The following is a 111809-nucleotide window of genomic DNA, read 5'->3' as shown; positions in this document are numbered from 1 at the left end:
AAAAGCTGCCCTACAAAAAGGGGGCGGCCCCGCCAGTGCAGCAAACTGGGGGCTTACAGGTTCCCAGTGGCGATGTTGAGCATGCGGCGCAAAGGCTCGGCGGCGCCCCACAGGAGCTGGTCGCCAACGGTGAAGGCGCTGATGTAGTTCGGGCCCATCTCCATCTTGCGGATGCGGCCCACAGGGATGTCCAGGGTGCCGGAAGCTGCCACTGGGGTGAGCTCCGCCATTGAAGCTTCCTTGGTGTTGGGAACCACTTTGGCCCACTCGTTGTCCTCGGCCAGGAGCTTTTCAATCTCGGCGACCGGCAGGTCCTCGCGGAGCTTGAGGGTGAGGGCCTGGGAGTGGGAGCGCATGGCACCGATCCGGACGCAAAGGCCATCCATGATGACGCGGTTTTCCTCGGAGGTGCCCAGGATCTTGTTGGTCTCAACCCCGGCCTTCCACTCTTCCTTGGACTGTCCGTTGCCCAGGTCGGCGTCGATCCAGGGAATCAGCGAGCCGGCCAGCGGCACGCCGAACTGGGTGGCGTCGATGCCGGTGCGCTGGTGGGCCAGGACTTTGCGGTCGATGTCCAGGATGGCCGACGCCGGATCCTGCAGTTCCGTGCTGACCTCGGCGTTGAGCGTGCCGAACTGGCTCAGGAGTTCGCGCATGTGCCGGGCACCGCCCCCGGAGGCTGCCTGGTAGGTCATGGAGGTGCCCCACTCGACCAGGCCGTTCTTGAACAGGCCGCCGAGGCCCATGAGCATGCAGGAGACGGTGCAGTTGCCGCCGATGAAGTCCTTGGTGCCGTTGACCAGGCCCTTGTCAATGACGTCGCGGTTGATGGGGTCCAGCACGATGATCGAGTCGTCGTTCATGCGCAGGGTGGAGGCGGCGTCGATCCAAAGGCCGTCCCAGCCGCGGGCGCGCAGTTCGCCGTGGACCTGCTTGGTGTAGTCGCCGCCCTGGGCGGTGACGATAATGGGCAGCTTCGCCAGGGTGTCCACATCGAATGCGTTCTCGAGCTTGCCGGCGCCTTCAGCGAAGGAGGGGGCGGCTCCTCCCGCATTGGACGTGGAGAAGAACACCGGGTTGATGTTGGCAAAGTCGCCCTCGTCCTGCATGCGCTGCATGAGGACGGAACCGACCATGCCGCGCCATCCGACCAGGCCGACGGAAGGGGTAGCTGCTGTAGTCATCCGTCCAGTTTAGTCGCCGGTACCGGCACGGCGCAGTCGGTTACGTCACTCCCCGGCTGGCACACGTGGCGACGCCGGCACGCGGCCCGGGATCAGTCCGCATTACCTGCCCATGCGCCTTGGCCGCGTTCGGCTAGCTCCGCTTGGACTCCTCGAGCACGGCGGCTTTCCTGGCGCGGAGCGCGTAGAACGCCCCGAAGGCGAACACCTGCGTCACCACCACCAGCACGATCGCGCCGGCGATCTTGTTGCCGCCCAGGATCATGGTGAACCCCACGATGGCGGACAGCAGCGCCAGAAGGGGGAGCAGCATGTAGCCCAGCACAAATAGGGTTTCCGGTTTCTTCAACATGCCTAACCCTCAGTCCTCGACCATTTAGTAAAGCGGTAGCGTGTCCCGTTGACGCCCGTCAGCCAGCCGTCCGGGGGAACAGAGGCCGCCGCTTCCCAACTGGTGCCCAGTTCCGGAGCGAACGTGTCGCCGTCGGCATCGACGTCGATGGTGGTGACCACCGCAACGTTGGCAAGCTCCGTGGACTGACGGAATATCTCTCCGCCGCCCAAGATCCACACGGTTTCGCCTCCGTCGACGAACTGGGACTCCAGCAGGGCGTCATCAAGGGAAGGGACCACGACGGCGCCCTCCGCCTCGGGCGTGTCCGCCCAGTTTTCCTGCCGGGTGATCACGATGTTGGTCCGCCCGGGCAGGGGCCGGTACTTTTCCGGAAAGGACAACCAGGTTTTGCGGCCCATCACCACCGGGTGGCCCCTCGTGAGCCGGTTGAAGTGCTTGAGGTCCTCAGGCAGGTGCCAGGGCATGTCCCCGTCCTTGCCGATGACGCCGTCAGAGGTCTGCGCCCACACCAGGCCCACGCCGGTCACCGATGCGGCCAGTTCCTCCGTAAAGGACTGCGGGTCCGTGAAGTTCTCGGTGCTCATACGGCGATCGGTGCCTTAATCGTGGGGTGATGCTTGTAACCCACCACTTCGAAGTCCTCCAGCGTGTAGTCGAAGATCGACGCCGGTTTCCGGGTGATCTTCAGCTGCGGGTACTCGTACGGCTCCCGCTCCAGCTGCTTGAGGACCTGGTCCATGTGGTTCTCGTAGATGTGGACGTCGCCGCCGGTCCAGACGAACTCGCCGGGTTCGAGCCCCACCTGCTGGGCCACCATGCAGGTGAGCAGTGCATAGGAGGCGATGTTGAACGGCACACCCAGGAACATGTCCGCGGAGCGCTGGTAAAGCTGGCAGGACAGCTTGCCGTCCGCAACGTAGAACTGGAAGAACGCATGGCACGGAGGCAGGGCCATGTCGTGCAGTTCGGAAACATTCCACGCGGACACGATGTGGCGGCGGGAATCCGGGTTGGACCGGAGGTTCTCCACCAGCTCGGCAATCTGGTCGATGTGCCCGCCGTCCGGGGTGGGCCAACTGCGCCACTGGACGCCGTAGACCGGCCCCAGCTCGCCGTCGGCGTCAGCCCACTCGTTCCAGATGGTGACGCCCTGGTCCTGCATCCACTTCACGTTCGTCTCACCACGCAGGAACCACAGGAGTTCCACCGCGACTGACTTGAAGTGCACCCGCTTGGTGGTGATCAGCGGGAAGCTCTTACCCAGGTCAAAGCGCAATTGGCGCCCGAAAACGCTGGTGGTTCCTGTCCCGGTGCGGTCCGATTTGTGCGTGCCGGAAGCCAGGACATCGCGCAGGAGGTCTTCATAAGGCGTTGGGATGCTCACGGCCCAAGTCTACTTTGCTCGATCACCGCGGGGCCCAACGGCTCAGTCGTCGAAGGGCTTGAACTGCTCCACGGCAACAATCCGGTTTGCTCCGAGGGCCACATGGCACACCACCAGTTCGCCGGGGGACAGGTAGGGTTCCTCAGCGGGCAGGAGGGCGGCAAGGTGCGCGGGCATGTGTTTTGCCAATTGCCCGAACACAGTGGGCAGCGCCGGACGGTGGGTGCAGACCGCTACGGCGCGCTGCCTCTCGAGAAGGGCCTCGATGACTGCCGCTGTCTTCTTGGGGCTCCGCTCGTGCCGGTGTTCGGTAAGCGCTTCCGCCAGTTTGACCTTGGCGCCGGTTGCCTTCGCATACGGCGCAACGGTCGCGACGCAGCGCAGCCACGGGCTGGTGACCACCCGTGGCGGCTTCCACGCCTGGAGCAGCCGGCCCACAGCCTGGGCCTGGCGCATCCCGGTGGCAGCGAGCGGCCGCTCGCCTTCGGCCTTGCTCCAGGACGAGCGCGGCTTTGCCTTTGCGTGGCGGACCACCAGCAGGGGCCAGGTGTTCAGCTCCCCCCGCTCGTGGGCATCCCGCAGGTAATCCAAGGGCTCGACGTCGGAGGGGTTGGACAGCAGCCGGGCGGCCTTTTCCGGGGTGCACCACATCACGCTGTCCACCTCTTTGCCGTCCGGGACCAGCCTGTCACCGTTGACCTTGACAGCCCAGTAATGGACCACCTTCAGCCCGCTGGCCACGTGGTAGTGGATCGGCGGCAGCGGTATGCCCAGGGCGGCGGGAAGCCCAACCTCCTCGAACACTTCCCGGATGGCGCATTCGGGGATGGTCTCGCCGTCGTCGATCTTGCCTTTCGGCCAGGACCAGTCGTCATAACGGGGGCGGTGGATCAGCAGTACCTCAAGCGTGTCCTTGTTGAGGCGCCACGGCAGTGCCCCGGCAGCCGTGACGGCTACCGGTTCACCGGGGTGGTCTGTCTGGTCTGCTACGAGTGCGTCGCTCGACAAAACTGCAGCCCTTACCGTCGGCTCAGGCTGCGCTGCCGCGGCCGTGACGCCAGCAGGAAGGACTGGACGTCCTCCAGCGGCCTGCCGTCATCGGCGAGGTGGTGTCGGGACCAGTTCCCTTCGTTGTCCAGGTGCCAGCTTGCAGTTTCCGGAGCCATATAGCGGCGCAACAGGTCCTGCACGTAGTTGATGTCATCAAAGGCGCTCAACTGGACCAGGGCCTCCACCCGGCGGTCCAGGTTGCGGTGCATCATATCTGCTGAGCCGATGTACACCACCGGGTTCCCGCCGTTTGCGAACGCGAACACACGGGAGTGCTCCAGGAACCTGCCCAGGACGGAACGGACCGTGATGTTGTCGCTGAGTCCGGGCACGCCCGGGCGCAGCGAGCAGATGCCGCGGACAATGACATCCACCTTCACCCCGGCCTGGGATGCGCGGTACAGGGAATCGATGATGGCCTCGTCCACCATGGAGTTGACCTTGATCTGGACGCGGGCGGGGAGGCCGGCGCGGGCGTTCCGGATCTCGGTTTCGATCCGGTCAATCAGCCCGGAACGCACCGAGCGCGGAGCGACCAGAAGCCGTTTGAAGGTTGACTTGGGCGCATAACCGGAGAGTTGGTTGAAGAGCTTGGAAAGGTCCTCGCCCACCTGGTCGTTGGCCGTGAGGAGGCCCAGGTCCTCGTAGTAGCGGGCGGTGCGGGGGTGGTAGTTGCCCGTGCCGATGTGGCAGTACCGCCGCAGCCCGTCCACTTCCTGGCGCACCACCAGTGACAACTTGCAGTGTGTTTTAAGGCCCACGATGCCGTACACCACGTGCACGCCGGCCTGCTCAAGCTTGCGGGCCCAGGAGATGTTTGCCTGCTCATCAAACCTGGCCTTGATTTCCACCAGGGCCAGGACCTGCTTGCCGGCCTCGGCGGCATCAATAAGGGCATCCACAATGGGGGAGTCACCTGAGGTGCGGTACAGGGTCTGCTTGATGGCCTGGACCTTGGGGTCTGCCGCCGCCTGCTCCAAGAAGGCCTGCACGGAAGTGGAGAACGAGTCGTAGGGGTGGTGGAGCAGGATGTCCCGGCGGCGCATCGCCGCGAAGACGTTGGCCGCCTTGGACGTCTCGGACTCGTTCAGGTACCGGGAGGTATGCGGAACGTGCTTGGGGTAGTGCAGGTCCGCCCGGTCGATGCCCGCGATGACCGAAAGGCCCCGAAGGTCCAGCGGGGCCGGGACCGAGTAGACCTCGGACTCCTCAACGCCCAGTTCACGGATCAGCAGTGCCCGGATGTTGGGGTTGATGTCGTTGGTGACCTCGAGCCGGACCGGCGGGCCGAACCGGCGGCGAAGCAGTTCCTTTTCGAGCGCCTGCAGGAGGTTCTCGGCGTCGTCCTCTTCAACCTCCACGTCCTCGTTCCTGGTGACCCGGAACGTATGGTGCTCAAGGACCTCCATTCCGGCGAACAGCTTGTCCAGGTGGACTGCGATGACTTCCTCAAGGGCGATGAAGCGCGCCACCCGGCCCGCCACCGCACCGGCGCGCGGTCCGTCGATGGAGATCAGCCGGGGCAGCTGGTCCGGGACCTTGACGCGGGCGAACAGTTCCTTGTCGCTGACAGGGTTCCTGACCACGACGGCCAGGTTCAGCGACAGGCCCGAAATATAGGGGAAGGGGTGTGCCGGGTCCACCGCCAAAGGCGTCAGGATGGGGAAGACCTTTTCGGCAAACATCTGGCTGAGCTGCTGCTTGGCCGCGTCGTCGAGTTCGTCCCAGTGCATCAGGTGGATGTGCTCGTAGGCCAGGGCCGGACGGATCTGTTCCGCGAAGACCTGCGCGTGGCGCTGCTGGAGCCGGTGGGCTTCCTCACCGATTTTTTCCAGCACCTCCACCGGGCTCAGGCCCGCCGGGGAGGGGACGGCAAGGCCGGTGGCGATGCGCCGCTTCAGGCCTGCGACGCGGACCATAAAGAACTCGTCCAGGTTGGACGCAAAGATGGAAAGGAAGCCAACCCTTTCCAGCAGGTGCAGGGAGGCATCTTCGGCCAGTTCAAGGACACGGGAGTTGAAGCTGAGCCAGCTCAGTTCCCGGTCCAGGAAGCGGTCCGGCCGGATATCGCCCTCCGGTTCCAGGTTGGGCGCGAAATCGGGGATGTCGATCCGGTCCTGCGTGGCCCGCGACGCCGGAACCTCCGAGGAGCCGAATCGGGCGCGCACGGGGATGGGAACCTCTTGGGACGTGGCTGCTCCGGAAGGTTCCGGGTTCATGGCATCTCCTTTACCTGGCGCTTCAATGCGGCCGTATCCGGCCTGCGCGGTTCTGTTTCAACCATACAAGCAATCAGCAGGCAGGAACCCTAGGTTTGGCGGCGCAGGGCCCTTGCGTTAGGGATTGGGCTGGCCCGCTGCCGGACCGTACATCACATCCATGTCCCAGCGGGTGAAACCCAGCCGCCGGTACAGGGAGACTGCGGGAGCGTTGTCGGCGTCGACGTACAGCATGACGGCGTGCAGCCCCAGGTTTTGGAGGTAGCCAATGCCGGCCACCGTGAGGGCCTTGCCCAGGCCCGAACCCTGGGCTTCCGGGGTAACGCCCACCACGTAGATTTCACCGATCGGGGGGTGGGAGCCGTGGCCCGGATGCACCTTGGTCCAGTGGTATCCGAGCAGCCTGCCGTCCCCGTTCACAGCCAGGAGGAAACCGGCGGGGTCAAACCATTCCTCGGCCATCCGGGCGTCAAGGTCGGCGCGGGTGAGGCTGCCCTGCTCGGGGTGGTGGGCGAACGCGGCACGGTTTGCAGCCAGCCAGGCGTCCTCATCCTGGCCGGGCACAAACGCCCGGATGGTGACACCCTCCGGAAGGACGACGGCGGGAAGGTCCGCCGCCGCCGTCGTCATCCGCATCTTCCAGAGCTCGCGCACGGGCACGAAGCCGTAGCGTGCGGCGAGGTCCGCGGCTGCCTCGTGGTTTCCGTGGGACCAGGCTTTCAGTCCCTGGAGCCCGCGCCGGTCCTGAAGGGCGCCCACAAGACGGTCGGCGACGCCCTGGTTGCGGTAATTGGGATGGACGGCGATTTCCACCACGCCGCTGCCATCCGGTTCTTCAACTACGGCGGCGAGCCCTGCAAGGTCCTGTCCGGAGGCGGGATCGGAGTCCTCGTCCGGGGCGTAGAGGGCCAGGGTGAGGACCTGGTGTTCAGCGGAATCACCGGCCCGCATGCTGATCAGGGTCTGCTCTGAGATGGAGGGATTGCCGTCCGACTCTTCCGCCGCAGCCAGCAGATCGCCGCAGTCCTTCAGCAGCTGCCGGTCAACACCGCCTTTTACAACATGGACGGGCCACTTCTCAGGGTGTGCTGGAGTCATGAGGCAAGGCTATACGGGATCAGCGGAGGCGGACGGCAAACGGCTGGCTCAGGCTTCCGTCAGCTCGTCTTCCTGCTGCCGCACCAGGGTGAGCCGGTAGCCGACGTTGCGGACAGTGCTGATGAGGTTTTCGTGGTCGGCGCCGAGCTTGGCGCGCAGGCGCCGGACGTGGACGTCCACCGTGCGGGTGCCGCCGTAGTAGTCGTAGCCCCATACTTCGGTGAGCAGCTGCTGCCGGGTGAACACGCGGCCCGGGTGCTGCGCGAGGTACTTCAGGAGCTCGAATTCCTTGAACGTCAGGTTCAGGGGTGCCCCGTTGACGCGGGCGGTGTAGCTTGCCTCATCGATCACGACGCCGGCAGCCCGGATTTCGGACGGCGTGTCCTCCTGCTCCGGGATGGCCCGGGCCACGGACAGCCGGATGCGGGCCTCCACCTCGGCGGGGCCGGCAGATTCCAGCACAATGTCATCCACAGCCCAGGCAGAGGAAACAGCAGCCATTCCGCCTTCGGTAAGAATCAGCACCAGCGGGGCGCTCAGGCCGGTGGCTTTGAGGAGCTGGGTGAGGGAACGCGCGCCCACCAGGTCCTTGCGGGCGTCCAGCAGCACAATGTCGCAGGGGTCCGTCTCCAGCAGGGCGGTGGGTTCGGCGGGGAGGATGTGGACCCGGTGGTTCAGCAATTCCAAGGCAGGCAGGATGTCCACCGAGGATCCGGTGCTGTTCGTCAATAACAGGATGTGCGACATTGTTCCTCCAAGGGCCGTCCGCGCATCATTGAGCGACTAAACCGGATTTTCGCCGGCCGGTACTGGCTCCCTGCCCCTGTTTGGGACTCTGCCAAGGCAGCGGTCCGGCCACTTCAGCAGGGAACTTAGCTGAGGTCCCGAGTATACCCGGCGGCCCCGAAGCTGGCACTGGTCCGGCCCGGATCAGGCAGCGTTTTGCGACATAAGCCGTTCACATAAGGCAGGATTGTGGCAGGGCCCGATGCCCTGCCACCGGAGGCGGACCGCCTTCCAAGGTCAACGCAGGATGGGATGCAGCGCAGTGAGTGCACAGATCAAGCCCGGGCCGGGATCAGTATGACGGCGGAACTGCAGGCGCCGCCGCGCTCCCTGGGCTCCTGGACCATCGGTGTAGCAGGTATTGCCGGGCTCGCTGCAATCATTGCCGGCGTTTACACCTCCCGCGAGGCCCTCGTTACTGTCGCTGTAGTCAGTGCGGCTGCCGTGGGCGTCGGCTGGCCCCACTTCCTCCGGATACCTGCCAAGAAGACGCTCGCGGCAGTGATTGCCCTGGCCGGATCCGGATCTGCGCTCGCCGCCGCCTACTCGCCCGCTCCCGGCTACCTGGACTGGACGCCGCCGTTTATTGCCTTGGGGATCATGGCCGTATTCGTCGTGCAGCTCATCCGCGGTACAGGGCAGGCGCAGCGGTTGGAGTCGACGCTTGGCTGCTCCGTGGGAGTGCTGCTGGCCTGCCTCGGCGCGGGCTGGATCGCGGGCGCACGGTTCAACGGGGTAAAGGAGATGCTGCTGGTGGCGGCCATCAGCGCCACCGTGGCCCTGTTGGCCTGTTTGATCAGGTGGCCGGACAGAATCATTGCGCCCCTGGGAATAGTCCTGGCCGGCCTTGCCGGTCCATTGGCAGGACTGGTCCTTTCCGACATAGCGATCCTGCCGGCGGCTATTTTTGGTGTGGTGGTGGGCGCGGTCCTGGTCAGCTTCCGCCGGCTCGTGACGCTTCGCGGCGCACCCCTTGATGTTCCGGCTGCCCTTAGCATAGGGCTTGCGCCCGTCTCGGCGGTGGGTTCCCTGGCCTACTTCATAGACAAACTACTAATCTACTAACGCGTTAGGATGGCATCATGTCCGTACTTGCTTTTGAAATCTTCTTTCTTGTCCTGCTCGGCATCGCCAGCCTGTCCATGGCCTGGTTTGCCGGCTTTGTGGTCTACCGCCTGTTCAAAGGCCAGAAGTAGTCCCTTTCCGGAGCTAGCAGTTTCCCGAGGTATTTGCTGTGCCGATTGAAATTCCGACAGACCTGACCCCAGAACTTGTCCCCCTTTCCTGGCTCATTGGTGAGTGGGAGGGCCGTGGCCGGCTGGGCACCGGGGACGAGGACTCGGAACACTTCCTGCAGCACGTGTCCTTCACCCATAACGGGCTGCCTTATCTTCAGTACCGTGCGGAGAGCTGGCTGACGGACGACGACGGCACGCGCCTGCGGCCACTGACCGTCGAAACCGGCTTCTGGGCGCTGGAGCGCAAGCAACTCGATGCCGACGGCGGTCCGGGCCTGATCCCGGCGGACATCGTTCCGGCGTTGAAGAGTGCCGACGAGGTGGAAGCCCTCCGCAACAGCGAGGGCGGCTTCGACATCTCTGTGTCCATCTCGCATCCCGGTGGAATTTCAGAGCTGTACTACGGGCAGATCAAAGGACCGCAAATCCAGCTCACCACCGACATGGTGATGCGCGGAAGCCACTCCAAGGACTACAGCGCCGCAACGCGCATTTTCGGCCTGGTGGACGGGAACCTGCTCTGGCGGTGGGACGTGGCCGTCGGCGGCAAGGAAGGCAAGGGGCTTGAAGCCCACGCTTCCGCCTTCCTCAAAAAAGTCTCCTGACCATCCCGGTCCCCAGGTAAGAGGACCGTGGACACCGGATCGATTCTGAATATCCGGAATACCGCCGACCCTCGAGGACTTCTACTACATATGACTACTCCCAGCCCCCTGTTGTCGCGCCCTGGAGCCGTTGAGGCAACCGGCGCGGACGCCGGCGTCGCATCCCACTACGGTGAGCCGCTGCGTGAGCAGCGCGCACTCGCTGCCGGTACCGCCGTCGTCGACCTGTCCCACCGCGGCGTGGTGACGGTCACCGGTCCGGACAGGCTGAGCTGGCTCAACACGCTGTCCTCCCAGCAGGTGACCAGCCTCCAGCCGGGGGAGTCCAGCGAACTGCTGCTCCTGAGCGTCCAGGGCAGGATCGACTTCGACGCCCGGGTGATTGACGACGGCGCCACCACCTGGCTGCTTGTTGAGGCCGCCGAAGCAGCACCCCTGGCGGAGTTCCTGAACCGGATGAAGTTCATGCTGCGGGTGGAAATTGCTGACGTTTCTGCCGAGTGGGCGGTAGTGGGCAGCACCAGGGCAGTGCCGGAATGGTCCGAACTGCTGGTGTGGCAGGACCCCTGGCCCAATGTCGCGCCGGGCGGCTACTCCTATGCAACAGTCCCCCCGGCGAGCCATCCGGGGCTGGAGCGCCCGTGGTTTGAGTACCTGGTGCCGGCCGCGGACCTCGAGAAAACCGTCGATGGACGCCCGCTGGCCGGCGTGCTGGCGGCGGAAGCGCTGCGGTTGGCGGCGTGGCGCCCCCGGATAGGCGCTGAAACGGACGACAAAACCATCCCGCATGAGCTGGACCTGCTCCGTACCGCCGTGCACCTGGCCAAGGGCTGCTACAAAGGCCAGGAAACCATCGCGCGCGTACACAATCTGGGGCACCCGCCGCGCCGGCTCGTGTTCCTGCAGCTGGACGGTTCCCAGCACACCCTGCCGCAGGCCGGAAGCCCAGTGCTGGCAGGGGAGCGGAAAGTAGGAACGGTCACGTCGGTGGCCCAGCACTACGAGATGGGGCCCGTTGCCCTGGCAGTCATAAAGCGTTCTGTTGGAGCGGATGAGATACTGACGGTCCTGGACGGCGAGGAGCCTTACCCTGCTGCCCAGGAGCTCATCGTTGCCCCCGACGCCGGCCAGGTAGTGGGGCGCCAGACCGGATTCCTCAAGGGGCCACGCTAATGACACAAGACGCCGGAACCACACCAGTGCCGTCCGATTCTTCGGCCGCCCAGGGAGGACACGACGACGAGGCGCTGGCTTTGGCGCACACGCTTTTCCAGGCCGCCAGGGAGGGCGATTCCGCGCTGCTGCGCGCCTACCTTGATGCCGGTGCCCCGGCCACCCTCACAAATGCCGCAGGTGATTCCCTCCTGATGCTGGCCGCCTACCACGGCCACGCAGAGACCGTTCAGCTCATCCTGAAACACGGCGCGGAAGCCGACACCGCCAACGACCGCGGCCAGACGCCGCTGGCCGGAGCGGCGTTCAAGGGCTACACCGACGTTGCCCGGGTCCTGCTGGAGGCCGGCGCCGATCCGGACGCCGGGTCCCCCTCTGCCCGCGCCGCAGCCCAGATGTTTGCGCGCCAGGACATCCTGGATCTCCTGGGCTAGCACCACCGGGTCCTGCCCGGCCGTCAACCACCGACCCGAAGGATGACCCAGTGGAAAACGTAGCAAGGCCGTGGCCGGCCCTTTGGTCCCTGGTGATCGGGTTTTTTATGATCCTGATCGACAGCACCATCGTGTCCGTGGCCAACCCCCGGATCATGGAGGGGCTCGGCGCGGACATCAACTCGGTCATCTGGGTGACCAGTGCCTACCTCCTCGCCTACGCCGTCCCGCTGCTGATAACCGGCAGGCTCGGTGACAGGTTCGGGCCCAAAAAGCTTTACCTCCTGGGTTTGGTGGTATTCACCCTGTCCTCGTTGTGGTGCGGGCTGTCCGGTGACGTGCAAACCCTGATCGCCGCGCGGGTGCTCCAGGGCCTCGGCGCAGCCATCATGACGCCGCAGACCATGGCCGTGATCACGCGGATCTTCCCGCGGGACCGGCGGGGCGCCGCCATGGCCATCTGGGGAGCCACCGCCGGCGTCGCAACCCTTGTCGGCCCCATCCTCGGCGGCGTCCTGGTGGACGCCCTGGGCTGGGAATGGATCTTCTTCATCAACGTGCCGGTGGGCATCGCAGGTTTCGTCCTCGCCTGGCGGAACGTCCCGGCCCTCAGTACCCACCCCCACCGGTTCGACATCCCCGGCGTGGTGCTCAGCGCCGTCGGACTCTTCCTCCTGGTGTTCGGCATCCAGGAAGGCGAAACCTACAACTGGGGCACCATCATTGGGCCGGTGAGTGTGTGGGGACTCATCATCGCCGGGCTTGCCGTGCTGACGGTGTTCGTGGTGTGGCAGCGCTACAACAAGGGCGAGCCGCTCCTGCCGCTGGGGCTGTTCCGGGACCGGAACTTCTCCCTCGCCAACATTGGCATCACCATGGTGGGCTTCACGGTGACCTCCTTCGGCCTGCCGCTGATTTTCTACTACCAGATGGTCCGCGGCCTGACCCCAACCCAGTCCGCCCTCCTCATGGTGCCGATGGCGCTGATTTCAGGCGGGCTGGCACCGGTGATCGGGAAGATAGTGGACCGGGTGAACCCCAAGTACCTGGCTGCCGGCGGGCTGACCCTGATGGCGGTGGCCCTGGCATGGAACGCAGTCCTGATGCAGCCGGACACCCCTATCCTGATGTTCCTGCTGCCCAGTGCCGTCCTGGGCTTTGCCAACGCGGGAATCTGGGCGCCCCTGAGCACCACCGCCACGCGCAACCTTCCGCCTCGGCAGGCCGGTGCAGGGTCCGGGGTTTACAACACCACCCGGCAGTTCGGGGCCGTCCTGGGCAGCGCAGCCATCGCGGTGCTGATCCAGTCCCGGCTGGCAGCCGAGCTTCAATCCGGCTTGCCCGGCGCGGCTGCGGGGGAGGGCATGGCCTTGTCCGGCGGCTTGCCGGAGGCGCTCCACAGCGGATTCTCGACGGCGATGGCCCAGTCCATCCTGCTGCCCGCCGGTGTGGTTCTGGCCGGGGCGGTCGTGGCACTGTTCTTTGCCAAACCCCAGCCGGTTCAGGGTTGGGGCGGCGGCGGGTCTGCCCCGTCAGCCAAGGTGGACGCTGGTCTGGATTCCGCCGGCTGAGAGGCCGAGCTTCCGGGCCAGCGCCAGGGAGCCGGTGTTGCTGACATCTGTCCGCCACTGCAGCGTCAGCCCGGCGGACAGTGCCTCGTGGGCCGCGATGGACGCGGCGAGTGAACCCAGCCCGCGGCGCCGCCATTCCGGATCCACCAGCACACCCAGGTGGGCCAGCAGGCCCACCCACTCGGAGTAGGCGCCACAGGCAAGGGGTACACGGCGCCCGTTAATATCCCGGACGATCGTGTAGCGGTTTTCCAGGTCCGAAAGGCCAACCTCGTTGACGTCGTCCGGCGGGCAGCGGCCCTCCAGTTCGATCGCCTCCGGGTTTCCGTGCGAAACGGTCATCTCGTCAGAAGGCTGCTTCAGGGGAAGGTCGTCCGCAAAGAACAGCGCGGCGGCACCCAGGCCGTGGCCACCATGGGACCGGGTCAGCGTCAGGAGTGTGACGTGCTGGGCCATCTCCTCATCCGGGATGCCCGCAGCGGCGTCAATGACCCACTGCGGACCAACGAGTGCCGAACTGCCAAAGAGCCGTACAAACTCCACGGTCTTCACCGATTCGTCAGCCCGGACAATCCGTTCCCCGGACGTCAGGGCAGTTCCGAAAGCGTCGTCGTCGAGTCCCAGGCGCCGGGCCCAGGCAAGCTGGATGATGGCGGCAGAACCGGGGTCAAGTGTCATACTCCCAGCCTAGGCCGGGCAGGGAGTCCGATCGGACAGGACACCGTGGCTGGGGGAAACGCCTTAGCCGAAGAGGACGGCGGCTTCGTCGTAGCGCCTTTGAGGAACGGTCTTGAGTTGGCCCAGGGCTTCCTGGAACCCGACGTGCTCGATGTCCGTTCCCTTCAGCGCCACCATGGTCCCCCAGTAGCCTTCCACCACGGAGTCGATGGCGGCCATGCCCAGCCGGGTGGCCAGGACACGGTCGAAGGCCGACGGTACGCCGCCGCGCTGGATGTGTCCGAGGATGGTGGCGCGGGTTTCGATGCCGGTCCGGGCTTCAAGTTCCGGGGCGAGCTGGTCTGCGATGCCACCAAGGCGGGGCCGCCCAAATGTGTCCAGGCCGCGTTCGGAGTGCGGGGTTTCCATGTGCGCGGGAACGAACCCCTCGGCCACCACCACCAGGGGAGCGCGGCCGCGGGCGTGGGCTTCCTTGACCCATTCGGTGATCTGCTCGATGCTGACTTTCTGCTCAGGAATGAGAATGGCGTGGGCGCCGGCGGCCATGCCGGCATGGAGGGCGATCCAGCCCACGTGCCGGCCCATCACTTCAGCGATCATGCAGCGGTGGTGGGACTCGCCGGTGGTCCGGAGCCTGTCAATCGCTTCAGTGGCGATCTGGACGGCGGTATCGAAACCGAAGGTGTAGTCGGTGGCGTCGAGGTCGTTGTCCACGGTCTTGGGAACACCGACGATTTTCAGGCCGGCGTCGGTGAGGCGCTTGGCAGCGGCCAGGGTTCCCTCACCGCCGATCGCGATGATCGCGTCGATGCCCAGCCGGTCCATGTGGGCTTTGATGACCTCGGGTCCGCCGCCGTTTTCGAACGGGTTGGTGCGTGAGGTGCCCAGGATGGTGCCGCCCTGCTTGGCAATACCGCGGACCATGGTGCGGGGGATATCGATAATGTCGCCCTCGACCACACCGCGCCAGCCGTCGAGGAAACCGACGAATTCGTGACCGTGGATGGCGATGCCTTTGAGGACGGCTCCGCGGATCACGGCGTTCAGTCCGGGGCAGTCGCCACCGCTGGTGAGAATTCCAATTTTCATGTCTCTGGCTCAAATCCTGGGAGAAGGTGTACAGGCAGAGCGCCACGCTGAGCTCACATAGAGTCTAGTGGGGGGTGTGGGGTACGACACAAACCGGTTACATAAGGCCCTTCACCCTCGCGATGGCCAGTTGTGTGCCCCAGCACGAAGGCCCCCGCTTCCCAAAAGGGGCGGGGGCCTTTGTGCCCGCAGTCTCAGCGGCGGTTGATGGACCGCCGGTCAAGGAACGTCTGAAGCGGGATAACGTTGCGCTGGTCCGGCAGGACCACCCAGGCCAGGAGGTAGAAGATGACAGCCGGGCCGGGGAGCAGGCAGAAGAGCAGGAAGGCGATCCGGACATAGGCCACATCCACGTTGAACTTTGCCGCGACGCCTCCCAGCACTCCTCCCAGCCAGCGCTCCGGTCCGCGTTTCAGGCCAAGGCCCCTGACGATGCTGAAGAACTTTTCCATGGCTCAAGACTTCCGTGTTGCAGGACTGTTGTCATGTTTACGTGCGGAGAGGAGCCCGCCAATCACCAGGGCCGCGCCGGCGCCGATCATCAGCCCGATCAGGACGTAGGTCCCGTTGAGGGTGATGATGCCCAGCTGCGCGATGATGATCAGGGCGGCGAGGGCCAGGACTATCAGGCCCCACACCACGGTTCCCACCCGCGCTCCCGAAGGAGGGGCAGACTCAATGCCTGCCGCCGTCGTGCTTCCCGGAGCGTATGGGTCCGGAGTTTGGCTGCTCATGTCAGTTACCTTCCTTGATGATGACGTTGCTGACGGTGCCGTCGATCTGGATCACCAGGTGGCTGCCGGGCTTGTCGGTGTTGTAGCTGCTTTCCCGTGTGGTGGTTCCGCCGCGCTGGCTTCCGCCTTCGGTGAGGTTGCCGAGCGTCATGTCGGCCCTGATGTCCACGGGCACGGTGTCGGGAATGACCACCGTGACGTTGCTGGCCGTGAAGTCCAGCGGGACCAGGACTTCGGACTGGAGCGGGGTCGCCAGGGCCAGCTCGGTAAGGTCAACCGTGCCGCGTCCTGCCGTGATGTTCAGCCCTTCGGAGGCCTGTTCGATGCTGGTGGGCGTCCAGTCAACCTGCTGGAACCGGACCCGGTCGCCGTTGTTGCCCACCACGTTAAAGATCCCGCCGATGATCAGGGCCGCCACCGCGAAGAACGAGAGGATGCCGGACGTCCTTCCGCGCAGGCCCAGGATGAGGATCCCGAGGCCCAGGACCGCAGCTGCGCTGGCCCAGGCGATGGCGTTGGTGGAGTCGCCCAGGTCGATGACGTTGGTGACATCCAGCGCCTTGAGTCCCGCACCCACGATCAGGGCGCTGCCTGCGGCGATTGCGACGGCGGGGGCACCCGGTCCTGCCGGACGTACGCGGGGTGCCGGCGGGTTGCCCTGCGGCTGCCGCGTGCCGCCGGTGCCTCCGTTGTTCCATCCACTGCCGGACCCGGTTCCACCGTAAGGGCTGCCGGTGAAAGGACCTGTGCCTGCTACGTCTGAGTAAGGGGGCGTAGTCCCTGCAGAGGTTGCTGCGGAGTAGGCGTTGGTCCCGGAGTAGGGCGTGGAACCGGGGTAGGTTGCGCCTGCCGATGTCCCAACCGCTGCCTTGTTTCGCTGGGCCAGGTAGTAGATCAGGTAGATGGCGCCGCCAACCCAGAAAACGGTCCAGAGGAAGGCTCCGAAGCCGTGGTCGCCCCAGCCCCAGAAGCCGCCGCCCAGTCCGCCGAAGCCGAGGATGGTGGCGATCAGGGAACCGGTCATGCCGCTGGTCCAACGGCCGGAACCGGCTTCCTGGACATGGATCCGGCCATCGGGCTCGGGCAGGAAGGCCCATGCCAGGCCGTAGATTAGCACACCGATGCCGGCGAAGAGGGTGAGGACGATGAAGACGCCGCGGACGATCAGCGGGTCAATGCCCATCCGCTGGGAAATGCCGCTGGAAACACCGCCGATCCAGCGGTCCTGGCCGCGCATGATTCCGTGGCTGCGGACCCAGCCGAAGAAGTCAGTCTGCTGGCCGGGCATACCGGCGTAGGCGTAGCTGCCGGTCTGGTGGGGGCCGCTTTGATTGGAGTAGGATCCGGCCGAGGGCCCGGCGTTGGTCCCGCCGGCGGTGTCCTGCGCCGGGTAGCCCTGCGTGGATTCCCGGGAGGGGTCCTGCGCCGAATTCTGGTCCGGCGCCGTTGGGGAAGCGGGCGGCAGCAGGGGCTCCGTGGTCTGGTCATTTTCCCGCCGGGGGAGGGGCTCCGTAGGCTGGCCGTCATCTGGGGTGGGGGTTTGCGAGTTCATACCTCGATCCTTCCGCCCGCGGTGGTTTGGCTCTACTGGGGGACACCCTGAACAGGCCCTGAGTGGCCCCCGGTTCCGGCCCGAACGCGGTCCGGGAAACCCTGATCCGTGCTTGGATTGATCCATGACAACCGTCCCCGTCCGCCCCCCGCTGGTCCGCCGCAGCGACCGCTTTCTGGCGGGTGTGTGCTCCGGCCTTGCCGTCCATCTGGGCTGGCCGGTCCGGAACGTGCGGGTGGTGATGCTCCTGGCTTCACTGGCCGGTGGCGCCGGCGTCGTCTTCTACGCCTGGCTGTGGATCATGGTGCCCACCGCGGATGAAAGCGCAAGGCGCCAGGCGCGCCGTCCGGCGTCGCCGATTGCCCCGGCCGTAAGTCCTGAGCGGGCGCAGGCTGCCGTTCCCCGGACGGCGGCGCCCGCCGGGACCGGAGCCGCACCTGGTGGATTTGGCGCGGTGCCGCCCGGAGTACCCGACGGCGGCAGCGGCTCAACAGCCGTCGGTCCTGATGCCCGTGGCAGCGCAGCGGGGCACGCTGGAGGACATGCTTCCGAGGTTGCCGCGCCCTGGTTCAGGTTCCGTGACATGCGGTATGGCAAGGAGATCCTGCTCGGCGTCGGGTTGCTCCTGGTTGCAGGCATCCTGGTGGCCCAGCTCCTGGGCGTGGACGTTCCGCTGGGCACGCTGATTCCGGCGGCGGCAGTTCTGGGTGGGGCGTCCATCGCGTGGATGCAGCTGGACGAGACCCGGCGGGCGGGGCTGGTGGACAAGACGAAGGCGGACCAGGCCGGCGGCTGGGCACGGCTCGCTGCGGGCCTGGCCCTGGTGGTTGCGGGCGTTCTGGTGATGGTGTCGGGATCGGGATCCTGGGAGCAGACGTGGCTGGCGCTGCTCGCCTCCGTGGCTGTCCTCGGCGGGGTGGTGCTGGTTCTGCTTCCTTGGGCGCTGAAGTTCTGGCGCGACCTGGAAGCGGAGCGCGCCGGCCGGATCCGGGAAACTGAGCGGGCGGAAATCGCCGCCCACCTGCACGACTCCGTGCTGCAGACTTTGGCACTTATCCAGCGGCGGTCTGCCAATGAGCACGACGTCGTCCGGCTGGCCCGTGCCCAGGAGCGGGAGCTGAGGGGCTGGCTGTTTGAGGACCCGGGCAAGGATGCCGGGCAGTTGTCGGACCGGATCAAGGCCGCAGCTGCCGAAGTGGAAGACCTGCTGGGCAACGCCGTCGAGGTGGTCAGCGTGGGAGACGCCGCGGTCACCGAGGGCCATGAGGCACTGATCCAGGCCAGCCGGGAGGCGATGCTGAACGCCTCCCGCCACGGCGGCGGAGCCGTCTCGGTGTACCTGGAGGCGTCCGCTGACCATGCCGAGGTCTTCATCAAGGACCGGGGCCCGGGCTTCGAGCTGCAGGACGTGCCGGAGGACCGGCTCGGTGTCCGGGAATCCATCATCGGCCGGATGAACCGCCACGGCGGCACGGCCACCATCTCCAGCACCAATGAAGGCACGGAGGTGCGGCTGGGATACCCGGCCGCCCCGCAGGACAGCACGGAAGGCAAACCATGAATGCAACGCAGGAAGCCGGTACCGGAGCTGCCCGGACCGCCAGGGTAGTCATAGTGGACGACCACGCGATCTTCCGCTCCGGCCTGAAAGCGGACCTCGACCCGAGCATTCAGGTGGTGGGGGAAGCGGCCACCGTGGAGCAGGCAATAGCCGTAATCGCCCGGGAACGCCCGGACGTGGTGCTGTTGGACGTCCACCTGCCCGGAGGCCTCGGCGGCGGGGGCCGCGAAGTCATCGCCGGCTCAGTCGCCTTGCTGTCCACCACCAGGTTCCTTGCCCTAAGCGTCTCGGACGCGGCAGAGGACGTTGTGGCGGTAATCCGGGCGGGAGCGCGTGGCTACGTCACCAAGACCATTTCAGGGGCGGAGATCACCTATGCCGTGTACCGTGTGGCCGGCGGGGACGCCGTCTTCTCGCCACGGCTTGCAGGCTTCGTGCTGGACGCTTTTGGCACCGCTCCAGCGGACATCGCGGACGATGAACTGGACAGGCTCTCGGCCCGGGAACTGGAGGTTATGCGCCTCATCGCGCGCGGCTACAGCTACAAGGAAGTGGCAAAAGAGTTGTTCATCAGCATCAAGACAGTGGAAACCCACGTTTCCGCCGTCCTCCGCAAGCTCCAGCTGTCCAGCCGGCACGAACTGACCAAGTGGGCCGCGGAGCGCCGCCTCCTCTAGCCAGAGACCCTCTCCCACCTGAAGCACGTTTTCCCCCAACGCTCTCTCACTTGATGCGCCTTAAGCCGGCACGCCCTCTCACTTGATGCGCCTTAAACCGGGATGCTCTATCACTTCCCTTGAGGAAGTGATAGAGCATCCCGGATTTTCCTGCGGTAAGTGAGAGAGCGTCCTACTGGGCCTTGCCCAGGAAGTCCTGCAGGCGCTGCACGCCGGTGGCAAGATCCTCGTCACCGAGGGCGTAGGAGAGGCGCAGGTAGCCGGAAGGCCCGAAAGCCTCGCCCGGGACCACCGCTACCTCAACCTCATCCAGGATCAGGGCAGCCAGCTCGGCGGAGGTCTGCGGCGTGGCGGTGCCGGACGCCGTCGGGAACTCCTTGCCCAGCAGCGCACGCACGTCCGCGTAGACGTAGAAGGCACCCTTCGGCGCCGGGCACTCCACACCCTCAATCGCGTTCAAACCGGCCACGATCGCCTTGCGCCGGCGGTCAAACGCAACCTTCATCTCGTCCACGGCGGTCAGCGGCCCGGAAACGGCGGCAAGGGCAGCCACCTGGGGGATGTTGGAGACGTTGGACGTGGCGTGGGACTGCAGGTTGGTGGCCGCCTTGATGACATCTGCCGGGCCGATCATCCAGCCGACGCGCCAGCCGGTCATGGCGTAGGTCTTGGCCACGCCGTTGAGGATGACCACCTTGTCGCCCAGGTCAGGGGCGGCGGTGGCGATGGAGGTGAACGGAACGCCGTCATAGGTCAGGTGCTCGTAAATCTCATCGGTGACAACCCAGAGGCCCTTGGCCGCGGCCCACTTGCCGATCGCCGCCACCTGCCCGGGGGAGTAGACGGACCCGGTGGGGTTCGACGGCGAGACGAACAGCAGGATCTTGGTCCTGTCGGTAAGGGCTGCCTCAAGCTGCTCCACGGTTACCAGGTAGTCCTGCTCGGGCCCGGCGAAGACCTCCACCGGCACGCCGCCGGCGAGGCGGATCGCCTCAGGGTACGTGGTCCAGAAAGGGGTGGGCACAATGACCTCATCGCCCGGGTCAACCAGGGTGGCGAAAGTGTTGTAGACGGCCTGCTTGCCGCCGTTGGTGACCAGGACCTGGGACGCGTCCACTGCGTAGCCGGAGTCCCGGAGGGTCTTCTCGGCAATGGCCTTTTTCAGCTCGGGCAGCCCGCCTGCGGGGGAGTAGCGGTGGTACTTGGGCTGGCCTGCCGCTTCAATGGCGGCCTGGACGATGTAGTCCGGAGTGGGAAAGTCGGGTTCGCCTGCGCCAAAACCAATAACCGGCCGGCCTGCCGCCTTCAGCGCCTTCGCCTTGGCGTCAACGGCAAGGGTGGCGGATTCGGCAATAGCGGAAATGCGTTGGGAAACGCGGGCGGCAGACATGGCAGGTCCGTTCTTCGCTTGCAGCCCGGAGGCTGGAATGTGGGATTCGACGTGATCTACTCTATGCTGTTCACCGGACCCTCCGGGTTGCCGGTTTTGATTGTGACTGCCTGCCAGTCGGGGTCATCACCGGCCTGCGGGAAGGGCCGGGGCGGGCTGGTTTTACGAACGCGAAGTTGTTGCGTAGACTGGTTCACCGGTGTTGAAAACACAGATGATGACGTGCGCCCCAGTGCAAACAGGTGGTTCGTTGTCTGAGCGTGGGAATCACTCCATAGGGTAGTGGCGCAATTGGTAGCGCAGCGGTCTCCAAAACCGCAGGTTGCAGGTTCGAGTCCTGTCTGCCCTGCGCAAGCTGCCCCGGGCGAAAATCCGGGGCAAGCGCAGCAACCATGGTTCTGATCAGGGCCGGGTAATCCACCATTGCAAAGATGAGCGAGGACCAGGTGACCGAAACAGCTGCCAGCAGCTCCAAGGGCCGCCCAGCTAAGAAGGACGCCAAGGCAAACTTCTTCGCCCGCATTGCACTTTTCATCCGCCAGATCATCGGCGAACTGAAGAAGGTTGTTGCACCCACCCGCAAGGAACTGATCAACTACACGCTCGTGGTGCTGGTGTTCGTCGGCATCATGATGATCATCGTCAGCCTGCTGGACCTCGGTTTTGGAACCGCTGTCAGCTGGATCTTCGGCGGTAGCGTCCCCACGGACAGCTAGGGCTGAACCGTCCGCAGGCCGTGTGTTCCATCCGGGAAACCGGAGGGGAACACCGGTGTGCGGAATTGAGCCATTTAAATAGGCATGTTAGGCAATGAGGAAGCAGGAGACCAAGTGTCTGAGCAGGAGCTCGAGGTAACCGAGACTGAGCTGGAAGAGTCCGCGGACATCACGGCAGAAGCCGGTGACGAGTCTGAGGTTGATTCCTCCGCGCCCGAAGCCAGCGACGCCGAGTCTGAAGAAGACGCCGAGTACGACGACGACGCAGAAGCGGACGACGCCGGCTCCGGGGAAGAGTCCGGCGACGTCCTTGCCGCTGCCGCCGCAAAGGCCGACGTCGATCCCGCCGAGGAGTTCAAGGCCAAGCTGCGCCGCCAGGAAGGCGACTGGTACGTCATCCACTCCTACGCCGGTTACGAAAACCGCGTGAAGGCCAACCTTGAGACCCGCATCCAGACCCTGGACATGGAAGATTACATCTTCGAAATCCAGGTGCCCATGGAAGAAGTCGTTGAGATCAAGAACGCCCAGCGCAAGGTCATCAACCGCGTCCGCATCCCCGGTTACGTCCTGGTCCGCATGGACCTGACGGATGCCTCCTGGGGCGCCGTCCGCCACACCCCTGGCGTCACCGGTTTCGTGGGCAACGCCCACAATCCCGTGCCGCTGCGCCTGGATGAGGTTTTCTCCATGCTCGCCCCCGTCTTCGAGGAAGAGCAGGCAGAGAAGGGCAAGCCGGTCAACAAGCAGCACCAGGCTCCCGTGGATGTCGACTTTGAGGTCGGAGAGTCCGTCATCGTCAAGGAAGGCCCGTTCGAGACCCTTCCCGCCACGATCTCCGAGATCAAGGTCGAATCCCAGACCCTCGTGGTGCTGGTATCGATCTTCGAGCGCGAAACGCCCGTTACCCTGGCGTTCAACCAGGTCACCAAGATCTGACAAACCCAAGAATTCGTTCCGGTGCGGCCTGCTTTAGCAGCACCGGAACGGCTCGGCTGCCTCGCCATGGCGGCCAAAAACCTGAGGCACGCTCCTGTGCCCCAGGACGTTATTGAGAGAAGGACCCTACATTGGCTCCCAAGAAGAAGGTCACCGGCCTCATCAAGCTGCAGATCCAGGCAGGTGCCGCTAACCCGGCTCCGCCGATCGGTCCTGCGCTTGGCCAGCACGGTGTCAACATCATGGAATTCTGCAAGGCGTACAACGCTGCAACGGAAGCCCAGCGCGGAAACGTCATCCCCGTGGAAATCACGGTCTACGAGGACCGCTCCTTCACCTTCATCACCAAGACCCCGCCGGCTGCAGAGCTCATCAAGAAGGCTGCAGGCGTCGCCAAGGGTTCAGCAACGCCGCACACCGTCAAGGTTGCCAAGCTGACCCAGGCCCAGGTCAACGAGATCGCCTCCACCAAGATGGAAGACCTCAACGCCACCAGCCTCGAGGGCGCAGCGAAAATCATCGCCGGCACCGCCCGCTCCATGGGTATCACCGTCGAGGGTTAATGCCCTCGCTGCCGGACGCCGGACTCGGGAAACCGATGACGACGACGGGCGGCACCGCCGGGAAACCGGCACCACTGCCGTATAAGCGGCACAAACCGACAATGTTGGGAACCGGGCACGGATAACGAGCCCGCTCACCGACTGTGGCAGGGCCCAGCGCGGTCCGCAGACCACAACTGCACAAGGAGAAACAAGCAGCATGGCAAAGCGCAGCAAAGCATATGAGGCAGCAGCCGCCAAGATCGACGCGGAGAAGTTCTACGCGCCGTTCGAGGCCGTAACCCTCGCCAAGGACACCAACCCGTCCAAGTTCGACGCCACCGTTGAGGTTGCATTCCGCCTCGGCGTCGATCCCCGCAAGGCTGACCAGATGGTCCGCGGCACCGTCAACCTGCCCCACGGCACCGGTAAGACTGCCCGCGTCCTGGTTTTCGCCACGGGTGACAAGGCTGAAGCAGCAATCGCTGCCGGCGCCGACTTCGTTGGTTCCGACGACCTGATCGAAAAGATCGCAGCCGGCTGGACCGACTTCGACGCTGCCGTCGCCACCCCTGACCTCATGGGCAAGGTTGGCCGCCTCGGTAAGGTCCTCGGCCCGCGTAACCTGATGCCGAACCCGAAGACGGGCACCGTGACCCCCGACGTCACCAAGGCCGTCAACGACATCAAGGGTGGAAAGATCGACTTCCGCGTCGACAAGCACTCCAACCTGCACTTCATCATCGGCAAGGTGTCCTTCGACGCCATCAAGCTGGCTGAAAACTACGCAGCAGCACTGGAAGAGGTGCTTCGCCTGAAGCCGTCCGCTTCCAAGGGCCGCTACATCCAGAAGGCCACGGTTGCCACCACGTTCGGTCCCGGCATCTCCGTTGACCCCAACGTCACCAAGGTTCTGACCGAGGCCTAAACCCTCGTTCGAAGCCCCGCAGCGGATCCTTCCGCTGCAAACCCAAACCGCCCGGCACATGCCGGGCGGTTTGGGTTTAAGCCCGGGAACATAACGCACACGGTGCATCCTTGCCTAAGCTGTAGAAGTGGCCGAACCGGAGGTGCAACCGTCCCCTGAAAAGACCGCCGCGCTGGTGATAAGCGCAGTGGCGGTCCTGAAGAGTGGCAGCGAAACCGGCGCGCGCCAGATTACCGGGGAATTCAAGGAGTGCCACGCCCTGCGGGTGGAGCACGAGCTCGCCGTTTGGGGCAACCTGGACCGCTGCGACACGCTGCAGGAAGCCGCGGAGTATTGGCAGGGCAATGCCTATGAAGAACGGCAACTTTACCTGGCCAAGGTCGGCGGCGCCACCGTGGGCATGTGCTCGGTGACCCTCCCTTTGCGCGAGAACACCCATACCGCAGGAATAGATGTCCTGATCACGCCTGCCCACCGGCGGCAGGGCTTTGGCAGGGCGCTGCTTAAGCATGCAGAAGCAGTCGCCCGCAAACGCGGGCGCACATCCCTTGACGCCTACCACGAAGTGCCGCTGGGGACCGCCGGGGAAGCCGCACTCCTCCCCGCAAAATCCGGGGCCGGCGGCCTGCCGCTTGATGAGCCCGCCGTGGCCTTTGCTGTTGCCGCCGGCTATGAGCTGGAACAGGTGGAACGGTCCAGCCGCCTCGCCCTCCCCGTTCCGCCGGAATTGCTGAAGCGGCTTGAAGACGAGGCCTCCGCCCGGGCAGCGGACTACACCATCACCGGCTGGGACGACAGCTGCCCGGAGGACCTGGTGCAGGCCTATGCCGGCCTCAAAGCCACGATGACCACCGAGGTACCCATCGCCGGAATGAACTGGGATGGTGAAGACTGGGACGCCGCCAGGGTCCGGGAAGAGGAAAACCGGCTGATCCGGAGCGGTGTCCAGTCAGCTGTGACGGCCGCCCGCCACCGGGCCTCAGGGCAACTTGTGGCCTACACGGTGCTGAACTGGCGTGCCGGCGTGCCGGACTCCATGGTGCAGCAGGACACGTTGGTCATCCCGGAACACCGCGGACATCGCCTGGGCATGCTGATTAAAGTGGCAAACGTGAAGCGCGCCCATGAAAAGTGGCCGTCCGCGCGGTCGGTGTTGACGTGGAATGCCAACGAAAACCAACATATGCTGGCCATAAATATTGCACTTGGATTCAAGCCCGCAGGTTATGAAGGCGAGTGGCAGAAACGGCTGGGATGATGCGCCTATGGCTAAAGACGACGTGAAGATCGAGCAGCTTTGGATTCCCGACTCACTGGACGCGCCGGACGCAGCTGATTTCCTCGCGGCCGTCGAAGTGGGCCGGAAGGTCCGGATGCAGACCTGGGGGAGTGACGACCTCGCCTACGGCCCCCTGGAGAAGCTGCTCGAATTCCAGGACCCGTACGAGCGTCAGCTCATTCTCGTCGCCAAGGTGGACGGTGAGATCGTGGGGACCGTGGACATCGCCCTTCCCCTCACGGACAACCTCGACCTGGCGGAATTCACCCTCGACATCCTGCCCGAGTTCCAGCGCCAGGGCGTCGGCCGCCGCCTCCTCCAGGCCGCGGAGCAGTTCGCCCGCGGCGAAGGCCGCACCATGATCCTGGTGGACACGAACCACCCCGGGGCCTCCCTGCATGAGTTTGAACGCGCCCAGCTGGTTCCCGGTACGGGGCAGGGCTTTGTGCCGTTGGAAAGCCGTGAAGTCGAATTCGCGCAGAAGACGGGCTACACGCTCCAGCACATCGAGCAGTTCAGCGCCTGCGCGCTGCCCCTGGACACAAAGCTGGTTGCCGACCTGCAGGCGGAGGCGGATGCGGCCAACAACGGACGGTACCGCCTGCACCACTGGACCGACCGCTGCCCTGACGGCTGGCTGGAAGCCGTGGCCGCCCTTGAAAACCAGGCGGGCGCCGACGTCGATCCCTCCTTGGAGCCGCCAGTAGAGCAGGACATGATGCTCGACGGCGCCATCCTCCGGGAAGCCGAGGAAGTTGCCATTTCGCAGGGCAGGCGGACGGTTGTCACCGCCGTCGAGCACCTCGCCACGGGGACCCTCGTAGGCCTGACCACCATCACGGTGCTGGCGCACCGCGCGGACGTTGTCTTCCAGGACGACACGCTGGTGCTGCAGGAGCACCGCGGGAACAAGCTGGGGCTGCTGATCAAGGTGGCCAACATGGAACGGCTCACCGAGCAGTTCCCCGATGCCCGGATCATCTACACCTGGAACGCCCCGGAGAACCGGTACCTCCTCACCGTCAACAAACAGCTGGGTTTCCAGACAGCGGGCGTGACGGGAATCTGGCAAAAGGAGCTCCCGCACCTGCACACCAGCACCAGCTGAAGGCCCCGATTTGGTGCAGTGGTGGCTCTCCCGTAGACTTGAAGGACCAAAGACCGTCGGTTGTTGGAAATCCACTTTCTCGAACATGGCTCAACTCTGCAGTTGTGCGCGGGAGAAGCAGTGGCTTTCTGGACGAAGGACCCTCAACGTAGGGCGGCCGGCGCAGGTGAACGAAGCAAACGCTCCACGGATTTTCCGTGTTGAGCCAAGCCCCGTGCATCTGCGCGGGGCGTTTTTAGTTATAGCTCACTTGAGCGGGGACCGTCGCATACCGGCACTATCCCCGGAAGGAGGGTTATGGCAACGCCTGCAAAGGTTTCAGCAGTAGCTGAGATCACTAACGATTTCAAGGAATCGAACGCCGCTGTCCTGACCGAATACCGTGGGCTCACAGTTGCACAGATCAAGCAGCTGCGTGTTTCTCTCGGCCAGGACACCAAGTTCTCGGTCGTCAAGAACACCCTGACTGCCATTGCAGCCAAGGAAGCCGGCGTCGAAGCATTCGACGGCCAGCTTGCCGGCCCCACTGCAATCGCGTTCATCAAGGGTGACGCAGTTGCCGCTGCCAAGAGCCTGACGGATTTCGCCAAGACCAACAAGCAGCTGGTCATCAAGACCGGTTACTTCGAGGGCAAGGCATTGAACGCCAGCGAGGTTGCCGCACTGGCAGCCCTCGAGTCCCGTGAGCTGCAGCTCGCCAAGGTTGCTGGTGTCCTCAAGGCACCCGCTGCCGCCGCTGCACGCATCATCGACGCACTGCGCCTCAAGCTTGAAGAAGAGAACGGTGCACCGGCAGCTGCCGAAGCGCCCGCCGCTGAAGAAGCTCCCGCCGCCGAAGCAGAAGCTCCCGCAGCTGACGCTCCCGCGGCTGAAGAGAACTAGTTCTCTTTACCCCACCAGACTCCGGTGTGACGCGTGGCTCCGTGCCGCTGAACACCACAACAGGAAGGACGCCTACCATGGCGAAGCTCAGCAACGAAGAGCTCATTGAAGCTTTCAAGGAACTGACCATCATCGAGCTCTCCGAGTTCGTCAAGCTCTTCGAAGAGACCTTCGAAGTTACCGCTGCTGCTGTAGCTGTTGCTGGCCCCGCCGGCGCTGCTGCTGAAGAGGTTGAAGAGAAGACCGACTTCGATGTCGTCCTCGAATCTGCCGGCGAAAAGAAGATCGCAGTGATCAAGGAAGTTCGCGCCATCACCTCCCTCGGCCTCAAGGAAGCCAAGGACCTGGTTGACAGCGCACCCAAGGCTGTTCTCGAAGGCGCCACCAAGGAAGCTGCCGAGAAGGCCAAGGAGCAGCTCGAGGCTGCAGGCGCCACCGTTACCCTCAAGTAACAACGCCTTTTCCTTTCGAAAAGCCCCGTCCACGTTTGTGGGCGGGGCTTTTTGCGTCCCAATGCAAGTAGTGCCCAGCGCGTTTCCGGGGGTCGGAACGGCGGGTGGCGAAACCTGGTTGGAGCGTCAGGCGGGGTCGCTGATGTCCGCGACGACAGCGCGCAGCGCACCTGTGAGGGCGTCTGCGTCCACGAAGGCGCTGTAGCCGTGCGCGCCGGCTCCCATCGAGATCCTCCGCCCCGTGATGGTGGCGTCCGCGTATACCGGCCACGCGTTGGTGCTGCCCAGCGGGGTGATGGTGCCGCGTTCGTAGCCTGTTGCATCCAGCGCCACTTCCGCCGCCGGCAGGGAGAGCTTGTTGACGCCCACGAGGTTCCGGAGCTTCGGCCAGGAGATCTGGCGGTCACCGGGGATCAGGGCGAACAGGAACGAGCCGTCCTTGTGCTTGACCACCAAGGACTTCACGATGTCCGCGGGCGTGATGCCCAGGATGCCCGCCGCCTCCGCCAGGCTTTTAGCCTGCGGCCTTTCCACCACGTCCACCTGAAGCCCGCGGGCGGCGGCGTCGGCAAGGAACCTCTCCCTGCCGGCGCCGCCAGGGGCAACGATGGAGGCGTCGTCCGCCATCAGTCGCGGTACAGCAGGAGCGCTTCGCCCTGCCCGCCGCCGCCGCACAGGGACACCGCGGCTTTGCCCGTACCGCGCCGCTTGAGCTCGTGTGCAGCGTGGGTGGCCAGCCGGGCCCCGGATGCGCCGATCGGGTGTCCCAAAGCGATGGCGCCGCCGTGGATGTTGCACTTCTCGAGGGGGTAGTCCAGGTCCTGCAGGGACTGCACAGCGACGGATCCGAACGCTTCGTTGATCTCGATGAAGTCCAGGTCCGCGGTAGTCCAGCCGGCCCGGCCAAGGGCGTTCATGATGGCATTGGACGGCTGCGAGTGCAGGGAATTGTCCGGCCCGGCCACTTGCCCCGGCTTGCCCACCACTGCCAGGTACTCCAGCCCGTTTTCCTCGGCAAAGGCGCGGGAGGCAAGGACCAGGGCAGCGGCGCCGTCGGACAGGGGAGAGGAGTTGCCGGCCGTGATGGTGCCGTCAGTAACGAAGGCGGCGCGCAGCCCGGCCAGGGACTCAACGGAGGCGTTGGGACGCACCCCCTCGTCAGTGGACACTACGAGCGGATCTCCCTTGCGCTGCTTCACGCTGAGGGGCACGATCTCGTCGTCGAATGTTCCGTTTTTGGCTGCCAGCGCCGCGCGCTGGTGCGACTGGGCGGCCACGTTGTCCTGCGACGTCCTGTCGATGCCCAGGGCAAGGTTCCGGGTTTCGGTGGACAGGCCCATCGACTGGCCGTCAAAGGCGTCGGTGAGCCCATCGTGTGCAGCTGCGTCCAACGCCTGGATGGAACCGTAGGTCCACCCCTGCCGGGACCCTGGAAGCAGGTGCGGTGCCCGGGTCATGGACTCCTGTCCGCCGGCCACCACCACGGATACCTCCCCGCCGCGGATCATCCGCGCGGCGTCTATCACCGCAGTCAATCCTGAGAGGCAAACCTTGTTTACGGTCACAGCAGGGACATTCCACCCGATGCCGGCGGCGATGGAACTCTGCCGTGCCGGGTTCTGCCCCGCCCCTGCCTGAAGGACCTGTCCCATGATGACCGCCTCCACCTGGCCGGCGTCCACGCCGCTGGCCGCCAGTGCTGCCCTGATGGCGTGGGCGCCGAGGTCCACGGCCGTAAAGCTTGCCAGCTGGCCGTTGATCCGGCCCGTCGGCGTACGAACTGCTGCGAGGATGACAACGTCAGTGTTGTCTGCGGAGTTGCCCATGTTTATCTCTCCCAATTTGATCCGCTGTAGGCCACCAAGGCTATCGTGACGCGGCTCACCTAACTATCCCAACGTCCGCGCCGCCAGGTGCATTCCGGGCGGGGCGGGGATTCCGTGGGCGGCGCCGGGGTGAGTCAGTGAAACCGGTGCTTGCAATCGCGCCGGATGTGGGGTAGACATGTAGGTTATTTTGCCGTATCGTAGATATTTGCGTCTTCCCTGTTTACCTTCAGCCTTCATATAGCGGTGGGCTTTCGCCTGGCAGCTGGCAATCAACGTGCCGTCAACAACGTCACAGCATGGTCAGCACCGGCCCCGGGTCATATAGCGGAACCGGATGGTAGCACTGCGGAGTCATTCTGCAGGGTGCACAGCGGGGGAGATCTGAAAACGCCTGAAGGTCTGTGGAAGGATCCCTCTTGGTCGCCTCGAGCACCTCTAATAACGAAACCGCTAACACCGCCGACAGCACTGATGGTGCCACTCGCCGGCTCTCATTCGCAAAGATTCACGAACCTCTTGACGTTCCGAATCTGCTTGCCCTCCAGACTGACAGCTTCGACTGGCTGGTTGGAAACGAACGCTGGCAGGCGCGCGTAGCGAAGGCTGTCGAAGAAAACGATCTTAGCGTCGCCACCACGTCCGGACTCTCGGACATCTTCGAAGAGATCTCCCCGATTGAGGACTTCCAGGGCACCATGTCCCTGAGCTTCTCCGATCCGGAGTTCGCTGACCCCAAATACACCATGGCCGAGTGCAAGGACCGGGACGCAACGTACTCGGCACCGCTGTACGTCAAGGCCGAGTTCATGAACAACAACACGGGCGAAATCAAGCAGCAGACCGTGTTCATGGGCGACTTCCCGCTGATGACCGAGAAGGGCACCTTCGTGGTCAACGGCACCGAGCGTGTCGTCGTCTCCCAGCTGGTCCGTTCCCCGGGCGCCTACTTCGAGCGTGCCGCCGACAAGACCAGCGACAAGGACATCTTCACCGCGAAGATCATCCCGTCCCGCGGCGCCTGGTTCGAGCTCGAAATCGACAAGCGCGACCAGGTGGGCGTTCGCCTCGACCGCAAGCGCAAGCAGTCCGTCACTGTCCTGCTGAAGGCCCTCGGCTGGACCGAAGGCCAGATCCTCGAAGAGTTCGGCCAGTACGACTCCATGCGGGCAACCCTGGAGAAGGACGCCACCGAAACCCGCGAAGACGCGTTGCTGGACATCTACCGGAAGCTGCGCCCGGGCGAGCCGCCCACCGTCGAGGCTGCCCAGTCCCTGCTGGACAACCTGTACTTCAACTCCAAGCGCTACGATCTGGCCAAGGTTGGCCGCTACAAGATCAACCGCAAGCTTGGCATCGACCGCTCCCTTGGCGACAAGGAAGCTTCGGTCCTGCATGTTGACGACATCGTTGCCATGATCAAGTTCCTCGTTGCGCTGCACGCCGGCGAGAAGACCATCAAGGGCACCCGCGACGGCCAGGAAGTGGACCTGCGCGTCGAAATCGACGACATCGACCACTTCGGCAACCGCCGCATCCGCGCCGTCGGCGAGCTCATCGAGAACCAGGTCCGCACCGGCCTGTCCCGCATGGAGCGCGTTGTCCGCGAGCGTATGACCACCCAGGACGTCGAGGCCATCACGCCGCAGACCCTGATCAACATCCGCCCCGTGGTCGCAGCGATCAAGGAGTTCTTTGGAACTTCCCAGCTGTCCCAGTTCATGGACCAGAACAACCCTCTCTCGGGCCTGACCCACAAGCGCCGCCTGTCGGCCCTTGGCCCCGGTGGTCTGTCCCGTGACCGCGCCGGCATGGAAGTCCGTGACGTGCACCCGTCCCACTACGGACGCATGTGCCCCATCGAAACCCCTGAAGGCCCGAACATTGGTCTGATCGGTTCGCTGGCATCCTATGGACGCATCAACCCGTTCGGCTTCATCGAGACGCCGTACCGCCTGGTCAAGAACGGCGTCGTTTCCGACGACGTCCAGTACCTGACGGCCGACGACGAGGCTGAGGTGCTGATCGCCCAGGCCAACGCGCCGCTGGACGAGAACAAGAAGTTCGCCGAAGACACCGTCCTGGTCCGTGCCCGTGGTGGTGGAGGCGAGCCTGTCCTGGTTCCCGCCGAGGACGTCGAGTTCATGGACGTCTCCCCGCGCCAGATGGTGTCCGTGGCTACCGCCCTGATCCCGTTCCTCGAGCATGACGATGCAAACCGCGCACTCATGGGTGCCAACATGCAGCGCCAGGCTGTGCCGCTGGTCCGTTCCGAGGCTCCGTTCGTGGGCACCGGCATGGAGCGCGCCGCAGCTGTCGACGCCGGCGATGTCACCATCGCGAAGAAGGCCGGTGTGGTCACCGAGGTTTCCGCTGAGCTGGTCATCATGCTCAATGATGACGGCACGGAAACCAACTACCGCATCAACAAATTCGCCCGCTCCAACCAGGGCAACTGCTACAACAACCGGGTCCTGGTGAACGAAGGCCAGCGCCTGGAAGTTGGCGGCATCATCGCCGACGGCCCGGCAACGGACCAGGGCGAGCTCGCCCTGGGCAAGAACCTGCTCGTGGCATTCATGTCATGGGAAGGCCACAACTTCGAGGACGCCATCATCCTCTCGCAGCGCATTGTTGCCGAGGACGTTCTTTCCTCCATCCACATCGAGGAGCACGAGATCGATGCCCGCGACACCAAGCTTGGTGCCGAGGAAATCACCCGTGACATCCCCAACGTGTCCGAGGAAGTCCTGGCGGGCCTGGACGAGCGCGGCATCATCCACATCGGTGCCGAGGTTGAAGCCGGCGACATCCTGGTTGGAAAGGTCACCCCGAAGGGTGAAACCGAGCTGACCCCGGAAGAGCGCCTGCTGCGCGCCATCTTCGGTGAGAAATCCCGCGAAGTCCGTGACACCTCCCTGAAGGTGCCCCACGGCGAGTCCGGCACTGTCATCGGCGTGCGCGTCTTCGACCGCGACAACGACGACGAGCTGCCCCCGGGCGTGAACCAGCTGGTCCGCGTTTACGTGGCCGCAAAGCGCAAGATCACCGACGGCGACAAGCTCGCCGGCCGCCACGGCAACAAGGGCGTTATCTCCAAGATCCTCCCGATCGAGGACATGCCCTTCCTTGCCGACGGCACCCCTGTTGATATCGTCCTGAACCCGCTGGGTGTCCCGGGCCGTATGAACGTGGGCCAGGTGCTCGAAACTCACCTCGGCTGGGTCGCCAAGACCGGCTGGAAGATCGAAGGCGAGCCCGAGTGGGTCAAGCAGTTGCCGAACCTGCCGCGCGAGAGTGGCCAGACCACTGTTGCAACGCCGGTGTTCGACGGCGCCCGTGAAGAGGAAATCACGGGCCTGCTGGATTCCACCAACGTGACCCGCGACGGCCAGCGCCTGATCGACTCCTCCGGCAAGACCCGTCTGTTCGACGGCCGCTCCGGCGAGCCGTTCCCGGATCCGATCTCGGTCGGCTACATGTACATCCTGAAGCTCCACCACCTGGTGGACGACAAGATCCACGCGCGCTCCACCGGCCCGTACTCCATGATCACGCAGCAGCCGCTGGGTGGTAAGGCACAGTTCGGTGGCCAGCGCTTCGGTGAAATGGAAGTGTGGGCGCTCGAAGCTTACGGCGCCGCCTACACGCTCCAGGAGCTCCTCACGATCAAGTCTGACGACATCCATGGTCGCGTGAAGGTCTACGAAGCCATCGTCAAGGGCGAGAACATCCCCGAGCCGGGCGTTCCCGAGTCCTTCAAGGTCTTGATCAAGGAAATGCAGTCGCTGTGCCTGAACGTGGAAGTCCTCTCCACGGACGGAACCACAATTGAAATGCGTGACTCTGATGACGCAGTCTTCACCGCTGCGGAAGAACTGGGCATCGATCTGTCTCGTGCAGAGCCCAGTTCGGTAGAAGAGGTTTAGCAGGGGACTTGCGGCGGCGGGTTCGCACCCGTCGTCGCAAGTCACCTCCCTCTTCCCGTAACCCAAGACTTCAGAATTTAGAGAACAAGAGAGAACAGGGACCATATGTCCAGCGAATCCTCCTTCGGCCTCATGCAAATCGGCCTCGCAACCGCGGAAGACATCCGCGGCTGGTCTTACGGCGAGGTTAAGAAGCCGGAAACCATCAACTACCGCACCCTCAAGCCCGAGAAGGACGGACTCTTCTGCGAGAAGATCTTCGGCCCGTCCCGGGACTGGGAGTGCTACTGCGGCAAGTACAAGCGCGTGCGCTTCAAGGGCATTATCTGTGAGCGTTGTGGCGTTGAAGTCACCCGTGCCAAGGTCCGCCGTGAACGCATGGGCCACATCGAACTGGCCGCGCCGGTCACGCACATCTGGTACTTCAAGGGTGTTCCCTCCCGTTTGGGCTACCTTCTTGACCTGGCACCGAAGGACCTCGAGAAGGTCATTTACTTCGCTGCCTACATGATCACCAGCGTCGACGAAGCTGCCCGCCACGAGGAACTGCCCAACCTGCAGGTTGAGCACGACATCGAGAAGAAGCAGCTCATCGACAACCGCGACTCCGACATCGCGGCGATCGCCCGTGACCTCGAAGGCGAAATTGCCCGCCTCGAGGGTGAAGGCGCGAAGGCTGCGGACAAGAAGAAGGCACGCGACTCCGCCGACCGCCAGATGGCCAACGTGCGCAAGCGCGCTGACGCCGACATCGAGCGCCTCGAGCAGGTCTGGGACCGTTTTAAGAACCTCAAGGTCGCAGACCTCGAGGGTGACGAAGGCCTGTACCGCGAGCTGCGCGACCGCTACGGCATGTACTTCGAAGGCTCCATGGGTGCCGAAGCCATCAAGAAGCGTCTTGAAAGCTTCGACATGCAGGCCGAGTCGGACCTGCTGCGCGACATCATCGCCAACGGCAAGGGCCAGCGCAAGACCCGTGCCCTCAAGCGCCTGAAGGTGGTCAACGCGTTCCTGACCACCAACAACAGCCCGCTTGGCATGGTCCTCGACGCCGTCCCGGTGATCCCGCCGGAACTGCGCCCCATGGTCCAGCTGGATGGTGGCCGCTTCGCGACCTCCGACCTCAACGACCTGTACCGCCGCGTGATCAACCGCAACAACCGCCTCAAGCGGCTGCTTGACCTGGGTGCTCCGGAGATCATCGTCAACAACGAGAAGCGCATGCTTCAGGAAGCTGTTGACAGCCTCTTCGACAACGGCCGCCGCGGCCGTCCGGTCACCGGACCGGGCAACCGTCCGCTGAAGTCCCTGAGCGACATGCTCAAGGGCAAGCAGGGCCGTTTCCGCCAGAACCTCCTCGGCAAGCGCGTCGACTACTCCGGCCGTTCGGTCATCGTCGTCGGCCCGCAGCTGAAGCTGCACCAGTGCGGCCTGCCCAAGCAGATGGCCCTGGAGCTCTTCAAGCCGTTCGTGATGAAGCGCCTGGTTGACCTCAACCACGCCCAGAACATCAAGTCGGCCAAGCGCATGGTGGAACGCTACCGTCCGCAGGTTTGGGACGTGCTGGAAGAGATCATCACCGAACACCCGGTGCTGCTCAACCGTGCACCCACCCTGCACCGCCTCGGCATCCAGGCATTCGAGCCCCAGCTTGTTGAAGGCAAGGCAATCCAGCTCCACCCGCTGGTTTGTGGCGCCTTCAACGCGGACTTCGACGGCGACCAGATGGCAGTCCACCTGCCGCTGAGCCCCGAGGCCCAGGCTGAAGCCCGCATCCTGATGCTGTCCTCCAACAACATCCTGAAGCCCTCCGACGGACGCCCGGTCACCCTGCCTTCGCAGGATATGATCATCGGCCTCTACCACCTGACCACCAAGCGTGCCGGTTCAGCTGGCGAAGGCCGCGTCTTCGGGTCGGTTGCGGAAGCCATCATGGCGTTCGACGCCCGCGAGCTGCACCTGAACTCGCAGGTCAAGATCCGCCTGGAGGGCTTCGTGCCCTACGCCGGCTGGGAAGCCCCGGAAGGCTGGGAGCAGGGTCAGCCCGCACTCGTCCAGACCTCCCTGGGCCAGGTTCTCTTCAACGAGACCCTGCCCGAGGACTACCCCTGGGTTGAGGCTGTTGCCGACAAGGGCGAGCTGTCCCGCATCGTCAACGACCTCGCCGAGCGTTACCCGAAGGTTGTCACCGCAGCAACGCTGGACAACCTGAAGGATGCCGGTTTCTACTGGGCCACCCGTTCAGGCGTTACCGTCGCCATCTCCGACATCGAGGTTCCGGCCGCGAAGCCGCAGATCCTCGCCGGTTACGAGGAGCGGGCTGCCAAGATCCAGGGCCAGTACGACAAGGGCCTGATCGACGACGACGAGCGTCGCCAGGAACTGATCGAGATCTGGAACAAGGCAACCAACGAGATCGCCCAGGCAATGCGCGACAGCCTGTCGCCGATGAACACCATCAACCGCATGGTGTCCTCCGGTGCGCGTGGTAACTGGATGCAGGTCCGCCAGATCGCGGGTATCCGTGGCCTGGTGGCCAACCCGAAGGGTGAAATTATTCCCCGTCCCATCAAGTCCTCCTACCGCGAGGGCCTGTCGGTTCTGGAATACTTCATCGCCACGCACGGCGCCCGTAAGGGTCTGGCTGACACCGCCCTGCGTACCGCCAACTCGGGTTACCTGACCCGCCGCCTGGTGGACGTCTCGCAGGACGTCATCGTCCGCGAAGAGGACTGCGGCACCGAGCGCGGCCTGGTCACGCCCATCGCCGTCGCCGACTCCAACGGTGAACTGGTGCTGGACGAGAACGTCGAGAACAGCGCCTACGCACGTACGCTGGCTGTCGACGTCGTGGACTCCGAGGGCAACGTCCTCGCAGCCGCCGGCACCGACTGCGGTGACGTTGTCATTGCCGAGCTGTTCGCAGCAGGCATCACCGAGGTCAAGGTCCGCTCCGTACTCACCTGTGAGTCCAGCGTCGGCACTTGCGCCCTGTGCTACGGCCGCTCGCTGGCCACCGGCAAGACCGTGGACATCGGCGAGGCCGTGGGCATCATCGCCGCGCAGTCCATCGGTGAGCCCGGTACCCAGCTGACCATGCGTACGTTCCACACCGGTGGTGCAGTTTCCGCCAGCGGCGGCGACGACATCACCCAGGGTCTGCCCCGTATCCAGGAGCTTTTCGAAGCCCGTACTCCGAAGGGTGTTGCACCGATTGCAGAAGCAGCCGGCCGCATCACCATCGAAGAGTCCGAGCGCCAGATGCGCCTGGTCATCACTCCCGATGACGGAACCGAAGAGATCGCCTACCCGGTCCTGCGCCGTTCACGCCTGCTGATCGAAGATGGCGACCACGTCACCGTCGGCCAGAAGCTGATCAACGGACCGGTGGATCCCAAGCAGGTCCTGCGCATCATGGGTCCGCGTGCGGCACAGAAGTTCCTGGTGGACGAGGTCCAGGGCGTGTACCGCAGCCAGGGCATCGGTATCCACGACAAGCACGTCGAGGTTATCGTCCGCCAGATGCTGCGCCGCGTCACGGTCATCGAGTCCGGCGAATCGGACCTGCTGCCCGGCGAGCTCGCCGAGCGCAGCCGCTTCGAGGACGCCAACCGCCGTGTTGTCTCCGAGGGCAAGGCGCCGGCATCCGGACGTCCTGAGCTCATGGGCATCACCAAGGCGTCCCTGGCCACCGAGTCCTGGCTGTCCGCAGCTTCCTTCCAGGAGACCACCCGCGTCCTGACGCAGGCGGCCATGGAAGGCAAGAGCGATCCGCTGCTCGGCCTCAAGGAGAACGTCATCATCGGTAAGCTGATCCCGGCCGGCACGGGCCTCCCGCGCTACACCGAGGTCACCGTGGAGCCCACTGAAGAAGCAAAGGCCAACCTGTTCACCGGCCCCAGCGCATTCAGTGACTTCTCGTACGACACCCTGGGCGGCGACGGAGCTCCTGAGTTCCACGCCATCCCGCTGGATGACTACGACCTGGGCAACGACTTCCGCTAAAGGCAGTCAGCGTTCCTGAAAGGCCCCGCCTCAACCTGCTCTAGGCAGGGGGAGGCGGGGCCTTTCGTATACACCCGATTAAGGCTCAGGATCAAGCCGTGCTAGAATTTTGGTAATTGTTCTGTGTGGCAGTGGATGAAGGCCGCCGCAGCATCATTTTGGTTTTGTTCTCATGATGCTGGGTGTGAGCTTGTTTCCGGGTTGCGGGCTAGGTGCGCAACGAATGCCACTCTTTTGCACGCCTCGGCACGATTCGAGACACCAAGGCTGCAGGGACAACGCCAAAACCGACGCAGTGACGGCTGACGCCTGAATGTTCCGGTCGAGATCAAACCAACGGAGAACACGAGAGTGCCTACGATTAACCAGCTGGTCCGCAAGGGCCGCACGCCTAAGGTCTCCAAGACCAAGGCCCCCGCGCTTAAGGGCAGCCCGATGCGCCGCGGTGTTTGCACCCGCGTTTACACCACCACCCCGAAGAAGCCGAACTCGGCTCTGCGCAAGGTGGCACGTGTGCGCCTCAACGGCGGTGTCGAAGTAACGGCCTACATCCCCGGTGTGGGACACAACCTGCAGGAGCACTCCATTGTGCTCGTTCGCGGCGGTCGCGTGAAGGACCTCCCGGGTGTCCGTTACAAGATTGTCCGCGGCGCCCTCGATACCCAGGGTGTCAAGAACCGTAAGCAGGCCCGCAGCCGCTACGGCGCAAAGATGGAGAAGAAGTAATATGCCTCGCAAGGGTCCGGCCCCCAAGCGGCCGCTCGTACTAGATCCCGTTTACGGCTCCCCGCTGGTCACCCAGCTCATCAACAAGGTGCTCGTTGACGGCAAGAAGTCCACGGCAGAGCGCATCGTCTACGGTGCCCTCGAAGGCGCACGCGCCAAGTCCGGCGGCGACCCCGTAGCAGCCCTCAAGAAGGCCATGGACAACGTCAAGCCTTCCCTCGAGGTCCGCTCACGCCGCGTCGGCGGCGCCACCTACCAGGTTCCGGTTGAGGTCAAGCCGGGCCGCTCCACCGCACTCGCCCTGCGCTGGCTGGTTGGCTACTCCAAGGCCCGCCGCGAAAAGACGATGACCGAGCGCCTCCAGAACGAAATCCTGGATGCCTCAAACGGTCTCGGTGCCGCTGTGAAGCGTCGCGAAGACACCCACAAGATGGCCGAGTCCAACAAGGCCTTCGCACACTACCGCTGGTAATACTTCCCGTACGCCGCCGGCCCTTCCAGGCCGGCGGCGAACGTGTAGTCCATCCGAAAGGGAGACACCGTGGCACAGGACGTGCTTACCGACCTTAGTAAGGTCCGCAACATCGGCATCATGGCCCACATTGATGCCGGCAAGACCACCACCACCGAGCGCATCCTGTTCTACACGGGTGTGAACCACAAGATCGGCGAAACGCACGACGGCGCTTCGACCACTGACTGGATGGAACAGGAAAAGGAACGCGGCATCACCATCACGTCTGCCGCCGTGACCTGCTTCTGGGAGAACAACCAGATCAACATCATCGACACCCCCGGCCACGTTGACTTCACCGTTGAGGTTGAGCGCTCCCTGCGCGTCCTCGACGGTGCCGTCGCCGTCTTCGATGGCAAGGAAGGCGTTGAGCCGCAGTCTGAAACCGTTTGGCGCCAGGCTGACAAGTACAACGTTCCGCGCATCTGCTTCGTCAACAAGATGGACAAGCTCGGTGCCGACTTCTACTTCACCGTAGACACCATCATCAGCCGCCTCGGCGCCAAGCCGCTCGTTATGCAGCTGCCCATCGGTGCCGAGAACGACTTCATCGGCGTCGTGGACCTGCTCTACATGCGCGCACTGGTGTGGCCCGGCGATGCCAAGGGTGACGTGACCATGGGTGCCAAGTACGAGATCCGCGAGATCCCGGCTGACCTCCAGGAAAAGGCCGAAGAGTACCGCGCAAACCTCGTTGAGACGGTTGCAGAGTCCTCCGAGGAACTCATGGAGAAGTACCTCGAGGGTGAAGAAATCTCGATCGACGAGCTCAAGGCCGGCATCCGCAAGATGACGATCAACTCCGAGCTCTACCCGATCTTCTGCGGTTCCGCCTTCAAGAACCGCGGCGTTCAGCCCATGCTCGATGCAGTCGTGGACTACCTGCCGAACCCGCTCGACGTCCCCCCGATGGTCGGCCACGATCCTCGCGACGAAGAGAAGGAACTGACCCGCAAGCCTTCCTCCGAAGAGCCGTTCTCCGCACTGGCCTTCAAGATTGCTGCGCACCCGTTCTTCGGCCAGCTCACCTTCATCCGCGTGTACTCCGGTCACGTGGAAGCAGGCGCCCAGGTGGTCAACTCCACCAAGGGCAAGAAGGAGCGCATCGGCAAGCTGTTCCAGATGCACGCCAACAAGGAAATGCCTGTTGAGGGCGCTACCGCCGGCCACATCTACGCAGCCATCGGTCTGAAGGACACCACCACGGGTGACACCCTGTGTGATTCCAGCAACCAGATCGTACTTGAGTCCATGAGCTTCCCGGAGCCCGTGATCTCGGTTGCCATCGAGCCGAACACCAAGGGTGACCAGGAGAAGCTCTCCACGGCCATCCAGAAGCTCTCCGCTGAGGACCCCACCTTCCAGGTGTCCCTCAACGAAGACACCGGTCAGACCATCATCGCCGGCATGGGCGAGCTCCACCTGGACATCCTGGTGGACCGCATGCGCCGCGAATTCAAGGTCGAGGCAAACGTGGGCAAGCCCCAGGTTGCCTACCGCGAAACCATCAAGCGCGCCGTCGAACGCCACGACTACACGCACAAGAAGCAGACCGGTGGTTCGGGTCAGTTCGCAAAGATCCAGATTGCGATCGAGCCGCTGGACACCGCCGAGGGCGAGCTGTACGAGTTCGAGAACAAGGTCACCGGTGGCCGCGTTCCCCGCGAGTACATCCCGTCTGTTGACGCTGGTATCCAGGACGCGCTGAACGACGGCGTCCTCGCCGGCTACCCGGTTGTGGGCATCAAGGCCACGCTGGTTGACGGCGCGTACCACGATGTTGACTCGTCTGAAATGGCGTTCAAGATCGCCGGCCGTATGGCTTTCAAGGAAGCCGCACGCAAGGCAAACCCGGTTCTGCTCGAACCGCTGATGGATGTAGAGGTCCGCACCCCTGAGGAATACATGGGTGAAGTTATCGGTGACCTCAACTCCCGCCGTGGCCAGATGCAGTCCATGGAAGATGCACAGGGCGTCAAGGTCATCCGTGCGCACGTTCCGCTGTCCGGCATGTTCGGCTACATCGGTGACCTGCGTTCGAAGACCCAGGGCCGTGCTGTGTACTCCATGACGTTCAACAGCTACGCCGAGGTCCCGAAGGCAGTTGCCGACGAGATCATCCAGAAGACCCGTGGCGAATAGTCTCCGGACTTTCGCAGCGAACAAACTCGGGTGTGCTTCCGGTTGACGGAGGCCCGCCTGGTGCAGGTGGCCGGTACGGCCGGATTCATCCGGACAAGCCGGATTCCGGCCATCTGCGCGAACAGGCTCTAGGGACTAGTATTAGTTCCTGAATCTGCAATTTCAGTAATCCAAAGCCCCCCAAGTAGACTTACCTGAGTTTCTGCCGCTACAAGAGCGGCAGAAGGGTATGTCATTTGAAAACGTTCTAGGAGGAACCTGTGGCAAAGGCAAAGTTCGAGCGGACTAAGCCGCACGTTAACATCGGCACCATTGGTCACGTTGACCACGGTAAGACGACGTTGACGGCCGCCATTTCCAAGGTGCTGTACGACAAGTACCCGACTCTCAACGAGAAGCGTGACTTCGCGTCGATCGACTCTGCTCCCGAAGAGCGTCAGCGCGGCATTACCATCAACATCTCCCACGTTGAGTACCAGACCGAGAAGCGCCACTACGCACACGTAGACGCCCCCGGTCACGCTGACTACATCAAGAACATGATCACCGGTGCTGCCCAGATGGACGGTGCAATCCTCGTGGTTGCCGCCACTGACGGCCCGATGGCTCAGACCCGCGAGCACGTTCTGCTCGCCCGCCAGGTTGGTGTTCCCTACCTGCTGGTCGCACTGAACAAGTCCGACATGGTTGACGATGAGGAACTGCTGGACCTCGTTGAAATGGAAGTTCGTGAGCTCCTCAGCTCGCAGGGCTTCGATGGCGACGAAGCACCGGTTGTCCGCGTTTCCGGCCTGAAGGCACTGGAAGGCGACCCGGAGTGGGTCAAGTCCGTTGAGGACCTGATGGCTGCTGTGGACGAGTCTGTTCCGGACCCCGTACGTGACCGTGATAAGCCGTTCCTCATGCCTATCGAGGACGTCTTTACCATCACCGGCCGTGGCACCGTTGTTACGGGCCGCGCCGAGCGTGGAACCCTCGCCATCAACTCCGAGGTCGAGATCGTCGGCATCCGCCCGGTCCAGAAGACCACGGTTACCGGTATCGAGATGTTTCACAAGCAGCTCGACGAAGCATGGGCCGGCGAGAACTGTGGCCTCCTGCTCCGCGGTCTGAAGCGCGATGACGTAGAGCGTGGCCAGGTTGTCGTCAAGCCGGGTTCCATCACCCCGCACACCGACTTCGAGGCAAACGTCTACATCCTCTCCAAGGACGAAGGCGGACGTCACAACCCGTTCTACTCCAACTACCGCCCGCAGTTCTACTTCCGTACCACGGACGTAACCGGCGTTATCACCCTGCCCGAGGGCACGGAAATGGTTATGCCTGGCGACAACACTGAGATGACCGTTGCGCTCATCCAGCCCATCGCTATGGAAGAGGGCCTCGGCTTCGCAATCCGCGAAGGCGGCCGCACCGTTGGTTCAGGACGCGTTACCAAGATCAACAAGTAATTCCAGTTGAACTGAAGAACAGCCCCGCTGCTACAGCAGCGGGGCTGTTCTTTTTGGTTAACCCCACCCTGATACTGTTGCTTGACCGAAAGGAGTTCATCATGGGATGGCTTATTTTTCTGATCATCGCGGTGGCCGTGGTGGCGGGTGTCTTCTGGGCTAAAAAGCACTTTCGCCGCGAGATTGACCGCGCCAAGCGGATCAACCGGGCAAACAAAAACCAGTAACGGCTTTCGGCGGCAGGGCTCAGCCCGCCGCGGCTTTCCTTGCCTTACTCAGGGCCTGGTACCAGTAAAAAGACTGCTTGGGCGTACGCTCCAGTGTTTCAAAGTCCACATGCACCAGGCCGAAGCGCTGTGAGTAGCCCGCCGCCCATTCAAAGTTGTCCATCAGGGTCCACACGTAGTAACCGCGCAGGTCCACGCCCGACGCCATCCCTCCGGGTGAGGTGGCGTCCAGCGCAGCCCGCAGGTGGGAAGCGATGTAGTTCACCCGTTCCTCGTCCTGGACGGGACCGGTGACACGCTCAGGTTCGGGGAAGCTCGCTCCACCTTCGGTGATGTAGACCGGCGGGAGCGCGTCACCGTACCGGTCCTGCAGTTCCTTGAGCAGGACACCCAAATGTTCAGGTGCCACGGGCCAGCCGAATCCAGTGCTGTCGTACTCTGGATAGCCCACCTCATGGAAGGGTAGCCGGGCAACTGCCTTGTGCGTATTGGCCGGTATGGGCGTCACGCCGCGGCCGATGGCAACCTTCACCGGGTAGTAGTAGTTCAGGCCGTAGAAATCGAGCGGCTGGTGGATGGTCCGCAGGTCGGCGTCGGAAAGCTTGCCAATGGAGCGCAGCCACGGCCTGGCATACAGCGGAAGGTTGGGGTAGCGGCCCAGCAGCACGGGATCAGCGTAGATGCGGTTCATCAGCAGGTCGTACATCGTTGCCACCAGCCTGTCACCAACGTTCCGGCTGGCTGGCCGGACCGGTGAGTGGAGGTTGGTAACGCCAACATCGCCCTTGACGCCGGCAGCCCGTAAAGCCTGTGCGCCCAGACCGTGGGCCAGGAGTTGGTGGTGGATGGCAGGCAGGGCATCGAACATGAGTGTCCTGCCGGGCGCGTGGACGCCCAGGGCGTACCCGTTCAGGGTCACCGACAACGGCTCGTTCAGCGTGACCCACTGCGCCACGCGGTCGCCGTAGCGTTCGCCGGCGGCGGCGGCATACTCGCCAAACCGCTCGGCTGTCTCACGGTTCATCCAGCCGCCGCGCTGTTCCAGCGGCAGAGGGGTGTCCCAGTGATAGAGGGTGGCCATGGGGGAGATGCCGGCAGCGAGCAGCTGGTCGATCAGCCGGTCATAAAAGTCCAGCCCCTCGGGATTCAGGCCTCCGCGCCCGTCCGGCTGGATGCGCGGCCAGGAGATTGAGAAGCGGTAGGAGTCCACGCCCAGTTCCTGCAGCAGGGCAACGTCCTCCGGCAGGCGGTTGTAGTGGTCGCAGGCCACAGCGGGGGAGTGCCCGTCCATAATGCTGCCGGGCTTCTCCGCGAAGGCGTCCCACCCCGAAGGACCCCTGCCCCCTTGAGTCAGGGCTCCCTCTATCTGGAAGGCTGCGGCTGCGACGCCCAGCATGAACGACGGCGGCATGCGGCTGGCCAGTTCAGTCACGGATTCGGTGCTCTCCAGCGTCATGCCCCTATCATCCAATCGGTTGTTGCCGTTGGCAATGACCCCGGAGCGGGGGAGGCAAAGGGCCGATTCGCTTCTGGCGCCGTAATCCGGCATACTAGATGAGTTGTTCAAGCGCTCTTTCGCGTCCCGATCCGGATAATGCCGGGTGTCAGGGTCCAGGTAAGAGCCCAAACATAACCCACTCCCCATGGAACTGCGGACGAGTACGCGCGGACAGCGCGACACGCCCGACCGCGGGGGTCGGTTGCGCCGGCAGGTTGAGGAACCCGGATTCATCCGGATTCAGCTTGTGCGGCGGGTGGTAGTTACGACTTCAAATGCTTCGGCAGCCGCACAACAGGTAAGTGAACAGGGCAGCCCTAATCAGGGGAAGCACAGACTGAAAGAGAGTCAGGCGACATGGCGGGACAAAAAATCCGCATCCGGCTGAAGTCATATGACCACGAGGTCATTGATGTTTCAGCACGGAAGATCGTTGAGACGGTCACGCGCGCAGGCGCAACTGTAGTTGGCCCCGTGCCGCTGCCGACGGAGAAGAACGTTTACTGCGTAATCCGCTCTCCGCACAAGTACAAGGACAGCCGCGAGCACTTCGAAATGCGCACGCACAAGCGTCTTATCGACATCATCGATCCCACGCCGAAGGCTGTTGACTCGCTCATGCGTCTCGACCTGCCGGCAGACGTGAACATCGAAATCAAGCTGTAGGGAGGTGCTGAGAGACTATGACCGCAACCCGTAACGTAAAGGGCCTGCTGGGCACGAAGCTCGGCATGACCCAGGTCTGGGACGAGAACAACAAGCTCATCCCCGTCACTGTGGTCCAGGCAGATTCAAACGTCATCACCCAGCTGCGCAACGCAGAAGCTGATGGCTACGTAGCCGTACAGATCGGCTACGGCCAGATCGATCCCCGCAAGGTCACCAAGCCGCTGGCTGGTCACTTTGAGAAGGCAGGCGTCACGCCTCGCCGCCACGTCGTCGAACTCCGTACCGCAGATGCTGCCGAGTACGAGCTGGGCCAGGAGCTCTCCGTAGAGGTCTTCGAAGCCGGCCAGAAGATCGACGTCATCGGCACCACCAAGGGTAAGGGCTTCGCCGGTGTTATGAAGCGTCACGGCTTCCACGGCGTTGGAGCTTCCCACGGTGCCCACAAGAACCACCGTAAGCCCGGTTCAATCGGTGGCGCATCCACCCCGAGCCGCGTCTTCAAAGGCATGAAAATGGCCGGCCGCATGGGCGCCGTTCGTCACACCACGCTGAACCTCACGGTCCACGCGGTTGACGTCGAGAAGTCGCTGCTCCTTATCAAGGGTGCCGTTCCCGGCGCCCGCGGCCAGGTCGTCCTCGTACGCACCGCCGTGAAGGGAGCCTAGTTCAATGGCTAACACTGTCCAGGTTGACCTGCCTGCAGAGATCTTCGACGTACAGACCAACGTGCCGCTGCTGCACCAGGTCGTCGTAGCCCAGCTCGCTGCTGCTCGCCAGGGTACCCACAAGACCAAGACCCGCGCTGAAGTTTCCGGTGCAGGACGCAAGCCGTTCAAGCAGAAGGGTACCGGCCGCGCCCGTCAGGGTTCCATCCGTGCTCCTCACATGACCGGCGGTGGCATTGTCCACGGTCCCACCCCGCGTGACTACAGCCAGCGCACCCCCAAGAAGATGATTGCTGCTGCACTGCGCGGCGCACTGTCCGACCGGGCGCGTAACGGACGCATCCACGTTGTTGCTGAACTGGTTGAGGGCACCAAGCCTTCCGCCAAGACTGCACTCGCAACCCTGCGCGGCGTTTCCGACCGCAAGAACCTGCTGGTTGTCATCGAGCGCGCCAACGACGTTGCTGCACTGTCCGTGCGCAACCTCGCCGGTGTTCACGTTCTGTACGCAGACCAGCTGAACACCTACGACGTTCTCGTGTCTGATGACGTTGTCTTCACCAAGGCTGCCTACGAAGCATTCGTTGCCGGCAAGGCAGCTAAGAACGAGGAGGATGCCAAGTGAGTGCAGCCACCATCAAGGATCCCCGCGACGTCGTGCTTGCACCCGTCGTGTCGGAAAAGAGCTACGGCCTGATCGACGAGGGCAAGTACACCTTCCTGGTGGACCCCCGGTCGAACAAGACCGAGATCAAGCTGGCCGTGGAGAAAATTTTCTCCGTCAAGGTCGAATCGATCAACACCATCAACCGTGCCGGTAAGCGCAAGCGCACCAAATTCGGATGGGGTACCCGCAAGAACACCAAGCGTGCGATTGTCACCCTCAAAGAAGGCACTATCGACATCTTCGGCGGTCCGCTCGCGTAGCGGAGACCACTTTAACGAGGAAATAAATTATGGGAATCCGTAAATACAAGCCGACTACCCCGGGCCGTCGTGGCTCGAGCGTAGCGGACTTCATTGAAATCACGCGGTCGACGCCGGAAAAGTCGTTGGTACGTCCGCTGCCCAAAAAGGGCGGCCGTAACAACACCGGTAAGATCACCACCCGTCACAAGGGTGGCGGACACAAGCGCCAGTACCGTCTTATCGACTTCCGTCGCCACGACAAGGACGGCGTCAACGCCCGCGTTGCTGAAATTGAGTACGATCCGAACCGTACGGCTCGCATCGCCCTCCTGCACTACGTTGATGGCACCAAGCGTTACATCATCGCGCCGAACAAGCTGGCCCAGGGTGACATGGTGGAAGCAGGTGCCAACGCTGACATCAAGCCTGGCAACAACCTGCCGCTGCGCAACATCCCCGTGGGTACCGTTATCCACGCAGTTGAACTGCGTCCGGGTGGCGGCGCCAAGATGGGCCGGTCCGCCGGTGCATCCATCCAGCTCGTTGCCAAGGAAGGCCGTTTCGCCCAGCTGCGTCTGCCTTCCGGTGAAATCCGCAACGTTGACGTGCGCTGCCGCGCAACCGTCGGCGAGGTGGGCAACGCCGAGCAGTCGAACATCAACTGGGGCAAGGCCGGCCGTATGCGCTGGAAGGGCGTTCGCCCGACCGTCCGTGGTGTCGCCATGAACCCGGTTGACCACCCGCACGGTGGTGGCGAGGGCAAGACGTCCGGTGGACGTAACCCCGTCAACCCGAACGGTAAGCGGGAAGGCCGCACGCGCCGCCCGAACAAAGAGAGCGACAAGCTTATTGTGCGTCGTCGTCGTACTGGCAAGAACAAGCGATAGGAGCCTGGACACATGCCACGCAGCCTGAAAAAAGGTCCTTTCGTTGACCAGCACCTCTTTGTGAAGGTAGCCAGGGAAAACGAAAAGGGCACCAAGAACGTCATCAAGACCTGGTCCCGCCGTTCGATGATCATCCCCGACATGCTCGGGCACACGATCGCCGTACACGACGGACGCAAGCACATCCCGGTGTTTGTCACTGAGTCGATGGTCGGGCACAAGCTCGGCGAATTCGCTCCCACGCGGACATTCCGCGGCCATGTCAAGGACGACCGTAAGGGCAAGCGCCGCTAGGCGCCTGCACTTACGTCAAAGACGAGAGAAGGAAAGCAATGGAAGCCAAGGCAATTGCGCGCCACATCCGCGTAACGCCTATGAAGGCCCGGCGCGTCGTCAACCTTGTTCGTGGTTTGCAAGCGAATGAGGCTCTGGCAATTCTGAAGTTTGCCCCCCAGGCAGCTTCGGAGCCGGTATTCAAGGTAGTTCAGTCGGCAATCTCCAACGCCCGGGTCCTCGCGGACCGCGACGGCGTGGCGTTTGACGAAGGCGACCTCATCATCAGCGCAGCGTTTGTTGATGAAGGCCCGACCATGAAGCGGTTCCAGCCGCGTGCCCAGGGTCGTGCATTTCAGATCAAGAAGCGCACCAGCCACATCACCGTGGTAGTCGCTACCCCGGAGAAAGAGGAGGCTCGCTAAGTGGGACAGAAAGTAAACCCGCACGGGTTCCGACTCGGCATCACCACCGATCACGTATCGCACTGGTTCGCTGACAGCACCAAGGCCGGCCAGCGGTACAAGGACTTCGTTCGCGAAGACATCCGCATCCGCCAGCTCATGTCCACGGGCATGGAGCGCGCCGGTATCGCCAAGGTTGAGATCGAGCGCACCCGTGACCGTGTCCGCGTGGACATCCACACGGCCCGCCCCGGCATCGTCATCGGCCGCCGAGGAGCAGAAGCAGACCGCATCCGCGGCGAGCTCGAAAAGCTCACCGGCAAGCAGGTTCAGCTGAACATCCTCGAGGTCAAGAACCCCGAGATGGAAGCCCAGCTTGTTGCCCAGGGCGTTGCTGAGCAGCTGACCTCACGTGTGGCTTTCCGCCGCGCGATGAAGAAGGCCATGCAGTCCGCGCAGCGTGCAGGTGCCAAGGGCATCCGTATCGCCTGCTCCGGTCGACTGGGCGGCGCTGAAATGTCCCGCTCGGAGTTCTACCGCGAAGGCCGTGTGCCCCTGCACACCCTCCGCGCGAACATCGACTACGGCTTCTACGAAGCCAAGACCACCTTCGGCCGCATCGGCGTGAAGGTCTGGATCTACAAGGGTGACGTCACCGCCAAGGAACTGGCCCAGCAGGCCGCTTCCGCCCCGTCCCGAGGCCGCTCCGGCGACCGTCCGGGCCGCCCGGGTGGCGCTGACCGTGGTGACCGCCGCCGTCGCAACGACCGTCCGGCCGCTGACGCAGCTTCAGCTGCCGAGGCTCCGGCAGCTGAAGCTGCAGCTCCGGCAGCAGCAGAAGGAGGACAGGCTTAAATGCTTATCCCACGTCGAGTCAAGCACCGTAAGCAGCACCACCCGGGTCGTTCCGGCGCTGCTACGGGTGGCACCAAGGTCACTTTCGGTGAGTACGGCATCCAGGCCCTGAGCCCGGCATACGTCACCAACCGTCAGATCGAGTCTGCCCGTATCGCGATGACCCGCCACATCAAGCGTGGCGGCAAGGTCTGGATCAACATCTACCCGGACCGTCCCCTGACCAAGAAGCCTGCCGAAACCCGCATGGGTTCCGGTAAGGGTTCACCGGAATGGTGGGTCGCAAACGTCAAGCCGGGTCGGGTTCTCTTCGAGATCTCCGGCGTCGAAGAATCGGTAGCACGCGAGGCCCTGCGCCTGGCAATCCACAAGCTCCCGTTGAAGGCACGCATTCTGCGTCGCGAAGGTGGTGAATAGAAATGGCAGTAGGATCCAAGGATCTGGCTCCCGCACAGCTGGACGGTTTCGACAACGAGCGTCTCGTTGAAGAACTCCGCAAGGCCAAGGAAGAGCTGTTCAACCTGCGTTTCCAGTCCGCCACCGGACAGCTGGAGAACCACGGCAGGCTGCGCGCGGTAAAGAAGGACATCGCCCGCATCTACACCGTTCTCCGTGAGCGCGAGCTGGGCATTCGTGCCGAGGTTGCCGCACCGGTTGTGGAAGCCAAGGAAGAAAAGAAGTCCAAGAAGGCAGCGACCAAGAAGGCCGACAAGGCTGAAACGGTTGAGACCGAGGAGGATGCCAAGTGAGTGAAAAGGACCAGAACGTGACGGAAACTGCTACCGCAGCCACGGCTGAGCAGCGCGGTTACCGCAAGACGCGTCGCGGCTACGTGGTTTCGGACAAGATGGAAAAGACCATCGTTGTCCAGGTCGAAGACCGCGTGAAGCACGCGCTGTACGGCAAGGTCATCCGCCGTACCTCCAAGGTCAAGGCCCACGACGAAGAGAACACCGCCGGCATCGGCGACCTCGTTGTCATCGCCGAGACCCGTCCACTGTCCGCCACCAAGAACTGGCGGCTCGTGGAAATCCTCGAGAAGGCCAAGTAGCACCTGCTGCTTCGGTAACCGGAAGCCCCCGCTCCCTTTGGGAAGCGGGGGCTTCCGCGTTAACGGCTGGACGGTGAGAGAGCGTCGGTGAAAAGGCGGCGGGGAGTGAGAGATCGTCGGTGAAAAGGCTGCAGGAAGTGAGAGAGCGTGCCGGCCTGCCGTGCACGACGGCGGCGTTGGGGTTTTTGGGGCATGCGGGGTAGTGGTGCCGAGGCAGGCCGAGAGGCTGCCCTGGATTGCGCCGTCGTTCCCTCTCAAACGCTCTCTCACTTATCGCAGGTATTGGACGAACGCTCTCTCAGTTACCGTCGCATTTTGAAGGACGCTTTATCACCTCACGTTGGTCAAGCTCAAGGAGTGAGAGAGCGTCGGTGAAAAGGCTGCAGGGAGTGAGAGAGCGTGCCGGCCTGCCGTGCACGACGGCGGCGCTCCGGGACTGGCGGGGGAGTGTCACCGAGGCGGGCAGAATGGAGGCTGCCGCGCGCGCCGCCGTCGTCCGTCTTGCAGGGGAGCGCCGGCGGTGATATGGGGTTGAACGGAAAACGTGCTAAGATTTTGAGTTTGTATGGCGCCTTTCGTGCGCCGACATCAAACCTCGTAAACAAGCGTGCCACAGCATAGTGCCCCCTTGCGCCCAGGATTTCCCTGGACCGGATGGGAGCAACTGCTTCTGGCACGGGAGTTTAGGCCTGGTCTGGCAAAATCCAGGCAGGTCAAGAGACACCCCGATCAACCGTTCCGCAAGGCTCATTCCGTAGGAAGATTTTCGGTCTGAGAACCGGCGCGACGCAAGGAGTAAATAGTGATTCAGCAGGAGTCGCGACTCAAGGTCGCCGACAACACGGGTGCTAAGGAAATCCTTACCATTCGCGTTCTCGGTGGATCTGGCCGTCGCTACGCAGGCATTGGCGACGTCATTGTCGCAACCGTCAAGGATGCAATCCCGGGCGGCAACGTAAAGAAGGGCGATGTTGTCAAGGCAGTCATCGTCCGTACCAAGAAGGAACGCCGCCGTGCGGATGGTTCCTACATCAAGTTTGACGAGAACGCAGCTGTGATTCTGAAGGGCGACGGTGACCCCCGCGGTACCCGTATCTTCGGACCGGTTGGTCGTGAACTCCGTGACAAGAAGTTCATGAAGATCGTTTCTCTGGCTCCGGAGGTGCTCTAGTCCATGGCTAAGATCAAGAAGGGTGACCTCGTTCAGGTCATCACTGGCGCCAAGGCTGAGCGCGGCGGCGACCGCGGCAAGCAGGGCAAGGTCCTGCGCGTGTTCCCCGAGACCAACCGTGTGCTGGTCGAAGGCATCAACCGCGTAACCAAGCACACCAAGGTCGGTCAGTCGCAGCGCGGCACCAAGACCGGTGGCATCGAGGTTGTTGAAGCTTCGATCCACATCTCCAACGTGGCTCTGGTTGACCCGTCCACCAAGAAGCCCACCCGCGTCGGCTTCCGCACCGAGACCGTTGAGCGCAATGGCGTCCAGCGCGAAGTGCGCGTCCGCGTGGCCAAGAGCTCAGGGAAGGACATCTAATGACTGAGACTCTCGAGACTCCGGCAACGAAGATCGTTCCTCGTCTGAAGACCAAGTACGCCGATTCCATCAAGAGCACGCTCATTGAGGAATTCAAGTACGAAAACGTCAACCAGGTTCCGCGCCTCGTGAAGGTCGTTGTGAACATGGGTGTTGGAGATGCCGCCAAGGACTCCAAGCTGATCGACGGCGCTGTCCGCGACCTCACCCAGATCACTGGCCAGAAGCCGCAGGTAACCAAGGCCCGCAAGTCCATCGCACAGTTCAAGCTGCGCGAAGGCATGCCCATCGGCGCACACACCACCCTGCGTGGCGACCGCATGTGGGAATTCCTGGACCGTCTGGTCAGCCTCGCACTGCCCCGCATCAGGGACTTCCGTGGTCTCTCCGGCAAGCAGTTCGACGGTAACGGCAACTACACCTTCGGTCTGACCGAGCAGGTTATGTTCCACGAGATCGACCAGGACAAGATCGACCGCGTCCGCGGTATGGACATCACGGTTGTTACCACTGCCAAGACCGATGACGAAGGCCGCGCGCTGCTCAAGGCGCTTGGTTTCCCGTTCAAGGCCGAAGACTAATCTAACTACGTAAAAGGTCCGGCGGTCCGGCTGTAAAAAGCAGCACCGCGGAAACCGTTATGAGGAAGGGCAAGAGCCCACCATGACAATGACAGATCCTGTCGCAGACATGCTTACGCGTCTGCGCAATGCAAACTCGGCATACCACGATTCCGTGTCCATGCCGTACAGCAAGCTCAAGGCACGCGTTGCTGACATCCTCAAGGCCGAAGGCTTCATCGCCGGCTGGAAGGAAGAAGACGCAGAGGTTGGCAAGAAGCTGACCCTCGAGCTCAAGTTCGGACCGAACCGCGAGCGTTCAATCGCTGGTGTTCGCCGTATCTCCAAGCCGGGCCTGCGTGTTTACGCAAAGTCCACCAACCTGCCGCACGTGCTGGGTGGCCTGGGTGTCGCAATCCTGTCCACCTCTTCCGGCCTCCTGACTGACAAGCAGGCCGGCAAGAAGGGCGTGGGCGGCGAAGTCCTCGCTTACGTCTGGTAACGGGAAAGGAAGAGAATAATGTCACGTATTGGACGTCTCCCCATCACCGTTCCTGCCGGCGTTGAGGTCAAGGTTGACGGCTCTGTCGTCAGCGTCAAGGGTTCCAAAGGCGAGCTGAACCACACTGTGGCCAGCCCGATCGAGGTTTCCCTGGAAGCAGACACCCTGACTGTCGCCCGCCCGAACGACGAGCGCGCCTCCCGTTCACTCCACGGCCTGACCCGCACCCTGATCTCCAACATGATCGAGGGCGTTACCAAGGGCTACGAGAAGAAGCTTGAAATCGTCGGTACCGGTTACCGCGTTCAGGCCAAGGGATCTGACCTTGAGTTCGCTCTCGGTTACAGCCACCCGGTTAATGTCTCCGCACCGGAGGGCATCACCTTTGCAGTTGAGACCCCGACCAAGCTCTCTGTTTCAGGTATCAACAAGCAGCAGGTCGGCGAGGTTGCTGCCAACATTCGCAAGCTGCGGAAGCCGGACCCCTACAAGGGCAAGGGCATCCGTTACGCCGGCGAAGTCATCCGCCGCAAGGTCGGAAAGGCTGGTAAGTAACCATGGCCATCTCAATTAACAAGAAGCGTACGAACAAGAGCAAGTCTGCTTCGCGCAGCCGCCGCCAGCTTCGTATCCGTAAGCGCATCTCCGGTACGGCTGTACGTCCTCGTCTGGTCGTCAACCGTTCCGCACGCCACGTATTCGTCCAGGTTGTCGATGACACCAAGGGCCTGACCGTAGCGAGCGCCTCCACTCTGGAAGCCGACCTTCGTGTATTCGACGGCGACAAGACTGCCAAGGCCAAGCGCGTTGGCGAACTCGTCGCTGAGCGTGCCAAGGCTGCCGGTATCGAAGCTGTTGTCTTCGACCGCGGTGGTAACAAGTACCACGGCCGGATTGCCGCCGTCGCTGACGGTGCACGTGAAGGTGGGCTGTCACTGTGACGGAAGCAAACAAGGAAAAGGACACTGTGTCTGCAGATCAGAAGGCTACTGAAGCCGTAGCTGCCGCTGAGACCACTGCCCCCGCAGCTGCCGACGACCGCCGTGGCGGCGCTCGTCGCGGCGAGCGTGGCGACCGTGGCCAGGGCCGCGGCGACCGTGGTGGCCGTGGCGGCCGCGACGGCGGCCGTGAAGCCGAGAAGAGCCAGTTCGTAGAGCGCGTCGTCACCATCAACCGCGTCTCCAAGGTGGTCAAGGGTGGTCGTCGCTTCAGCTTCACCGCCCTGGTCGTCGTCGGTGACGGCAACGGTATGGTCGGCGTTGGCTACGGCAAGGCTAAGGAAGTTCCTGCCGCAATCGCGAAGGGCGTAGAAGAGGCCAAGAAGTCCTTCTTCCGCGTTCCCCGCGTTGGCAGCACCATCCCGCACCGCGTTCAGGGTGAGGCTGCTGCAGGCGTCGTTATGCTGCGTCCGGCTTCCGCCGGTACCGGTGTTATCGCCGGTGGCCCGGTCCGTGCAGTACTGGAGTGCGTGGGCATCCACGACATCCTCTCCAAGTCGCTCGGTTCCTCCAACGCCATCAACATCGTTCACGCGACCGTTGATGCCCTGAAGCGCCTCGAAGAGCCGGCAGCAGTGGCAGCACGCCGCGGCCTGCCCCTCGACGAGATCGCTCCGCCGGCACTGGTGAAGGCCCTCCTGAACCAGAAGGCGGGTGTCTAAGTCATGGCTAAGAACCTGATTCCCTCCGACACCCAGTTGGAGATCACTCAGATCAAGTCCGCCATTGGCGGCAAGCAGAACCAGCGCGACACCCTGCGGTCCCTCGGCCTGAAGCGGATCGGACACACCGTTGTCCGCACCGCCGACGCCGTGACCGTCGGAATGCTCAACACGGTTCCGCACCTGGTAAAGGTAGAGGAGGCGAAGTAAATGGCAGAGAACAATGCCGAAAAGGCACAGAGCGCGGCTGCTGAGAAGCAGAACGCCCTGAAGGTTCACCACCTGCGTCCCGCCCCGGGTGCCAAGACCGCCAAGACCCGCGTTGGTCGTGGTGAGGGATCCAAGGGTAAGACCGCCGGTCGTGGTACGAAGGGTACTGCAGCCCGCTACCAGGTCAAGGCTGGCTTTGCCGGCGGCCAGCTGCCGCTGCACATGCGCCTGCCGAAGCTGCGCGGCTTCAAGAACCCGTTCCGGGTTGAGTTCCAGGTTGTAAACCTGGACAAGCTCAACGAGCTGTTCCCGGAAGGTGGCGCAGTCACCGTGGAGAACCTGGTCGAAAAGGGTGCAGTTCGCAAGAACCAGCCCGTCAAGGTGCTGGGCACCGGCGACATCACCGTCAAGGTTGACGTCACCGCCCACGCATTCTCGGCCAGCGCCGCTGAAAAGATTGCTGCAGCAGGCGGAAGCACCACCGCGCTCTAGAGCCGGTGGGCGCCAAGCCCGTTGTTGAACTCCCGGTCTCCGGGGCTAAGGCCCTGGAGACCGGGAGTTTTTCACATCCGCCGGGCGTATTTTTCCCGCCACCTGCCGCTTGCGCACGTCCACGGATTGTTCGCACGGCACATCCAACCGTTAGACTCGGTTGTTGGGATTTATAGATCCCCATCACACCACTCTTATTTACCACCAGGAGGACGCTTGCTTAGCGCATTTGGCCGGGCCTTTCGCACGCCTGATCTGCGACGCAAGTTGTTGTTCACGCTGGCAATCATCACCATCTTCCGCTTGGGTGCCTTCATTCCCTCGCCAGGTGTGGACTACCAGAATGTCCAGCAATGCTTGCAGAACGGTCAGACCGCCGGTGGCCTGTACCAGCTCGTTAACCTGTTCAGCGGCGGCGCGTTGCTCCAGGTGTCCATCTTCGCCCTGGGCATCATGCCCTACATCACGGCAAGCATCATCGTCCAGCTGCTCCGGGTGGTCATTCCCCGGTTCCAGCAGCTGTACGAAGAGGGAGCGTCCGGGCAGTCCAAGCTGACCCAGTACACGCGGTACCTCACCATTGCCCTGGGCCTGCTGAACGCCACCACGCTGGTTTCCCTGGCGCGGTCCGGGCAACTCCTGCCCGGCTGCAACCTGCCGATCATCCCGGACAGCAGCGTCATCACCACCATCCTGATCATCATCACCCTGACGGCCGGCACCGGCCTGATCATGTGGATGGGCGAGCTCGTCACCGAGAAGGGCGTGGGCAACGGCATGTCCCTGCTCATCTTCACGTCCATCGCGGCCACGTTTCCCACCTCCCTGGGCGCCATCTGGAGCTCGCAGGGACCCGGAACGTTCTTTATGGTCCTCGCCATAGGCCTGCTGACAGTGGCCCTGGTCGTGTTCGTTGAGCAGTCCCAGCGCCGGGTCCCCGTGCAGTACGCCAAGCGGATGATCGGCCGCCGCACTGTGGGCGGCACCAGCACGTACATCCCCATCAAGGTCAACATGGCCGGCGTGATCCCGGTGATCTTCGCTTCGTCCATGCTTTACCTGCCCGGCCTGATCTCGCAGTTCAACCAGCCAAAAGCCGGCGAGCAGATCCAGCCGTGGGTGGAATGGATCAACAACAACCTGGTCCGCGGCGACCAGCCGATCTACATGGTGCTTTACTTCGCCATGATCGTTTTCTTTACCTACTTCTACGTTGCGATCACCTTCAACCCTGAAGAGGTCTCAGACAACATGAAGAAGTACGGCGGCTTCATTCCAGGTATCCGCGCGGGCAAACCCACCGCTGACTACCTGCAGTACGTGCTGTCCCGGATCACCCTGCCCGGCGCCCTGTACCTAGGCTTCGTGGCATTGATCCCGCTGGTGGCACTGGTACTGATCAACGCAAACCAGAACTTCCCGTTCGGTGGCACCTCGATCCTGATCATGGTGGGCGTTGGTCTGGAGACCGTCAAGCAGATTGATGCGCAGCTACAACAACGTCACTACGAAGGGCTTTTGCGATGACGAGAATGCTGATTATTGGACCTCCCGGTTCCGGAAAAGGAACGCAGGCGGAACGGATTTCGGAGCGCCTCGGCGTTGTGGCGATCTCCACCGGCGATATCTTCCGTGCAAACGTAAAGGGCGAAACGCCGCTTGGCATTGAGGCCAAGAAGTTCATGGACGCCGGCGACTTCGTTCCGGACAGCGTGACCAACAAGATGGTGCGCGACCGGCTCAACGAGTCCGACGTCGAGGGCGGCTTTCTGCTGGACGGCTACCCGCGCACCACCGCGCAGGTGGACTACCTCGACGAGATCCTTGCCAAAGGCGAAGAGAAGCTCGACGTCGTCCTGCAGCTGACTGCCGACGACGAGGAACTGGTGCACCGCCTCCTGGGCCGTGCCAAGGAAACCGGCCGGAGCGACGACAACGAAGCCGTCATCCGCCACCGCCTTGACCTGTACCACGAGCAGACCGAAGCCGTAGTGGCCAAGTACGCCGAACGCGGCATCCTCACCCAAGTGGACGGCATCGGCCCCATCGACGAGGTCACCGACCGCGTGATGCAGGCCATCAAGGCCGCCCAGGCAGCCTGATCCAGGCACAGCTTTTCCGAGGCTCCTCCCGGTAATCGGGAGGAGCCTCAGCCATTTGAAAGGAAACACCCATGGCCTTTGGCCAGCCCCGCATCGAATACAAGACCAACGCCCAGATGCGCACCATGCACGAAGCAGGCCTGGTCCTCAGCCGTGCCTTGGACGCCGCCGTGGCAGCAGCCGTTCCCGGCGTCACCACCAAGCACCTGGACGACGTTTTCGCGGCCGTCCTGAACGACGCCGGCGCCAAGTCCAACTTCCTTGGCTACCACGGCTTCCCGGCCACCATCTGCACCTCGGTGAACGAGGAGGTGGTGCACGGGATCCCCGGCAGCCGTGTCCTCCGTGAGGGCGACATCATCTCGATCGACGGCGGCGCGATCGTCAACGACTGGCACTCCGACTCCGCCCGGACGGTCGTCGTGGGCACCGCGGACCCCGAGGACCAGCGCCTCTCGGACGTAACCCGGGCGGCCATGTGGCGGGGTATCGCGGCACTGGCCAAGGGCAAGCACGTGGGTGACATCGGTGCTGCCATCGACGACTACGTTTCGTCCGTGCCGGGCAAACCGCTGGGCATCCTTGAGGACTACGTGGGGCACGGCATCGGCTCGGAGATGCACATGGCCCCGGACGTACTGAACTACCGCACCAGCCACAGAGGCCCGAAAATCCGTCCGGGCCTCTGCCTCGCGATCGAGCCAATGCTTGTGCGGGGCAGCATCGACACCGCGGTGCTGGAGGACGACTGGACCGTGGTCACCACGGACGGCCAGCGCTCCTGCCAGTGGGAGCACTCCGTTGCAGTCCACGACAAGGGCATCTGGGTGCTGTCAGCGCCCGACGGCGGCGCGGAGCACCTGGTGCCCCTTGGCGTCACCCCCGTCCCCATCCCGTAGCAAAGTAGGTCGCAGTTGTTGTCGTTTTGGGCGCCCAAAACGACAACAACTGCGAGCCAGTTGGGGGAGGGGGAACAATGGGTGCCATGGGAGCAATCACCGATGTGCCCGGGGTCCGGGTTGGCCACGCACAGAAGACCGACGACGGCTGGCTGACCGGAGTGACAGTTGTCCTGCCGCCGCCCGGCACCGTCGGTTCGGTGGACGTCCAGGGCGGCGGGCCGGCCACCCACGAAACCGATGCCCTTGACCCCACCACCCTGGTCAGTGCAGTGAACGCCGTGGTGCTCACGGGCGGCAGCGCGTACGGCCTCGCATCCGCCTCGGGCGCGCAGCGCTGGTGCGAGGAGAACAATCGGGGCTTCGCAGTTCCCGGGGGAGTGGTGCCCATCGTCTCCGCGGCCGCAATCTTCGACCTCGGCCGCGGCGGTGACTTCTCAGCGCGCCCGACGCCGGACATGGGCTACGCCGCAACTGCTGCCGCGGCTGCGGAGAAGGATGGACACGACGTCGGACGCGGCAACGCCGGAGCCGGCACCGGCGCACTCCTCGCCCGTACCTACAAGGGCGGGATTGGCACCGCGTCGATCACCCTGGAGAACGGGGCAGTGGTCGGGGCCCTTGCCGTCGTCAACGCCCTGGGGCTGCCGGTGGTTGAGCATTCCGTTCTCCGGGAGTCGGTAGTACAGCCAGGCACGCCCCTGAACACCACCCTCGTCGTCGTCGCCACCAACGCAGTTCTTGACGTGGCCGAGTGCAAGCGGACCGCCTCGGCTGCCCATGCCGGGATCGCCCGGGCCCTGAACCCGTCCCACACCCTGGCCGATGGCGATGTTGTCTTTTGCCTCGCAACCGGGGCGGTGCACCTGGACCGGACAGACGAAGCTGCCCGGCAGCTCAGCCTCATCACACTGCAGAGTGCGGCAGCCGACGTCGTACGCCTGGCCATCCTTGACGGCGTGGCCAGTGCCAGCGCCGTGAGTACTCCCGGCGGCGATTATGGTGTGTTCGGCGCCGGGTAGGTTACTATTGCCGATTTAACTTTTGCCGCGGGACAGAGTAGTGTTGCTTGTTGGTTGTCTGGACTGCCACGCCCTTTTGGGGCCTGGAACCGGCAATCGATCCAACAAAAACGTTCGTGGTCATGCCCGGTGCAATCCGGCAGGACGGCGGCAACAACAGTTAGCGGAGGGTATGGCCAAGAAGGACGGGGTCATTGAGATCGAAGGCGTTGTGACCGAGGCGCTGCCTAACGCGATGTTTCGCGTTGAGCTCACCAACAAGCACATCGTACTGGCACACATCTCTGGAAAGATGCGTCAGCACTACATCAGGATCCTCCCGGAGGACCGCGTAGTGGTGGAGCTGAGCCCGTACGACCTCACTCGTGGTCGTATCGTCTACCGCTACAAGTAAATTGCTGGGCGGCTTCGGTGTGAACTGATCGCCGCTCCAGTTGACCAACTGTTACACGCAAAGGAATGCCATGAAGGTCAAGCCGAGCGTCAAGCAGATCTGCGAAAAGTGCAAAGTGATCCGCCGTAATGGCCGGGTCATGGTGATCTGCGAGAACCCGCGCCACAAGCAGCGCCAGGGCTAATTTCCTTCCCTGAAGGAAATCCTGGGTTGCTAACCCACGCAAGTAAATAAAGGCAGCACAAGCTGATCTGGAACATTGAGCTCGAAAGAGTCCGGACAGCTAACCCCCGGTCGGAGGCTGGGGCCGCACAGAACGTGCGGGTGTACTGCCTACGACCTCCGGTTTATTCAAGGAGTACTGCCACTATGGCTCGTCTCGCTGGCGTAGACATTCCCCGCGAAAAGCGGTTGGAAATTGCGCTTACTTACATCTACGGCGTGGGCAAGACCCGTGCACACGAAACCCTGGCTGCCACTGGCATCAGCGCTGACGTTCGCGTCAAGGACCTGACTGATGCACAGCTGGTTGAGCTGCGTGACTACATTGAAGGCAACTACAAGGTTGAGGGTGACCTTCGCCGCGAAGTAGCAGCAGATATCCGCCGCAAGGTTGAAATCGGCAGCTACGAAGGCCTGCGCCACCGCAAGGGCCTGCCCGTACGCGGACAGCGTACGAAGACCAACGCCCGTACCCGCAAGGGCCCGAAGCGCACCGTCGCCGGCAAGAAGAAGGCCCGTTAAAATCCCGGCCGGGATTAACGGTACTTTCCCCAATAACTTTCTGTAGGAGAAATAATGCCCCCGAAGACTCGTGGCGCGGTTCGCAAGCCGCGTAAGAAGGACAAAAAGAATATCGCGCTGGGCCAGGCGCACATCAAGAGCACGTTCAACAACACCATCGTTTCCATCACGGATCCGAGCGGCGCTGTTATCTCCTGGGCTTCCTCAGGTGAGGTTGGCTTCAAGGGCTCGCGTAAGTCCACCCCGTTCGCAGCCCAGATGGCTGCCGAAGCTGCTGCCAAGCGTGCCCAGGAGCACGGCATGCGCAAGGTTGACGTTTTCGTCAAGGGACCGGGTTCCGGACGCGAAACCGCGATCCGTTCGTTGCAGGCCGCAGGCCTCGAGGTTGGCTCCATCCAGGACGTCACCCCCGCTGCGCACAACGGCTGCCGCCCGCCGAAGCGCCGCCGCGTCTAAAGCTTTCGACGCCGCCTGAGCTTGCCCGGACCGTTGACGGTCCGGGCAAGCCCAGCGCGTTAAGTCTTCAGACCACATTTCCACCACCTGTGTTGCGTCATATAGCGGATGCTCGCCGAAAGGAAACCTAAGTGCTCATTGCACAGCGCCCCACCCTCTCCGAAGAGGTAGTCTCCGAAAACCGTTCGCGCTTCATCATTGAACCGCTGGAACCGGGCTTCGGCTACACCCTCGGAAACTCCCTCCGCCGTACCCTGCTCTCCTCCATCCCCGGTGCCGCTGTAACCAGCATCCGGATCGATGGCGTGCTGCACGAGTTCACCACGGTTCCGGGTGTAAAGGAAGATGTCACTGAGATCATCCTGAACATCAAGAGCCTGTCGGTCTCCTCCGAGCACGATGAGCCGGTTGTCGCTTACCTGCGCAAGCAGGGCCCCGGAGTCGTCACCGCCGCGGACATCGCTCCGCCGGCCGGCGTCGAATTCCACAACCCGGATCTGCACATCGCCACGCTGAACTCGAAGGGCAAGTTCGAACTCGAACTGACCATCGAGCGCGGCCGCGGCTACGTTTCGGCAGCTCAGAACAAGTCCGGCGACGCAGAGATCGGCCGTATCCCGGTCGACTCCATCTACTCGCCGGTGCTGAAGGTTACTTTCCGCGTGGAAGCAACCCGTGTTGAGCAGCGCACCGACTTCGACAAGCTGATTGTCGACGTCGAGACCAAGCAGGCCATCGCCCCGCGCGATGCCGTCGCTTCCGCAGGCACCACCCTGGTGGAGCTCTTCGGTCTGGCACGTGAGCTGAACACCGCAGCTGAAGGTATCGAGATCGGCCCGTCACCCACCGACGCTGCCCTGGCAGCCGACATGGCCCTGCCGATCGAGGATCTGGACCTCACCGTCCGTTCCTACAACTGCCTCAAGCGTGAGGGCATCCACACCGTGGGTGAACTCGTTGCCCGCTCCGAGGCTGACCTGATGGACATCCGCAACTTCGGTGCAAAGTCCATTGACGAGGTCAAGGCAAAGCTGGTTGAACTGGGCCTGTCCCTCAAGGACTCGCCTCCCGGTTTTGACCTCGCAGCACGCGCCGCAGCAATCGAAGAGGACGACGCCGCCTTCGGCGACGACGAACTCTAAACCAGACCTTGGCCGCGGGCCGGGCACCATGGTGTGCACAGCCCACGGCTTCCATTTGAGGAGAAACAATTATGCCTACCCCCACTAAGGGTCCGCGCCTCGGAGGCGGCCCGGCTCACGAGCGCCTCATGCTCGCGAACCTGGCAGCAGCACTGTTCGAGCACAAGCGGATCACCACCACGGTGACCAAGGCCAAGCGCCTGAAGCCGTACGCAGAGCGCCTGGTGACTTTCGCCAAGCGTGGCGACCTCGCTTCCCGCCGCCGCGTGCTCGGCCTGATCAGCAACAAGGGCGTCGTCCACGAGCTGTTCACCGACATCGCCCAGGCTGTGGAGAACCGCGATGGCGGCTACACCCGCATCACCAAGATCGGCAACCGCAAGGGCGACAACGCTCCCATGGCTGTCATCGAGCTCGTCCTTGAGCCCGTTTCAGCCAAGCAGGCCGTAGTAGCTGAAGCTACCGCGGCTGCCAAGCGCGATGCAGACAAGGCTGCTCCGGCTGCTGAGGAAGCTCCCGAAGCTGAGGTTGTCGAGACTGAAGCAGCAGAAGCACCGGCCGCCGAGGAAGCACTGGCTCCCGAGACCGCCGCTGCAGCCGAAGAGGCTCCGGCCGCTGAGGAAGCTGCTGAAGCTCCGGCTGCCGAGGAGAAGGACGCGAAGTAATTCGCTGATTTCCTTGGCATAGACTTGAGTCTATGAACCACCAAAAACCCGCGGCCCCCGTTATGGGGGGCGGCGGGTTTTTGCGTATCCGGCTTGATCTGTCCTACGACGGCGGCCCCTTCAGCGGGTGGGCCTTGCAGCCAGGGCTGCGGACCGTCCAGGGCGTCCTCGAGGAGGCGTTGCATCTGCTGGTCCGGCGGCCCGTCCGCGTCACCGTTGCCGGACGCACCGACGCGGGGGTGCACGCCCGCGGCCAAGTGGTGCACCTGGACCTCACGGACGCCGAGTGGCTGGAACTGCCGCGCGGTCACGAACTGGATCCCGCCGTCGCCATGCTCCGCAGGATACGCGGCGCGCTGAGCCGGGTGCTCGGTGACCTCACCGGGGCGGTGGAGGTGCACCGGATCGCGGTGGCACCGCCAGGTTTCGACGCCAGGTTCTCGGCCCTGTGGCGGCGCTACAGCTACCGCATTGCCGACGGCCCCGCACTGTGGGACCCGCTGGGCCGGTACTCGACGCTGTGGTACAAGAACCCGCTGGATGTTTCCTTGCTGAATGAGGGCGCTGCCAAGCTGCTGGGGCTGCAGGACTTCCTGTCCTTCTGCAAGCCCCGCGAGGGAGCCACCACCCTCCGTGAGCTGCAGCGTTTTGAGTTCGCCCGGGCTGAAGACGGCGTCATCGTGGCCACCATCCAGGCTGACGCTTTCTGCCACAACATGGTGCGTGCCCTGATCGGTTCTGCGCTGTACGTGGGGGAGGGCGCGGAGGAGCCGGGCTGGCTTTACGGGCGGCTGTTGGCCAGGAAGCGTGATGCCAGGTCCGTGCTGGCGGCACCGCACCCGCTGGTGCTGGAGGAAGTGGCGTACCCGTCCGACGGCGAGTTGCTGGCCCGTGCGGAGCTCACCCGCGCGCGGCGCGAGTAGCTAGTTGTGCGCTCCGAAGGCTAGAACGACGGCGGGGGGCCCTCGGCCGGGAGGGTCAGGGTGAACGTGCTGCCTTGCCCCTGTCCGCTGGCGCACGTGATCTTGCCGCCGTGGCCTTCCACGATGGTCTTGGTGATGGACAGGCCCAGTCCCGCGCCGGCGATGGCCGCGCCCCTGGCGGCCTCCGTCCGGTAGAAGCGGTTGAAAACCCTGGCGGTGTCCTCGCTGCTGATTCCCATCCCGGTGTCGCTGACGCTGAGCTGCACCCACTCCCTGGTGCTGTGGGCGCTGATGCTGACGCTCCCGCCGTCGGGGGAGTACTTGATGGCGTTGGACACGAGGTTGTCCAAAGCCTGGCCGATCCGGAGCGGGTCCGCGTACGCCCACAGGGGTGAGGGAACGTCGGCAGTGAGCGAGATGTTCGCGTACTCCGCCTGTGCCTGCGCGGAGTCGATGCTGCTTTCCACGAGGCTGGCCAGGTCCGTCCGTTTGGGATGGACATTGAGTGCCGCGGAGGCAGAAGCTGACAGGTCCGCCACCAGCGCCAGCAGCCGTTCGGCGTTCCGCTGCACCACCAGCAATCGCTGGGCTAGCTGCGGCGGCAAGGCGGCGACGTCGTCGAGCACCAGGTCCACGTTGCCGATGATGGAATTGAGGGGCGTCTTGAACTCGTGCGTGACGTTGGAGACGAGTTCCTGGTTCGCCGCCAGCGCCTCAACCCAGCCGGTGACGTCACTGTAAGCGACAACAGCGCCGGTCAGCTGCCCGTCCTCACTCACCAGCGGCCGCGCCGCCGTCGAAATGGCCCGCTGCTCGGCACCCTCGCCCGCCCACACGAGGTAGTCGGCAAAGGACTCACCGGCAATGGCGCGGCTGATGGGGCGCTTTTCGGGTGGCAGCAGGGTCCGCCTGTCCTGCCCAAAGATCAGCTGGTGCCCGTGGCTGGGGACGGCGTCGTCGGCGCGGGTGGCCTCCCGGAAGTTGCGCTGCCGGTTGTTGGACACCAGCAGGCGGCCGGAACGGTCGACGGCGGCAATACCGACGTCGGTGGCATCAAGGACCGTCATGAGCAGCTTTTCACGTTCCCTGCTCTCGCGGAGCAGCTTGCGCAGCTCAATGTCCTTCTCCGCCAGCTCGCGCTGCTGCAGCCGGACGTGGACGCTGGCGAACCTGATGGCCAGGGACACCGAGAGCATCATCAGGGGAAAGAGGAAGGTGGTGGTGATATCCGAGGCCGTCAGGTTGGGGAACCGGCCGGCGAGCGAGGGCACCATGATGAGCATGGGGCCGAAGAAGCTCAGGACCAGGCTGCTGCGGGTGAGCATGCCGGAGGCAGAGAGCCAAATGACCGGGAACACCGCCAGCACGGCGAGGCCCGGGAGAAGGGGAGCAGCACCGTTGCGGAGCAGCCCGATCGCAACGAAGTCCAGGATGGGGATCAGCAGGTAGGGGCGGTGTGCCAGGCGCTCCCACGGTACGAGGAGACAGCCGAGCAAGAGCAGGACGGTCAGGACGATCCCGCCCATATACAGCGGATTATGCAGCAGCGTGGGCCAGGCAAAGGGAGTGGCAACAAAAAGGGCGGCAACGATCAAGGTCAGGGGCAGCTGGCACAGGGCAACCTGGGAACGCGGACCGAGCGTCTGGAAGAAGCGGGCGGGCCCCCGCGGGAAAAGGCGCTCAGCCATGGAGCCTGCTATGGCCCAGGGCCGGGCAAGGGTTTCCCCGCAGATGCGCGCCTGTATTTCTATAAAGCAACCTGGCACGCATCCTTTCTATGCTCGATTCACTGTCCTTGTCATAATAATTGACTTTTCAAATGCATAGTTGAAAGAGATGTCATCAGCAGGCCTTGTCTGTAGCGTATAAAGGGTTGGAGCGGTTATGGCATCAGCGCTGGGCTGATGGGGGGTCGTAACTGCCTGGCGCAGGGATATCAATGGACGATCTTGGTGTGGCTGTAGTAATTGAAGACGACGCCGACGTGCGGAACCTCCTCGAGGGAGTGTTGAGCCAGGCAGGCTTTGAGGTGCATACAGCAGTTGACGGCAGGGCCGGCGTGGAAGTGGTCCGGGACAAGCAGGCCAACGTGGTGACGCTGGATATCGGGCTGCCGGATATCGACGGGTTTGAGGTGCTGCGGCGGATCCGTAACTTCAGCAACGCCTACGTGGTGATGCTGACCGGCAGGACCGAGGAGCCTGACCTGCTGTCCGCCCTTAACGCCGGTGCTGACGACTACATCGCCAAGCCCTTTCGGCCGCGCGAGCTCAGGGCACGCGTTGCAGCCATGATGCGCAGGCCGCGCCACGAGGTCAACGGGCAGAACTCTGCGGCCACTGTGTGGGGAGCGGCACCTGTGGCGGCAGCTCCGGCCGCCCGCGCCCAGGACTCAGCCGTACTCCACCACAACGGACTCACACTGAACCACCGGACACGCACAGTGGAAATTAAGGGGGAGCCCCTGGGCCTGACCCGGAGCGAATTCGATTTGCTCCACGTGCTCCTGCGCGGCGGCGGGGCGGTGTGCACCCGGGCTGATCTCGTCAAGGCAGTACGGGGGGACCTCTACGGCGAGGACACTTACATCAGCGAGGCTGATGAACGCGCCGTCGAGGTTCACGTGGGCAACCTGCGGCGGAAGCTGAAAGAGGATTCGGTTGCGCCGCGGTGGCTGCAGACGGTGAGAGGCGTTGGATACCGCTTGGCGCCCACCCGGCCGGACGCCGGATAGCGCCGGGAACTACCCGTTCTTAAGGATGTAAGTGGCCCGCAGTTCTGAAACGGTCTGGCCGCCGTCGCGAGTCAGCCGCTCCATGAGAACCCGGCCCTGGCCAAAGTCACCACGACGGATCAGTGCTTCCAGCAACTCTGCCAGTTTGGCCAGGCGCATCCCGCCCACCATGGCCGAGCTGATCTTCAGGCTGATGGCGGCATCCAGCGCTGAATCGGTATCTTGGCTGTCCACCGCGGCGGCCAGCCGTGAGCGGCGCTGGTCCCACATTGTTGCGTAGTCGCGGGCGAAGCGCTGGGCAAGTCCAGAGCCGGCAAGCTCGTCTTCCAACTCCTCCAGCACTGCCGCGTCAATGAGCGGCAAAAGCCCGGCCGCTTCCTGCGAGATGTCCGACCCGGTTGCCAGTGAGATTCCGGACTCCGCTGGAGGCGCCGCTGCGCTCCTGTCGCTGGAGCCGGAATCTGGATTTCGCATTCTTCAAGGCTACTTCCTGGGATTAGTCGGTTGTCCTAATTACGGTGATCCTGTGCAAAACTTGAGGCATTTTCACAGCAAGCCTGTGGCATCTATTGCCCGCTGAACGTCTCGATAGTGTTGATGACTGCCGGCCCCAGGATTGCAATGAAAAGCACGGGAAAGATGAAGAACAACAGTGGAAACAGGATCATCACAGGTAGCTTCATGGCCTTTTCCTCCGCGCGTTGGCGGCGCTTCACACGCATGACCTTCGCCTGGACGCGGAGCACCCGGCTAATGGCAATACCGTAGGTGTCTGCCTGAACCACGGCCTGCACAAAGCTGCGCAGCTCGGGAACGTTGGTCCGCTCAGCCAGCGCCATGTAGGACTCCCGGCGGCTGCGCCCAACCTGCATGTCCTGCAGGGTGCGCACCAGCTCCTCAGCCAGGGGGCCCTTGCCGTTTTCACCCGCACGTGCCATCGCGCCTTCGAAGCCGAGTCCTGCTTCCACGGAGATCAGCATCTGGTCCAGGGTGTTGGCCAGCTCCAGCTGCATGACCTTTTGCCTTTCCTGCCCTTTGCTGTAGAGCAGGAGGTCCGGGATGAAGTAGCCCAGGACCAGGACGAACAGCCCAACGAGCTTGATGATCGGCGTCGTACCCACCGAACTGAGCCACAGCCCGATCAAGCCACCCAGTAAGCCAAGGGCGGGCTTGGCCGCAAGGACCCTACCTAAGGGAAGGTTGGCCGGACGGCCAGCGAGGGAAAGAAGATGGTCCAACTTGTGCACGTAGCCAGGCGGGGTGAGGCCGCGGCCGATGTTTTCGAGCAGGCCCGTGCTGGTTCGTTTCTCCGCCTCGGTGTGATGGGCGCCACGGGACAGTATGTCGCGGGCAATCGCCTGGCCCTTTTTGTCGATGGACAGCAGGGACCAGGTCAGATATGCGAGCGGCGGGCAGATGAGGAGGAGCGCGAGGGCTATCAGGGGGCTCATGTTGTGCTCAAAACTTCAGGTCGATGATCTTGCGCATCCACAGCCCGCCGATGGTCATCATAATGATCGAGGCAACGATCATGACCCACCCGAGAACCGTCGAAACCATCTTGTCCATGTAGCCCGGACTTACCAGCATGAGCATTGCCACGATTCCGATGGGAAGTGCCATGAGGATGTACGCCGAGAACTTGCCTTCAGCGGCCAGGGATTTGATGTGACCCTTGATTTCGTTGCGCTCGCGGATCGTCTCATTGACCTGGTCCAGTACCTCGGCCAAGTTCCCACCCACTTCCCGGTTGATCTGGATGGCCTGGCTGATCCAGACGAAATCTTCACTCTTCATGCGCTCGGCAGTGTCGTTCAGCGAAGTGAGGAGGTCCCGGCCCAGGCTGGTCTCCGAAACGATTCTGCGCATTTCCTCGGATGTTGGCGCCTGTGATTCGTTTGCGGCAGCGTCAATGGCCCGCATGATGCTGTGGCCGGCGCGGAGGCTGCCGGAGAGGAGCTGCAGGGTGTCACCCAGCTGCTCACCGAATGCTGTTCGTCTTTTGCCCGCGAGGAAGCCCAGTACCAGGTGGGCTGCGAAGGGTGCCGCGATCACCAGCAGGATGGCCAGTAATGGTCCCGCGACGACGAAACCCATCAAAGCACCTACAAAGGCTCCAATAAGGACCAGCAGCAGGAAATCCGCCTGGCTGAGCCGGAGCCCTGCGTTTTCCAGCGTCTCCCGGTTGAAGTAGCGCACGTTTCGGGTGGCAAGTATCCGCTCGATCCCCTGGACCGCTGACCCGGCAAAGCGCGTCAGCTGGGATGTCGAGTCAGTCTGAAAGGGCCGGCGGCGGTCAAGCGGCACGGTGGGAGTGCGGGGGATCATCACAGCAACGCCCGCAACGGCAATGCCGGCGATCACCAGGAGGATGCCAATCGTCAGGACCATGTCAGGACCTTCCGGCGGGAGCCAAAGCGGCGCCGAACACACCCGCTGAAACGTGGATTCCCATGTCTTCGAACCGGTCTATAAAGCGCGGACGAATGCCCGTTGGAATGGGTGACCCGAGGAAGCGGCCGTGCTGATCCACTCCCGCCGAGTAATCAAACACGAAGGCGTCCTGGAGAGTGACGATGTCGCCTTCCATGCCCTGCACCTCAGTGACGTGCGTGATGCGGCGTGTGCCATCCCTCAAGCGGGATATCTGGATGATCAGGTTAACGGCGGAGGCGATTTGTTCGCGGATGGCCCGCAGCGGCAGGTCCATGCCAGCCATCAGCACGAGGGTTTCCAGGCGGGCGACGGCGTCGCGGGGCGAGTTGGAGTGGACAGTGGAGAGGGACCCGTCGTGGCCTGTGTTCATGGCCTGGAGCATGTCCAGCGATTCGCCGCCGCGGACTTCGCCCACCACGATGCGGTCAGGGCGCATACGGAGTGAGTTGCGGAGCAGTTCACGGATTGTCACTTCGCCTTTGCCTTCCGTGTTCGGCGGCCGGCTCTCCAGGCGGACTACGTGCTCCTGCTGCATTTGGAGTTCCACAGCGTCCTCGATGGTGACAATGCGTTCGTTGGCCGGAAGGAACGATGAGAGAACGTTGAGCAGGGTGGTCTTTCCGGTGCCGGTACCGCCGGAGACAATGATGTTCAGCTTGGCCTTGACGCAGGCGTCGAGAAGTTCAGCCATTTCCGGAGTCAGCGTTCCGAAGTCGATGAGGTTCTGGACTGTCAGGGGCACTTTGCTGAACTTACGGATGGTCAACGAAGATCCGCCGACAGCCAGCGGCGGAATGACCGCGTTGACGCGGGAGCCGTCCTCCAGGCGTGCATCAACCAGGGGAGAGGACTCATCAATGCGCCGGCCCACCTTGGACACGATGCGCTCGATCACCTTGCGCAGGTGTTCTTCCGAGCTGAACCTGGATTCGGTCAGGGTCAGCTTGCCCTTGCGTTCCACATAAATCTGGTCCATCCGGTTCACCATGATTTCGGTGACCGCCGGGTCATCCAGGAGCCTCTGCAGGGGACCGTAGCCGAGCACGTCATCGGCTACGTCTGCCACAAGACGGGAACGTTCTTCCGCCGTTAATGGGACCTGTTCCTCATCGATGATGCGGCTGAGCTCTTCCCGCGCCGTGCTCCGCAGATCCTTTTCCGTAATGGTGGAGTCATTGAAACGCGCTCCCATGCGTTCAAAAAGAGCGGTGGCCGCTCTCTGCTTAAGAGCTGCAAAAACATCCACCGGCTGTTGGGCCTTCGGCTTGGGGACGTCGTGCTGAGCGTTCAACGGCTGCGGCCGCTTAGCGACCGCTTCCAGGTGGCCCCGTCGCGGTGGGTTTTCTCCGCTCCTGAAAGGTGAAGAGTCGGTTGCCGCTTGCTCCTTCGAATTTGCTGCAACCTGCTCGGTTCCGGGCACAACGTCTGCGGCGGCGGGAACTGAGGCGGGAGCAGTAGCCGCGGCAGCAGCTTGGACAGTGCCCGGCTGAGACTTTGACTGTGCCGCTTGAAGACGTTCGGACAGCTTCATCTACACCACCACCCGGCGGTGGTTTTGCCGCTGGCTCTTAGCGGAGGAGCTGAAACGCTCTACAAGCTGGGTAAGACCTTTCACGGCTGGATCCCTTTTGGCTTCCTGGAGAACGGGAACCCCCCGATTGGTAGAAAATGCCACGGCGCGGGATCGGGGTACGCTGACGTCAACAGGAGCCCCGATGGTCGATTCGATGTCCTGGACGGAGAGTCCGCACTTGGCGTCTGCCATGTTCAAAACCACATGCCTTCCCTCGGGAAGGATTTCAAGCTGCCGAAGGATGTCCAGGCCTGACCGCAGGCCGCGGACGCTGGGGATGTCCATGGCACTGACCCACACCACGTCTGTGCAAGCTTCCATTGCTGCCAACCCGATTTCCGGCAGTCCAGGGGCAGTATCGACCACAACGTACTGGAATTCTTCCGCCAGCTGCTCCAGCAGCCGGGTGACCTGATGAGGGGAGATGTGGTCGGCTTCGACCGGGTTGTCAGGCGCACACAGTGCGTAGATGCTCGAAGGGTGCACGGTAAGGAACGCCTTGAGCACCAGCGTGTCCTGGCTCGCGGCGGGGGACACTGCATCCGTGACAGTGTGCTCGGGGTTGAGATAGAGCCCGGAGGCGACGTCGCCGAACTGCAGATCCAGGTCTACGAGTACCACGCTCATTGGCGCCACTTTGCCCAAACCTACTGCGAGGTTGGTGGCGATGGTCGTCTTGCCGACGCCGCCCTTAGGCGAGAAAACGCCAATTACGCGTCCCTTGTTGTTTTGGGTTTGCTGCGGCTGACCCGCCCGGTGGCGGCTGGCAAAGGACTGGCAGGCGCGCTCCAGCAGCACCCGCAGCTGGGCGGGGTCAGCAGATGGACTGAGGATGTCGCGGACTCCCGCACGCATGGCCTGCAGGACGAGTTCCGGGCCAGGTTCGCTGGCAAGGAGCACGGTAAGGTCCGGCACTTGGACGTCGAGCACAGTGGCCAGGCGGAGAGCCTCGTCCACGGGCACATCCGGTCCCAGGATGAGAACCTCCGGTTGCTCCTGGTTGAGCTGCGCGAACAAGTCGTAGGGGCCCGCCGGCAGGACGTTTGTGAAGAATGTCTGGACGCCGCCCTGGAGCCCGCCTGCAATGGCCTGCCGTAAACGGCCGTCAAAATCAGTGTTGGGTGTGATGAGGACGAAGCGGCTCATTTGTAGACCTCCGTCCGCTCGATGATCCGGGGTCCGCTGTCGGTCGCGTCGGTGGGCTCCTTGCTGAGCCACATCTTGGCGTATTCGGCGGCGAAGACAATTTTGGCCGCGTCAACGTCATTGACGGCAACGGTCAGCATGAGGGAGCCCGTGGGAAGGGTGGTGTCTTTTGGGTCAGCCGCGTTCGGATCTGCGCTCGCCGTAGGCGATGGCGCAGCCCCCGGTACCGACTCAGGTGCCCGCTGGACGGCGGTAACCAGTGCTTTGCGAACGGTGAGCTTGGTGGTTTCCTTGTCAGCCCGAGTTTCTAGGGCCCCGGAGTCGAACGATACGAAGATGCCCACGTGATCGCCGGGGGCAAGCCGGCCGCCCACGACGCGGTCTGGCTCAAGCTGGAAGGAGACTTCCTGAAGTCCCGCAGGTACTTCAACGGAGCCTTGGGTCTTGAGGTCAGCGGGAGCGATCAAGCGCTCGGCGACAAGTTGTTCCCCGGGAACGAGGTCGACAGCGGAAACCTTGCCTGTGGAACCATCGAGCGTTGCGAGAGCAGAGTCAGCTACCGCTGCAGAGGGCAACTGTTCCGTTGTCAGCGAGGCTGCCATCGATTCGACGGGAGTGCCGGCGGGGATCGGCGCGTTCACGACCAAGACCCATACGGGCTCGAGATTCTTCACGGCTCGCTGATCCGCGCCGTGCGCATAATTAACAATCAAGAACGCGCCGACGATGGCGAGGACTGCCGCGGCCACTCCTGCCAACAATCGAGACTTCACGAACTGCTCCTGGGGATTAACGGAATACGGATAAGTAACGAATTAGCTGGTTAGTTCTACAACGGTCGCGCCGTAGGGGCTGACGGGCCCCAGCTTGTAGCCGTCAGCCAGGGAGACATACTTAACAAAGCTGCCGATGATGCCGCGGCAGTTGCCGGTGCACTGGAGGTTCTTATCAGGGGACGTTGCGTTGTTGTAGACCATGGGAAGCTTGTCAGCGCCGCTGAAGGCCCAGCCCTGCACCTCCAAAGAAGCGAATGCCATGAGATCGTAGCTGGCACCAGTACCTGTTCCGCTTACGTCCTCGTAAACGGGGAGCAGGACGGTGACTTTTTTTCCTGAGGCAATCTCCGCAGCCCACTTATTGAGGAGCGCATCGCAGTTCGAGGGGCCATCGTTTCCGGTGTCACTGCCACTTTCATTGATGGCCAAATCCACAAACCCGCCACACTGACCGGCGTTTTGAACAGTCCAACCGAAGCCGCCAGGAACGGTCTTTCCGGCCGGCCCGAGCGGACAGTCTGCATTTTTGTCAGCGGAATGGTTTTGGAGCAGTTGCGTCGCGCCGCCCACCATTCCCGATACTTGGCATACCGAAATTGCCAGGGGGAAGGGCGTGATGCCCTCCACAGGGCTACCCCAAAGTACGCTTGATGATGCCGAGACTTCGGAACTGGAGATCCCGAAGACGTTGGCGAAGAACATGGACACGCTGTTGGTCGTAGTGCCAACTTCTTTTGCCCCTACCGTCACTTGGACGGTACGGGCAGACTTGTCGAGGGCGATAGTCTTCACGTTGCTGAGGCTGTCCAGGGCGTTCTTGTCGGCTAGTTCTGCGGCCATGCTCGATGTTGCCGAGCAGTTTGTATCTGCTACGTTTTTCGCGCATTTCTGAGCAACCATCAAGGCTGCAGCATCTGCTCCATTCTGCAGCTGCGCACGTTCGGAATAAAGCTTTGCCACATCAATCGAAATGGCAGCGAATCCCAAGAGCGCCACCATGAGCACAGCAACGATCACAGCCACAGCGCCACGTTCACTGTCAGCCGGAAGCGTTAGCCGCCGCATAGCATGGTCCCTTTCCCGGTCATGGCGAACGGTCCAGCGATGCCCGTCATCGTGCTGAGGTTGTAGGTAATGGTCACTGTCGTTTGTGCGTCTGCAGGACAGCCCAGTTGGCTGAAGGCGACATTTCCGTCTACAAGGGCCGGATTCAAGTAGGATGCTGCGTTCTTGGCTGCGGAGCGGGCTGTTACCTGGTTTTTATTGATCGCCATGCTGCGGGCACCTTCGCGCGCCGCGTTGGTGAGCGTGACCTGGACGTTGTAGGCCCGCCCGAACTCCATGATGCCAAGCAAGAGTATGACGAGGATGGGGGCGAGAAGGGCAAACTCCACAGCGACAGCTCCACGCTCAGTTTGCCTTGTCATGGATCCCCTCACACGTCGACCGGGCTACTTTCCTTGCCCAGTGGTGGCGGTTAGCCGCCACCACTGGCCTCTGCGGTCTGCGACCAACAATGCCCGCAGATGCTGGCAGTTAGGGGGCGCAGATTGTGCCATTCCACGTGCCAGCCCCCGGCTGGAGATCACAAGCAATTTTGCCGAACATCTTTGTCAATTCGCCACCTAGGAGGGTAACGGCGACGATGATGACTACTGCGATGAGGGCAACCATAATGCCGTATTCAACTGCAGTTGCGCCTTTTTCATCGCGGCGAAGGCGGAGTGAGAGGTTGGTGTAAAGAGCAAGCATTTGAAACTCCTGAGCGAGTGAAGGAAGCTGGTCCGTCACCAGCTATGTAAATAGGATGCACGGCAGTTCCTGCCCGGAATAGGGACTTTGCCACTTCCTGAGCCAAGCTTTCCTAAGCTCTGAATTTCCTGCGTTTGTGGTGCGGAAACCTTGATCTTCAGGCATCGCAAAGACCGGACGGGCCAAAGGCTAATGTTGCATCCAGAAGGTTCTGCCGTCTAAGCAGCCGCTCAAGACGCGAAAAAAATGGTGCCCAGAAGCGCAGCAAGCATTGAAGGGCCAAAGGCAACTTCAGCTTTTTTCCTTGCTCTCTTCGCTGTAACCAAGGCGAGCGAGACAATGCCACCGAGAACGAACCCTAGCGCGGCACCATAAAACAATTCCCTCCACCCCAGATAGCCCAGATATAGGCCCACTGGGGCGGCGAGCTTCACGTCACCCATACCGATGCCACCTGGGGATATAAGTGCGAGTGCCAGGTAGGCGAGGAAAAGCAGCACTGCACCGGCTGCGGAACGCAGTAGCGGGGTCCACTCGGCAGTAACGGCGCTGCTGATGCTGAGAAGCGCCAGACCGGCAATGAGCAGGGTCAGTACCAGGGGATTTGGCAGAAGGTGGTGGGCCAGGTCTATCCGTGCCAGCTGCACGGCAAGCACAGCGCATACGAGGAAAGCCGGCAGCACCGAGTCCATTCCAATCCGCAGCGCAAGGGCAGCAAGAAGGACTCCGGTAACGGCCGCCGTCGTGATTCTTGTCCTGAGCGCGGGAAGACCGCCCAGGCGAGGAAGAAATGTGGCGATAAGAAGCTCAGTGGCTGGCGAAAGGCTGCAGCCGAGCAGCGTTACTCCAAGGATAAGGAGCCATCCTCCGGACGCCTCGACAGCACCTGCAAACACCGCGACCCCCTGCGTCCGTCGGACCGGGCAACTGCTGAGTCAGCCGCCGGCTACCCCATTTTGACCCTGAACGCGTTAACGCGCTAATCTTGGTAGTCGTTGTGCGTGTCCTATTCCGATGGTGCGTGCCCGCTTGAGAATCCGGTTGCAGGATAACTACTCAACGTGCACATTCGGAACCTCAGGATGACTGGTTACATAGAGCCCTCACCTCTGTTCCGGTAGCGCGCAGACAGTAGGTGCACGAGCTAGTGACACCTAAACAAGAACGCCAGAACAAGAACGAGGCAAACACCGTGCGTACGTACACCCCGAAGCCCGGCGATATCAACCGCCAGTGGCACGTCATTGACGCCACAGACGTTGTCCTTGGTCGTCTTGCAAGCCAGACCGCAATCCTGCTGCGCGGCAAGCACAAGGCCACCTATGCATCCCACATGGACATGGGCGACTTCGTCATCATCATCAACGCTGAAAAGGTTGCCCTCACCGGCGCCAAGCTGGAGCAGAAGCGCGCATACCGCCACTCCGGCTACCCGGGCGGTCTGACCTCCGTCAACTACGCGGAACTGCTGGAATCCAATCCGGTGCGCGCCGTTGAAAAGGCCATCAAGGGCATGCTCCCCAAGAACTCCCTCGCTGCCCAGCAGCTGGGCAAGCTGAAGGTGTACCGCGGTGCTGAGCACCCCCACGCCGCCCAGCAGCCCAAGACTTTCGAAATCACCCAGGTCGCCCAGTAGTCCTGGCCACCAAACAACTTATCTATACAAGGAGAATCGTGGCTCAGAACGAAGAGACCACCGAAGCCGTTGAGGCTGAGGAAACCCTTACCAGCTACACCTCTGAAAGCTCAGCTGCTGACGCCGCTGCGCCGAAGAAGGAGCGCCCGGCCCTGACCGTTGCCGGCGCAGCTGTTGGCCGCCGCAAGGAAGCCGTTGCCCGCGTCCGCGTTGTTCCCGGCTCCGGCAAGTGGACCATCAACGGCCGCGCGCTGGACAACTACTTCCCGAACAAGCTGCACCAGCAGGACGTCAACGAGCCCTTCAAGATCCTTGATCTCGAAGGCGCCTACGACGTCATCGCCCGTATCCACGGCGGCGGCATCTCCGGCCAGGCCGGTGCGCTGCGCCTCGGCATCGCCCGTTCGCTGAACGAGATCGACGTCGAAAACAACCGCGCCACCCTGAAGAAGGCCGGTTACCTGTCCCGCGACGCCCGTGTCATCGAGCGTAAGAAGGCCGGTCTCAAGAAGGCCCGCAAGGCCCAGCAGTACTCCAAGCGCTAAACCCGCTTGCACAGAAGCCCGTCCCGCCATTTGGCGGGGCGGGCTTCTGCCGTTTAGCGCGGGTGCCTGCGTGACGGCGAATGCAACAGAAGTGCGTTTGGCCAGCCGTTTCAAGCTGAAGCAAAGCCATCCTCTACACTTGACCGGTGTCTAGATTATTTGGAACTGATGGTGTCCGGGGGCTGGCCAACGGCCTGCTGACAGCAGAGCTGGCCATGCAGCTGGCCCAGGCAGCCGCCGTCGTGCTCGGCCATGACCGCAACTCCAACGGCTCCCGGCCGCGCGCCGTGGTGGCCCGCGACCCGCGCGCCAGCGGAGAGTTCATCGCCGCCGCCGTGGAGGCAGGGCTTTCCAGCTCCGGCGTTGACGTCTACGACGCCGGTGTCCTCCCCACCCCTGCCGCTGCCTACCTGGTGGCCGATCTGGACGCGGACTTCGGCGTCATGATCTCCGCCTCGCACAATCCGGCGCCGGACAACGGCATCAAGTTCTTCGCCCGCGGCGGCCAGAAACTCCCCGATGAGGTGGAGGACGCCATCGAGGCTCAAATGGCCAAGGAAGCTGTCCGCCCGGTCGGTGCCGACGTCGGACGCATCCAGCGCTTCTCCGACGCGGAGGACCGTTACATCGTTCACCTCCTGCAGACCCTTCCGCACCGCCTGGACGGCCTCACAGTTGTTCTGGACTGCGCCCACGGCGCCGCCAGCGGGTGCTCACCCCAGGTCTTCAAGGACGCCGGCGCCAACGTGGTGGTCATCGGCGCTGACCCCGACGGGCACAACATCAACGACGGCGTCGGCTCCACCCACCTGGAGCCCCTCAGGGAAGCCGTGGTGAAGTATGGCGCGGACCTGGGCATCGCCCACGACGGCGACGCCGACCGCTGCCTCGCCGTGGACCACGAGGGCAACGAGGTGGACGGCGACCAGATCATGGCCATCCTCGCCTTTGCACTCAAAGCCTCGGGCAAGCTCAAGGACGATGTCCTGGTGGCCACGGTCATGAGCAACCTCGGCCTGAAGATTGCCCTCCGCGAGGCCGGCATCAGCATCCGTGAAACCGCAGTGGGGGACCGGTACGTTCTGGAGGAAATGCGCGACGGCGGCTACAACCTCGGCGGCGAACAGTCCGGCCACGTCATTTTCGCCGACCACGCCACCACCGGCGACGGCGTGCTCACCGGGCTGCAGCTCGCCGCCCAGATTGCCCTGACCGGAAAGCCCCTCAAGGAACTGGCCACGGTCATGACCAAGCTCCCGCAGGTACTTATCAACGTCAAGGGCGTGGACCGTGCCGGAGTCCGCAGCAACGAGGTCCTTGCGCAGGCCGTGGCTGCGGCGGAAGCCGCCCTGGGCGATACCGGCCGGGTCCTGCTCCGCCCTTCGGGCACCGAACCCGTTGTGCGGGTCATGGTGGAGGCCGGCGACGAGGAGACTGCGCAGTCCATCGCCGAGCACCTTGCCCAGGTGGTCCGGACTGAACTTGCCCTGGAGCTCGTTTCCGAATAAGCCCGCGTACAGCAAAAGCGGCCCGCCTCCTGCAGGAGGCGGGCCGCTGGCGTTATTGCGGAAGCTACGGCGTGCGGCTCTTGAGCGCGTCACGGATTTCGGTCAGCAGCGCGATCTGCGGGTCCTCGGCAGCGACCGCTTTCACGCCCTCATCAATATCCAGCTTCCGGTTACGGCGCTCGATCATCAGGTTCATCGGCAAAACCACAATGAAGTAGATGGCCGCGGAAATCAGCAGGAAGTTGACGATTGCGGTCAGCAGGACACCGAACTCGATGAAATTCCCGTTCAGGTCCACCCTCGCGAAGCTGTCGAAGTTGGGGGAGCCTACCAGTCCGGCAACAAAGGGCATCAGCACCTTGTTCACCAGCGCCGTAACCACCGAGCCGAAGGCAGTGCCGATGACAACGGCGACGGCAAGGTCAACCACATTGCCCTTCATGATGAAATTCTTGAATCCAGTCAGCATGGGAATCACGCTAGCCCATCTCCTTACAGATACCCCGGCGCAGCCCCCACGCCGAAGTACTCCTCCAAGGTGTTGATGCCCCGGTTCGTCATGTCCGTCGCAGCCTCCACACCGATGTACCGCAGGTGCCAGGGCTCGTAGTAGTAGCCGGTAATCGGGTGGAACATCCACGGGTACCGCACCACGAAGCCGAACTTATGTCCGTTCGCCTTCGCCCACACAGCCGCGGGCTGGTCCGCGAAGCACGGCTGGAACCCGCACACCCCGGAGCCGTCGGCAATGTCGAATGCCCAGCCCGTCTGGTGTTCGGAGTAGCCCGGCCGCGCGCTGGCCGTGTCGGCGTCAGCTTGGCCCCGGGTGGCGACGTAACCGTTGTACGTGGTCGCCTGCGTGCTGTAGGAGCGGTACCCGCTCGCCAGGACCATCGCGACGCCGTCCCGCGCGGCGGCGGCGAACATGGCCTCGGCAGCGGCCGCCGTCGTACTGTTCAGCAGCGCTGCCTCCCCGGAGACCGTCGTCGCCACATTGGGCCGCACCAGGTCCGCGGGCACGTAGTCGGCCGGCACCAGCGGCCGGTGCTTGTTGACCACCAGCCAGGGGCTCGCCGGGTCGGTGAGGGAAAACTGCCGCGGCAATGCGGAGGAGGGCGACGGCGTGGGGGACGGCTCCGAAGGCGGGGGAGCCGCCGTCGTGGCTCCCGCCGTCGGGGATGCGGATGCCGGGGAAGAGAGCGGCGCTGAGGCAGCAGGGGAACCCGACGACGGCGTCGCCGCCCCGGGTGCCTCGGGTGTGCACGCTGCCAAAACAGTCAGTCCGGCCCCCGCGGCGAGGAAGCGGGCAAAGCTGCGGCGGCTCGTCGCCGTCAGCGTGTCATCAGGAGCAGCAGCGCAGTCGTAGCACACGTGTGCTAGACCTTCCGGAGCAGCATCCGGCGGATCGAGTGGTCCGCCTCTTTGGTGAGCACCAGCTGGGCGCGGCCGCGGGTCGGCAGGACGTTCTCCTCCAGGTTGGGCTCGTTGATCCGCTTCCAAATGTCCCGGGCCGTGCTTTCGGCTTCCTCGTCGGAAAGCGCGGCATACCGGTGGAAATAGGACTCAGGCTGTGCGAACGCGGTGCTCCGGAGCTTGCGGAACCTGTCCACGTACCACTCCTCTATGTAGGACGTTTTGGCGTCCACATAGATGGAGAAGTCGAAAAAGTCGCTCAGCGCCAGCCCCTGCCGGCCGTCATGCCTGGGCCTCGCGGGCGCCAGGACGTTGAGCCCTTCCACGATCAGCACGTCGGGGCGGCGGACCACCACTTCCTTGCCGGGAACGATGTCGTACGTAACGTGGGAGTACCAGGGCGCCCGCACTTCCTCAGCGCCGCTTTTGATTTCGCTCACAAAGCGCAGCAGGGCACGCCGGTCATAGGACTCCGGGAAGCCCTTGCGCTCCAGCAGCTGCCGGCGCTTCAGCTCAGCCAGCGGATACAGGAAACCGTCGGTGGTGATGAGTTCAACATTCGGGGTGCCCGGCCAGCGGCGCAGCATCTCCCGGAGCACGCGGGCAATGGTGGACTTCCCGACGGCGACCGAACCCGCCACGCCGATCACAAAGGGAGTGCGCTGGGTCTGCTCGCCCAGGAAGGTGGTGGTGGCGGCGTGCAGCTGGCCGGCGGCCTCAACATACAGGTGCAGCAGCCTGGAGAGCGGAAGGTAGACCTCCCGGACTTCCTTCATATCCAGGGGGTCGCCAAGGCCGCGCAAACGGACGATGTCCTCCTGGTTAAGGGGCTGTTCCATCTCGTCTGCAAGCCGGGACCAGGTCTGCCGGTCCAGCTCAACGAACGGGGAGACGCCTTCGCCGTTCGCGTCATTGCGTTGCACAGTCACTATAGAGATTCTGCCCCCAGCCCGGCTGAGAAAGAAATGCGCGCAAGCACACGCACGCGGGGAACAATGAAACAGAAGCGGCTCCGCGGCGACGCAAGGTTTAGATCTGGGGCACCCCTGCCGATAGTCTTGTGCCTATGTGTGGAATCGTGGGATATGTGGGCCGTTCTAATAACGGCGGAAGTCACAGTGCGCTGGACGTTGTCATCGAGGGGCTGCGCCGCCTGGAGTACCGGGGCTACGACTCCGCAGGGGTCGCCGTGGTGTCCCAAGGCTCAATTGAGTCGCGGAAGAAGTCCGGGAAGCTGAGCAACCTGATTGCTGAGCTGGAGGACCGTCCGCTACCGGAAACAGTCACCGGGATCGGCCATACCCGCTGGGCCACCCATGGTGGGCCGACGGACCGGAACGCGCACCCGCACCTGGCCGATGACGGCAAGCTCGCCGTGATCCACAACGGCATCATTGAAAACTTCGCCGAGCTCAAGCTTGAGCTGCTGGAAAAGGGCGTCACCTTCCTGTCCGAGACGGACACCGAGGTCGCCGCCGCCCTGCTGGGGGACATTTTCCGGAACAAGCTCGGCGGGGACGTGTCCGACGGCGGCCTGACCCGGGCCATGGAGCTCGCCTGCCAGCGCCTCGAGGGGGCCTTCACCCTCCTTGCCGTGCACGCGGACCAGCCCGACGTCGTCGTTGCCGCCCGCCGCAACTCACCCCTGGTGGTGGGCCTGGGCGAGGGGGAGAACTTCCTGGGCTCTGACGTCTCCGGCTTCATCGACTACACCCGCCGGGCCGTGGAACTGGGCCAGGACCAGATTGTCACCATCACCGCGGACACCGTGGAGATCACCGACTTTTACGGCAACCCGGCCGCGGGCAAGGAATACCACGTGGACTGGGACCCGGCCTCGGCCGAAAAGGGCGGCTTCAGCTCGTTCATGGAGAAGGAAATCCATGACCAGCCCGACGCCGTGGCCCAGACCCTGCTGGGACGGTCCGACCTGAACGGCATGCTGACCCTCGATGAGCTCCGGATCGACCCGGAGCTGCTGAAGCAGGTCAACAAGATCATCGTTCTGGCCTGCGGCACCGCCGCTTACGCCGGCACGGTAGCCAAGTACGCCATCGAGAACTGGTGCCGGATCCCCACTGAGGTGGAACTCGCGCACGAGTTCCGCTACCGCGACCCGATCCTGGATGAGAAGACCCTGGTGGTGTCCATCAGCCAGTCGGGCGAAACCATGGACACCCTGATGGCCGTCCGTTACGCCCGGGAACAGGGCGCGAAGACCATCTCGATCTGCAACACCAACGGCTCCACCATCCCGCGCGAGTCCGACGCCGTGCTCTACACACACGCCGGCCCGGAAATCGCTGTGGCGTCCACGAAGGCGTTCCTGGCCCAGATCACCGCCGCGTACCTGCTGGGCCTGTACCTGGCGCAGCTGCGCGGAAACATCTTCTCCGGCCAGATCAAGGACGTCCTCGCGGACCTGTCCAAGATCCCCGCGAAGATCCAGACCATCCTGGACGGCGCCGGCCCGCTTCGCGAGCTCGCCCGGAGCATGGCCAGCGAGACCTCCGTGCTGTTCCTGGGCCGCCACGTCGGCTACCCGGTAGCCCTTGAGGGTGCACTGAAGCTCAAGGAAATCGCGTACATCCACGCCGAAGGCTTCGCCGCCGGTGAGTTGAAGCACGGCCCCATCGCCCTGATCGACGAAGGCAAGCCGGTGTTCGTGGTGGTCCCGTCCCCGCGCGGCCGCGATTCGCTGCACGCCAAGGTGGTCTCGAACATCCAGGAAGTCCGCGCTCGCGGCGCCCGCACCCTGGTCATCGCCGAGGAAGGCGACGAAGCCGTCAAGGCCTACGCCGAGCACGTCTTCTACGTCCCCGAAACCCCCACCCTCCTCATGCCGCTGCTGACCACCGTCCCGCTGCAGATCTTCGCCGCGGAACTCGCCGCGGCCAAGGGCTACGACGTGGACCAGCCCCGCAACCTTGCCAAGAGCGTCACCGTCGAGTAACTGCGGACCGGCAGAATGCTGCTTTGCCACTGAACGCCCCGGGCCATACGCCCGGGGCGTTCTTTGTTCCCGGCACCCGGCACCGGGCACGGCGGACGGCAAGGCCCGGAGCGCCACCGTAGAGTAGTGCCATGATCGTTGGCATAGGCGTAGACGTTGTAGACATCGAGCGGTTCGGCCGTCAGCTTGAGCGCACCCCGGGCCTGAAGGACCGGCTGTTCGTGCCCGCAGAGCGGGAGCTGAACACCCGGTCGCTGGCCGCGCGGTTCGCCGCGAAGGAAGCAGTGGCCAAGGTCCTCGGGGCGCCGGCCGGCATGAACTGGCAGGACTGCTGGATCGGCCTTGATCACAACGGACCCACCGTTCAGGTCAAGGGAACCGTGCTGGCCGTTGCCGAGTCCAAGGGCGTCAAGCGCTGGCACCTCTCCATCAGCCACGACGGCGGCATCGCCACAGCAACGGTCCTGGCCGAAGGCTGAACGGGCTGCCCACAGTTACCTAACACCGTGATCAGCGCCTGCACCGGATCCCAGGTCCGCGAAGCCGAGAAACCACTCCTTGCGGCGGGCCTGGGCGATGTCCTCATGCAGCGCGCAGCCCACGGGCTGGCCAATTCGGTGGTCCGGGAACTCAAGTCCCGCGGCCGCCGGGTCTACGGCGCCACGCTTGTGGTGCTCACCGGCAAGGGCAACAACGGCGGGGACGGCCTCTACGCCGCCGCGTTCCTCGCAGCCCGGGGGATACGCACGACGGCGGTGCTCACCGCTGATTCAGCGCATCCCCAGGCGCTGGCTGCTTTTGAGCGGGCCGGCGGCAGGATCCTGCACCTCGCCACTGCGGCACTGAGCGAGCTGGCAGCAGAAGCGGCCCATTCCGACGTCGTCATCGATGCCGTGCTGGGAACAGGCGCGAAAGGCGGGCTGCGGGGGAGTACGGCCGAGCTTGTCAGTGCCATTGCCGATGGCCGGGCCGGTCAGGCTGCCGGTTTTGTTGTGGCGTGCGACCTGCCCAGCGGCGTCGACGCCGATACGGGGGAAGTATCAGAACCGGTGCTTCCCGCGGATGTAACGGTGACATTCGGAGCAGCAAAAGCGGGCCTGCTGGTTGACCCGGGCGCCGACTACGCCGGCAGGGTGGACGTGGTGCCCATCGGCATCGAGGACCATCTCGAAGGTCCCGCCCTGCGCCGGCTTGAAGCTGCAGACATCGCGGGCCGTTTACCCAACCCCGCCCGGCGCGCGCACAAGTACTCCCGCGGGGTCCTGGGAGTGGTGGCCGGCTCCGCCGACTATCCCGGCGCGGCCGTCCTGGCCTGCCGGGGCGCCCTGGCCGCCGGAGTGGGGATGGTGCGCTACCTCGGGCCGCCCGAGGTCGGGGACCTGGTCCGCCAATCGTGCCCTGAGGTGGTCTGCAGTACCGGCACCGTTGCCGGGAACCGGGTCCAGGCGTGGCTGGTGGGTTCCGGCATGGGCCCGGAAGACCACGAGCAGCTGCAGCGCGCCCGCGACGCCGTCGGATCCGGCCTTCCTGTGGTGGCCGATGCCGGTGCCTTGCCCGCCCTTCCCAATGTCCTCGCCCCGCATGTGGTGCTGACTCCGCACGCCGGGGAGCTCGCCGCACTCCTCAAACGCCTGGGCGGTCACCAGGACCGCGCAGCAGTTGAAGCAGGGACCCTCGATGCAGTACGCCAGGCCGCCGCACTGACCGGAGCGACCGTCCTGCTGAAGGGGGCCACCACCCTGGTGGCCGCACCCTCAGGGGATGTATACAGCCAGGCGGACGGCACGCCCTGGCTCGCCACTGCCGGCAGCGGCGACGTCCTCGCGGGCATCATTGGGGCGCTGCTCGCCCAGTCTTCTCCCGACGTCGGACCCTCGGGAAAGTCGAACACGGAAGCGGACGCCCGCTGGGCTGAGCTGGCCGCGCTGGGAGCAGCGCTGCACGGCCTGGCCGGGAGGGCGGCGTCGGACGCCTGCTTCGGCGGGTCTATCGCTGCTGGCGGAATCGCCGACTCCTTACCTCACGTTTGGGGTAAAGTAAGCACGCTTAGTAACTCTGGGGCCCCGCAACGTAATAGTCACACCCAGCCGTTACGGTAGCAGTAGTTCGCACCGGCAGCAGGAGCCCCTGCTCTTCTGCTGCTAAATATCAATGAGGAGCATTAATGGAAGTCTGGCCTGGATCGGCTTATCCCCTTGGCGCCACCTACAACGGCACCGGCACCAACTTTGCCCTGTTCAGCGAACGCGCCGAAAAAGTTGAGCTTTGCCTTTTTGACGATAATGGCAAGGAAACCCGCATACCGGTAGACGAAGTGGACGGGTACGTCTGGCACTGCTACATCCCGCAGGTACAGCCCGGCCAAAAGTACGGCTACCGTGTCCACGGCCCCTACGATCCCGCTTCCGGCAACCGCTTCAACCCGAACAAGCTCCTCCTGGACCCCTACGCAAAGGCCGTTCACGGGCAGGTGGACTGGGACCCTTCGCTGTTCACCTACAACCTGGGTGAGCCGGACACCATCAATAACGAGGACTCCGCCAGCCACATGATGATGGGCGTGGTCATTAACCCGTTCTTCGACTGGGACGGCGACCAGACCCTGCGGATTCCTTACCACCAGTCAGTCATCTACGAAGCCCACGTGAAGGGCCTCACGCAGTTGCACCCGGAAATTCCCGAGGAGCAGCGCGGAACGTACGCAGGCGTGGCCCACCCCGCCGTCATCTCCCACCTCCAGAAGCTGGGTGTCACCGCCATCGAACTGATGCCCGTGCACCAGTTCGTCAATGACGGGACCCTGGAGGACAAGGGCCTGAGCAACTATTGGGGCTACAACACCATCGGTTTCTTCGCGCCGCAGAACACGTACAGCTCCACGGGCGATACCGGCCAGCAGGTCCAGGACTTCAAAGCCATGGTCCGCTCGCTCCACAAGGCGGGTATCGAGGTCATCCTCGACGTCGTCTACAACCACACCGCCGAGGGCAACCACCTGGGCCCCACGTTGTCCTTCAAGGGCATCGACAACGCCTCCTACTACCGGTTGATGGAGGGCGACGAAAAGCACTACATGGACTACACCGGTACCGGCAACACGCTGAACGTCCGCCAGCCCCATTCACTCCAGCTGTTGATGGATTCCCTGCGCTACTGGGTCACCGAGATGCACGTGGACGGTTTCCGCTTTGACCTTGCCTCCACCCTGGCCCGCGAGTTCTACGATGTTGACAAGCTGTCCACCTTCTTCGAGCTCATCCAGCAGGACCCGGTTGTTTCCCAGGTCAAGCTCATTGCCGAGCCGTGGGACGTTGGGCCCGGCGGCTACCAGGTAGGAAACTTCCCGCCGCAATGGACGGAATGGAACGGCAAGTACCGCGACACCGTGCGCGACTTCTGGCGCGGCGAGCACGCCACACTGGGCGAGTTTGCCTCCCGCATCACCGGCTCCGCGGACCTGTACGAGCACTCCGGGCGCCGGCCTGTGGCATCCATCAACTTCGTCACTGCCCATGATGGTTTTACCCTCGCGGACCTGGTGTCCTACAACGAGAAGCACAACGACGCCAACGGCGAGGGCAACAACGACGGCGAATCCCACAACCGGTCCTGGAACTGCGGCGTTGAGGGTCCCACGGATGATCCCGAGGTCCTCTCCCTGCGGGCCCGCCAGCAGCGGAACTTCATTGCCTCGCTGCTGCTCTCCCAGGGCGTGCCCATGCTCCTGCACGGCGACGAGATGGGACGCACCCAGCAGGGCAACAACAACGGGTACTGCCAGGACTCCGAGCTGACCTGGATCAACTGGGACAGCGTTGACCAGCCATTGATCGAGTTCACCGCAGCCGTCAACGCGCTCCGCGCCAAGCACCCCACCTTCCGGCGCAGCCGGTTCTTCGACGGACGGCCCGTCCTGAGGGGCGAAGGCGAACGTCTGCCGGACATCGTATGGCTTGATCCGAGCGGCGAAACCATGAAGCCGGAGGCCTGGGACAGCGGATTTGGGCGGTCCGTGGGCGTCTTCCTGAACGGAAATGGCATCCAAGGCAAGGACACCCGCGGACGGCGGATCACGGACGTGAACTTCCTGATGTTCTTCAACGCCCACGATGACACCGTCAAGTTCACCCTTCCGGCGGATGAGTATGCCCCGGCATGGGACGTCATCATCGACACTGCCGGGCAGAACGCCGACACGGAGCCGGTCTCCGCAGGGCAGCCGCTGCCTGTGGAAGCCAAGTCCCTGGTGGTCCTGCGTGCCCACACCATTGAAGAAGTAGAACCGGACCACTCGGTTGCGGCATCCCTCGCGGCACTGACGCAGACCTCCACCAGCGAGACCGAGTCCCTCACCGCCCCCATGGTGGCGGAGCCCGGGAAGACCACGAAGATCGGGGAGCGGAAGGACACGGGCAAGTGAGAGTACCGGCATCCACCTACCGCCTGCAGATCCGCCGCGGCTTCACCCTGTTCGACGCTGCTGAAAAGGTCCCGTACCTCAAGAACCTGGGGGCGGACTGGATCTACCTTTCTCCCATCCTGACGGCGGAGCAGGGCTCGGACCACGGCTATGACGTGACCGACCCCTCCGCCGTGGACCCGGAGCGCGGCGGCCCGGAAGGCCTGCTGGCCCTCTCCAGGGCTGCCCGCGAGCACGGCATGGGTGTCCTCGTGGACATCGTGCCCAACCACGTGGGCGTCGCAACGCCTGCACAGAACCCCTGGTGGTGGTCCCTGCTGAAGGAAGGCCAGGGCTCACCCTACGCCGAAGCCTTCGACGTCGAGTGGGAACTGGCCGGCGGAAAGGTCCGGCTGCCCATGCTGGGTTCCGGCGAGGACCTGGACAAGCTGGAGGTCAAGGACGGTGAACTCCGCTACTACGACCACCGCTTCCCGCTGGCCGAGGGCACGTATTCCGACGGTGACACGCCCCAGGAAGTCCACAGCCGCCAGCACTACGAGCTGATCGACTGGCGCCGCGCAGACGCCGAGCTGAACTACAGGCGCTTCTTCGCGGTCACCACCCTGGCCGGAATCCGCGTGGAAACCCCGCGTGTCTTCGAGGAAGCCCATGCCGAGGTAGGCCGTTGGTTCAATGAGGGGCTTGTGGACGGGCTCCGCGTGGACCATCCCGATGGCCTGGCGGATCCTGCGGGCTACCTGCGGTGGCTGAAGGACCTCAGCGGCGGAGCCTACATCCTGGTGGAAAAAATCCTGGAGCCGGGCGAAACCCTGCCCCAGGACTTCGCCACCGAGGGCACCACCGGGTATGACGCCCTGGCTGATGTGGACCGGGTCTTCGTTGATCCCGCCGGTGAGCAGCCACTCAACGACCTGGACGCAAAGCTCCGGGAATCAGCAGCCCCCGCGGACTATGCCGAGATGATCCGCGGAACCAAGCGCATGATCGCCGACGGCATCCTCCGCTCCGAGGTTCTGCGGTTGGCCCGCCTGGTTCCGGAGTCCTACGGGCTTCCGGTGGAACAGGCTGCCGACGCGATCGCCGAGATCATTTCCGCTTTCCCGGTCTACCGGACGTACCTGCCCACCGGCGCCGAGATCCTCAAGGAAGCCTGCGAGTCCGCGGCGGCCCGACGCCCCGAGCTGGAAGTTGCCGTCGGCACACTGCTGCCCCTGCTCCTGGACCCGGCCAACCCCATCGCGGTCCGGTTCCAGCAGACCTCTGGCATGGTGATGGCCAAGGGTGTTGAGGACACGGCGTTCTACCGCTACACCCGGCTTGGCACCCTGACGGAGGTGGGAGCCGAACCAACGGAGTTCGCTGTCTCTCCCGAGGAGTTCCACCACCGGATGACCCGGCGGCAGCAGGAACTTCCGCTGTCCATGACCACCATGTCCACGCACGACACCAAGCGCAGCGAAGACGCGCGGGCCCGGATTTCAGTGATCGCCGAGCTGTCGCAGGAGTGGACAACCACGCTGAACAGCCTCCGCGAGCTTGCCCCGATTCCGGACGGTCCGTACGAGAACCTGCTGTGGCAGGCCATCGTCGGCGCATGGCCTGCGAGCAGGGAACGGCTCCAGGGCTACGCGGAGAAGGCCGCCCGGGAGGCCGGCAACTCCACCACGTGGACCGACCCCGACGAGGAGTTCGAGTCCGCGGTCAAGACCGCAGTTGATGCCGCGTTCGACGACCACCGGGTCACCGAACTGGTGGAAGGCTTCGTGGCACGGATCGACTCCTTCGCTGCGTCCAACTCCGTGTCCGCCAAGCTGGTCCAGCTGACCATGCCCGGTGTGCCGGATGTGTACCAGGGCAGTGAGTTTTGGGAACGCTCCCTGACCGATCCGGACAACCGGCGGCCGGTGGACTTCGCGGCCCGCCAGGAGGAGCTGGCAAAGCTCGACGCCGGCACGTTGCCGGCGGCGGGGACCGAAACCAGCAAGCTCCTGGTCACCTCCCGGGCGCTCCGGATACGCCGCGACCGGCCCGACCTGTTCCAGGGCTACAGCCCGGTGACGGCAACAGGGGCTGCCGCAGCGCACCTGCTCGCCTTCCACCGCGGTGCGGATGGAGCCACCGGCGCCCTGACTCTCGCCACCCGGCTGCCTGCAGGACTCGCGGCCGACGGCTTCTGGCGGGACACCGCCGTTGAACTCCCCGCCACCATGCGCGACGAGCTCACCGGCGCCGGGTACGGACCAGGCACCGTTTCGGTGGCTGACGTCCTGGGTACCTTCCCTGTGGCTTTGCTCGTACCCGTGGATGGAGAAAAGGCATGACCCTCGTCAATGTTGGGCCCGAGCGTTTCGACGTCTGGGCTCCCGACGCCCATTCGGTAATCCTCGTGGCCGACGGCCGGCAGTACCCGATGCTGAAGAAGGAGACGGCGCCAGGCTCGGAAGGGTGGTGGGCTGCCCCGGACGCTCCGGTGGACGGTGACGTGGACTACGGCTACCTGCTGGACGGGGACGGCCAACCCGTGCCCGATCCGCGATCGCGGCGGCTGCCCGAGGGCGTCCACAAGCTGTCCAGGACCTTCGATCCCGCCGCCTACGCGTGGCAGGATGGCGCCTGGAAGGGCAGGGAACTGCAGGGGTCGGTCATCTACGAACTCCACGTGGGGACCTTCACCCCTGAGGGAACCCTGGACGCCGCCGCCGGAAAGCTCGGCTACCTCGCGGACCTGGGCGTCGACTTCGTGGAACTGCTGCCCGTCAACGGCTTCAACGGAACCCACAACTGGGGCTACGACGGCGTGCAGTGGTACGCCGTCCACGAAGGATACGGCGGGCCTGCGGCCTACCAGCGCTTCGTCGACGCAGCCCACGCGGCAGGCATCGGGGTCATCCAGGACGTGGTGTACAACCACCTCGGCCCGAGCGGCAACTACCTGCCCAAGTTCGGTCCCTACCTGAAACAGGGCGATGCCAACACCTGGGGTGACTCCGTCAACCTGGACGGTCCGGGCTCGGACGTGGTGCGCGAGTACATCCTGGACAACCTCGCGCTCTGGCTCCGGGACTACCACGTGGATGGTCTGCGGCTTGACGCCGTGCACGCGCTCCGCGATGAGCGCGCCGTGCACATCCTCGAGGAGTTCGGCGCCCTGGGCGACGCCGTTTCAGCCGAAACGGGGCTGCCGAAGACGCTGATCGCGGAGTCGGACCTGAACAATCCGCGCCTGCTCTACCCGCGGGCCGCCAATGGTTACGGGCTGGCGGGGCAGTGGAGCGATGACTTCCACCACGCGGTGCACGTGAGCGTCAGCGGGGAGACCACCGGGTATTACGAGGACTTCCAGTCCCTGGGTGTGCTGGCAAAGGTCCTGAAGGACGGCTTCCTGCACGACGGCAGCTACTCCAGCTTCCGCGGGCGCCACCACGGCCGGCCCATCAACCCGGCCCTGGCCCACCCGGCAGCGCTGGTGGTGTGCAACCAGAACCACGACCAAATCGGCAACCGCGCCACCGGGGACCGGCTGTCGCAGTCGCTGTCCTACGGGCAGCTGGCCGTGGCCGCCGTGCTCACGCTGACCTCGCCGTTTACGCCCATGCTGTTCATGGGCGAGGAGTTCGCCGCCAGCACCCCCTGGCAGTTCTTCACCTCGCACCCTGAACCCGAGCTGGGCAAGGCAACTGCGGAGGGCAGGATCAAGGAGTTCGAGCGCATGGGGTGGGATCCCGCCGTCGTGCCCGACCCCCAGGACCCCGAGACCTTCCGCCGTTCCAAGCTGAACTGGGACGAAGCTGCCGGCGGTGACCACGCCCGGCTGCTGGAGCTCTACCGCTCCCTGACGGAACTCCGCCGGGAACACGCCGAGCTTGCCGGGCTGGACTTCAGCGAGACAGACGTGAGGTTCGACGACGACGAGGGCTGGCTGCGTTTCCGCCGCGGCAGCGTTGAAGTGCTCCTCAACTTCTCGGACGCCAAGGTCCGGCTGGACGGCGTCTCCGGCTCGGTCCTGCTGGCAACGGATGAGGGTACCGGTCTTGACGGCGACGCCCTCGCGCTGGCTCCCTGGAGCGCTGCGATCCTGAAGTCCTGAACACTGCTTGGCTAAGTTACGCCGCGAGCTGCTGCTGTCAGCCCGCGGCGTAACTTTTCTCCCCGGCACTGTAGCGCGGGTCACAGCTGGCAGGATGGAACGCATGACTTATTCCGCGGCGGAAGACCGCTACGAATCCATGCCCTACCGCCGGGTCGGCCGCAGCGGGCTGAAACTTCCGGCCATCTCGCTCGGCCTGTGGCACAACTTCGGCGACGACAAGCGCTTTGACGAACAGCGCGCCATCCTTCGCCGCGCCTTCGACCTGGGCGTCAACCACTTCGACCTCGCCAACAACTACGGCCCGCCTGACGGTTCCGCCGAGACCAACTTCGGCCGGCACCTCCAGGACGACTTCAAGCCCTACCGCGACGAACTGGTCATCTCCACCAAAGCCGGCTACTACATGTGGCCCGGCCCCTACGGCGAATGGGGCTCCAGGAAGTACCTCATTTCCAGCCTCGACCAGTCGCTGCAGCGGATGGGCCTGGACTACGTGGACATCTTCTACAGCCACCGGCCGGACCCGGAGACTCCCCTGGAAGAAACCATGGGTGCCCTGGATTACGCCGTGCGCTCGGGCAAAGCGCTGTACGCCGGCATCTCCTCCTACACCCCGGAGCAGACCCTCGAGGCGGCCCGCATCTTGAAGGACCTCGGGACGCCGCTGCTGATCCACCAGCCCAGCTACTCCATGCTCAACCGCTGGACCGAGAACGGCAGCCCCAACCTGTACGAGGCACTTGACCAGGTGGGCGCCGGTTCCATCGCCTTCTCGCCGCTGGCCCAGGGCATGCTTACCGACCGCTACCTGAACGGTGTTCCTGCCGATTCGCGCGCCGCCAAGGCCCGGTTCCTCTCGGAGGACTCCATCACCGATGAAAAGCTGGACCGGATCCGCGGGCTGCACGGGATTGCCGAAAACCGCGGGCAGTCGCTGGCGCAGATGGCCGTCGCCTGGATCCTGCGCGACCAGCCCAAGGGCTCGCCCGTTACGTCCGCGCTGGTGGGCGCCTCGAGCGTTCGCCAGTTGGAGGACACGCTGGCCGCGATCAACAACCTGGAGTTCTCCGAGGACGAGCTGACTGACATCGACGAGTTCGCCGTCGAGTCGGACATCAACCTCTGGAAGCAGCCCGCCTAGGTTACCGCCGCCCATCAACGGAGTGGGACCGGGGAACAAAGCCCGGTCTCACTCTGTTGGGTACAATGAATAGGCGCCACGTGGCGCCGCCCCGCCGGCCGCCGTCGTACCTTAGTCGCAGCGCAACCTGGCTGGCCGACGTTTGTCCCCCAAAGGAGTTCCGTGTCTTCACATCCGATTCGTGTTGCAATCGTCGGCGTAGGAAACTGCGCCGCTTCCCTGGTCCAAGGTGTCCACTACTACAAGGACGCTGACCCCGAGGCCACGATTCCGGGCCTGATGCACGTTGAGTTTGGCCAGTACCACGTGGGTGACGTTGAGTTCGTCGCAGCGTTTGACGTGGATGGCAAAAAAGTTGGTGTTGACCTTGCCGATGCCATCCTGGCCAGCGAAAACAACACCATCAAGATTGCAGACGTGCCGCCCACCGGTGTCACCGTCCAGCGCGGCCAGACCCTCGACGGTCTGGGCAAGTACTACCTCGAAACCATCGAGCAGTCCACCGAAGAGCCCGTTGACGTTGTGCAGGCGCTCAAGGACGCCAAGGTGGATGTCATGGTTTGCTACCTGCCGGTTGGTTCGCAGGAAGCGGCCGAGTTCTACGCCCAGTGCGCCATCGACGCCGGCGTGGGCTTCGTCAACGCCCTGCCCGTGTTCATCGCAGGCACCAAGGAGTGGGCGGACAAGTTCACCGCCGCCGGTGTGCCGATCGTTGGTGACGACATCAAGAGCCAGATCGGTGCCACCATTACGCACCGTGTTATGGCAAAGCTCTTCGAAGACCGCGGTGTCACCCTTGACCGCACGTACCAGCTGAACGTCGGCGGCAACATGGACTTCAAGAACATGCTGGAGCGCGACCGCCTCGAGTCCAAGAAGATCTCGAAGACCCAGGCCGTAACGTCCAACGTTGAGGCCGAACTGGCCGCAAAGGACGTGCACATCGGCCCGTCGGACTATGTCCAGTGGCTCGATGACCGCAAGTGGGCCTTCGTCCGCCTTGAGGGCCGCAACTTCGGTGACGCCCCCGTTTCGCTGGAGTACAAGCTGGAGGTTTGGGATTCGCCGAACTCCGCCGGTGTGATCATCGACGCCATACGCGCCGCCAAGATCGGGCTGGACCGCGGCATCGGCGGCCCCCTGCTCTCCGCATCGAGCTACTTCATGAAGTCCCCGCCGGAGCAGTTCAACGACGACCTCGCCCGCGAAAAGGTCGAAGCCTTCATCCGCGGAGACCTCGAACGCTAACCCGTTCGTCCGGCTGACCCCTGAGACCCTCTCTCACTTGACGTCAGTTTTTAGCCAATCCTCTATCACTCAACGTCTGTTTCACGCGGCGCTCTCTCACTTTTATTGGGGGAGCGCCGCGCGTTTAACCCCGGTAGCGGCGGGTGGCGTTGCTGGCCGGGGAAGGGCACATCGAGTGAGAGAGGATCGCCGGAAAGCGCACATCAGGTGAGAGAGCGTCTGCGGAAAGCGCACATCAAGTGAGAGAGGGTCTGCGGAAAGCGCACATCAGGTGAGAGAGGGTGCGGTGGGGGACAGCGCAACGGGGGAGGGATCAGGTTAGGCCTACCGGGTTGCCGGCGCCGTCCACGTCCATCCGCAGCGCGGCCGGGACGGCGGGCAGGCCGGGCATGGTCATCACGGCACCGGTCAGCGCCACGATAAACCCGGCTCCGGTCTTGGGCAGGAGATCGCGCACATGGATGGTGAAACCCTTCGGCGCACCCAGGCGGGAGGCATCGTCGGTGAACGAGTACTGGGTTTTTGCCATGCATACCGGCATGCCGCCCCAGCCGTTCCGTTCTATGTCGGCCAGCCGCTTCAAGGCCGGCACGGAAAAGTCGACGCCGTCCGCGCCGTAAATTTCCTGCGCAATGGTCCGGATCTTGTCCTCCACCGGCAGCTCCAGCGGATACAGGTGCCGGAAGCTGTTCGGCCGGGCCACCACGCCGGCGACGAGGGCTGCGAGTTCATCGCCGCCATCGCCCCCGCCGCCGCGTGCCCAGACATCGGCGACGGCGGCCTGGACTCCCTCGGCAGCACACCAAGCGAGCAGCCAGTCGAGTTCCTCGGGGGAATCCGACGAGAACCTGTTGATGGCAACCACCGGCGTCACACCGAATTTCTCAACGTTGCGCACGTGCCGGCGGAGGTTGGCCACCCCTGCTTCCAGGGCCGTCAGGTCCGGCAGGGTGAGCCGGTCCTTCGGCACCCCGCCCTGCATTTTCAGCGCCCGCACGGTGGCCACCACCACGACGCCGGAAGGGACCAGGCCGCCGCACCGTGCCTTAATGTCCATGAACTTCTCGGCACCAAGATCGGCGCCGAAACCGGCCTCAGTAACAACGATGTCCGCCAGCCGTCGGGCCGTCTGGGTGGCGATGAGCGAGTTGCAGCCATGGGCGATGTTGGCGAACGGACCGCCATGGACCAGCGCCGGGGTGCCCGCGATGGTCTGCACCAGGTTCGGCTTAATGGCTTCTTTCAAGAGCAGGGTCAAAGCGCCCTGGACACCGAGGTGGGCCACGGTGACAGGGGAGCGGTCAAAGGTATAGCCGAAGGTGATCCTGCCCAGGCGCTCCCGGAGGTCCGCCAAATCAGTAGCCAGGCAGAAAACGGCCATGACCTCCGATGCCACGGTGATATCGAATCCGTCCTGGCGGGGGACACCCTGCGCCGGCCCGCCGAGGCCGATCACCACCTCCCGCAGGGCGCGGTCGTTGATGTCCAGCACCCGCTTGAATGTCATGCGCCGGGGGTCGATGTTCAGTTCGTTGCCCTGGTAGATGTGGTTGTCCACCAGGGCCATGAGCGCATTGTTGGCCGAGGTGATGGCGTGGAAGTCGCCGGTGAAATGCAGGTTGATCTCGTCCATGGGCAAAACCTGCGAGTACCCGCCGCCGGTGGCTCCGCCCTTCATACCCAGGACAGGACCCAGTGACGGCTCCCGCAGGGCGATCATCACCCGGTGTCCGGCCCGGGCCAGCGAATCGGCGAGCCCCACTGTGGTGGTGGACTTGCCCTCACCTGCCGGGGTAGGGGACATGGCCGAGACCAGCACCACCTTCCCGTGGGGCGGAGGCGCCGAAAGCTGCGCGGGATCAACCTTCGCCTTGTACCGCCCGTACAGCTCCACCGCCGCCGCATTGATCCCCGCCGCAGCCGCAATCTCCTCGATGGGCCGGATCCGTGCCGCACGTGCAATCTCAAGGTCACTTGGGGAAGCAGACATCATTGTCCTTTTCTTGGGCGGATGCGGCAGGTGGGGGCGTTAGGGGGCAGGAACGGTGGTCAGGTGCTGGCCCACGAAATCGTCGACGGCGGCGTGGTAGCTTTCGAGCGTGATGGCGGCAGTGCGCTGCCACCCCGAGCTCTGGGCCCGGATGGCGGCTGCCCGTCCCATGTCTTCCCGGGTGGCGGGGTCGTCATACAGGGCCTCCAGCGCATCCGCCCAGTCAGAGGCGTGATGGCCGTCCACCAACAGCCCCGTCCTGCCGTCGAAAATTGCCCGGGAAAGCCCGCCGACGCGCGTCGCCACGACGGGAGTGCCGCAGGCCTGGGCTTCCAGGGCCACCAGCCCGAACGATTCGCTGTAAGAGGGCATCACCACAACGTCGGCCGCGCGGAACCAGGCCGCCAGCTCGGGCGCCTTCACCGGCGGAAGCTGCGTGACGACGTCGTCCATTCCCGCCTCCGCGACCAGCCGCCGGAGATTGAACTCCTTGTTCCCGCTCAGCGAGCCGAGGATGGTGAGCCGGAGGTTGATGTCCGGCCGCCGGCGCCGCAGCAGGGCCGCTGCCTTCACCAGGATCTGCGGACCCTTCAGTCGCTGGATCCGGCCCGCGAAGACGAGGTGGAAGGTTTCCGGGCCGATGCCCCGCCCGGTCCTCGCCCTGGCGCGGAAGGCAGGAGTGAAAGTGCTGAGATCGACGCCGGGCGGGGCGATGTCTATCCGGTCATAAGAGGCGCCGTAATGCGACACCAGCTCAGCGGCCTCGGCACTGGTGTTGGCGATCAGCCGCGCGGCCCCGTCCACGATCCGGTGCTCACCCAGCTCCCGGCGCCGTGGCTCAGGCTGTTCCCCGGACTCGAGCAGGAGGTTTTTGACCTTGGCCATGGTGTGCATGGTGTGGACCAGCGGCACGCCCCATAGTTCGGACAGCTCCAGCCCGGCGATGCCGGACACCCAATAGTGCGAATGGATGACGTCGTAGCGGCCATGCGGCTGCCGCTGACGGATCTGCTCGATTTCCTCCACCATGTGGTGGAGAAGTCCGGGAAGCTCTTCCTTGGGGATCTTCCTAACAGGTCCGGCCAGGACGTTATGGACGCACACGCCGGGATCCGGGTGTTCGATGGCGGGCTGGCCGGCGGAGGTGGATCGCGTGAAGATCTCCACTTCCACGCCCGCTTCGGCCAGCGCGGAGGCCAGTTCGCGGATGTAGACGTTCATCCCGCCGGCATCACCGGAGCCGGGCTGCTCCATGGGGGAGGTGTGGAGGGACAGTAAAGCCACCCTGCGGACCGCTGCCACTGGACCTCCTTCCGGCCACCGGCGCAGGTTAACGCGCCGGGTCAGTGCTGGGCATTCGATAAAACACTACTCCTGTGTCAACGCGTACCACTGCGCCACGTCTTCCTCAAGCCTGGAAACGCCTGCTCGTAACCGCTCAGCAGTGTTGCGGCGAGCTCCTCCGAGCCCACGAGCGGATGCCGGGCGAACGCCTGCAGTGCCGCCCCGCGGTCACCTTCCGTCGCTGCCCGCACTGTCAGCCGTTCCACGTCCTTGACCTGCTGCAGCAGCCCGAGCTGCTCCGGCGGAGGAGCCGCCTGTGCCAGCGGCAGCGCGCCGTCGGCCGTCACCGTACAGGGAAGTTCGACGACGGCGTCCGCCGGCAGGCCCGGAATGGCGGCTGCGAGGGTGGCCGCCTCCGTGCCGGCCGGGGGTAGCGCGAATGCCCCGGTAGTGCCGGCTGGGGGTAGCGGAGACGTCCCGGTGGCGCCGGCCGGCACGGTGTTGCGCGTGTTCAAAATCAGCTGGACCTCGCCGGAACCTGAAAGGGCGCGCATGGCCGCCAGTGCGACGCGTTCATAGCCGCCACCGGCAAGGTCGGCTTCGTCGCGGTGTTCGTCCTTCCCCCGGGCCTCGGCCAGGTATCCCTCCTCCCGCGACCGGCGCGCAGCCTCCCACATGGTGAACGCCTCACCGCCCGCCGCAGCCAGCCGCGGATACAACTCCTGCTGCTGGCTGTGAATGGATTCCCCGCGGGTAGCCGGCAGGGCACGCATCGCTTCCCGGGCTGCGTCCTGCTGGTAGTAGTAATACAGGTACTCGTTGGGGAGCGCGCCAAGGCGGGCCAGGAACGGTTGCGGAAAGAGCCTGCCTTCTTCGAAGGACTGGAGGGCCTGCGGATCGGACAACAGCGCGGGAAGGACGTCCCGTCCGCCGGACTCCAGCCGGTACAGCCAGCCCAGGTGGTTCAGGCCGTAGTAGCCCACGCCGTCGAGCCTTCCTTCCGGGAGTGCGACGCCTGCGGCCCGGGCGGCCCGGTGTACCAGGCCGCCCGCGGAGTCGCAGATCCCGATGACGCGCCTGCCGAGCACCGGCAGGAGTGCTTCGGTGACCATGCCGGCAGGGTTGGTGAAGTTGATCAGCCACGCGTCGGGGCAGTGTTCCTTCATCAGGTGCGCGAGCTCCAGCATGCGCGGGATGGTCCGGAGGGCATAGGAGATGCCGCCGGCGCCCGTGGTTTCCTGTCCCAGCAGCCCCAGGTCCTGCGCCACTCTTTCGTCGGCGACCCTTCCGGCCGTGCCGCCGGGACGGATTGCGGCAAACACCATCTGTGTCCGCGCCAACGCCTGCGCCAAATCGGTGGTGGGGTGCACCGGCAGGCGCCGACCAGGGCCGGGCATGCTGCGCAGGACAGCTGTCACGGCGGCCAGGCGGGAGAGGTCGACGTCGAACAGCACCAGTTCGCTGACTACGCCGGTGAAGGGGCCGGAGGCCAGGGCCCGGTAGATCAGCGGAACCCGGAAACCCCCGCCGCCCACAATCAAAAGCCGCATAATCAGCAGTCTAGGGGCGGGTGTCCGCAGCACCTACAGCAGCCCCTACCGGATGTCGGTGGCAGGGCGTAGTGTGCGGCACATGAACGCGATCCCGGCACGCCAATTCGACCCCCTGGCCGCCGTCCGCTCGCCCTCGGACCCCGGATTCGACGTGCTGCTGGCCGGCACGGTGTTCCAGGACATCATCTTCACCGGATTGCCCCACGCACCCGAGCCGGGCACCGAAATCTGGAGCGACGGCATGGGCAGCTGCCCGGGCGGGGTGGCCAACCAAGCCATCGCTGCCGCGCGTCTGGGCCTGCGGACCGGCCTCGCCGCGGCCTTCGGCGATGACGGGTACGGGGACTTCAACTGGAAGATCCTCTCTGCCCAGGAGCACGTGGACCTGAGCCTGTCACGGAAGGTTCCGGGCTGGCATTCGCCGGTCACTGTCTCGCTGTGTGTGGACAAGGACCGGTCCCTGGTGACCCACGGCCATGCCGCGCCGGTAACGGCGTCGGAGCTTATCGGGGACCCGCCTCCAGCGCTCGCAGGCATCGCGGAAGTGGGGCTGGAGGTTGAACCATGGGCCAAGGAGGCGCACCAGGCGGGAGTAAAGCTGTTTGGCGACGTCGGGTGGGACCCCAGCGGCGTCTGGGCGCCGGTGCGGCTGGACAACCTGCAGTACTTCCACGCGTTCCTGCCCAACCAGCGCGAGGCCATGGCGTTCACAGGCAAGGACGATCCGTGGACGGCCCTCTACGCGCTGGCCGACCGGGTGCCGGTTGCCGTGGTGACACTGGGGCCACAGGGGGCCATGGCGGTGGACTCCGAAACCGGGGAGGAGGAGTGGGTGCCTTCCCTGCCCGTCAAGGCGTTTGATCCCACCGGCGCCGGTGACTGCTTTGACGCCGCTTTCATCGTTGGCAGCCTGGCCGGCTGGCCGCTGGGGAACAGGCTGCGTTTCGCAAACCTCTGTGCCTCCCTGGCAGTGCAGGAGGTGGGAGGATCGCTGGCCGCCCCGGGCTGGGGGGACATCGCCGACTGGTGGAAGCGCGCCAATGCCCGGCCAGAACGGCAGACCAGCCAGTGGCTCCGGCGCTTCTCCTTCCTGGCCGACATCGTCCAGGACGTTCCGCTCGCGGCCCAGCGCAGGGCATCGGCCACCATCGCACACCTCTCAGACGCCTGATTATTCGGCCCGAAGCGCCAGCACTAGAATCACTAGGGTGACTTACCCCGCAACGACCGGTGATTTTGACGCTGCCCCGGGACAGGACCCCCGCAACGAGCGGTCCGCCGTGATCGACCTTGATGCCATCCGGCACAACGTCCGGCGGCTGGCCGCTGCAGCCTCCCCGGCGAAGGTCATGGCCGTAGTGAAGGCGGACGCGTACGGGCACGGCGCCGTCCCGGTGGCGCGTGCGGCCCTGGAAGCCGGCGCCGCCTGGCTGGGGGTTGCCCACATTTCAGAGGCGCTGGCGCTGCGTGCCGCCGGGATCGACGCTCCGCTGCTGGCCTGGCTGCACACCACGGAAAGCAACTTTGGCGCAGCGGTGGCAGCCGGCGTCGACATCGGTTGCTCCGGCTGGGAACTTGACCGCATTGTCGCCGCGGCCCGCGAGCAGGAACGCCCCGCCCGCATCCATCTGAAGGTGGACACCGGCCTGGGACGCAACGGTGCAACCCTCGATACCTGGGACCACCTGGTGGGCGAGGCCATGGAATACCAGGACCAGGGACTGCTGCGGGTGGTGGGGATCTTCTCGCACCTGGCCGTCGCCGACGAACCCGAACGGCCGGAAACCGACCAGCAGCTCGCCGCCTTCCGCGAAGCCCTGGCTGTGGCCGAGGACGCCGGCGTGGACCCCGAAGTCCGGCACCTTGCCAACACTCCGGCCACGCTGTCCCGTCCGGACACCCACTTTGACCTGGTCCGGACGGGCCTGGGGATTTACGGGTTGTCGCCCTTTGCCGGGCAGACGTCCGCCGAGCTGGGCCTCCGCCCCGCCATGACCCTCCGGACCCTGGTGTCCCAGTGCAAGGAGGTCCCGGACGGGCAGGGCGTCTCCTATGGCCTGCGCTACCGCACCAGCGGCCGCAGCACTTTGGGCCTGATCCCGGTGGGCTACGCCGACGGCGTGCCGCGCATCGCCACCGGCGGGCCCGTCCGCGTGGCCGGCAAAACCTACCCGGTAGTAGGACGGATCGCCATGGACCAGATGGTCATCGACCTTGGCGGCATCGGCCATGCCGGGGCGGGCCTGCTGGGTGCCGAAGCTGAGCTGTTCGGCGACGGCGCCGACGGCGGCCCCACTGCTGATGACTGGGCGCGTGCCGCCGGCACCATCAACTACGAAATCGTCACCCGGATCAGCCCACGCGTACCCCGCCGCTTCATCAACGAAGAGGCGCCGGCCGCCGTCGGGCAGCGTGCGGAGGGGGCAGCGTGAACGCGCCGGAGCCTCTGACCAACGGCCAGGCCGCTCCCAACTGGGAAAAGACGTTCACCGCGACGACGGCGGACCAGACCCACGCGCTCGCCGTGCGTCTTGCGGAGGTCCTGGAGGCCGGGGACCTGCTGGTGCTCTCCGGCGAGCTGGGTGCCGGGAAAACCACCTTCACGCAAGGTTTGGGGGAGGGCCTGGGCGTGCGCGCAGGCATTATCTCGCCCACCTTTGTCCTGGTGCGCATCCACCCCAACCTGCCGGACGGTCCGCGGCCCGGCGGGCCGGACCTGGTGCACGTGGACGCCTACCGGCTGGGATCGGCTGCGGAGGTGGACGACATCGACCTCGAGAACACCCTCGACTCCTCCGTGACGGTTGTGGAATGGGGGCACGACCGGGTGGAGCACCTGAGCGAGAGCCGCCTGGAAATTGACCTGCACCGTGCGATCGGCTTGAGCGGCACTACGGTCAATGGCACGGGGCCAGGGGCTGTGGGCGGGGGAGCCGGAGCGTCCCCCGGGTTCACCCGGTCCGACGGCGGGACCCTGGATTTCGACAACGAGGACACGGACGAGCCCCGCACCATCGTCATGCGCGGGTACGGTCCGCGCTGGCCGGCGCTTCCGGGTCCGGTTGCCGTCTCTGAAGGGAACGCCTGATGCTTATCCTCGCCATCGACACCTCCGCCGTGGCGAGCGCTGCCCTGGTTTCCGGCGACGCCCTCGAAGGCGTGGTGGCCAGCTTCTCCACGGAGGACACCCGAAGCCATGCGGAAGTGCTCGCGCCGGGAATCGAACAGATGCTCCTTGACGCCGGTGTCAGCGGAGACGATATCGACGCCCTCGTGGTGGGCGTGGGTCCCGGACCGTTCACCGGGCTGCGGTCCGGCATCGCCACCGCTCGCACCCTGTCCTTCGTGTGGGGTAAACCCCTGTACGGGCTGATGAGCCTGGATGCCGTGGCCCTGGAAGTGGCGGAATCCACCGCCGCAGCCCCGGACTTCCTGGTGGTCACCGACGCCCGGCGCAAAGAGGTGTACTGGGCCCGCTACAGCCTTGCCGATGGCCAGCTTCCCGTGCTGGAGGACGGGCCGCACGTCGGCTTTGCGACGGATCTGCCGGACCTCCCCGCCTACGGTGCCGGTGCCGGGCTCTACGGAGAAACCCTGAAGACGAACCCGGAATTCGCGCTGGAACAGCCGGACGCCCTGTACCTGGGCCAGTTCGCACTGGCCCGGCTTGCCGCCGGAGATTCCCTCCTCGACTCCACCCCCTTGTACCTGCGCGAATCCGATGCGCAGGTTCCCGGGCCCAGGAAGAGGGCCCTGTGAACGCCGCCGCGGATGCCGCCAGCCACGGCGTCTCCATCCGGCTGATGACCCCCGAGGACGTTATCGCCGTCAGCGTCCTGGAGCAGCGGCTTTTCCCGGTGGATGCCTGGCCATTGCACATGTTTTACGACGAGCTGGCCCAGCCGGAGACCCGCTGGTACCTGGTGGCTGAGGGCAGCGAAGGCATCGTGGGCTACGCCGGGCTGATGTGCATAGAACCTATCGCGGACGTGCAGACCATCGCCGTCGTGCCCGAATACGAAGGGCGCGGAATCGGCACCACGCTGCTGACCTCGCTCATAGAGGAGGCGCGCCGCAGGTACGCAGCGGACCTCCTGCTGGAGGTGCGCGCGGACAACCCCCGCGCGCAGCAGCTTTACCGGCGCTTCGGCTTCGAACAAATCCACGTCCGCCCCCGCTACTACCGCGACGGTGTTGACGCCCTCATCATGCGCCTCGAGCTTCCCGGGCCTGAAAGCGAAGGACCGGGAGACGGCACATCAACGGAAGCAGGCCAGCCATGAACCGCTCGCAGCCCCTGGTGCTCGGCATCGAATCCTCCTGCGACGAAACCGGAGTGGGCATTGTCCGGGGCACCACCCTCCTGACCAACACGGTGTCCTCGTCCATGGATGAACACGTCCGGTTCGGCGGGGTCATTCCCGAGATCGCTTCCCGGGCGCACCTTGATGCCTTCGTGCCCACGCTCGAGCAGTCGCTGTCCGACGCCGGAGTCACCCTGGAGGACGTTGACGCCATTGCGGTCACCTCCGGCCCCGGCCTGGCCGGCGCCCTCATGGTGGGGGTCTGCGCCGCAAAGGCCCTGGCCGTAGCTACCGGCAAGCCGCTCTACGCCATCAACCACCTCGTGGCGCACGTGGGCGTGGGACTGCTGGACAGGCAACAGGGCACAGCCGCTCCCCGGCTGCCGGAGAATCTCGGCGCACTGCTGGTCTCCGGCGGGCACACCGAGATCCTGAAAATCAACAGCATCACGGACGATGTGCAACTGCTTGGTTCCACCATCGATGACGCCGCCGGCGAAGCGTACGACAAAGTAGCCCGCATCCTGGGGCTCGGCTATCCGGGCGGGCCTGCCATCGACAAGGTGGCACGGACCGGCAACGCCAAGTCCATCCGCTTCCCCCGCGGCCTCAGCCAGCCCAAGTACATGGGGACGGCCGGGGAACCCGGCCCGCACCGCTACGACTGGTCCTTCAGCGGGTTGAAGACCGCTGTGGCCAGGTGCGTCGAGCAGTTCGAGGCCCGCGGCGCGGAGGTCCCGGTTGCCGATATCGCGGCCGCATTCCAGGAAGCCGTGGTGGACATCATCTCGTCCAAGGCCGTCCTGGCCTGCCGGGAAAACGGCATCAGGGACGTGCTGCTCGGCGGCGGCGTGGCGGCGAACTCGCGCCTGCGGGAGCTGACCGGCCAGCGCTGTGCCTCGGCCGGGATCACGCTGCACGTTCCGCCCCTGGACCTCTGCACCGACAACGGCGCCATGGTGGCCGCCCTTGGAGCGCAGCTGGTGATGGCCGGAGTGGAACCCAGCGGGATCAGGTTCGCCCCGGATTCCTCCTTGCCGGTCACCTCGGTCTCACTCCCGGCCTGACCACGACCGGCAAGGCGCCGGAGGAAGAATTCAGGCGGTGGGGCCGTTCCGCATCTGCTTGACCAGGTCCAGGACGACGGCCTGGAGGTCCCCGCCGTGCTCCTCGGCCACCCGGCGCTGCCGCTGGTAGCCGGCGCCGCGGCGGATGATCTTCTCGACGTCGGCAAGCTCATCCGGGCAGCCGAGCTTGGCGGCCACGGGCTCAAGCCGGTTCAGGGTTTCCAGCAGGTGGTCCGTAACCAGCTGCTCCTTGCCCGCGGCATCAAGGATGATAATCGCGTCCATGCCGTAGCGGGCGGCCCGCCACTTGTTCTCCTGGATGTGCCACGGCGGCATGGTGGGAATGGTTCCGCCGTTGTCCAGGGTGGTGGAGAACTCATCCACCAGACACTGGGTGAGGGCGGCGATGGCGCCCACTTCCTCAAGGGTGGCCAGGCCGTCGCAGATGCGCATCTCGATGGTGCCCAGGTTGGGCACCGGCCGGATGTCCCAGCGGATCTCCGAGAGGGTATCGATCACGCCGGTGGTGAACATGTCCTGTACGTAGGACTCGTATTCCTCCCACGAGCTGAACTGGAAGGGGAGGCCGGCTGTGGGCAGCTGCTGAAACATCAGGGCGCGCTGGGACGCGTAGCCGGTGTCTTCGCCGCCCCAGAAGGGGCTCGACGCCGAGAGCGCCTGGAAGTGCGGGAAGTAGTTGACCAGGCCGTCCAGCACCGGAAGCGCCTTCTCGCGGCGGTCCAGGCCGACGTGTACATGCACGCCGTAGATAACCATCTGGCGGCCCCACCACTGGGTGCGGTCAATGAGCTTCGCGTACCGGGCCTTGTCCGTCACCGGCTGCAGCTGGGGCGGGCTGAAAGGGTGGCTCCCGGCGCAGAACAGCTCCACGCCCATCGGGTCGGTGATCTCCCGTACCGCTGTGAGGGACCTGCTGAGGTCCTCCTTGGCTTCGGCGGCCGTCTCGCAGATGCCGGTGACCAGCTCCACCGTATTCAGCAGCAGTTCCTGCTTGATGTGCGGGTGCTCGTCATCGTCGCTAAGCTCCGGGTGGCGGGAGGCCACGCCGCGGAGCACCTCATTGGCAACCGAGGCCAGCTCGCCCGTCCTGCCGTCCACCAGCGCGAGTTCCCATTCGACACCAAGTGTTGATTGCCTCGATGAAGCGAACTCGATTTCCACGCGTTTCCTAACTGTCCTGTTTGCCGCTGGCTTCCGCCGTCACTGGGGGCTGCTGCGGCTCCTGCCGGCAGGCGAACGGGTGGTTCAAGTCTAGTGCAGGGGTAGCATCGTATTGATGGCCTTGTTCCAACACCTGCGTGACAGTCTTCACAAAACCTTCCCCGTTCTGGCTGCAGCCTCTGCTGCGGTGGCGCTCGCATCCTGTACCGCGGCTCCCGGCCCTGCCCCGTCGCAGGCACCTTCCACCCCGGCCGCACCGTCGGCACCACGCACGACGCCGGCACCCGCCACAGCTTCCCCCTCACCTTCGCCAACACCCGACCCTGCCCTGCGCCCGCTGGGGTGGGGCCCGCAGCAGCGGGACCAGGACGCCGCCGCCGCGGCCCTGGCGCGGATGTCGCCGGAGCAGAAGGCGGGGCAGGTCCTGCTTCCCTTCTTCACGGGCACGGACGCCGGTGCCCATGCCGCCGTCGTCGAACGCCTGCACCTTGCCGGGGCCATCATCATGGGCGACAACGTGCCGCTGGACCCGCAGGGGAATGTGGACGTCGCGGCCATGGGCGCCGCCAACCAGAAAATCGCGAGGGCGGCCACAGCTGACGGCAGGCCATGGCCGGGGATGATCGGCGTTGACCAGGAGGGCGGCATCGTGGCACGCCTCGGAGCACCCCTGACGGAATGGCCGGCGCCCATGAGCTACGGCGCCGCCGGCAGCTTGCCCTTGGCGCAGGAGGCCGGGCAGGGGCTGGCAAGCGAGCTGGTGCCGTTGGGCTTCAACACGGACTTCGCCCCGGACACTGACGTGACCATTGGACCTGCGGATCCCACCATCGGTGCCCGGTCCATGTCCGCTGACCCGGCCGCGGCTGCCAGCTTGGGGGTGGCCTACTCCCGAGGGATGCTGGCCGCAGGCGTCCTTCCCGCCGTCAAGCATTTCCCCGGCCACGGGTCGGTGACCACCGATTCACACCTGAACCTTCCCGTCCAGCCTGCCGGTGTGGCCGATCTGAGTGCGCGCGACTGGAAGCCTTTCCAGGCCGCCATCGCCGCCGGCGCCCCGATGGTGATGACCGGACACATCGCGGTGCCTGCCTTGGAGCCCGGGGTACCGGCGTCGCTCTCCGCGCCGACCTACAAGGCGCTGCGGGGGCTCGGGTTCAACGGGGTGGCCGTGACCGATGCCCTGAACATGGGGGCGGTGCACAAGACGTACCCCGCCGGCTCAGCCGCCGTCATGGCCCTGGCTGCGGGAGCGGACCTCCTGCTGATGCCTGCCGACGTCGGGCAGGCCCATGCCGCGATTGTCTCTGCCGTGGCCACCGGCAGCCTGCCGGCGTCAAGGCTGGATGAAGCCGCCCTGCGGGTGGCAACCATGATGACGTGGCACGCCCGGGCCGCTGCGGGAACGGGCAAACCTACAGGTACTGCAGCCGGCAGCAGCGCCCCGCTTTCAGCCAAGGTCTCCACCGCTGCCGTCACGGTCCTTTCCGGCCACTGCGGCGTACCCCTCGCGCCGGGCGCGGTCCGCGTGGCCGGTGGCAGCCCGGTGGACAGGGCACGGTTCGCGGACGCCGCGGCGCGCCACGGCCTCACGTTGGGCTCCGGCCCCCTGGTCACCCTCATCCCGTACGGCGGACGGCCGGCGGGAGGGGACATTGCCGTCGCCCTCGATGCGCCCTGGCCGCTGGACAGCTCCGCGGCGCCGGTCAAGGTGGCCCTGTACGGCCGCAGCCAGGGCGCCTTCGATGCCCTCGCCGCCGTGCTGGCAGGTACGGCGGCGGCTCCGGGAAAGCTGCCCGCCAACGTCGGAAGGTATCCTGCCGGAACCGGCTGCCCCTAACCCAAGAAAGGCGCCAAGTGCCGTTTTGCGCATTGAAACGACACTTAGCGCTGCCTCCTTGGGCAGTAACGGGTTAAATGGTGGGGTGCCCATCCTGAATAAAGACATGACCCTCTGCATCTCGCTCTCCGCCCGGCCCAGCAACAACGGGACCCGTTTCCACAACCACTTGTACGGACAGCTGGACCTGAACTGGATTTACAAGGCGTTCGCCCCCACCAACCTGGAACAGGCCATCGCCGGAGTACGGGGGCTGGGAATCCGCGGCTGCGCCATCTCCATGCCGTACAAGGAGGACGTCATCGCCCTCGTGGACGAGATGGATGCCTCCGCGAAAGCCATCGACTCCGTGAACACCATCGTGAACACCGGTGGGCACCTGAAGGCCTACAACACCGACTACACCGCGATTGAACAGTTGCTGGCCACCAACGCCGTTCCCACCAGCTATTCAGTTCTGGTCCAGGGGGCAGGAGGCATGGCCAAGGCCACCGTTGCCGCGCTCCGGGACGCCGGATTCACCAGCGTCACAGTCCTCGCGCGGAACGAAACCACCGGCCGGGCGCTTGCCGAACAGTACGGGTTCCAGTGGCGTCCGGCGCTCGACGGCGGGACGGCGGACCTCATCATCAACGTGACACCCCTCGGCATGGCCGGCGGACCCGGAGCGGACACCCTGGCCTTCCCGCCTGAAGCCATCGACGCTGCACAGGTAGTGTTCGACGTGGTTGCCCTCCCTGCCGAAACCCCGTTGATCATTGCGGCCCGCGCCGCCGGGAAGCCGGTGATCACAGGAGCTGAGGTAGCCACGATCCAGGCGCTGGAGCAGTTCGTGCTCTACACCGGCGTCCGGCCGACGGCCGAGCAGGTGCGGGCGGCCGAGGAATTCACCCGCGCCCAGTAGCGGTTTTCAGGCGGGTTCCACCACGATGACCACCCGGTCCTCGCCCATGCGGGTCAGGACCAGGGTGGCCGTTTTGGTGCCGGCTTTCCTGCCGCCTGCGCTTTTCCCTGTGTTTTTCCCGCCGGGAAGGAGCTGTTTGCGCAGTTCCTCCGGCGTGACGGCGGTGCCGCGCTTCTTGATGTCCAGCACTCCGATGCCCTCCGTTTTCACCCACGCCTTAAGGGCCTTGACGTTGTACGGCATGACCTGGAGGACTTTGTAGGCGCGGGCGAATGGGGTGTCCACCAGATGCGGCGCGCAAATGTAGGCGATGTGTTCATCCACCAGGTGGCCGCCGAGCTGCAACGCGACATCGGCCACCAGTCCCGCGCGGATCACGGCGCCGTCGGGCTCGTACAGGTAGCCCTCCACAGGCCCCACCGGGGCGGCGGGACCAGCCCCGAAATCCTCGCCGCTGGTGAGCTCGGCCGCACCTTGGGGACCCAGGACCAGCGCCGCCCGGCGGATGCCGGGGCGCCGGACGGCGTTGAACCACAGCGCCACCTCGGTTACATCGCCGGAGACGGAAACCCACTGCGCCTCGCACTCCGCCGGCACCGAGTCATGGGGCATTCCCGGTCCCATTTTGACGCCGACCGCCCGGCCGGACGCAGCCAGGGACTCAACAAAGGACAGCGGCGGCGAAAAGGCCTCGGGGTCCCAGATGCGCTTGGTACCGGAGGTGGAAGTGACCCGGCGCGCAGGGTCCAGCCAGACGCCGTCGATCCCTTCCAGCGGAACGGCGGTGGCATCCGCGTGGACCACGGAAGCGTTGGCGAAAGGGATGAGGTTTACGGTTGCGCAGGCGGCGGTGGTCTCATCCATTTCCACCGCTGTGACCTTGATGTCCATCGACGCCAGTGCCAGGGAGTCAGCGGCCAGGCCGCAGCCGAGGTCCGCCACGTGGCCGATGCCCGCCTCGGCAAACCGCTGTGCATGGCGCGCGGCCACGTTGAGCCTGGTGGCCTGTTCCAGACCCGCCTGGGTGAACAGCATGCTGCGGGCAAACTCACCGAACTTCGCCTCCGCCTTGGTGCGGAGCCGGGACTGGGTCAGGACCGCGGACACCAGGGCGGGGGAGTGGCCGGCCTTCCGCAATGCTGAGTTCAGCTCGAAGGACTTGTCCTCCTGGTAGGGGCCCAAGGACGCCAAAAGCTCCCAGCCTTCCGGGGTCAGCAAGGGCGCGATCTGGTCCTGGGGAGCTGGAGACATGCCTTCCAGCCTAGTGGAGGAGCGTCCGCCGGGATGCGGATAGTGTTGAAAGCATGGATGAGAGCGCAGGCCCCCGGCAGTCCGAAGAACCAGCCAGGGACAGGGGCCCCGCCAGATTCGCCCGGCCTGCACTGATCGCCGGCTCCCTGGTGGCCGTGGTCTGTATCGGACTCCTGGTGGTCATCTTTTTCCTTGATACGTTCAACGCCACCGTCTACTCAGTGGGCGGCAATGACATTGCCGGCGACACCCAGGAAGCGCGGGACATCCGCGGGCTGTACGACGGCGCCCGGGCCGGCAGCATCGCCGTTCTGGTTTTCGCACTGCTGACGGCCGCTGCCGCGGGCGCCGTTCTTTACCGGGCCCGGAAATCGGCTGCCGGCGACGGCGAGGGCGGGGAAGACGTCGGCTTCGATGACCTGGGACGCTGAGGCGGCCTGCCGCCTGCACTGGTCAGCAGCACCCCGGAAATAACCAAAACGCCGCCGAGGACCTGCGGAACAGTGATGGGCTGGCCCAGTATCACGGTGATGATGGCGGTGAACACGGCAATGAGGTTCAGGTAGTTGCCGGCGTTGGCCGCTGTGGTGCGCTTGAGGGCGAGGTTCCACAGCAGGTAGGAACCCAGCGAGGGGAACAGGGCGATAAACGCCAGGGACCAGCCCTCTGCAGGTGTTTCTGGGAGGCCGGCGCCCGACACCACCGCGAAGGGGCTGAGGACAGCGGCCGCCATGGCCACCTGCACCGCCGTGGAGGTGACCGCGGGGATGCTCAGCCGGCGGGCGATGATGGTGTAGAGGCCCCAGACGGTGATGGCACCGACGATCAGGAGCTCGCCCCTGTTGATCGAGAAGGTCAAAAGGCGCTGCAGTTCTCCGCCGGTGAGCACCAGCAAAACGCCCAGGAGGCCCAGGCCGATGCCCACCCAGCTCAGCGGGCGGGGCCTGTCCCGAAGCAGGACCACCGCCAGCACCATGATCAGGGCCGGATTCGCCGCCGTCACCAGGGAGGCGTTCAGGGCGGACGTGTTCTGCAGGGCACTGTAGAGCAGCAGCGTGTAGCCGCTCATGCCCAGGGCGCTCAAAAGCAGCAGGACCGGCCAACGGCGCAGGACCGCCCGCCAGTCCGGCCGCTCCACGAAGTGGGCGAGCACCAGCAGCGGCACGGCGGCCAGCACCCAGCGCCAGAACGTCAGCTGCAGCGGCTCCATGGTCCGCATGGCGGCCTGGCCCACCACAAAATTTCCGGCCCAGAAAAGGTTGGCAAGGATGAGGTAAACGGCGGCGCGCACCGCTCAAATCTACACGCAGACAAGTACTCCAATGACGAAACGCTGGCACTCGCCTTGACCGAGTGCTAACCCTTACATAGAGTCTTCATTAGCACTCTCCCTAGGAGGGTGCTAACACATGAAGAGCTGCCAGCCAGGCTGCTGCCGGCACCGCGACGACGGTTGCCAGCCAGGGCCGAAAGCTTTCCAGTCCACGAATTTGCTGACGAAAAGGAGAGGTCCGAGTGTCGGTCTCTATTAAGCCTCTTGAGGATCGTATTGTTGTCCGCCCGCTCGAAGCCGAGCAGACCACGGCTTCCGGCCTGGTCATCCCGGACTCCGCGCAGGAGAAGCCCCAGGAAGGCGAAGTTGTTGCAGTAGGCCCCGGCCGCTTCGAAGACGGCAACCGCGTCCCGGTGGACGTAGCAGTCGGTGACGTCGTCATCTACTCCAAGTACGGCGGAACCGAAGTCAAGACCGGCGGCACCGAATACCTCGTGCTGTCCGCCCGCGACGTCCTGGCGATCGTCGTAAAGTAACTCTCCGGATCCCCGTGCCGCTGGTCCTGCATTTTGCTGGCCGGCTGCGCGGGGTTCTGTCTTGAAAGGACAAAACCATGGCAAAGCAGCTTGCGTTTGATGACGCTGCACGCCGGTCTCTTGAAGCCGGTATCGATAAGCTCGCCAACACCGTCAAGGTGACGCTCGGTCCGCGCGGCCGCAACGTCGTCCTGGACAAGAAGTGGGGCGCTCCCACCATCACGAACGACGGCGTCACCATCGCCCGCGAAGTTGAGCTGGACGACCCGTACGAGAACCTTGGCGCACAGCTGGCCAAGGAAGTCGCCACCAAGACCAATGATGTTGCCGGCGACGGCACCACCACGGCAACGGTCCTGGCCCAGGCCCTGGTCAAGGAAGGCCTGCGCAACGTAGCGGCTGGCGCTGCTCCCGGCCAGATCAAGCGCGGCATCGAGGTTTCCGTTGAAGCCGTTGCCGCCCGCCTGCTGGAAAACGCCCGCCCCGTCGAGGGCACCCAGGTGGCCAGCGTTGCAGCAATCTCCGCCCAGAGCGAAGAGGTTGGTGAGCTCCTCGCCGAGGCATTCGGCAAGGTCGGCAAGGATGGTGTGATCACCATCGAGGAGTCCTCCACCACCCAGACCGAACTGGTCCTCACCGAGGGCATGCAGTTCGACAAGGGCTACCTGTCCCCGTACTTCGTCACTGACGCCGAACGCCAGGAAGCTGTTCTCGAGGATGCCCTCATCCTGATCAACCAGGGCAAGATCTCCTCGGTGCAGGAATTCCTGCCGCTGCTGGAAAAGGCGCTGCAGAGCTCCAAGCCGCTGTTCATCATTGCTGAGGACGTCGACGGCGAGGCCCTGTCCACGCTGATCGTCAACCGCATCCGCGGCACCCTGAACGTTGTAGCCGTCAAGGCCCCCGGCTTCGGCGACCGCCGCAAGGCCATGCTGCAGGACATCGCCACCCTTACCGGCGCACAGGTTGTGTCCCCGGAACTGGGCCTGAGCCTGGACACGGTTGGCCTTGAGGTGCTGGGTACCGCCCGCCGCATCACGGTCACCAAGGACAACACCACCATTGTTGACGGCGCAGGTTCGGCCGAAGACGTGGCAGCACGCGTTGCCCAGCTCCGTGCCGAGCTGACCCGCACCGACTCCGACTGGGACAAGGAAAAGCTGCAGGAACGCCTGGCCAAGCTGGCCGGCGGCATCGGTGTCATCAAGGTCGGCGCAGCCACCGAGGTTGAGCTGAAGGAAAAGAAGCACCGCATCGAAGATGCAGTGTCCTCCACCCGCGCTGCCCTCGAAGAAGGCATCGTGGCCGGTGGCGGTTCCGCACTGATCCACGCACTGAAGGCCCTGGACGAGGACCCCGCCGTCAAGGCCCTCGAAGGTGACGCCGCCGCTGCTGTGGGCATTGTCCGCCGCGCCCTGGTCCAGCCGCTGCGCTGGATCGCCCAGAACGCCGGCTTCGACGGCTACGTCATCACCGCCAAGGTTGCCGAACTCGAAACCAACAACGGCTTCAATGCCAAGTCGGGCGAGTACGAAGACCTGATCGCCGCAGGAGTCATTGACCCCGTCAAGGTCACCCGCGCGGCACTCCGCAACGCAGCTTCCATCGCTGCACTGGTTCTCACCACCGAGACCCTCGTTGTGGAGAAGCCTGCCGAGGAAGACGAGCACGCAGGCCACAGCCACTAGTTCCCACCGTCTTACTGACGGCGGGGCCCAGGCCTGGAAAACCGGCCCAGCGTTTGCTGGGCCGGTTTTTTCGTCTCCCTACTTCCCGACCCTGTACCGCACGTGCGTGGCGAACGGTGAAGCGACAGTCTTGACAATTTCCAGGTCAACGTCCTGGTCAAAGCCGTCGAACAGACGCTTGCCGGCACCCAGGATTACCGGAGCTGTCGAGAGCACCAGCTCGTCCACCCTGCCGGCGGCCAGTGCCTGCCGGATCACGTCCGCGCCGCCGCTTATGGACACGTCCCTGCCGCCGGCCGCCGCGGCAGCCTGCGCCAGGGCGTCGTCGAGTCCGGAGACAAAGGTGAACCCTGACGAGGCCGCCGGCTGGTCCTGGGTGCGGTGGGTCAGGACGAACAGCGGGCCGGGAAACGGGTTGGTCCCTCCCCATGCCCCTGCAGCGTCATACATCCCGCGGCCTACAATGCCGGCCCCAAAACGGTCTGCGAGTTCGTCGTAAAAATCCTTGTCCGGCCCCCGCATGGCGAAGTCATGGCCGCCCTCGTAGGTCCACGGTCCTCCCATCACCCAGTAATGCAGGCGTTCGCCGCCCTTGCCCAAGCC

115 protein-coding genes and 1 tRNA gene (1 of these 116 cut by a window edge) are annotated in these 111809 nt (G+C 64.3%); 78 read left to right on the top strand and 38 right to left on the bottom strand.

Annotation, left to right across the window (positions count from 1 at the left end; translation table 11 throughout):
• Positions 1–53 precede the first annotated feature (53 nt).
• The 8 genes from asd to AC5RT4_RS09355 form a co-directional block, all read right to left on the bottom strand.
• Positions 54–1184 carry an aspartate-semialdehyde dehydrogenase gene (asd, locus tag AC5RT4_RS09390; RefSeq protein WP_494041991.1) on the bottom strand — a complete coding sequence of 377 codons (1131 nt, stop codon included), beginning with the start codon at positions 1182–1184 and terminating at the stop codon, positions 54–56.
• Between the two features lie 133 nt (positions 1185–1317).
• Entirely contained in the window at positions 1318–1536 is a 219-nt protein-coding gene (locus AC5RT4_RS09385; RefSeq protein WP_494041990.1) for an NF038396 family protein, read from the bottom strand.
• 2 nt (positions 1537–1538) lie between these two features.
• Positions 1539–2123 (bottom strand): dihydrofolate reductase, encoded by a 585-nt coding sequence (locus AC5RT4_RS09380; protein ID WP_494105545.1) that lies wholly within the window; start codon positions 2121–2123, stop codon positions 1539–1541.
• The gene (locus AC5RT4_RS09375; protein WP_494105544.1) at positions 2120–2923 is read right to left on the bottom strand and encodes a thymidylate synthase; all 804 of its coding nucleotides are present in this window, start codon (positions 2921–2923) and stop codon (positions 2120–2122) included. The genes AC5RT4_RS09380 and AC5RT4_RS09375 overlap by 4 nt, the downstream gene beginning before the upstream one ends.
• 42 nt (positions 2924–2965) lie before the next feature.
• The gene (locus tag AC5RT4_RS09370; protein WP_494105543.1) at positions 2966–3931 is read right to left on the bottom strand and encodes an NUDIX hydrolase; all 966 of its coding nucleotides are present in this window, start codon (positions 3929–3931) and stop codon (positions 2966–2968) included.
• 11 nt (positions 3932–3942) lie between these two features.
• A complete protein-coding gene (locus AC5RT4_RS09365) occupies positions 3943–6192 on the bottom strand; it encodes an RNA degradosome polyphosphate kinase (RefSeq protein ID WP_494041986.1) in 2250 nt (749 codons plus the stop codon).
• Positions 6193–6309: 117 nt separating this feature from the next.
• Entirely contained in the window at positions 6310–7290 is a 981-nt protein-coding gene (gene mshD / locus AC5RT4_RS09360) for a mycothiol synthase (protein ID WP_494105542.1), read from the bottom strand.
• Between the two features lie 48 nt (positions 7291–7338).
• Positions 7339–8037: a winged helix-turn-helix transcriptional regulator gene (locus AC5RT4_RS09355; RefSeq protein WP_494041984.1), complete on the bottom strand. Its 699-nt coding sequence runs from the start codon at positions 8035–8037 to the stop codon at positions 7339–7341.
• Positions 8038–8373: 336 nt separating this feature from the next.
• Here AC5RT4_RS09355 and AC5RT4_RS09350 point away from each other — a divergent pair, with 336 nt between their 5' ends.
• The 5 genes from AC5RT4_RS09350 to AC5RT4_RS09330 all read left to right on the top strand — a co-directional run bounded on the left by AC5RT4_RS09350 (position 8374) and on the right by AC5RT4_RS09330 (position 13097).
• Positions 8374–9141 carry a permease gene (locus tag AC5RT4_RS09350; RefSeq protein ID WP_494105541.1) on the top strand — a complete coding sequence of 256 codons (768 nt, stop codon included), beginning with the start codon at positions 8374–8376 and terminating at the stop codon, positions 9139–9141.
• 169 nt (positions 9142–9310) lie between these two features.
• Complete coding sequence (locus AC5RT4_RS09345; RefSeq protein WP_461172091.1) at positions 9311–9919, top strand: nitrobindin family protein; 609 nt, start codon at positions 9311–9313, stop codon at positions 9917–9919.
• 90 nt (positions 9920–10009) lie between these two features.
• Entirely contained in the window at positions 10010–11092 is a 1083-nt protein-coding gene (ygfZ, locus tag AC5RT4_RS09340) for a CAF17-like 4Fe-4S cluster assembly/insertion protein YgfZ (RefSeq protein WP_494105540.1), read from the top strand.
• Entirely contained in the window at positions 11092–11526 is a 435-nt protein-coding gene (locus AC5RT4_RS09335) for an ankyrin repeat domain-containing protein (protein WP_494105539.1), read from the top strand. Before ygfZ ends, AC5RT4_RS09335 begins: the two co-directional genes overlap by 1 nt.
• Before the next feature lie 50 nt (positions 11527–11576).
• Positions 11577–13097 carry a DHA2 family efflux MFS transporter permease subunit gene (locus AC5RT4_RS09330; RefSeq protein ID WP_494105538.1) on the top strand — a complete coding sequence of 507 codons (1521 nt, stop codon included), beginning with the start codon at positions 11577–11579 and terminating at the stop codon, positions 13095–13097.
• Here the strand turns inward: AC5RT4_RS09330 and AC5RT4_RS09325 are convergent.
• The 5 genes from AC5RT4_RS09325 to AC5RT4_RS09305 all read right to left on the bottom strand — a co-directional run bounded on the left by AC5RT4_RS09325 (position 13059) and on the right by AC5RT4_RS09305 (position 17150).
• A complete protein-coding gene (locus tag AC5RT4_RS09325; protein ID WP_494105537.1) occupies positions 13059–13775 on the bottom strand; it encodes a GNAT family N-acetyltransferase in 717 nt (238 codons plus the stop codon). The two genes, AC5RT4_RS09330 and AC5RT4_RS09325, sit on opposite strands and share 39 nt — an antisense overlap.
• Positions 13776–13838: 63 nt before the next feature.
• Entirely contained in the window at positions 13839–14864 is a 1026-nt protein-coding gene (locus tag AC5RT4_RS09320; protein ID WP_494041979.1) for an ATP-dependent 6-phosphofructokinase, read from the bottom strand.
• 194 nt (positions 14865–15058) lie between these two features.
• A complete protein-coding gene (locus AC5RT4_RS09315; RefSeq protein WP_494105536.1) occupies positions 15059–15316 on the bottom strand; it encodes a PspC domain-containing protein in 258 nt (85 codons plus the stop codon).
• 3 nt (positions 15317–15319) lie between these two features.
• Positions 15320–15598, bottom strand: coding sequence for a hypothetical protein (locus AC5RT4_RS09310; protein WP_494105535.1), 279 nt, complete (start codon positions 15596–15598; stop codon positions 15320–15322).
• Between the two features lies 1 nt (position 15599).
• Entirely contained in the window at positions 15600–17150 is a 1551-nt protein-coding gene (locus tag AC5RT4_RS09305) for a PspC domain-containing protein (protein WP_494105534.1), read from the bottom strand.
• Positions 17151–17274: 124 nt separating this feature from the next.
• On the opposite strand from AC5RT4_RS09305, the gene AC5RT4_RS09300 reads away from it, so the two are divergent.
• Positions 17275–18711: an ATP-binding protein gene (locus tag AC5RT4_RS09300; protein ID WP_494105533.1), complete on the top strand. Its 1437-nt coding sequence runs from the start codon at positions 17275–17277 to the stop codon at positions 18709–18711.
• Positions 18708–19388 carry a LuxR C-terminal-related transcriptional regulator gene (locus AC5RT4_RS09295; RefSeq protein WP_494105532.1) on the top strand — a complete coding sequence of 227 codons (681 nt, stop codon included), beginning with the start codon at positions 18708–18710 and terminating at the stop codon, positions 19386–19388. The genes AC5RT4_RS09300 and AC5RT4_RS09295 overlap by 4 nt, the downstream gene beginning before the upstream one ends.
• Positions 19389–19560: 172 nt before the next feature.
• Here AC5RT4_RS09295 and AC5RT4_RS09290 read toward each other — a convergent pair whose 3' ends face one another.
• Entirely contained in the window at positions 19561–20778 is a 1218-nt protein-coding gene (locus AC5RT4_RS09290) for a pyridoxal phosphate-dependent aminotransferase (RefSeq protein WP_494105531.1), read from the bottom strand.
• Positions 20779–21054: 276 nt separating this feature from the next.
• Here AC5RT4_RS09290 and AC5RT4_RS09285 point away from each other — a divergent pair.
• From AC5RT4_RS09285 to rplL, 9 genes are all read left to right on the top strand, one after another.
• A tRNA-Trp gene (locus AC5RT4_RS09285) sits at positions 21055–21127 on the top strand.
• Between the two features lie 82 nt (positions 21128–21209).
• Positions 21210–21494, top strand: coding sequence for a preprotein translocase subunit SecE (gene secE, locus AC5RT4_RS09280; protein WP_104042553.1), 285 nt, complete (start codon positions 21210–21212; stop codon positions 21492–21494).
• A gap of 114 nt (positions 21495–21608) precedes the next feature.
• Positions 21609–22433 carry a transcription termination/antitermination protein NusG gene (gene nusG / locus AC5RT4_RS09275; RefSeq protein WP_494041972.1) on the top strand — a complete coding sequence of 275 codons (825 nt, stop codon included), beginning with the start codon at positions 21609–21611 and terminating at the stop codon, positions 22431–22433.
• Positions 22434–22564: 131 nt separating this feature from the next.
• Positions 22565–22996: a 50S ribosomal protein L11 gene (gene rplK, locus AC5RT4_RS09270; RefSeq protein WP_003803853.1), complete on the top strand. Its 432-nt coding sequence runs from the start codon at positions 22565–22567 to the stop codon at positions 22994–22996.
• Between the two features lie 199 nt (positions 22997–23195).
• Positions 23196–23903, top strand: a complete 708-nt coding sequence (rplA, locus tag AC5RT4_RS09265; RefSeq protein WP_163161877.1) for a 50S ribosomal protein L1 — start codon at positions 23196–23198, stop codon at positions 23901–23903.
• Positions 23904–24030: 127 nt separating this feature from the next.
• Positions 24031–25161: a GNAT family N-acetyltransferase gene (locus AC5RT4_RS09260; RefSeq protein WP_494105530.1), complete on the top strand. Its 1131-nt coding sequence runs from the start codon at positions 24031–24033 to the stop codon at positions 25159–25161.
• A gap of 7 nt (positions 25162–25168) precedes the next feature.
• On the top strand, positions 25169–26290 hold the full coding sequence (locus tag AC5RT4_RS09255; RefSeq protein WP_494041970.1) for a GNAT family N-acetyltransferase: 1122 nt from the start codon (positions 25169–25171) through the stop codon (positions 26288–26290).
• Positions 26291–26587: 297 nt separating this feature from the next.
• Positions 26588–27172, top strand: coding sequence for a 50S ribosomal protein L10 (gene rplJ / locus AC5RT4_RS09250; protein WP_494041969.1), 585 nt, complete (start codon positions 26588–26590; stop codon positions 27170–27172).
• A 77-nt stretch (positions 27173–27249) separates the two neighbouring features.
• Entirely contained in the window at positions 27250–27624 is a 375-nt protein-coding gene (gene rplL, locus AC5RT4_RS09245; protein ID WP_307094334.1) for a 50S ribosomal protein L7/L12, read from the top strand.
• A gap of 126 nt (positions 27625–27750) precedes the next feature.
• Here rplL and AC5RT4_RS09240 read toward each other — a convergent pair whose 3' ends face one another.
• Both AC5RT4_RS09240 and AC5RT4_RS09235 read right to left on the bottom strand, forming a co-directional pair.
• Positions 27751–28251, bottom strand: coding sequence for an aminoacyl-tRNA deacylase (locus tag AC5RT4_RS09240; protein ID WP_494041968.1), 501 nt, complete (start codon positions 28249–28251; stop codon positions 27751–27753).
• Complete coding sequence (locus AC5RT4_RS09235; RefSeq protein WP_494041967.1) at positions 28251–29450, bottom strand: acetyl-CoA C-acetyltransferase; 1200 nt, start codon at positions 29448–29450, stop codon at positions 28251–28253. The genes AC5RT4_RS09240 and AC5RT4_RS09235 overlap by 1 nt, the downstream gene beginning before the upstream one ends.
• 419 nt (positions 29451–29869) lie before the next feature.
• Here AC5RT4_RS09235 and rpoB point away from each other — a divergent pair, with 419 nt between their 5' ends.
• From rpoB to AC5RT4_RS09200, 7 genes are all read left to right on the top strand, one after another.
• Complete coding sequence (gene rpoB / locus AC5RT4_RS09230) at positions 29870–33379, top strand: DNA-directed RNA polymerase subunit beta (protein ID WP_494041966.1); 3510 nt, start codon at positions 29870–29872, stop codon at positions 33377–33379.
• Between the two features lie 105 nt (positions 33380–33484).
• Complete coding sequence (locus AC5RT4_RS09225) at positions 33485–37384, top strand: DNA-directed RNA polymerase subunit beta' (RefSeq protein ID WP_494105529.1); 3900 nt, start codon at positions 33485–33487, stop codon at positions 37382–37384.
• Between the two features lie 351 nt (positions 37385–37735).
• Positions 37736–38110 (top strand): 30S ribosomal protein S12, encoded by a 375-nt coding sequence (rpsL, locus tag AC5RT4_RS09220; protein ID WP_009358312.1) that lies wholly within the window; start codon positions 37736–37738, stop codon positions 38108–38110.
• 1 nt (position 38111) lies between these two features.
• Positions 38112–38582 carry a 30S ribosomal protein S7 gene (gene rpsG, locus AC5RT4_RS09215; protein WP_026531948.1) on the top strand — a complete coding sequence of 157 codons (471 nt, stop codon included), beginning with the start codon at positions 38112–38114 and terminating at the stop codon, positions 38580–38582.
• A gap of 69 nt (positions 38583–38651) precedes the next feature.
• Complete coding sequence (gene fusA, locus AC5RT4_RS09210) at positions 38652–40766, top strand: elongation factor G (RefSeq protein WP_494041964.1); 2115 nt, start codon at positions 38652–38654, stop codon at positions 40764–40766.
• Positions 40767–41026: 260 nt separating this feature from the next.
• A complete protein-coding gene (gene tuf, locus AC5RT4_RS09205; RefSeq protein ID WP_163161890.1) occupies positions 41027–42217 on the top strand; it encodes an elongation factor Tu in 1191 nt (396 codons plus the stop codon).
• A 101-nt stretch (positions 42218–42318) separates the two neighbouring features.
• A complete protein-coding gene (locus AC5RT4_RS09200; protein WP_494041963.1) occupies positions 42319–42444 on the top strand; it encodes a hypothetical protein in 126 nt (41 codons plus the stop codon).
• Between the two features lie 19 nt (positions 42445–42463).
• Here the strand turns inward: AC5RT4_RS09200 and AC5RT4_RS09195 are convergent, their stop codons facing one another.
• Positions 42464–43900 carry a GH1 family beta-glucosidase gene (locus AC5RT4_RS09195; protein WP_494105528.1) on the bottom strand — a complete coding sequence of 479 codons (1437 nt, stop codon included), beginning with the start codon at positions 43898–43900 and terminating at the stop codon, positions 42464–42466.
• 399 nt (positions 43901–44299) lie between these two features.
• Here AC5RT4_RS09195 and rpsJ point away from each other — a divergent pair, with 399 nt between their 5' ends.
• The 32 genes from rpsJ to AC5RT4_RS09035 all read left to right on the top strand — a co-directional run bounded on the left by rpsJ (position 44300) and on the right by AC5RT4_RS09035 (position 62960).
• Complete coding sequence (rpsJ, locus tag AC5RT4_RS09190; RefSeq protein WP_003803825.1) at positions 44300–44608, top strand: 30S ribosomal protein S10; 309 nt, start codon at positions 44300–44302, stop codon at positions 44606–44608.
• A 17-nt stretch (positions 44609–44625) separates the two neighbouring features.
• Positions 44626–45276 (top strand): 50S ribosomal protein L3, encoded by a 651-nt coding sequence (rplC, locus tag AC5RT4_RS09185; protein WP_013601833.1) that lies wholly within the window; start codon positions 44626–44628, stop codon positions 45274–45276.
• A 4-nt stretch (positions 45277–45280) separates the two neighbouring features.
• The gene (gene rplD, locus AC5RT4_RS09180; protein WP_494105527.1) at positions 45281–45901 is read left to right on the top strand and encodes a 50S ribosomal protein L4; all 621 of its coding nucleotides are present in this window, start codon (positions 45281–45283) and stop codon (positions 45899–45901) included.
• Entirely contained in the window at positions 45898–46203 is a 306-nt protein-coding gene (rplW, locus tag AC5RT4_RS09175) for a 50S ribosomal protein L23 (RefSeq protein WP_011692807.1), read from the top strand. The genes rplD and rplW overlap by 4 nt, the downstream gene beginning before the upstream one ends.
• Before the next feature lie 29 nt (positions 46204–46232).
• Positions 46233–47072: a 50S ribosomal protein L2 gene (rplB, locus tag AC5RT4_RS09170; RefSeq protein ID WP_309073219.1), complete on the top strand. Its 840-nt coding sequence runs from the start codon at positions 46233–46235 to the stop codon at positions 47070–47072.
• Positions 47073–47084: 12 nt separating this feature from the next.
• The gene (gene rpsS / locus AC5RT4_RS09165) at positions 47085–47366 is read left to right on the top strand and encodes a 30S ribosomal protein S19 (protein ID WP_003803803.1); all 282 of its coding nucleotides are present in this window, start codon (positions 47085–47087) and stop codon (positions 47364–47366) included.
• Positions 47367–47404: 38 nt separating this feature from the next.
• On the top strand, positions 47405–47770 hold the full coding sequence (gene rplV / locus AC5RT4_RS09160) for a 50S ribosomal protein L22 (RefSeq protein ID WP_306634843.1): 366 nt from the start codon (positions 47405–47407) through the stop codon (positions 47768–47770).
• Positions 47771–48604 carry a 30S ribosomal protein S3 gene (rpsC, locus tag AC5RT4_RS09155; RefSeq protein ID WP_494105526.1) on the top strand — a complete coding sequence of 278 codons (834 nt, stop codon included), beginning with the start codon at positions 47771–47773 and terminating at the stop codon, positions 48602–48604.
• The gene (gene rplP, locus AC5RT4_RS09150) at positions 48605–49021 is read left to right on the top strand and encodes a 50S ribosomal protein L16 (protein WP_050054315.1); all 417 of its coding nucleotides are present in this window, start codon (positions 48605–48607) and stop codon (positions 49019–49021) included.
• Positions 49022–49023: 2 nt separating this feature from the next.
• A complete protein-coding gene (gene rpmC, locus AC5RT4_RS09145; protein WP_163161897.1) occupies positions 49024–49353 on the top strand; it encodes a 50S ribosomal protein L29 in 330 nt (109 codons plus the stop codon).
• Entirely contained in the window at positions 49350–49655 is a 306-nt protein-coding gene (gene rpsQ / locus AC5RT4_RS09140; RefSeq protein ID WP_091415064.1) for a 30S ribosomal protein S17, read from the top strand. Before rpmC ends, rpsQ begins: the two co-directional genes overlap by 4 nt.
• Positions 49656–50044: 389 nt before the next feature.
• Entirely contained in the window at positions 50045–50179 is a 135-nt protein-coding gene (locus tag AC5RT4_RS09135; RefSeq protein ID WP_494041960.1) for a hypothetical protein, read from the top strand.
• Positions 50180–50457: 278 nt separating this feature from the next.
• The gene (rplN, locus tag AC5RT4_RS09130) at positions 50458–50826 is read left to right on the top strand and encodes a 50S ribosomal protein L14 (protein ID WP_009358299.1); all 369 of its coding nucleotides are present in this window, start codon (positions 50458–50460) and stop codon (positions 50824–50826) included.
• A 3-nt stretch (positions 50827–50829) separates the two neighbouring features.
• On the top strand, positions 50830–51189 hold the full coding sequence (gene rplX, locus AC5RT4_RS09125) for a 50S ribosomal protein L24 (RefSeq protein WP_104042536.1): 360 nt from the start codon (positions 50830–50832) through the stop codon (positions 51187–51189).
• On the top strand, positions 51189–51770 hold the full coding sequence (rplE, locus tag AC5RT4_RS09120) for a 50S ribosomal protein L5 (protein ID WP_494041958.1): 582 nt from the start codon (positions 51189–51191) through the stop codon (positions 51768–51770). The genes rplX and rplE overlap by 1 nt, the downstream gene beginning before the upstream one ends.
• A gap of 82 nt (positions 51771–51852) precedes the next feature.
• On the top strand, positions 51853–52251 hold the full coding sequence (rpsH, locus tag AC5RT4_RS09115) for a 30S ribosomal protein S8 (protein WP_494041957.1): 399 nt from the start codon (positions 51853–51855) through the stop codon (positions 52249–52251).
• A gap of 18 nt (positions 52252–52269) precedes the next feature.
• Entirely contained in the window at positions 52270–52806 is a 537-nt protein-coding gene (rplF, locus tag AC5RT4_RS09110; protein WP_387545494.1) for a 50S ribosomal protein L6, read from the top strand.
• Positions 52807–52808: 2 nt separating this feature from the next.
• Positions 52809–53192, top strand: coding sequence for a 50S ribosomal protein L18 (gene rplR / locus AC5RT4_RS09105; protein ID WP_188727435.1), 384 nt, complete (start codon positions 52809–52811; stop codon positions 53190–53192).
• Positions 53189–53911, top strand: a complete 723-nt coding sequence (gene rpsE / locus AC5RT4_RS09100; RefSeq protein ID WP_494105525.1) for a 30S ribosomal protein S5 — start codon at positions 53189–53191, stop codon at positions 53909–53911. The genes rplR and rpsE overlap by 4 nt, the downstream gene beginning before the upstream one ends.
• 3 nt (positions 53912–53914) lie before the next feature.
• Positions 53915–54121 (top strand): 50S ribosomal protein L30, encoded by a 207-nt coding sequence (gene rpmD / locus AC5RT4_RS09095; protein WP_028269574.1) that lies wholly within the window; start codon positions 53915–53917, stop codon positions 54119–54121.
• Positions 54122–54613: a 50S ribosomal protein L15 gene (gene rplO / locus AC5RT4_RS09090; RefSeq protein WP_461187377.1), complete on the top strand. Its 492-nt coding sequence runs from the start codon at positions 54122–54124 to the stop codon at positions 54611–54613.
• Between the two features lie 216 nt (positions 54614–54829).
• Positions 54830–56140, top strand: a complete 1311-nt coding sequence (gene secY, locus AC5RT4_RS09085) for a preprotein translocase subunit SecY (RefSeq protein ID WP_494041955.1) — start codon at positions 54830–54832, stop codon at positions 56138–56140.
• A 5-nt stretch (positions 56141–56145) separates the two neighbouring features.
• Positions 56146–56715 carry an adenylate kinase gene (locus AC5RT4_RS09080; RefSeq protein ID WP_494042032.1) on the top strand — a complete coding sequence of 190 codons (570 nt, stop codon included), beginning with the start codon at positions 56146–56148 and terminating at the stop codon, positions 56713–56715.
• Positions 56716–56786: 71 nt separating this feature from the next.
• Positions 56787–57614 (top strand): type I methionyl aminopeptidase, encoded by an 828-nt coding sequence (gene map, locus AC5RT4_RS09075; protein ID WP_494105524.1) that lies wholly within the window; start codon positions 56787–56789, stop codon positions 57612–57614.
• 86 nt (positions 57615–57700) lie between these two features.
• The gene (locus AC5RT4_RS09070) at positions 57701–58636 is read left to right on the top strand and encodes a P1 family peptidase (protein ID WP_494105523.1); all 936 of its coding nucleotides are present in this window, start codon (positions 57701–57703) and stop codon (positions 58634–58636) included.
• A gap of 172 nt (positions 58637–58808) precedes the next feature.
• Positions 58809–59030 carry a translation initiation factor IF-1 gene (gene infA / locus AC5RT4_RS09065; RefSeq protein WP_009358723.1) on the top strand — a complete coding sequence of 74 codons (222 nt, stop codon included), beginning with the start codon at positions 58809–58811 and terminating at the stop codon, positions 59028–59030.
• A 70-nt stretch (positions 59031–59100) separates the two neighbouring features.
• Positions 59101–59214 (top strand): 50S ribosomal protein L36, encoded by a 114-nt coding sequence (gene rpmJ / locus AC5RT4_RS09060; RefSeq protein ID WP_009358722.1) that lies wholly within the window; start codon positions 59101–59103, stop codon positions 59212–59214.
• Between the two features lie 185 nt (positions 59215–59399).
• Positions 59400–59774, top strand: a complete 375-nt coding sequence (gene rpsM, locus AC5RT4_RS09055) for a 30S ribosomal protein S13 (RefSeq protein WP_003803743.1) — start codon at positions 59400–59402, stop codon at positions 59772–59774.
• Between the two features lie 54 nt (positions 59775–59828).
• The gene (gene rpsK / locus AC5RT4_RS09050) at positions 59829–60230 is read left to right on the top strand and encodes a 30S ribosomal protein S11 (RefSeq protein ID WP_018760435.1); all 402 of its coding nucleotides are present in this window, start codon (positions 59829–59831) and stop codon (positions 60228–60230) included.
• Between the two features lie 131 nt (positions 60231–60361).
• Positions 60362–61372: a DNA-directed RNA polymerase subunit alpha gene (locus tag AC5RT4_RS09045; RefSeq protein WP_013601812.1), complete on the top strand. Its 1011-nt coding sequence runs from the start codon at positions 60362–60364 to the stop codon at positions 61370–61372.
• Positions 61373–61443: 71 nt separating this feature from the next.
• Positions 61444–62037, top strand: coding sequence for a 50S ribosomal protein L17 (gene rplQ, locus AC5RT4_RS09040; protein WP_494041952.1), 594 nt, complete (start codon positions 61444–61446; stop codon positions 62035–62037).
• A gap of 32 nt (positions 62038–62069) precedes the next feature.
• On the top strand, positions 62070–62960 hold the full coding sequence (locus AC5RT4_RS09035; protein ID WP_494041951.1) for a tRNA pseudouridine synthase A: 891 nt from the start codon (positions 62070–62072) through the stop codon (positions 62958–62960).
• A gap of 20 nt (positions 62961–62980) precedes the next feature.
• Here the strand turns inward: AC5RT4_RS09035 and AC5RT4_RS09030 are convergent, their stop codons facing one another.
• The gene (locus tag AC5RT4_RS09030) at positions 62981–64648 is read right to left on the bottom strand and encodes a sensor histidine kinase (protein ID WP_494105522.1); all 1668 of its coding nucleotides are present in this window, start codon (positions 64646–64648) and stop codon (positions 62981–62983) included.
• 251 nt (positions 64649–64899) lie between these two features.
• Here AC5RT4_RS09030 and AC5RT4_RS09025 point away from each other — a divergent pair, with 251 nt between their 5' ends.
• Positions 64900–65694, top strand: a complete 795-nt coding sequence (locus tag AC5RT4_RS09025) for a response regulator transcription factor (protein WP_494105521.1) — start codon at positions 64900–64902, stop codon at positions 65692–65694.
• A 9-nt stretch (positions 65695–65703) separates the two neighbouring features.
• Here AC5RT4_RS09025 and AC5RT4_RS09020 read toward each other — a convergent pair whose 3' ends face one another.
• The 10 genes from AC5RT4_RS09020 to AC5RT4_RS08975 form a co-directional block, all read right to left on the bottom strand.
• Positions 65704–66168 carry an Hpt domain-containing protein gene (locus AC5RT4_RS09020; RefSeq protein WP_494105520.1) on the bottom strand — a complete coding sequence of 155 codons (465 nt, stop codon included), beginning with the start codon at positions 66166–66168 and terminating at the stop codon, positions 65704–65706.
• A 92-nt stretch (positions 66169–66260) separates the two neighbouring features.
• The gene (locus AC5RT4_RS09015; RefSeq protein ID WP_494105519.1) at positions 66261–67145 is read right to left on the bottom strand and encodes a type II secretion system F family protein; all 885 of its coding nucleotides are present in this window, start codon (positions 67143–67145) and stop codon (positions 66261–66263) included.
• A 7-nt stretch (positions 67146–67152) separates the two neighbouring features.
• A complete protein-coding gene (locus tag AC5RT4_RS09010; RefSeq protein ID WP_494105518.1) occupies positions 67153–68085 on the bottom strand; it encodes a type II secretion system F family protein in 933 nt (310 codons plus the stop codon).
• A gap of 1 nt (position 68086) precedes the next feature.
• A complete protein-coding gene (locus AC5RT4_RS09005; protein WP_494105517.1) occupies positions 68087–69661 on the bottom strand; it encodes a TadA family conjugal transfer-associated ATPase in 1575 nt (524 codons plus the stop codon).
• Positions 69662–70849, bottom strand: coding sequence for a CpaE/TadZ family protein (locus AC5RT4_RS09000; RefSeq protein WP_494105516.1), 1188 nt, complete (start codon positions 70847–70849; stop codon positions 69662–69664).
• The gene (gene cpaB, locus AC5RT4_RS08995) at positions 70846–71622 is read right to left on the bottom strand and encodes a Flp pilus assembly protein CpaB (RefSeq protein WP_494105515.1); all 777 of its coding nucleotides are present in this window, start codon (positions 71620–71622) and stop codon (positions 70846–70848) included. Before cpaB ends, AC5RT4_RS09000 begins: the two co-directional genes overlap by 4 nt.
• Before the next feature lie 42 nt (positions 71623–71664).
• Entirely contained in the window at positions 71665–72648 is a 984-nt protein-coding gene (locus AC5RT4_RS08990; protein WP_494105514.1) for a pilus assembly protein TadG-related protein, read from the bottom strand.
• Between the two features lie 29 nt (positions 72649–72677).
• Entirely contained in the window at positions 72678–73052 is a 375-nt protein-coding gene (locus tag AC5RT4_RS08985; protein ID WP_494105513.1) for a TadE/TadG family type IV pilus assembly protein, read from the bottom strand.
• Between the two features lie 109 nt (positions 73053–73161).
• A complete protein-coding gene (locus tag AC5RT4_RS08980; protein WP_494105512.1) occupies positions 73162–73377 on the bottom strand; it encodes a Flp family type IVb pilin in 216 nt (71 codons plus the stop codon).
• Positions 73378–73607: 230 nt separating this feature from the next.
• Positions 73608–74069, bottom strand: coding sequence for a prepilin peptidase (locus AC5RT4_RS08975; RefSeq protein WP_494041939.1), 462 nt, complete (start codon positions 74067–74069; stop codon positions 73608–73610).
• 500 nt (positions 74070–74569) lie between these two features.
• Here AC5RT4_RS08975 and rplM point away from each other — a divergent pair, with 500 nt between their 5' ends.
• From rplM to glmM, 3 genes are all read left to right on the top strand, one after another.
• A complete protein-coding gene (gene rplM / locus AC5RT4_RS08970) occupies positions 74570–75013 on the top strand; it encodes a 50S ribosomal protein L13 (protein WP_009358699.1) in 444 nt (147 codons plus the stop codon).
• 38 nt (positions 75014–75051) lie between these two features.
• A complete protein-coding gene (rpsI, locus tag AC5RT4_RS08965) occupies positions 75052–75558 on the top strand; it encodes a 30S ribosomal protein S9 (RefSeq protein WP_050684362.1) in 507 nt (168 codons plus the stop codon).
• Positions 75559–75704: 146 nt separating this feature from the next.
• Positions 75705–77066, top strand: a complete 1362-nt coding sequence (glmM, locus tag AC5RT4_RS08960) for a phosphoglucosamine mutase (RefSeq protein WP_494105511.1) — start codon at positions 75705–75707, stop codon at positions 77064–77066.
• A gap of 64 nt (positions 77067–77130) precedes the next feature.
• Here the strand turns inward: glmM and mscL are convergent, their stop codons facing one another.
• From mscL to coaA, 3 genes are read right to left on the bottom strand one after another with little or no spacing between them, the layout of a single operon-like run.
• Positions 77131–77535 carry a large conductance mechanosensitive channel protein MscL gene (mscL, locus tag AC5RT4_RS08955; protein ID WP_494041937.1) on the bottom strand — a complete coding sequence of 135 codons (405 nt, stop codon included), beginning with the start codon at positions 77533–77535 and terminating at the stop codon, positions 77131–77133.
• 23 nt (positions 77536–77558) lie between these two features.
• Entirely contained in the window at positions 77559–78437 is an 879-nt protein-coding gene (locus AC5RT4_RS08950; RefSeq protein WP_494105510.1) for a M15 family metallopeptidase, read from the bottom strand.
• 5 nt (positions 78438–78442) lie between these two features.
• A complete protein-coding gene (coaA, locus tag AC5RT4_RS08945; RefSeq protein ID WP_494041935.1) occupies positions 78443–79408 on the bottom strand; it encodes a type I pantothenate kinase in 966 nt (321 codons plus the stop codon).
• Between the two features lie 137 nt (positions 79409–79545).
• Here coaA and glmS point away from each other — a divergent pair, with 137 nt between their 5' ends.
• The 8 genes from glmS to AC5RT4_RS08905 all read left to right on the top strand — a co-directional run bounded on the left by glmS (position 79546) and on the right by AC5RT4_RS08905 (position 92334).
• Positions 79546–81432: a glutamine--fructose-6-phosphate transaminase (isomerizing) gene (gene glmS, locus AC5RT4_RS08940; RefSeq protein WP_494105509.1), complete on the top strand. Its 1887-nt coding sequence runs from the start codon at positions 79546–79548 to the stop codon at positions 81430–81432.
• 131 nt (positions 81433–81563) lie between these two features.
• A complete protein-coding gene (locus AC5RT4_RS08935; protein WP_307094374.1) occupies positions 81564–81911 on the top strand; it encodes a holo-ACP synthase in 348 nt (115 codons plus the stop codon).
• 27 nt (positions 81912–81938) lie between these two features.
• On the top strand, positions 81939–83531 hold the full coding sequence (locus AC5RT4_RS08930) for an NAD(P)H-hydrate dehydratase (protein ID WP_494105508.1): 1593 nt from the start codon (positions 81939–81941) through the stop codon (positions 83529–83531).
• Between the two features lie 65 nt (positions 83532–83596).
• A complete protein-coding gene (glgX, locus tag AC5RT4_RS08925) occupies positions 83597–85852 on the top strand; it encodes a glycogen debranching protein GlgX (RefSeq protein WP_494105507.1) in 2256 nt (751 codons plus the stop codon).
• Positions 85849–88176: a malto-oligosyltrehalose synthase gene (treY, locus tag AC5RT4_RS08920; protein ID WP_494105506.1), complete on the top strand. Its 2328-nt coding sequence runs from the start codon at positions 85849–85851 to the stop codon at positions 88174–88176. The genes glgX and treY overlap by 4 nt, the downstream gene beginning before the upstream one ends.
• Entirely contained in the window at positions 88173–89942 is a 1770-nt protein-coding gene (gene treZ / locus AC5RT4_RS08915; RefSeq protein WP_494105505.1) for a malto-oligosyltrehalose trehalohydrolase, read from the top strand. The genes treY and treZ overlap by 4 nt, the downstream gene beginning before the upstream one ends.
• Before the next feature lie 103 nt (positions 89943–90045).
• The gene (gene mgrA / locus AC5RT4_RS08910; protein ID WP_494041928.1) at positions 90046–91086 is read left to right on the top strand and encodes an L-glyceraldehyde 3-phosphate reductase; all 1041 of its coding nucleotides are present in this window, start codon (positions 90046–90048) and stop codon (positions 91084–91086) included.
• Between the two features lie 162 nt (positions 91087–91248).
• On the top strand, positions 91249–92334 hold the full coding sequence (locus tag AC5RT4_RS08905) for an inositol-3-phosphate synthase (RefSeq protein WP_494041927.1): 1086 nt from the start codon (positions 91249–91251) through the stop codon (positions 92332–92334).
• 313 nt (positions 92335–92647) lie between these two features.
• On the opposite strand, the gene AC5RT4_RS08900 is transcribed toward AC5RT4_RS08905, so the two are convergent.
• From AC5RT4_RS08900 to AC5RT4_RS08890, 3 genes are all read right to left on the bottom strand, one after another.
• Positions 92648–94324 (bottom strand): formate--tetrahydrofolate ligase, encoded by a 1677-nt coding sequence (locus AC5RT4_RS08900; RefSeq protein ID WP_494105504.1) that lies wholly within the window; start codon positions 94322–94324, stop codon positions 92648–92650.
• A gap of 39 nt (positions 94325–94363) precedes the next feature.
• Positions 94364–95626 (bottom strand): D-inositol-3-phosphate glycosyltransferase, encoded by a 1263-nt coding sequence (gene mshA / locus AC5RT4_RS08895; RefSeq protein ID WP_494105503.1) that lies wholly within the window; start codon positions 95624–95626, stop codon positions 94364–94366.
• 77 nt (positions 95627–95703) lie between these two features.
• Complete coding sequence (locus tag AC5RT4_RS08890; protein WP_494105502.1) at positions 95704–97158, bottom strand: family 4 glycosyl hydrolase; 1455 nt, start codon at positions 97156–97158, stop codon at positions 95704–95706.
• Positions 97159–97240: 82 nt separating this feature from the next.
• Between AC5RT4_RS08890 and AC5RT4_RS08885 the strand changes: the two genes are divergently transcribed.
• From AC5RT4_RS08885 to tsaD, 6 genes are read left to right on the top strand one after another with little or no spacing between them, the layout of a single operon-like run.
• Positions 97241–98332, top strand: coding sequence for a carbohydrate kinase family protein (locus tag AC5RT4_RS08885; protein WP_494105501.1), 1092 nt, complete (start codon positions 97241–97243; stop codon positions 98330–98332).
• 37 nt (positions 98333–98369) lie between these two features.
• Positions 98370–99593: an alanine racemase gene (gene alr, locus AC5RT4_RS08880; protein WP_494041922.1), complete on the top strand. Its 1224-nt coding sequence runs from the start codon at positions 98370–98372 to the stop codon at positions 99591–99593.
• A complete protein-coding gene (gene tsaE, locus AC5RT4_RS08875; protein ID WP_494105500.1) occupies positions 99590–100249 on the top strand; it encodes a tRNA (adenosine(37)-N6)-threonylcarbamoyltransferase complex ATPase subunit type 1 TsaE in 660 nt (219 codons plus the stop codon). The genes alr and tsaE overlap by 4 nt, the downstream gene beginning before the upstream one ends.
• Positions 100249–100920 carry a tRNA (adenosine(37)-N6)-threonylcarbamoyltransferase complex dimerization subunit type 1 TsaB gene (gene tsaB, locus AC5RT4_RS08870; RefSeq protein ID WP_494105499.1) on the top strand — a complete coding sequence of 224 codons (672 nt, stop codon included), beginning with the start codon at positions 100249–100251 and terminating at the stop codon, positions 100918–100920. Before tsaE ends, tsaB begins: the two co-directional genes overlap by 1 nt.
• 44 nt (positions 100921–100964) lie before the next feature.
• Complete coding sequence (gene rimI, locus AC5RT4_RS08865; RefSeq protein ID WP_494105554.1) at positions 100965–101444, top strand: ribosomal protein S18-alanine N-acetyltransferase; 480 nt, start codon at positions 100965–100967, stop codon at positions 101442–101444.
• Positions 101441–102532: a tRNA (adenosine(37)-N6)-threonylcarbamoyltransferase complex transferase subunit TsaD gene (gene tsaD, locus AC5RT4_RS08860; RefSeq protein WP_494105498.1), complete on the top strand. Its 1092-nt coding sequence runs from the start codon at positions 101441–101443 to the stop codon at positions 102530–102532. The genes rimI and tsaD overlap by 4 nt, the downstream gene beginning before the upstream one ends.
• A gap of 30 nt (positions 102533–102562) precedes the next feature.
• Here the strand turns inward: tsaD and AC5RT4_RS08855 are convergent, their stop codons facing one another.
• Complete coding sequence (locus AC5RT4_RS08855; protein WP_494105497.1) at positions 102563–103714, bottom strand: glutamate--cysteine ligase; 1152 nt, start codon at positions 103712–103714, stop codon at positions 102563–102565.
• Positions 103715–104108: 394 nt separating this feature from the next.
• On the opposite strand from AC5RT4_RS08855, the gene AC5RT4_RS08850 reads away from it, so the two are divergent.
• A complete protein-coding gene (locus tag AC5RT4_RS08850) occupies positions 104109–105554 on the top strand; it encodes a glycoside hydrolase family 3 N-terminal domain-containing protein (protein ID WP_494105553.1) in 1446 nt (481 codons plus the stop codon).
• An 85-nt stretch (positions 105555–105639) separates the two neighbouring features.
• Positions 105640–106458, top strand: a complete 819-nt coding sequence (locus tag AC5RT4_RS08845; protein ID WP_494105496.1) for a shikimate 5-dehydrogenase — start codon at positions 105640–105642, stop codon at positions 106456–106458.
• Between the two features lie 6 nt (positions 106459–106464).
• Here AC5RT4_RS08845 and AC5RT4_RS08840 read toward each other — a convergent pair whose 3' ends face one another.
• Positions 106465–107709: a THUMP-like domain-containing protein gene (locus AC5RT4_RS08840; RefSeq protein ID WP_494105495.1), complete on the bottom strand. Its 1245-nt coding sequence runs from the start codon at positions 107707–107709 to the stop codon at positions 106465–106467.
• A gap of 53 nt (positions 107710–107762) precedes the next feature.
• Between AC5RT4_RS08840 and AC5RT4_RS08835 the strand changes: the two genes are divergently transcribed.
• The gene (locus AC5RT4_RS08835) at positions 107763–108140 is read left to right on the top strand and encodes a hypothetical protein (RefSeq protein WP_494105494.1); all 378 of its coding nucleotides are present in this window, start codon (positions 107763–107765) and stop codon (positions 108138–108140) included.
• On the opposite strand, the gene AC5RT4_RS08830 is transcribed toward AC5RT4_RS08835, so the two are convergent.
• A complete protein-coding gene (locus AC5RT4_RS08830) occupies positions 108065–109000 on the bottom strand; it encodes a DMT family transporter (protein ID WP_494105493.1) in 936 nt (311 codons plus the stop codon). The two genes, AC5RT4_RS08835 and AC5RT4_RS08830, sit on opposite strands and share 76 nt — an antisense overlap.
• Positions 109001–109224: 224 nt before the next feature.
• Between AC5RT4_RS08830 and groES the strand changes: the two genes are divergently transcribed.
• Together groES and groL are read left to right on the top strand one after the other, a co-directional pair.
• Positions 109225–109518 (top strand): co-chaperone GroES, encoded by a 294-nt coding sequence (gene groES / locus AC5RT4_RS08825; RefSeq protein ID WP_003805290.1) that lies wholly within the window; start codon positions 109225–109227, stop codon positions 109516–109518.
• A gap of 77 nt (positions 109519–109595) precedes the next feature.
• Entirely contained in the window at positions 109596–111206 is a 1611-nt protein-coding gene (gene groL, locus AC5RT4_RS08820; protein ID WP_494105492.1) for a chaperonin GroEL, read from the top strand.
• Positions 111207–111284: 78 nt separating this feature from the next.
• On the opposite strand, the gene AC5RT4_RS08815 is transcribed toward groL, so the two are convergent.
• A protein-coding gene (locus AC5RT4_RS08815; protein ID WP_494105491.1) for a dihydrofolate reductase family protein crosses the window boundary here: on the bottom strand, positions 111285–111809 show its 3' portion. It continues 72 nt past the right edge of the window; the window shows 525 of its 597 coding nt (coding positions 73–597); its start codon lies beyond the right edge, outside the window; the stop codon is at positions 111285–111287.

The sequence above is a fragment of the Arthrobacter sp. sptzw42 genome (assembly GCF_059089685.1).
The sequence above is the reverse complement of the archived record's forward strand: the minus strand, read 5'-3'. Positions and strand labels throughout refer to the sequence as shown.

What these genes read in the sequence shown, in the direction of transcription:
- rplV (WP_306634843.1), top strand. Translation starts at nt 47,405, where the DNA reads ATGGAAGCCAAGGCAATTGCGCGCCACATCCGCGTAACGCCTATGAAG.
- glgX (WP_494105507.1), top strand. Translation starts at nt 83,597, where the DNA reads ATGGAAGTCTGGCCTGGATCGGCTTATCCCCTTGGCGCCACCTACAAC.
- AC5RT4_RS09225 (WP_494105529.1), top strand. Translation starts at nt 33,485, where the DNA reads ATGTCCAGCGAATCCTCCTTCGGCCTCATGCAAATCGGCCTCGCAACC.
- AC5RT4_RS09320 (WP_494041979.1), bottom strand. Translation starts at nt 14,864, where the DNA reads ATGAAAATTGGAATTCTCACCAGCGGTGGCGACTGCCCCGGACTGAAC.
- AC5RT4_RS09385 (WP_494041990.1), bottom strand. Translation starts at nt 1,536, where the DNA reads ATGTTGAAGAAACCGGAAACCCTATTTGTGCTGGGCTACATGCTGCTC.
- rplB (WP_309073219.1), top strand. Translation starts at nt 46,233, where the DNA reads ATGGGAATCCGTAAATACAAGCCGACTACCCCGGGCCGTCGTGGCTCG.
- AC5RT4_RS09295 (WP_494105532.1), top strand. Translation starts at nt 18,708, where the DNA reads ATGAATGCAACGCAGGAAGCCGGTACCGGAGCTGCCCGGACCGCCAGG.
- rpsG (WP_026531948.1), top strand. Translation starts at nt 38,112, where the DNA reads ATGCCTCGCAAGGGTCCGGCCCCCAAGCGGCCGCTCGTACTAGATCCC.
- AC5RT4_RS09070 (WP_494105523.1), top strand. Translation starts at nt 57,701, where the DNA reads ATGGGAGCAATCACCGATGTGCCCGGGGTCCGGGTTGGCCACGCACAG.
- rplP (WP_050054315.1), top strand. Translation starts at nt 48,605, where the DNA reads ATGCTTATCCCACGTCGAGTCAAGCACCGTAAGCAGCACCACCCGGGT.
- AC5RT4_RS08850 (WP_494105553.1), top strand. Translation starts at nt 104,109, where the DNA reads ATGTCGCCGGAGCAGAAGGCGGGGCAGGTCCTGCTTCCCTTCTTCACG.
- map (WP_494105524.1), top strand. Translation starts at nt 56,787, where the DNA reads ATGGCCTTTGGCCAGCCCCGCATCGAATACAAGACCAACGCCCAGATG.
- AC5RT4_RS08840 (WP_494105495.1), bottom strand. Translation starts at nt 107,709, where the DNA reads ATGTCTCCAGCTCCCCAGGACCAGATCGCGCCCTTGCTGACCCCGGAA.
- mshD (WP_494105542.1), bottom strand. Translation starts at nt 7,290, where the DNA reads ATGACTCCAGCACACCCTGAGAAGTGGCCCGTCCATGTTGTAAAAGGC.
- AC5RT4_RS09305 (WP_494105534.1), bottom strand. Translation starts at nt 17,150, where the DNA reads ATGAACTCGCAAACCCCCACCCCAGATGACGGCCAGCCTACGGAGCCC.
- rimI (WP_494105554.1), top strand. Translation starts at nt 100,965, where the DNA reads ATGACCCCCGAGGACGTTATCGCCGTCAGCGTCCTGGAGCAGCGGCTT.
- rplJ (WP_494041969.1), top strand. Translation starts at nt 26,588, where the DNA reads ATGGCAACGCCTGCAAAGGTTTCAGCAGTAGCTGAGATCACTAACGAT.
- AC5RT4_RS09200 (WP_494041963.1), top strand. Translation starts at nt 42,319, where the DNA reads ATGGGATGGCTTATTTTTCTGATCATCGCGGTGGCCGTGGTGGCGGGT.
- AC5RT4_RS09235 (WP_494041967.1), bottom strand. Translation starts at nt 29,450, where the DNA reads ATGGGCAACTCCGCAGACAACACTGACGTTGTCATCCTCGCAGCAGTT.
- AC5RT4_RS09255 (WP_494041970.1), top strand. Translation starts at nt 25,169, where the DNA reads ATGGCTAAAGACGACGTGAAGATCGAGCAGCTTTGGATTCCCGACTCA.
- AC5RT4_RS09240 (WP_494041968.1), bottom strand. Translation starts at nt 28,251, where the DNA reads ATGGCGGACGACGCCTCCATCGTTGCCCCTGGCGGCGCCGGCAGGGAG.
- rplL (WP_307094334.1), top strand. Translation starts at nt 27,250, where the DNA reads ATGGCGAAGCTCAGCAACGAAGAGCTCATTGAAGCTTTCAAGGAACTG.
- AC5RT4_RS09325 (WP_494105537.1), bottom strand. Translation starts at nt 13,775, where the DNA reads ATGACACTTGACCCCGGTTCTGCCGCCATCATCCAGCTTGCCTGGGCC.
- rpsM (WP_003803743.1), top strand. Translation starts at nt 59,400, where the DNA reads ATGGCTCGTCTCGCTGGCGTAGACATTCCCCGCGAAAAGCGGTTGGAA.
- AC5RT4_RS09000 (WP_494105516.1), bottom strand. Translation starts at nt 70,849, where the DNA reads ATGAGCCGCTTCGTCCTCATCACACCCAACACTGATTTTGACGGCCGT.
- AC5RT4_RS08900 (WP_494105504.1), bottom strand. Translation starts at nt 94,324, where the DNA reads ATGTCTGCTTCCCCAAGTGACCTTGAGATTGCACGTGCGGCACGGATC.
- treZ (WP_494105505.1), top strand. Translation starts at nt 88,173, where the DNA reads ATGACCCTCGTCAATGTTGGGCCCGAGCGTTTCGACGTCTGGGCTCCC.
- rpmD (WP_028269574.1), top strand. Translation starts at nt 53,915, where the DNA reads ATGGCTAAGAACCTGATTCCCTCCGACACCCAGTTGGAGATCACTCAG.
- AC5RT4_RS09015 (WP_494105519.1), bottom strand. Translation starts at nt 67,145, where the DNA reads ATGAGCCCCCTGATAGCCCTCGCGCTCCTCCTCATCTGCCCGCCGCTC.
- AC5RT4_RS08975 (WP_494041939.1), bottom strand. Translation starts at nt 74,069, where the DNA reads ATGGACTCGGTGCTGCCGGCTTTCCTCGTATGCGCTGTGCTTGCCGTG.
- rpsS (WP_003803803.1), top strand. Translation starts at nt 47,085, where the DNA reads ATGCCACGCAGCCTGAAAAAAGGTCCTTTCGTTGACCAGCACCTCTTT.
- AC5RT4_RS08890 (WP_494105502.1), bottom strand. Translation starts at nt 97,158, where the DNA reads ATGCGGCTTTTGATTGTGGGCGGCGGGGGTTTCCGGGTTCCGCTGATC.
- asd (WP_494041991.1), bottom strand. Translation starts at nt 1,184, where the DNA reads ATGACTACAGCAGCTACCCCTTCCGTCGGCCTGGTCGGATGGCGCGGC.
- AC5RT4_RS09035 (WP_494041951.1), top strand. Translation starts at nt 62,070, where the DNA reads ATGAACCACCAAAAACCCGCGGCCCCCGTTATGGGGGGCGGCGGGTTT.
- AC5RT4_RS09005 (WP_494105517.1), bottom strand. Translation starts at nt 69,661, where the DNA reads ATGAAGCTGTCCGAACGTCTTCAAGCGGCACAGTCAAAGTCTCAGCCG.
- AC5RT4_RS09030 (WP_494105522.1), bottom strand. Translation starts at nt 64,648, where the DNA reads ATGGCTGAGCGCCTTTTCCCGCGGGGGCCCGCCCGCTTCTTCCAGACG.
- AC5RT4_RS08885 (WP_494105501.1), top strand. Translation starts at nt 97,241, where the DNA reads ATGAACGCGATCCCGGCACGCCAATTCGACCCCCTGGCCGCCGTCCGC.
- rplR (WP_188727435.1), top strand. Translation starts at nt 52,809, where the DNA reads ATGGCCATCTCAATTAACAAGAAGCGTACGAACAAGAGCAAGTCTGCT.
- AC5RT4_RS09310 (WP_494105535.1), bottom strand. Translation starts at nt 15,598, where the DNA reads ATGAGCAGCCAAACTCCGGACCCATACGCTCCGGGAAGCACGACGGCG.
- secE (WP_104042553.1), top strand. Translation starts at nt 21,210, where the DNA reads ATGAGCGAGGACCAGGTGACCGAAACAGCTGCCAGCAGCTCCAAGGGC.
- ygfZ (WP_494105540.1), top strand. Translation starts at nt 10,010, where the DNA reads ATGACTACTCCCAGCCCCCTGTTGTCGCGCCCTGGAGCCGTTGAGGCA.
- AC5RT4_RS09350 (WP_494105541.1), top strand. Translation starts at nt 8,374, where the DNA reads ATGACGGCGGAACTGCAGGCGCCGCCGCGCTCCCTGGGCTCCTGGACC.
- rplO (WP_461187377.1), top strand. Translation starts at nt 54,122, where the DNA reads ATGGCAGAGAACAATGCCGAAAAGGCACAGAGCGCGGCTGCTGAGAAG.
- tsaD (WP_494105498.1), top strand. Translation starts at nt 101,441, where the DNA reads ATGAACCGCTCGCAGCCCCTGGTGCTCGGCATCGAATCCTCCTGCGAC.
- AC5RT4_RS09380 (WP_494105545.1), bottom strand. Translation starts at nt 2,123, where the DNA reads ATGAGCACCGAGAACTTCACGGACCCGCAGTCCTTTACGGAGGAACTG.
- AC5RT4_RS09290 (WP_494105531.1), bottom strand. Translation starts at nt 20,778, where the DNA reads ATGTCTGCCGCCCGCGTTTCCCAACGCATTTCCGCTATTGCCGAATCC.
- AC5RT4_RS09195 (WP_494105528.1), bottom strand. Translation starts at nt 43,900, where the DNA reads ATGACGCTGGAGAGCACCGAATCCGTGACTGAACTGGCCAGCCGCATG.
- rpmJ (WP_009358722.1), top strand. Translation starts at nt 59,101, where the DNA reads ATGAAGGTCAAGCCGAGCGTCAAGCAGATCTGCGAAAAGTGCAAAGTG.
- AC5RT4_RS09300 (WP_494105533.1), top strand. Translation starts at nt 17,275, where the DNA reads ATGACAACCGTCCCCGTCCGCCCCCCGCTGGTCCGCCGCAGCGACCGC.
- mscL (WP_494041937.1), bottom strand. Translation starts at nt 77,535, where the DNA reads ATGCTGACTGGATTCAAGAATTTCATCATGAAGGGCAATGTGGTTGAC.
- infA (WP_009358723.1), top strand. Translation starts at nt 58,809, where the DNA reads ATGGCCAAGAAGGACGGGGTCATTGAGATCGAAGGCGTTGTGACCGAG.
- AC5RT4_RS09335 (WP_494105539.1), top strand. Translation starts at nt 11,092, where the DNA reads ATGACACAAGACGCCGGAACCACACCAGTGCCGTCCGATTCTTCGGCC.
- AC5RT4_RS09365 (WP_494041986.1), bottom strand. Translation starts at nt 6,192, where the DNA reads ATGAACCCGGAACCTTCCGGAGCAGCCACGTCCCAAGAGGTTCCCATC.
- AC5RT4_RS09355 (WP_494041984.1), bottom strand. Translation starts at nt 8,037, where the DNA reads ATGTCGCACATCCTGTTATTGACGAACAGCACCGGATCCTCGGTGGAC.
- rplQ (WP_494041952.1), top strand. Translation starts at nt 61,444, where the DNA reads ATGCCTACCCCCACTAAGGGTCCGCGCCTCGGAGGCGGCCCGGCTCAC.
- mgrA (WP_494041928.1), top strand. Translation starts at nt 90,046, where the DNA reads ATGACTTATTCCGCGGCGGAAGACCGCTACGAATCCATGCCCTACCGC.
- rplF (WP_387545494.1), top strand. Translation starts at nt 52,270, where the DNA reads ATGTCACGTATTGGACGTCTCCCCATCACCGTTCCTGCCGGCGTTGAG.
- AC5RT4_RS09025 (WP_494105521.1), top strand. Translation starts at nt 64,900, where the DNA reads ATGGACGATCTTGGTGTGGCTGTAGTAATTGAAGACGACGCCGACGTG.
- AC5RT4_RS09315 (WP_494105536.1), bottom strand. Translation starts at nt 15,316, where the DNA reads ATGGAAAAGTTCTTCAGCATCGTCAGGGGCCTTGGCCTGAAACGCGGA.
- rpsJ (WP_003803825.1), top strand. Translation starts at nt 44,300, where the DNA reads ATGGCGGGACAAAAAATCCGCATCCGGCTGAAGTCATATGACCACGAG.
- AC5RT4_RS08935 (WP_307094374.1), top strand. Translation starts at nt 81,564, where the DNA reads ATGATCGTTGGCATAGGCGTAGACGTTGTAGACATCGAGCGGTTCGGC.
- rpsK (WP_018760435.1), top strand. Translation starts at nt 59,829, where the DNA reads ATGCCCCCGAAGACTCGTGGCGCGGTTCGCAAGCCGCGTAAGAAGGAC.
- AC5RT4_RS08985 (WP_494105513.1), bottom strand. Translation starts at nt 73,052, where the DNA reads ATGACAAGGCAAACTGAGCGTGGAGCTGTCGCTGTGGAGTTTGCCCTT.
- AC5RT4_RS09010 (WP_494105518.1), bottom strand. Translation starts at nt 68,085, where the DNA reads ATGGTCCTGACGATTGGCATCCTCCTGGTGATCGCCGGCATTGCCGTT.
- groL (WP_494105492.1), top strand. Translation starts at nt 109,596, where the DNA reads ATGGCAAAGCAGCTTGCGTTTGATGACGCTGCACGCCGGTCTCTTGAA.
- AC5RT4_RS08980 (WP_494105512.1), bottom strand. Translation starts at nt 73,377, where the DNA reads ATGCTTGCTCTTTACACCAACCTCTCACTCCGCCTTCGCCGCGATGAA.
- AC5RT4_RS09080 (WP_494042032.1), top strand. Translation starts at nt 56,146, where the DNA reads ATGCTGATTATTGGACCTCCCGGTTCCGGAAAAGGAACGCAGGCGGAA.
- AC5RT4_RS08835 (WP_494105494.1), top strand. Translation starts at nt 107,763, where the DNA reads ATGGATGAGAGCGCAGGCCCCCGGCAGTCCGAAGAACCAGCCAGGGAC.
- rplE (WP_494041958.1), top strand. Translation starts at nt 51,189, where the DNA reads ATGACTGAGACTCTCGAGACTCCGGCAACGAAGATCGTTCCTCGTCTG.
- rplC (WP_013601833.1), top strand. Translation starts at nt 44,626, where the DNA reads ATGACCGCAACCCGTAACGTAAAGGGCCTGCTGGGCACGAAGCTCGGC.
- rplD (WP_494105527.1), top strand. Translation starts at nt 45,281, where the DNA reads ATGGCTAACACTGTCCAGGTTGACCTGCCTGCAGAGATCTTCGACGTA.
- rpsH (WP_494041957.1), top strand. Translation starts at nt 51,853, where the DNA reads ATGACAATGACAGATCCTGTCGCAGACATGCTTACGCGTCTGCGCAAT.
- rpmC (WP_163161897.1), top strand. Translation starts at nt 49,024, where the DNA reads ATGGCAGTAGGATCCAAGGATCTGGCTCCCGCACAGCTGGACGGTTTC.
- tsaB (WP_494105499.1), top strand. Translation starts at nt 100,249, where the DNA reads ATGCTTATCCTCGCCATCGACACCTCCGCCGTGGCGAGCGCTGCCCTG.
- rplX (WP_104042536.1), top strand. Translation starts at nt 50,830, where the DNA reads ATGGCTAAGATCAAGAAGGGTGACCTCGTTCAGGTCATCACTGGCGCC.
- glmS (WP_494105509.1), top strand. Translation starts at nt 79,546, where the DNA reads ATGTGTGGAATCGTGGGATATGTGGGCCGTTCTAATAACGGCGGAAGT.
- rplA (WP_163161877.1), top strand. Translation starts at nt 23,196, where the DNA reads ATGGCAAAGCGCAGCAAAGCATATGAGGCAGCAGCCGCCAAGATCGAC.
- AC5RT4_RS09020 (WP_494105520.1), bottom strand. Translation starts at nt 66,168, where the DNA reads ATGCGAAATCCAGATTCCGGCTCCAGCGACAGGAGCGCAGCGGCGCCT.